Here is a 115343-nt window from a genome sequence, read left to right as displayed (position 1 = left end):
CTGGTCGATCAGCAGCGCGGGCTGACCGTCAGCGCCGGGAACCGCGACCGAAAACGGGTTCGTGCCGACGACGGGCTTGGCGCCTCCCGACGGTGCGATGGAGGCCGGTGCATTCGTAAACCCGAGCCCGACCAGGCCTTCCTGTGCCAGCCGGAAAGTGTGATAGCCAAGGACGCCGCAATTGTAGCTGTTTCTGATCGTCAGAACCGCGATGCCCTGCTCGCGTGCCGCGGGCACGAGGGCCTGAAACCCCACGTCGATCGCGGCATGCGCAAATCCGGTTGCAGCATCGACGGCAACCACTCCGGGCCTGGGGCGCGAAAGGATCGGTTCCGCCTTGCCGTCGATCTTGCCGCACCGGACGTGTTCGCAGTAGATCGGAATATAGGCCAGCCCGTGACTGGAAACCCCGTCCGCTTCCGTTGCCGCCGTGGCGAGCGCAAGCGCCCGGGCGCTTTTGTCCGAGGTGCCTGCCGCCACAAGTGCCCGCAACGAAAGATCTTCAATTTCCGCAAGCGAGAGGGTCCGGGTTTCGGTCATGATTGCACCTTGTCAGTCATTGTCGGAAAGGCCGGCACCTGCGCCGCGCAGGCGCGACTCACGGGTGGCCGGCGCGTAGGTGCGATGTGCGAGTGCGGCGAGCCGGTCCCAGCTTTCCGGGTCGGGGTTCATCTGCGCGCTCCGCGGACGCCAGGAAGGGACAATTTCGCTCGTGTGAACCGCTATCCGTTCCGCCAGCTCCGGCAACATGTCATCGCAAAGGAGATTGTCGCCGTCTGTCACAGCGACATGACCGTCCATCTCGACCCGCACGCAGCCCCTCAGCTCCGAGGCCGCGCTGGCGGCGAATGGCAGAATGAGCAGGGGCACGGCCACGCGCTGCATGGTGACCGGTCCGGAACGCAGGCTCTGTGCACAGTCGGACAGGAATGCGCCTGTCACGAGCGGACACAAATCCGCTGCGCCGCGCCAGGTTTCGTTCGTGGCAAGCGGCCGATGATCCGCTGAACATGCGAGATCCTTATCCAGCAACACGGCAAGTGCGGCCACACCGTCATGGCCATTCCGGCAAAGCCAGCGGGTCGACTTGGACGCTTCTTCAGCGACACCCCAGGGATAGCCTGCCCCGCGCACAGCGCGTTTCGCCGTTGCCTCGATCTCGTTAAGGGACAGCTTCATGCGCCCGGCTCCGGATAGACCCATAGGTCGGCATTGCCGGGCGTCAGCTCTTCAGGATAGGGCGCACCTGCATACATGCAGATCCGCACCCATCGATCGGAACGGGGGTCGAAATGCGTTGCTCCGAAAAAAGACAGCTTCGCGCGCAGCATGTCGACCGGCATGACAGACGCGCCGATCGTGTTGTCGCGGATTTCGCCATAAGGTGCGACGCGCCCCATCTGCGCCCGCCTTACGGTGTGACGGTGCTCCGGATGTTTGAGGAGAAACCGGGCAATCGGCTCCGCCGGGTCCCAGTTGTCCAGCACGGAAAGCGCGGCAGCGGCATCGCGCGCAGGCGCAAGGGGTTGTTCGTAGGCCGCAATCGGTTCCTCAAACCGTTCACCCATGCGCGGCTCAAGCTTTTCTTCCGAGACATACCAGGCGCGCGCGCAATTGGAGGGATCACTCCAGTCGAGGTCCAGCGCCCAGCCGAAGCTTTGCTTTATCAGCGCCCTGACCGAGCTCACCGGCATTGAGCCATCGATACGGAATGCATCCGGATTGCCATCGGCCATGCAACCCGCCAATCCGTCAACGAGCGCGCCATAGGGTTCCAGAATGAGCGAGGCGACGAGTTCCTGCCCTTCCTCGCTCAAGGATCTCTCCGACCATTCGAACAGGGTGTTCCAGGGAAGCTCCGCGGTAGCATCCCAATCGGAAAGATGCAGCGACAGGGTGTGTAGATCGGCTTTCAACCGCGCCAGTTTGTCGAGCTGTACCGGATGGTCGGATCGCCAGCGCTCCACGGAAACAATGCTTCGATTGACGAGGTGCCTGAAGGTCTCAACATCCTCTGGAGCCGCCTGCGTCACGGCGCGCACGCGGGAAATCGCCTCCTCGCGCACCATCATCCAGTTATTGAACAGGATCGGGTGATTTATCATGAACGGCGCCATTCCCAGGCCGGTGGAATTGCCAATTCCCAAGCACCGCGCGATGGCTGGGTCCAGCGCAACCGCCTGCGCTCCGCCGAGACTTCCGGCCATGTGGTTCACGAGGTCACGGACGAACGTCCTTGTCAGATAGACGGACAGCATTTCCGCCTGGAACGGGACCTGCATTTCCTCGCGGTCCGCGATCACATCCCGATCCGCAGCTCCGAACTTGCCTGACCCGTAGACCGCGGTCGTGCGCATGAGGTAGCCCACGGCTTCAATCTGCTGCAGGTCGGGCTGCTGACCTGACGCGAGCCGGTCAACCACATGGGTCCAGAGCCGGACAGACCTGTTTGCGCGCGACAGCGACAATTCCTGCTGACTGACCCGTCCGGCTTCCTGCAACGGAACATTCGCAGCCAGCCGCGCAATGTCATCCTCGGTCGGAACCCCGTCAAAAAGCGCGAAGGTTGCATCCCAGGCATCGGCAATGACCCTGTCAGACCTTTTATCTGCCGGCAGATCATGAGCGAAGGCCACAAGTGAATAGGCACGCTCCGGTCCCCTGGCCGTATAGACCGCACGGCCCACACCATTGTTGTCGATATCGAACAAGGAACGTATGAACTGCCAGTTTTCGCCGGCCATACGGCGCATCAGGATCCGCATGAAGCTGAGACGGCACTGATGCAAAGACCCCAGGCGGCTGAGCCGCATCATCGTTGCCGGGTCGCGCCGGGGAATATGCGGCTGATCCGGCGTCACCGCAGCGTCCTCCCGAAACTGTCGGCGAAGAATCGGTACCAGTTGCCCCCCATGATCCCGGAAATCTCGGCATCGTTCATGCCGACCGCACGAAGTCCCGCCTCGATATTGCCGAAGTCGCGATTGTCGCGGAACCAGCCGGGCATCTCGGGAAACCCGGGCTTCGCCGCCGAGCCCTCGCCATAGTCGATGTCCCTGGTCCAGCGCCCCACCCGCATCCATTCGACTACGCTGTCGGGTTGGTCCTGGCACAGGTCTGAGCCGAGACCGAGATGCGCAACGCCGAATTTGTCGGCTGTTCGGGCGATCATCTGGCAAAAGCTCTCGAGGGTGCAGCCGGACTTGTCCTTCAGGTGGTGCGGGTAGATCGAAAACCCGAGCATGCCGCCATGTCCGGTGACAGCGCGGATGACATCGTCACGCTTGTTTCTGAGCGCCGGAGCCCAGTCGTGCGGATTGGCATGGGTAATGGCGATCGGCCGCTCGGAAATCTCCGCGGCTTCAATGGTCGAGCGGTCGGCCGAATGGCTCATGTCGACGACCAGGCCGACGCGGTTCATCTCCTTGATGACCTGACGCCCCATGCGTGTGATACCCGTATCTTCTTTTTCGTAGCAGCCCGTCGCAAGCAGCGACTGGTTGTTGTAGGTGAGCTGCATGAACCGGGCACCCAGCGTGTGCACGATTTCGACAAGCCCGATATCGTCTTCGATCGGCGACGGGTTCTGGAAGCCGAAAAAGACCGCTGTGCGGCCGGTCCGCCGCGCCTCGTCGATATCCGAGGCCCACTCACCCTTCATGATAAGATCGGGAAACTGCTCAAACCAGCGATTCCACTTTTCGAAGTTGAGCACGGTTTCCCGGAAATTTTCATGATAGGCGATCGTCACATGGATCGCGTCGACGCCGCCTTCGCGCAATTGCCGGAAGATCTTTTCCGACCAGTTGGCATATTGCAGCGCATCGATCCGCATCAGTCCGGGCTCCCCGCGCTGATATAGGCGGTCTTGACCGTCGTGTAGAATTCCGCTGCGGCCTTGCCCTGTTCTCTCGGACCATACGAACTGTCACCCCGGCCGCCGAACGGGACATGGTAGTCCGTTCCCGCCGTCGGCAGATTGACGGTCACGACCCCGGTACGTGCATTTCGGCGGAAGTGATTGGCTCTGGCGAGGCTCTTCGTGACGATCCCGGAGGTGAGGCCGAAATTCGTGTCGTTCACCGTCGCCAAGGCCTCGTCGTAGCTGCCGACCTTTATCACGCTCGTCAGCGGCGCGAACATTTCCTCACGGTTGATGCGCATCGTGTTGCTGGTGTTCAGGAAAACGCCCGGGGACATGTAATAGCCTTCGTGCGCGCGCTCCAGACGCTCGCCGCCGCAGGCGAGCTCGGCCCCCTCGGACTTGCCCAGCGCGACATAGTCGAGGTTCTCCCGCAGCTGCTCACCGCTCACCACCGGCCCCATCTGGGTTCCCTCTTCCAATGCATGGCCGACGGTCATTGCCCTGGCGCCTGCCACCAGCTTGTCGACAAAGACATCATGCACCCGCTCATGAACAATCAGTCTCGAAGAAGCGGTGCATTTTTGCCCGCTTCCGCCAAAAGCACCGCCAAGCGCGAGGGTGACGGCAAGATCGAGGTCTGCGTCATCCATGACCGCCAGAGCGTTCTTCGAGCCCATTTCCATCTGCACCCTGGTCAGGTTCTGGATGGCGGCCGACGCGATCCCCTTTCCGACCGGAACCGACCCGGTAAACGAGATCGCATTCACCAGCGGGCTCTCCACAAGGCGTTGGCCGACGGAGCGCCCGGACCCCATGACAAGGCTGAACAAGCCTTTGGGAATGTCCTGCCTTTCGATAATCTCGGTCAGCGCAACGGCGGATGCGGGTGTGATGTTCGCCGGTTTCCAGACAACCGCATTACCGTAACAGAGCGCCGGGGCGATTTTCCAGGAGGCAGTCGCGGTCGGAAAATTCCACGGGGAAATAACGGCAACGACGCCCACCGGTTCGCGTCGCACATCGATTTCAACCCTGTCCCGGACGCTGTCAGCGTTTTCGCCGATCTGACGCAGGCACTCACCCGCGTAATATGTGAAGAACTGCCCGGCCCGGTAGACCTCTCCCCTGCCTTCAGCAAGCGGCTTGCCTTCCTCGCGCGAAAGCAGCCTCCCAAGCTCTTCCGCGCGGGCCATCAATTCGGTGCCGATTTTCATCAGGACAGACTGCTTGCGCTCCAGGCCGTATGACGCCCATTCGGCTTGCGCGGAGCGGGCACATTCCAGCGTGAGATCCAACTGATCCGGACCTGCCTGCGCGAACAGTCCGATCTGGTCGCTCAGATCAGACGGGTTACGGTTCTCGATTTCGCTTGTCCCGGCCTGCCAGGTGCCGGCAATCAGGTTGAGGTGTGTCACGTCGGGTCCCAGGTCCAGAAACTCTGTTGTCAAACAGCATGGACATCTGGCGTCGCATCAGTCAAACTCAATTAACTTAATTTAACTTCAGAAAAATTGAAACGTGTCCATCAAGATCGAAATGCTGCGCTGCTTTTGCACCGTGGCCCAGACCGGCAGTCTCGCCGAAGCGGCCGACCGGCTCGGCCGGACGCAGTCCGCGATTTCCATGACGCTTAGGCAACTGGAGGACCATCTGGGCAAGAGACTGTTCGAAGGCGAGCGGAAAAACCGCCTGTCTCCACTGGGCGAGCAGGTGTTCGAACTTTCCTTGAGGCAGGTGCGCCAGTTCGAGCAGACGGTTCGCAGCATTGAATCTGCCGCGGACGCCTCGCAGGGGCTGATCCGCATCGTCTCCGTGCCCTCGGTCGCGGCCATCCTGTTTCCGTCCGTTCTGGAACACATGACGCGGACGTTTCCGGGCGTAAAGGTCGAACTCCGGGACACGGACACCCAGCAGGTGCTGGACGCGCTCGCACAGGGCAAGGCCGATGTCGGCATCGCGTCAAGTCAGCATCCCCTCAACGGGGTCACGCCGACGCGCCTTTTCGAGGACAGATTTGGCCTTGTTTGTGCCGCCGATCATCCTTTGATGACCCGCGGCAAGCCGCCCCGGATTTCAGATGTCGCCGAGGCCCCGTTCATCCGCAACGCCTTGTGCGACCTGATCAAAACACCGAGCCTCGTGGATGCGATCCGCAATACCGAGGTCACGATCCACAACACCCATTCGCTGATCACGATGGTCAGAACCGGGAACTGGGTCACCGTTCTGCCCGAAACCGTTGCCCGTTTCATTCCGGAAACAACCGCATTCAGACCGATCTCGGATCTGCCCGACAAACGCGAGGTCTGTCTCTATGTCAGAGAACGGACGCGCTTCAGGGATCTGACGAACGAATGCGCCAACTTCATATTGCGAACCGACCTGGGCTGAACGGAAAGCCCGCTCAAGCCGCTGCCACGTCGTTCAGGAAATCCCGGATCTCGTTGCGCAGATCCTCGGTTCGTTTGACCACATCGCTGGTCCGGCTCCCCATGTCGGCGGCGGCGGAACTCGACTGCTGGGCGATCTGCTCGACTTGTGCCATGTCGCCGACGACCGAGCGTGTCTGGTCCGCCGCTTCAAGGACATTGCCCTTGATCGCATCTGTCGACTGCCGCTTGCTTTCCAGGTCCCCGGCAATCTGCGTGGTGCAACTGGTAATATCTCCGATATCGGAAATGATCTTCTCGATCGCTTCAACCACGCGGTCGGTGCGCTCCTGAACCAGTGCGACCTGGCCGGTGATCTGCTCCGTTGCCGAAGCTGTCTGCCCCGCAAGCGTCTTGACTTCACCGGCAACGACTTCAAAGCCCTTGCCCGCGTCGCCTGCGCGCGCGGCCTCGATGGTCGCGTTGAGCGCCAGAAGGTTGGTCTGGTCAGCGATTGCGTTGATCAGGGACACGATTTCGCCGATCGACCAGGAAATTTCCGCAAGACCTTCAATTTCCGCATTCGCCGCGGCCGCATTCTGGTTCGCAGCCTCTGCGATACCGGTCGCGTCCTGCGCCTGACGGCTGATGGCGGTTATATCGGTCGCCAGCACTTCGGTCGCCTCGGCAACCGCATCGACATTTTGCGAAGCGCCGGAAGACGCGGCGGCCGTGTCGCGTGCCCGTTGATCCGCATTCTGGGCAACGTCCTCAAGCGTTCCGGAGGTGTGTTTCATATCCGCAAGCGCGTCGTTCACTTCCGAAAGAAGATCTGTCATTCGGGTTCTGAACCCTTCGATCAGAGCTTCGACGCGTGCCTGTCTGTCCGCTGCGGCCTGTCCTTCGAGACGCTGACGTTCCTCGGTCAGTTCGATTGTCCGGTCACGATAATATCCGACCGCCCGGGCGATATCGGAGATCTCGGTATGGCCGTAGGCAAACGGGAGTTCGTTTTCGAGGCCGTCCGAGTCGGCCAGGTTCCGGATCCCGCTGTTCAGCGCGTGGATGCAGTAGAGAATGGATTTGCTGAAGTGCCACGCGACGCCGAACGCAAGCAGGAAGACAACGCCGAGGGCGATGGCAACGCCCCACATACGCAGCTTCGATTGCCGGACCATCGTCTCCAGCCTGGACCCGAGTTCCGTCGTGCCGACCTGTTGCAGTCCATCGATTGCGTCGAGAAATTCGCCGAAACGCGCGCGCAGCGGTGACAGATCGATTTGCGTCCCGTCGGCACCCTGGCCGACCTGGGAAGCGACACGCGCCATTTCTCCCTGGAACTTGCCGTTCGCCTGCCGGTAGGTCTTCGCAGCCACGCTGAACGGTGTCTCTTCGGTCAAAGTTAGTGCACCCTGGTCCGCCCGCGTCGCCGCGCTGATTGCGTCCGCGAGCACCTTGAACTGACCGGCCCCGACCAGCACCGACATCGTGTCGGCATGACTGAGTTGTGTTTTTCCCGCAACCCTTTCACCGTTGCGCACAAGAGCGCTGGTTCGCACGACAAGGTCCGAAAGCTGACCGGCAACCAGACCGGCAAGGAAGTTTGTCTCCAGGGACCTGTTGGCCGTGACGCCCGACTTTTCGCCTATGCAGACGTTGACCCTGTGGGCCTGGCTCAGTCTTCCGGCACTGGAATCTCCCGGCTTTTCAGGCGTACATTCCGGATAAGCCGTCAGAACACTGCCTGGCAAGGCCTCCGAATCCCGCATGACAGACGCGGTCCATATCGTCTGCAACGCCGGCAGGCTAGCCAGCTTTGCGCCGTCTCGCGCCAAGTCCTTGTAGGCAGACAGAATGATCCAGCCTGCACAGGCGACGATCGGCACCGTCAACACAACTACCAGAAGAAAAAGCCGCTTGCGGATTGTCAAAGGAGGCCTCCCGAATCGCGTTGGAACGCATTGGGAAAAAACCTAGTCTGAAATTACCAATAAATTCGAAACGGACGAAAATCGGCCAAGGAGAGCGGATTGGCTAAGACCGGCTGCCTGCCGGACTGTTCTGCATGGCTGCGATTGCACGGCGCATGAATTCCAGAAACAGCTCTTTCTCCTCCTCCGTGAAATCGGAGAGGGCCTCCGCGTTCTGGTTCAGCGCCTCGCCCAGTGCCTCCTCTTCCAGCAACTTTGCCCTGTCCGTCAGGAAGATCTGCTGCACGCGCCCGTCGTCCTCGCTTGCCTTGCGAACGACCAGGCCATCCCGCTCCATGCGTGCAAGCGTGTTGGCCAGTGTCGCCTGTTCGATATCGAGTTGATGCACCAGTGCTTTTTGTGTCTGTCCGTCCTTGGCCCAGAGGGCAATGAGCGTCGGAAACACGCCCGGAGACAAGCCGATTGGCTTGATCCGGCGATGAAGCCCGGCAGCAAAGAGGCGGGCCATATGGTTGGCGAGGTATCCGGCGGATGAATCTTTTTCGAACGTCATCCCTTGCATATATAATAGATAGCATACTATATAATAAAACATAGCTTGCTATATAAAGAGAGAGAACCATGCTCAGTACGCACCTCTTCAAATCCCGCAGCCTGACTGCGCTCGCGTTTGTCAGCCTTCTCACAGGAGCACCCGCAATGGCTGAAGAAAATGGACCCAATGATCCCGTAACGCTTATCAATGCCTTTGAAGTCCCCGCAGACCAGGTCGATGCGACCGTGGTGTTCTGGGAAAACGCACGCGATTTCCTGAAGGAGCAGCCGGGTTACATTTCAACGCGATTGCACCAGGCTCTTGCCCCGGATGCAAAGTTCCAGCTGATCAATGTCGCAATCTGGCAGAGCCCGGAGGCATTTCAGGCAGCGACCCGGAAAATGCGCGAGACCCTTCAGATGCCGAAGGAACGCGAGACGGTGTTTCATGCTGCGCTTTACCGCGTGATCCGAACGGATGAGGACTGAGTTTTTTCGTGGAACAAAAAGCGCAGTCCCGGACTTGACCCGGGATCTGCCCGCTCGATCATCTCTCCGGTTGGGAGAGGTCGGCCTCAAAGGCCGGGTGAGGGAACAGAGCGATCAATTCTCCCGCAGACGTTTGCCCCCTCACCCTGCCCCTCTCCCGGCGGGAGAGGGAAAGCGGCAAGGCGTAAAGCTCGGCTCCCCGGCTCCTCGCGTTGAAGCCGAGGCATCTAACTGCTTCGAACGCAAGCCCAGCTCTCTGGCATAGGCGCACCTTCATTGGACCGAAATGCTCCCGGCCGGCACCGGCAACACAAAAATAACCCGGCTGCCGCAGCAGCCGGGTTCATCGTTGAAGGACCGGGGACGTCCAGACCTAGTTCAGCCGCGACGCCGGGCCAAGGTTGAAGAGCTGCGTTTCGCCTGGCGCGTCATCAACACCGTCATTGTCCGTTACAAGGATCAGCTGACCGTCGGCGGTGATCGCGAGGCCCTCGGGCTTGTCGAGGATCCACCCCTTGCCCTCGGCCATGGCCGGCAGAATGTCCATCGCGAAGCGCTTTTTCAGAACCGGAAGGGTCTCGCCGTGTGCGGCCGGAACAACATCTTTCAGGGAGATGACGGTGATCTGCTTGATCGCCGCATCTTCACCGCCCTTGTTGTCACGCTCCAGCACGGCGAAGTCACCGCCACCGATGGAAACAATTTCGGAAAGACCGACCCAGCCTCCGGCCGCACTTTTCGGCGCGTCGAGCGGATAGTGAACGAAGCCCCAGGACTTTTCTGCAGGATTGTAGATCCCGATCTTGGTGTGCCCCTTCGGATCGTCATTCCACTCCCGCTGAACGGCAACGGCGACAAGGGGCTGACCGTTCATCTCGAACTCGGCAACGCCCTCGAACGAGAAACGTTTCGCCTGATCAATCAGGCTCTGCGGCAGGGTGATCTGCTCCTGGATCGCACCATCGGTACCGACCTTCAGGAGGAGATGACCGCGCTCGTTCTTCGGATGACCTTCTGAAGCCAGCCAGAAACCGCCGTCGCTTGCAACCGAAATGCCTTCCAGGTCAAGCTTTTCCTGGTCGAAACCGGTGACGGTCACGTAGGACGTGATCTTCGCCGGCCTGGACGAGATGTCCATCGTGTAGATCCGGGCATCATCGTAGAAACTGTCGCTGACGGCGTAGAGCGTGTTTGCATCCGACGGGTCCGCGGCAAGTGCGGAGATCGCGCCCCAGCCGATCGGCGCACCCTTTTCCGGATCGACACTCGAAACAACCGACGGATAGGACGGCGCATCGGCACCGAACTTGTAGAGCGAGATGTGCGAACGCACATTGTCTTCTGCGCTGTCGACCTCATTGGCAACGACGAACAGGTCCCGGTTCGGGATCGCCAGCAGACCTTCAGGACCGACATGGGTCGGCAGGAACTGGACGAATTCCGGCTCGCCGCCCGTATCCTTGTAGACGGCAACAAAGTTGCCGCGCTCGGAATTCACGAAGATCAGCGTATCGCCGCCGAAGGTTCCGACTGCAACGCCTTCCGGCTCGGTGCCTTTCTTGGCAGCGCGCTTGGCCGGATAGTGGCCATGCGACATGCCGAGATGTTCCATCTGGTTGCCGCTGTCGAACAGGACCTCGCCCTTGGTGTTCCAGATCGTGAAGCCGCGCGAGCCGCCTTCATAGTCACCTTCATTGGCGGTCACGAAGCGCTCGTTGTCGATCCAGGCAACCGCATCCGGCTCGCGGGCAACGTTCTCGTTGTTGCCGGACGCGTCACTCATGCGGGCTTTGGAAACGGGGATATTCTCAGCGGAGGCAGCGCCGGCGGAGAAACTGACAACGACGTCGCCGGACGCCAGATCGACGATGGCGAGGTGATTGTTTTCCTGCAGGGTCACGACGGCCTGGTTCGCGGAATTGATGGAAACGAACTCCGGCTCCGGATCGGTCGGACCAACCTCGGCAAGGCCGGTCAGGTCCACGATGCGGACAGCATCGCAGTTCGTCGGAGCGCCATTCTCGTCGAGATCGAAGATCGCAAGATGACCGGCAGGCATTTGCGGAATGACGCCGTCATTGAGGTCCTCATCGCGTTCGTTTTCGATCGCGATCGCCACGAATTTACCGTCCGGCGAAATGGCAACGCTGTCCGGCTGGCCCTTGGCGTCGCATGTCGCGGTGATGCCCATGCCTTCAAGCGCGATGACGGCCAGATGACCGGTCGGATTCACATAGTCCTCGCTCGTGTTGACACCCGCGTAGGCGGCTTTCACGCCAACAGCAACAGACGTCGGCTCACCACCCAGATCAACCCGAGCCATGGGCTGGATGTTCAGGGGGTTAGCGGCGTTGACGAAGACGATTGCATCGCCCGGGCTGTCGGTAAAGGCGAGCGTGCGGCCATCCTTGGACGCATAAATGATCTCCGCGACGGTCTCTGTCGCCTTGTCGGCGCCTTCCGGCAGGGTCTTGTAGACCGGATAGGTGTTGATCCGTTCGAAGTAGTCCGCCTGTGCCGCCGACACGGTTCCTAGACCGGCCAGAACGGCAAGGCTGACACCCTTCAGAAAACGTCCACGAGGGTCTGACATTGCACTAGCTCCCAGTTATTTTGGTGTGAGGTGGGCGCAAGCTAGTCGGCGATTTTACAGAAACGGTGACAGTTGCATGAAGGTTCCATGACACGCGCACGAATAAAATATGCACCTCGCGGGTAGGTTCATTTGCAGAATTAACTGGACAACACCCGACATTTCTCTCACGTTGCAACACGAAAAATTTCTTGCGCGGATTGCGCGCATCTCAATCTCGGATAACTCACATGCAGATCGGATTCGTCCGTGCCGCCCTTGTCCTTGGGCTGCTGGCAGCCGTCGGCCCGTTTGCCATTGACCTCTACCTGCCCGCGACTCCGCAGATCGTGCGCGATCTCGGAACCGATGACGCGGGCGCTCACATGACGTTCACCGTCTATTTCATCGCCTTCGGCCTGGCGCAGCTCTTCTACGGTCCAATCGCGGACTGGATGGGCCGCAGACCGCCGATCTTCATCGGGCTGACGGTCTTTATCGCCGGGTCGGTCATCTGTGCGATGGCAACAGATATCACCATGCTCACCCTTGGCCGGTTCGTGCAGGCCCTTGGAGCGGCAGCCCCGATGGTGATCGTGCGCGCCGTCGTGCGCGACCTGCATACGGGCACGGAAGCAACGCGTCTGATGGCGCTGGTGATGCTGGTGATCAGCATCTCCCCGCTCCTGGCACCTTTGACCGGAAGCATGATCATTTCCGTCGCAAGCTGGCGCATGATCTTTGGTGCGCTGGGTCTGATCGCGCTCGCCGCCATGATCTTCACAGCCCTGCGCCTTCCCGAAACACTGCCGCACGACCGGCGGGTGCCGGTCAATCCGGCCGCGATCCTGCGCAGTTCCATCTTCCTGATGAAGGATTTCAGGTTCATGGGTCTGACGATGATCGGAGGCTTCGCGCTGGCAAGTTTCTTCGTCTTCATCGCCTCGGCGCCGCTCGTCTACATGACCCAATATGCCCTGTCCCCGACCGAATTCTCGCTCGTCTTCGCGGTGAACGCCGTGGGGTTCTTCGCCGCGTCCCAGTTCGCCGCGGGCCTTGGTCAGAAATACGGGATGGGCCGCGTCGCCTTTTGGGCGGTTTGCGGTTTTGCGCTTGCGACATCGTCCCTCTTCACTCTCGTCTGGCTGGGCTTTGATGACCTTCCGGTTCTGATGGCGATGTTCTTCCTCGGAAACTCGTGTCTGGGCCTTGTGATCGCACCGACGATGGTGATGGCCCTCGAGGAACATGGAGAGCACGCGGGCATGGCCTCGTCCCTCGGCGGGACATTCCAGATGGTTGCCGGCGGGCTAATGATCCTGATCTGCAGCCCGTTCTTCGACCGGACTGCGCTGCCCCTGGTCGGCGCGGTCGCTGCCTGTGCCTTCATCGCCTTCGTGCTGGCACTGCTCACGCTCCGTCCGCAACCGGAAGCCAAGGCGCCGGCCTGAGGAAACCTTCAGGCAGGCTCTTTGCTGCCGATTTCGTCGAGCCTTTCCTGCAGGGAAAGCTTGTCGAGCGAAGATAGCGGCAGGTTGATGAGGATCGAGATGCGGTTGTTCAGCATGCGGAACGTGTCACTGAACGCCAGCCGTTTTTCAGAGTCGTTGCCAGCGGCGGAGGCCGGATCGGGAACCCCCCAGTGCGCGGACATAGGCTGTCCGGGCCAGACGGGGCAGGTTTCCTTGGCCGCATTGTCGCAGACGGTAAACACAAAATCCATTACCGGCGTAGTTGGGTCTGCGAACTCGGACCAGTCCTTTGACCTGAAATCCTCTGTTTTGAAATTCAGCCTCGTCAACAATGCCAGTGCCTCCGGATGGACATGTCCAGCAGGATGTGACCCCGCCGAAAACGCCTTGAAACGGCCGCGCCCATCCCGGTTCAGGATCGCTTCCGCGATGATCGAGCGCGCCGAATTTCCGGTGCAAAGAAACAGAACATTGTAGCTTTCGTCAGACATCATAATCTCCCGCAATACTCGGTTGCTCCCGGCACACGACAGTTTCCATCACCTGGGCGCACAGTTCCGGGTGACCGCCGCAACAATCGGCCATCAGGAAAGTCAGCAGATCCTTCGTGCCATCCAGATCCGCGAAGTAACGGATCGAACGCCCCTCGCGTTCGTTTCGAACCAGCCCGGCCTGAAGAAGAATGGACAGATTGGCAGACATGGTGTTCTGGCGAACACCCAGAACTTCACCAACCTCTCCCGCGGTCATGCCGTCCGGACCTGCGTTGATCAGCAGCCGGAACACATCCAGACGCGTTTTCTGGCTCAGCGCACCAAAGGCGCTCAGTGCATCATTTATATCCATAATTCATGATATCTTGATTTCTCGGTATATTTCAAGTGGAAGAGTCTCAGATGGGCTCGGACGCCGTCTGTTCAGATTGCGGCATTTTGCGAGGCGCTCTTGTGTTCCTCTGTCCGACCTGTTGATCTGCGTTTTCTGCCTCGGAAGGGAAACGCATGAAAACATTCGCGAACGCATGGCTCGGCAAAGGTTTCGGCACCAATCCGGAGCTGGCCTCCGGTGACATTTCGCGATCATTGGGTCCGGAGCGCGATTTCTTTGCCGGCGTCACCGGCATCACGCCGTCTCCGTTGCTGAACCTCCCGGAGCGCGCTGCGGATCTCGGCATCGGCACTCTTTTCATCAAGGACGAACGCAATCGCCTGGGTCTGGGCAGTTTCAAGGCACTCGGAGCGGCCTATGCAATTGCCAAGCAGGCCTTCTCAAAAATCGAGGAAGGCACAGCGCAAGACCCCGCGACCGCTCTCAACGGCACGACATTTGTCTGCGCGAGTGCCGGCAACCACGGCCTTTCTCTCGCCGAAGGCGCGCGGATGTTCGGCGCTGCAGCAGTGGTCTTCGTTTCAGAGACCGTTCCGGAGGCTTTTGCGGACAGATTGCGAAACCGGGGTGCGCGGGTTGTCCGCGCCGGTGCAATTTATGAAGACAGCATGGCCGAGGCAGAGCGGCAGGCGAGCGAAAACGGATGGCAGCTCCTGTCGGACAGCACCTGGCCCGGCATGACGGCGCCCGGCAGGGACGTCATGGAAGGTTACCTGATCATGGGCACCGAGATAGAAGAGCAGATCGCGGAACCGCCGACCCACGTTTTCCTGCAGGCCGGTGTCGGCGGCCTCGCCGCGGGCTGCGCCTCCAGCGCGCGTACCAGTTGGGGGGACGCTGTCACCATTGTCGTCGTGGAGCCGGAGGCAGCCCCGGCGCTTCAGGCAAGCATTGCCGCCGGCAAACCGGTTGTTGCTCCCGGCCCGGTATCGAACATGGGCCGCCTGGACTGCAAGGAGCCTTCCCACCTTGCCCTGAAGTTTCTTGCCCTGCACGCGAACCGGTTCGCCACCATCACGGATGAGGAAGCGAACGAAACCGTTTCCTGGCTGAAGGATCATGACCTCGCCACAACACCGTCAGGAGCAGCCGGTCTCGCGGCACTTCATCACGCGAAGGGTCAATTCGAAGACCTGGGCCTGACGGCACAGTCCCGGGTCCTCTGTTACCTCTCGGAAGGCCCGGAACATGGCTGAGCCCGACTTTCCGGAAGCTGAATTTGAAAAAAGACTGGAGCGGGCGCAAGGCGCAATGCGGGCAGACGGGCTCGACGCGCTCTTCTTCACCACCGAAGCCGAACTACGCTACTTCACCGGCTTCCGCACGCTGTTCTGGCAAAGTCCGACCCGCCCGTGGTTTCTTGTGGTGCCGGCAACCGGAAAACCGATTGCCGTGATTCCGCAGATCGGCGCCCACCTGATGGCCTCGACCTGGCTCGAAGATATCCGGACATTCTCGGCACCTCACCCGACCGACGACGGCGTTTCCCTCCTGGCGGACTGCCTGTCGGCTTACGGCAAGGTCGGCATGCCAATAGGCCGTGAAAGTGCCTTGCGCATGCCGCTCCGCGACTTCCGGGAACTCACCGCTCGCCTTGCACACACGGAATTCGCAGATGCTTCCGATCTGATGATGCGGCTGCGCATGGTCAAGTCAGGGCGCGAGATCGCGCTGTTGCGGGAAATCTGCGGGATCGGATCGGCCGGGTTCGCCAATGCCGCAAGCCTTTTTCATGAAGGGCAATCGCTCAAGGAGGTCTTCCGCACGTTCCGCATCGAACTGCTGCGGCAGGGCGCCGACGATGTCCCCTATCTTGTGGGCGGCGCGGGACAGGGCGGCTACGGCGACGTCATTTCTCCGCCGACGGACCAGAAACTTGAGGCTGGCGACGTGCTCATGCTGGACACAGGCGCAACCAAAAACGGCTATTTCTGCGACTTCGACCGCAACTTCGCGATCGGCGGCGCAAGTGATGAGGTCCGGGCGGCGCACGAGAAGCTTGTCCGCGCCGTCGAGGCAGCCGCCGCCGCCGCCCGCCCTGGATCAACCTGTTCCGATCTTTTCAGCGCCATGACAACGGTCCTCGGCCAGCAAGACGGCGATGTCGGCAGACTGGGTCATGGCCTCGGGATGCAGCTGACCGAAATGCCGTCCATCACCAGCTTCGATACCACGGAGTTGAGAGAAAACATGGTGCTGACACTCGAGCCGAGCATCGGCCTAGGCAACGGAAAGATGATGGTCCACGAGGAAAACATCGTTGTCCGGGACGGGGCGCCCGAGTTCCTCAGCACACCGGCATTCAGAGAGATCCCTGTCATCTAGAACACAAGGGGGAGAATGAATTGCAGCTACCATTCGACTGCGATGAAGGCCTCGGCTCAAGGGCGGCACTTGGCCTGATTGTGCTTCAGGCTGACGAAACGATTGAAACCGAGTTCCGCCCGCTCTTCGATCTGGAGGACGTGGTGCTCTACCACGCGCGCATCCCGAGCGATCCGGAGGTCAACGAAGAAACGCTGATGCGCATGAAGGCGGGCCTGACGGACACAGCCGCTCTGCTTCCGGGAAACCGGCCCCTCGACGTGATCGGCTATGCCTGCACCTCCGCGTCGACGGTGATCGGCTCCGGGGCTGTGGAGGCAGCGGTTCAAAATGCGCATCCCCGCGCCCGCGTCACCAATCCGGCCGTCGCGGTCGTTGCGGCGCTGAACCATCTCGGCGTAACCAGGGTCGGCGTTGTGACGCCCTATATTGCCGAAGTCTCGGAAGCTGTCGTTGATCTTCTTCGCAAGGAAGGCCTGGATCCGGTCAGAGTGGGCTCGTTCGGACAATCCGGGGAAGCAACGGTCGCCCGCATAACCCCGAAGTCTGTTGCACATGCCGTTCAGGCGATCGGTGAAGATCCCGAGGTGGAAGCCGTATTTGCGTCCTGTACCAATCTGCGCACCTTTCCCGTGATAGAGGCGTGCGAGAAAAAGCTGGGCAAGCCGGTCATCAGTTCCAACCTTGCCCTCGCATGGCACATGATGCGGCTTGCAGGCCTGAAAACCACGGGAGCAGGACCCGGAACACTGTTTGAAAGCTGACCCGGCCGCGCCGGTCGCAGCATTTGGGCAACAAATCGACCGTCATCCTTCCGATTCGCAGGTTTGCGTGTTGACTTCGCCCGATTTCCGGGCAAAAACACCGCCGTCTCAAGTTTTGACGATTGCGAGCACCAGATGAACCGGCTCAGCGCCGACATTATGGATATCATGTCCAAGGCTCTTGCCAGCGCAACATTCCTGCGCGGCGAGACCCGTTCGGCTGCCGTAACCGCTTTCAAACGCACTACAAAGACAACCAAGACCACCGCTTGACGGTGCCGCTCATCCCGCCTCCCCGGGGATGGGAGGCGCCGAGAGCCGGCGAGCCTTCTTCCGGGCAGCCGGTGAAGCGGGGAGACGGACAAGGACTAGACCGAAAATGGGATTCAAGATCGCAATCGCAGGCGCCACGGGCAATGTTGGCCGGGAACTGCTGGACATTCTGGAAGAGCGCGGCTTTCCGGCCGATGACGTCGTTGCTCTCGCTTCGCGCCGTTCCCAGGGCACGGAAGTGTCCTTCGGCGACAAGACACTGAAAGTTCAGGCAATGGAGAATTTCGACTTCTCCGATACCGATATCTGCCTGATGTCCGCCGGCGGCTCCGTTTCCAAGGAATGGGCACCAAGGATTGCGGCCAAGGGCTGTGTCGTAATCGACAACTCTTCCGCTTGGCGATACGACGCCGACGTGCCGCTGATCGTTCCGGAAGTGAATGCCGATGCCGTGGCCGGCTTCACCAAGAAGAACATCATTGCCAACCCGAACTGCTCCACCGCGCAGCTTGTCGTGGCGCTGAAGCCGCTTCACGAGCATGCCAGGATCAAGCGGATTGTCGTGTCGACCTATCAGGCCGTGTCGGGCACCGGCAAGGACGCGATGGAAGAGCTGTTCAACCAGACCCGCGCCGTCTTCGTCAACGATCCGATCGAGCCGAACAAGTATCCCAAGCGGATCGCTTTCAACGTCATTCCTCACTGCGACGTCTTCATGGAAGACGGCTACACCAAGGAAGAATGGAAAGTGCTGGCGGAAACCAAGAAGATGCTCGACCCGAGCATTAAGGTCACCTGCACGGCCGTCCGCGTTCCGGTCTTCATCGGTCACTCCGAAAGCGTCAACATCGAATTCGAAAACGAGATTTCCGCTGAAGAGGCACGCAGTATCCTGCGTGAAGCGCCGGGCTGCCTCGTGATCGACAAGCACGAAGACGGCGGCTACATGACCCCTTACGAGGCCGCCGGGGAAGACGCGACCTACATTTCGCGCATTCGCGAAGACGCGACAGTCGAAAACGGGCTGAACATCTGGGTCGTCTCCGACAACCTGCGCAAGGGCGCGGCACTGAACACCATTCAGATTGCCGAAGTTCTCGTGAACCGCGGCCTGATCACCCCGAAAAAAGCCGCCGCGTGATCTCATTCTGCGGGCGCCGGTCGGCGCCCGTTTCTCACTGACATTTCAGAAAGTGCCGCTCGCTCATGCCTGCGCCATTCACCAGGTCGTTTGACGACTATCGGGCCTCTGTTTCTGGAGCCAGGTTCACCAACTGGCTTGCACTGAGGGCCGAACCCTTCTGGTCCGAGGCGACTGATCATGTCTTCACGCATGCGATCGGTGACGGGTCCATGCCGGATGAGGCATATGTCCGTTATCTGATCGAGGACTATACGTTCATCACGGATCTGGCCTCGACGTTGGGTTACCTCGTTGCCAAGGCTCCGGACATGCAGGCCAAGTCGCGTCTGTCCGCCTTTCTTGCCTTGCTGACATCAGAAGAAAACGACTACTTCCTGCGCTCCTTCGAGGCGCTTGGGGTGCCGCGGGAAACCTATGCCGGCGCAGCGCAGGGACCGGTCACCCGGTCCTTTGCGGATCTGCTGCTGACGGCCTCGGGCGATGGCACCTATCCCGAGGGGCTGACATGCCTCCTGTGCGCGGAATGGTGCTATCTCACCTGGGGCAGGCTCGAGGCACAAAAGCCACGGCCGGCGCAATTCTACCTGGCGGAATGGATTGATCTTCACGCGGTCACGGGCTTTGAGGACTTCGTCAACTGGATCAGGCAGGAACTGGACCGGATCGGGCCATCCCTGAGCGCTGAATTGCAGGAGAGACTGGCGGACCTCTTCAGGCAGATGAGCGAACTGGAACGGGACTTCTTTGAAACGGCCTGGACCGGCCAGTCACCCGAGCACCCGGGCGCCGGCTAGTCACCTGAATCTGAAGTTCGCTTCGGAGACTGCAGAAGCAATGTACATCTTTGAAGCCGCCGCACTCGGCGCGGCTACGCTTTGGGCGTTGACGGGATTGCTCTCGGCAGGCCCTGCACAGCATCTCGGCGCGATCGCATTCAACTGCACCCGCATGGTCATGGTGACACTCCTGCTGTGCATCTGGGTCGCGATCGCTGGCGGCTGGAATACGATCGGAAACGATCATCTGGTGCCGCTGGTGCTGTCCGGTGTCATTGGCATATTCGCCGGAGACACAGCCCTCTTCCTGACATTGAACCGGATGGGTCCGCGCCGCACAGCGATGCTCTTTTCGTTGAATGCGCCCATGTCCGCGATCCTTGGCTGGCTGGTTCTGGACGAAACCCTGACGGGAATTCAATCCATCGGGATCATGACAATTTTCGCGGGCGTCCTGCTCGCAATTCGTTTCGGCAAGCGCAAATCCCAGTTGCACAAGTGGGAAAACATCAAGGGACCTGTCTGGATCGGCATCGCCCTCGGAATTACCGCCGCCCTGTCGCAATCGGTCGGCTCACTCATCGCCCGGCCCGTCATGGAAACGGGCGCGGACCCGGTGGCCGCCTCAAGTATCCGTGTCGGGGTCGCCGCCCTGTGCCTGGTGCTTCTCACGCGGCTTCCCTTCAGCTGGGTCAAGCCGGCGGGCCGCTTCACCGTTCCGGTTGTCGGCATCATTGCGCTCTCCGGAATGCTCGGAATGGGCATCGGGATGACGCTGATCCTGTTTGCGCTTTCCGGCGGCGAAGTCGGCATTGTCGCAACACTTTCCGCAACGACCCCGGCAGTCATGCTGCCGATGATGTGGTGGCGGACCGGAGAATTTCCGGCGCTGGCAGCGTGGGCCGGCGCGGTTCTTGTCGTCGCCGGCAGTGCTCTGCTGTTTGCATTCTAGGGTCAGGACCCCGTTTTTCATCGTGTGATGTATCAGTATTTTTCACAATATACTAATCGTGAAAGTGAGCATGAATTTTTTCCACAGAGCGTTGAAATTTATGACTGATAGCTGAATCCGTTTGCTTAAAATTTACTTTAATTTCGTACACCCCCGAGCAGAGGCAAAAGGGGTATTCCATGAAAAATCTTTTCGCTCGCCTGAGCGTTACGTCGACGCTGGCAATCGTTTCCGCCGGTGTCCTGACAATCTCCATGGTCGTTGTCGGCATCATCCTGTACCAGGTCGCGCTGGGACAGGCCGAGACCGCGGCAATCAAGAAACAGGACGTCAACCTGAGGGTGGCGGCGACGATCTTTCAGGACCGTGTGGAGGGTGCCAATGTCAACTGGACCAACACCGGTGACGTGACGCGGATCGAACTGGCAGAATTCCCCGTTTTCGACAACGATCATGCCATGATCGACTCCATCGGCCGGATGACCGGTGAGACCGCAACCGTTTTTCAGTGGGATCCGGAAACCAAGGACTTCTGGCGCAAGACCACGAACATCATCAAGGGCGACGGCAAAAGAGCGGTTGGGACTCCTCTTGGCAAGACCGGCGCGGTTTATCCCGTGATCATGAGCGGCAATACGTTCCATGGTCAGGCAACCATTCTCGGCAAGGACTATTTCACCGTCTACAAGCCGATCTTTGACAGTCAGGGCGCCATCACCGGCATTCTTTACGCCGGAGTTGAGAAAGCCGCCGTTGAGGCCAATGTCTGGGAGCTGATGGGCGACTACACCATGCTGGCGCTGCCCGTCGTCATCATTTCCGTTCTGCTGCTGATCTTCGCGATCCGCCGCCAGCTTCGCCCGGTTACCGCACTCGCGGAAATCACGTCGCAGATCGCGCAGGACAATCTCGATGACGAGGTTCCCTTCAAGGACCGGACCGACCAGATCGGCATGCTGGCGCAGGCCGTCAACGGTCTCAAGAAACGCGCCGCGGAACGCATCTCGCTCGCGGAGCAGCAGCGCGAATCCGATTCCGCCTCGCTCGATCGCCAGAACGCGGTGCAGACCCTGATCGAGGACTTCCGCAACAACGTTTCGAACGTGTTGAGTTCCGTCAACGACACGGTCCAGGATCTCGGCGGCACCGCCGGCCGTCTGTCCGACCTCTCCGGCCAGAGCGCTTCAGGCGCGATCGAGACGCTCAATTCGGCGGACGATGCGACGTCCAGCGTTCAGACCGTCGCGAGCGCCGCGGAGGAACTCTCCGCGTCCATCGGCGAAATCTCGCGTCAGGTCGCGCAGACGACGGAAGTCGTCAGCCGTGCGACCGAAGGCACGCGCGTCACCAACGAAAAGGTCGAGGGACTGGCCTCTTCCGCCTCCAAGATCGGTGAGGTCGTCACCCTGATCCAGGCAATCGCCGAACAGACCAACCTGCTTGCGCTCAACGCAACGATCGAAGCGGCGCGCGCCGGGGAAGCCGGCAAGGGCTTTGCGGTTGTTGCCGCGGAGGTGAAGGAACTGGCGACGCAGACCTCGAAGGCGACGGAAGAAATCGGTGCGCAGATCACCGCGATCCAGGACGCCACAAAGGAGTCCGTCAGCGCGATTGCCGAAATCACCACGATCATGGAGGAGGTCAACTCCTACACCAGCACCATCGCCGCTGCCGTCAACGAACAGGGATCGGCCACCGGAGAGATTTCCCAAAACGCGCAGAAAGCGGCTGAAGGAACAACCTTCGTGTCGTCGCGCATGTCCGAGCTGTCCGGCACCGTGAACGAGACGTCCGAGTCCTCGCAATCGGTTCTGGATGCCTCCGAGATGCTGAACGCGCGCACCGAAGAGCTGCAGCAGGAAGTCGAAACCTTCCTGCGCAACGTGGCTGCTGCCTGACAAACGTCTGATGACGCAGAACCGGCACGGGGGTGTTTCGCCCCCGTGTTTTTTTTGGCTCCTCAGAAACGAGGAACCTCGGCGAGCCACTTGAACACGAGCTTTGCCTGATCCGATGCGCGGGCGTGCAGCTTGACGAAATAAACACGCGGCGAAGCCACCGTTTCGGGTAAGAGCTTCACCAGCCTGCCGCTTTCCGTGAACGACCGGGTCAGCCCCTCCCATCCGAGAACCGCGCCCATGTCGTCCTGCGCCGCCTGCAGTGCGATGACGTAGTTGTTGACACGATGCGCGTTGCGCAAAGCGCCGGAGTAGTCGAGCGCGGCAAACCAGTCCTGCCAGTCCGTCCAGTCGGTTCCCGCCGAATCCAGGTGGATCAGCGGGAGCCCGGCAAGATCCTCGACCGTCTCAACCCGGTTCTGTTCGGCAAACCGGGGACTGCCCAGGGCCGATATCCGGTCGTGGAACAGGGCCTTGCACGACCCTGTCTCCCGGGACATGTCTCCATAGTGAATGCTCAGGTCACAGTCAGCACCGCCTTCGCCGGTGTCACTGACAATCTGCGAAACCGAGATGTGTGGATGGGATTTCCAGAACTGAGCCAGACGTGGCGTCAGCCAAAGGGCGCTCATCGCCGTGGTGGCACCCACTGTGACGGATGTTTTGGAGACCCTGGTGCGCAACTGGTTGAGCGCATCGCCGATTTCCTCAAAACCCCGCTGAAGGGCCACAAACAGGTAAGCCCCGATTTCCGTCAGTTCCACGCCCCGGTGATGGCGATGAAAAAGCGCGCATTTCAGATCGCTTTCAAGCGACTTTACCTGGTGACTGACGGCAGCGGGCGTCACGTTCAGCTCCGCGGCTGCCGCCTTGAAGCTGACGTGGCGCGCGGCGGCCTCGAAACTCAGAAGCGCATTCAGCGGCGGCAGATCATAGGGGCGCTTTGGCAAATCGACCTCATGCAACGCTTGATCAAACTCATTTGATCGTAAGGTTTAGACCCGAATTTTGCATTACTTTTTTTAACTCATGAGGAAAATTATTGACGTTGCCAGGGTCCATGGTCCCGGAAAATATGAGCGAACTTCACGTGTCACCTGTCAGGAAACCCGATGCCGACCGATCAGATTGCCAAGCTCGACGATGCACTGCATGCCAAACGCCAGTCATTCGACAAGATACCCGTCGTCGATCTGGCGCCGCTCCTGGATGGAAGCGATCCGGACAAGGTTGCCGGCGAAATCAACTGGGCCTTGGCAAATGCCGGCTTTATGTATGTGAAAAACCACGGCATTGCCGATGCGGTGGTTGAAAACGCCTTCAGCCAGACACGGGCCTTTTTCGATTTGCCGGAGGCTGAAAAGATGGCGCTGCACGTGTCCCGGTCCGGTCAGACATTGCGCGGCTATATCGAGCCATTTGGTGAAAACACCGATCCGGAAAAGACCAGGGACCTGAAGGAATGTTTCGACCTCGGACCGGAATCTGAACCGGACTGTCCTTTCTTCGGACCTAACCTCTGGCCCGGCGACGCCAGACTTCCCGGCTTTCGTGGCGCAGTCTATCACTACCACGAAGAAATGAAGCGCCTTTCCATGACGATCCTGTCCGGGATCGCGCGCAGCCTCGACCTTGCCCCCGACTATTTCGAGACCAAGCTGAAGAAGCCGATCAGCATTCAGCGTCTCCTGCATTACCCGCCGCAGACCGGCATCGTCGATGAAAGCATCATTGGCATCGGGGCGCACACCGACTATGGCAGCCTCACGATCCTGGCGCAGGACGATGTCGGCGGGTTGCAGGTCCTGAACCGGGACGGCCACTGGGTCGAGGGAACGCCGATCCCGGGCACGTTCGTCATCAACATTGGCGATCTGCTGCAGCGTCTGACCAACGACCGCTACCTCGCCAACCTGCACCGCGTGGTCAATACCAGCGGGCGGGAACGCTATTCCATCCCGTTTTTCATTGACGCCGATTATGACGCGGAATTCGCGCCGCTTGCCTCCTGTATCGACGCGGACAATCCCGCTCGCTATGAAGCCGTGACCTGCGGCGTGCACAAATACGGGCGTTTCATCCAGAGCTACCCTCATCTACAAAAGATACCGGCGTGACATCACTCCGGAAAACGGGATTCGATCCGGGGCCCCATTCGCAGAGCGGGACAGAGATGAAAATCGCGCGCATCGACCTCTTTCAGGCGGACCTGCCCTATTCCGGCGGCACATACATGCTGTCCGGAGGGCGTGAATTTCAGGCCTTCGATGCCAGCATCGTGCGGATGGAAACCGCGTGCGGCCTGGAGGGCTGGGGCGAAAGCACACCCTTTGGATCAAGCTACATTGCGGCCCACGCCCTCGGCGTGCGGGCGGGCATTGCCGAGATTGCACCGCATCTGATCGGCAAGGACCCCCGGCAGGTCGAACGGCTCTACGATTTCATGGACGATGCGCTTGCCGGCCACCTTCACGCGAAGACAGCGCTCGACGTCGCGGCCTGGGACATCCTTGGCAAGGCTGCGGACATGCCGTGCTGGATGCTCCTTGGCGGCTCTACACGTCAACGCATGCCGGTGATGTCGTCGATCCCGGCCGATACGCCGGAAGAAATGCGGCAGAACGTCTCCAGGCATCGGGACAGGGGATATCTCGGACACTCCGTCAAGATCGGTGCCCTGGATCGCGAAGGCGGACCGGCGCTCGATGCGGCGAGGATCGAAGCTTCCCTGGCCGACCGGCAGCCGGGTGAGTTCTTTCTGGTGGATGCCAATGGCGGCCTCACGCCGGAAACCGCGCTTAGAATGCTGCGTCTTCTGCCGGACAGTCTCGATTTTGTTCTGGAAGCGCCCTGCGCCAGTTGGCGCGAAACGCTGTCGCTCCGCTCCCGCTGCCGCGTCCCGATCATCCTTGATGAACTCATGCAGGCCGACACCGATCTTGCCCAGGCGATCGCGCTGGATGCATGCGACGGGATTGGTCTGAAGATTTCAAAGGCGGGCGGCCTCACGCCCGGCCGGCGCCAAAGGGACATGGCCCGCGCAGCCGGGCTGACGCTCAGCGTACAGGACACGGTCGGATCCACGATCGCCTTCGCCGCGATCGCCCATCTCGGTCAGACGGTTCCTGAAAGACATCTCCGATGTATTCTTGATTGCCGCGACATGGTCACAAGGCAGCTGGCAGAGTTCGATGCGCCGATAGCGAAGGGCGGTGTGCTCGCGCCGGATGCGCCCGGTCTCGGACTGACGGTCGACCGCAGCGCGATCGGCGAACCTGTTGCAAGCTGGACGTAAATCCGCGCATGCTCCATCAGTCTGCGTTTCAGGAAACGCTCAACCCCCGGACATCTCGAGCAGATCCGGCATGAACGGCAGATCCGTTACGCCAATGTCGATCCCCAACTGCATGAGAAGGGTCGACAGCTGGCCACGATGATGGGTCTGATGGTTGAACATGTGGGTCACGAGCAGCCACCGGGGCCGTGAACGCGTGACCTTGTCGGTGCTGCGCGTCCAGGTCATCGGCTCGGCGAGCCAGGCGGCGGTGAGCGCATCGGCAAAGGTTTCAATCTCGCTGCACATGTCCAGATGCGCCGCCTTGAGCGCGTCGAAGTCTTCGAAGATATCGACACCCATGCCGTTGACGGCGTGAGACGATCCCGAAAACCGGTTCATCCAGACGCGATCGGCGAAGAGAATGTGGTTGAGCGTTGAATGGACCGACTTGAAAAACGCTCCCTTGTCCGCCTTTCGCTCTTCATCACTCATCTGTGCCGCAGCTGCATATGCCTTTTCCGTCATCCAGCTGTTATAGGCTGCAAGGCGTTGGTAAAGACCCGGGTCAATCTGCATCGAACACTCCGTTGCATGTCAGGTGCCGGTGGGCAGCGCGTCCGGCAGGGCAGCTTCGAAGCGTTCGCTTTCCGGATCCATCAGCCGGAGTTCGCCGGACCCGATATCGAACCAGGCGCCGTGCAGCAGCAGGCCACCGTCCGCGACGGCCTTGTCGATGAACGGAAAGGTAAGCAGGTTCTTGAGTGAATGCCGGACGCCGGCATATTCCATCGCAAGCTGCGGATCGTCCGCCTTGTCGATCGGCATGCAGGCCATCGTGATCGCGGCCGGCTCCAGGAGCTTGATCCAGCGGCCGATGAATTCCCCGGTCGCCATCGGGTCGTTGGCGTGTTCACGAAACGCCTTCACGCCACCGCACTGGCCGTGGCCCATGACCACGATATGACCGACCTTCAGGCCGTTGACCGCGAATTCGATCGCCGCGCTGGTGCCGTGCTGGCCGTCCGTCTCCTCGTAAGGCGGCACTAGATTGGCAACGTTTCGAATAACGAACAATTCGCCCGGTCCGGCGTGAAAGATGCCTTCGGGCGTTACACGGCTGTCGCAGCAGGATATCACCAGGACATCCGGTTTCTGACCGTAGACCGCAAGGCGCTCGTGCGTTTCCTTGTAGCGAACGAAGCCCTTGTTCAGGTATCGGCCATAACCTTCCAGAAGTGGTGCGGGAAAAGTCAACGATGAAGCCTCCTGAACTGCAAACAGGCTTGCCGCCTGTCAGGAGGTTCTTATCACTTGGCTCCGTGAATGCAAATTGCCCGAAACGGCTTAGGGTACGGACCGCTATGCCACCTCGGCCTAGAAGCGTTCCGCGCGCAGCACCGAACAATCCGAAACGGTGACGACGCCGATATGGCGCTCGACCACCTCGAACGCTGCCTCAAGCAATTCGTCCAGCCTTTCGGGGCGGATAATGCAGATGATGGACACCATGCCGCCAGCCCGGGACACCTGTCCTTCCCGGCTCCACCTTCCTGAGCGCCCGCTGCCGCCCATCACCGGCAGGATCGTGTACCCGGTGACGCCGGCTTCGTCGAGCGCGTCGGTCAGCCGGTTTTCCATTGGCGCCTCAATGATGATTTCCACCCGTTTTGCGTCTTTCATCTCCATGGGCTTATCCTCCCGTAGCCTGGGCAATGCTCAAGTAAAGCGGAATTCCGAGGGTCAGGTTGAACGGGAACGTGATCCCGAGTGACATTGTCAGATAGATCGAGGGATTGGCCTCCGGCAACGCCACGCGCATCGCTGCCGGTACAGCTATGTAGGAAGCCGAAGCGCTCAGGGTCATGAGCAGCATGGTCCCGCCGACCGACAGACCGATCAGGGTGCCCGCTGCAAGACCCGCAACCGCTCCGATCATCGGCATCAGAACACCGAAAAGGATCAGACCCGGTCTCAGCAGACCGGCGCTGCTGCGCAGCCCACGACCGGCAACCAGGCCCATGTCCAGCAGGAACAGACACAAGACCCCCTTGAAGGGCGACACGATGAAACTCTCAATCTCGGTGAGACCTTTCGGACCGGACAGGAAGCCGATAAAGAACGACCCGACCAGCAGGACGATGGACCCGTTCAGGAGAATTTCGCGCAGCAGGCCTTTCGACCCCTTTGCGCGCTCGGCGTTGGCGTCCGCCGAGGAAAACTTTGCAGCCAGCCAGAGAGCGGACAGGATCGCGGGCGCTTCCATCGCCGCCGCAACAGCGACGAGGTAGCCCTCGCTGGCGATCCCCTGGCTTTGCAGCACCGATGTCGCCGCGACGAATGTGACGATTGATATCGAGCCGTAGTGTCCGGCAACCGCTGCCGCGTCGACTGTTCCCAGACGCGTCATCACCCTCAGAAGACCGAAAGCGGTGAAGGGGATCGCGAATGACAGGATCAGGCCGGCGACGAGCGCAAGCAAAAGCGTGGAATCGACACCATGCGCGCTGACGCTGACGCCGCCCTTGAAGCCGATGGCAAACAGCAGATAGATCGAAAGTGCCTTGGCCGCCGCTTCCGGCACCGACAGGTCGGAGCGCACGAGCGCCGCGCCGAGACCGAGAGCAAAAAAGAGGATGATCGGCGACAGCAGGTTTTCCGCCGCCAACGAGAGAATTGTGTCCGCCAAGACCGTCGTGCCCTTAACCCACACGCATCCCGCCGGATTTCAGCTTTCGGCGAGATACGTAACAATACGTATTCGGGCGGATATGGGGCATTCCGGCCAGCGGTTCAAGCGAATTCGGAGGCCGGTCGCTTACAATCGGGAACGAAAGGCCGGTGGCGCTTCACGTCGCCACGTTAACCTCGTGCCGTTCATCCGTGTCTCCGTGGTCTTCGTAGGCGTGGCGGATATTGTCCGCCCCGATGCCTTCCTGGTTTCCCCGGAGCGGGTGGACAGGCCCGTGCTCCACGCGCGGTTCAAGTGCCCGCAACGCAGCTGCACGATAGGCGGCAACACCGTCGAGGGCATGATTTTCCAGATGATGTGCATCAATGAGAACTGCCGGTTCATCCGTGGAGTAACCGGTGTCTGTGTCGTGTCGCTGCGCACCTTTACGCTTGCCTCTGGGATCATGGCCGGTGCCGTCACCGTCCCTGTCCGCAGGATACTCTGTCGCATGCGCCACGACCTGGGCCGATTGCGGCCTTTCGATCGTCGTCGCCATTCCGGCCTCCTGGCCATCAGAGAACCCCCGCCTTCTGGCGGGACTTCATCAAGGATCTCAAGGAAGCGTTAACAAATCTTTACGATCCGTTAACCTCTTGCACCACTTCAGGAAATGCACCTTCGAAACACTGCCGGTGTGCATTTTCAGGCGCAACTCAAGCTGCACGCGCGCCTTTCGCTCCGACGATCCTGACAACGTCGGCCATGATATCCGTGAGCTGAAAGTCTTTCGGCGTATAGACGGCGGCAACACCCATGGCCTTCAGTTGCACGGCATCCTCGTCGGGGATGATGCCGCCGACAACAACGGGAATATCGTCAGCGCCAGCTGCCCTGAGCCGATCCATGACATCGCGCACCAGCGCCAGGTGGGACCCGGACAGGATCGAAAGACCGATCACGTGCACATCTTCTTCCACGGCCGCATTGACGATCTGCGCCGGCGTCAGGCGAATACCCTCATAAACGACTTCCATGCCGCAATCGCGCGCCCGCACGGCAATCTGCTCCGCTCCGTTGGAGTGGCCGTCGAGCCCCGGTTTTCCGACAAGGAACTTCAGGCGGCGGCCGAGGTTTTCGGAAACGTCATTCACATCGGCCCGGACCGCGCCAAGGTCGCCCGCATCGTCACGCGCGGATTGTCCGACACCGGTCGGAGCCCTGTATTCTCCGAAAACCTCCCTAAGCATGCGGCCCCATTCGCCGGTCGTGACGCCCGCCTTCGCTGCCGCAATGGAGGGTTCCATGATGTTCCGGCCTTCCTGTGCGGCGGATTTCAGCTCCGACAGCGCCGTGGCGACGGCAGCATCATCGCGTGCATCGCGCCAGGCCTTCACTTTTTCGATCGCCTCCGCTTCAACATGTTCGGGAACCGTCAGGATCGCGCCGTCTTCGCCGGCAGCAAGCGGCGAGGCTTCCGTTTCCGTCCACCGGTTCACGCCGACGACCACCTGGTCACCCGCTTCAATGGCGGCAAGGCGTGCCGAATTGGACTCAACGAGCTGCCGTTTCATGTAGCTTGAATCGACGGCAGCAACCGCGCCGCCCATCGCGTCGATCCGGGCAAGCTCTTCGCGCGCCTGCTCCTTGAGCGCCTCGACCTTGTTGGTGATCTCCACCGAGCCGTCGAAGATGTCGGCATAGTCCAGGAGATCGGTCTCATAGGCCATGATCTGCTGCATTCTGAGCGACCATTGCTGGTCGAACGGCCGCGGCAGCCCCAGCGCCTCGTTCCAGGCCGGCAGCTGCACTGCCCGCGCGCGGGCATTCTTGGACAACACCACGGCAAGCATTTCCACCAGAATCCGGTAGACGTTGTTTTCCGGTTGCTGTTCCGTCAGTCCGAGGGAGTTGACCTGGACACCATAGCGAAAGCGCCGGTATTTCTCGTCCTCAACGCCGTAGCGGTCGCGGCAGATTTCGTCCCACAGTTCGGTGAAGGCGCGCATTTTGCACATTTCGGTGACAAAGCGCATGCCGGCATTCACGAAGAAGGAAATCCGCCCGACGGCCTTTGGAAAGTCCTCTTCCGGGATTGCGCCGCTTGCCTTCATGGAATCCAGAATGGCGACCGCGGTTGCAAGCGCAAAGGACAGCTCCTGGACCGGCGTCGCCCCTGCCTCCTGCAGGTGATAGGAGCAGACGTTCATCGGATTCCATTTCGGCATGTTCGAATAGGTCCACGCGATGACGTCTGTCGTCAGTTTCAGGGACGGTGCCGGCGGGAAAACGTATGTACCCCGGGAGAGATATTCCTTGATGATGTCGTTCTGGGTCGTGCCGGAAAGGAGTTTCCGGTCGGCGCCCTGCCCGTCCGCCGCGGCGATATAGAGAGACAGCAGCCATGGGGCGGTCGCGTTGATCGTCATCGACGTATTCATGCGCTCAAGGGGAATCTCGTGAAACAGCGTCCGCATGTCGCCGAGATGCGTCACAGGCACACCGACCTTGCCAACCTCTCCGCGCGCGAGCATGTCATCGGGATCGTAGCCGGTCTGCGTCGGCAGATCGAAGGCGACGGACAATCCGGTCTGACCCTTGGCAAGGTTTCCGCGGTAAAGCTTGTTCGATTCCGACGCCGTGGAATGACCTGCATAGGTCCGGAAAATCCACGGGCGATCCCGCTCCTTGCCTGTTTCAACCGTCTGGCTCATGCCGATAGTCCTCCTAAGACGTTCTTCTGTCAGCCTTATTCTTGTTCTTGATCCCCAAATTACCCGGATCTCCCGGTCCGGTGGAGCTTGCCTGACATTACGCGCATGCGAAATCTCTCTGTGCAATGCAAAATATGCTTGGCATCAAAACGCAAGTTAAGCAATAGTCGTATAGATCGACGCACCATTTTGAACAATAGTTGCGCAAAATAGGGATTTGAGCCAAACATGCCTTGTGCAGATGCGAGATCGCGAGCCAAGACAAAAACCCTGGGAGGGGATGAATGACTGCAGCCGCTGAAGCCAACGACAACCGAACTTTTGAGGATGCTCCGGTGAAAGACCTTTATGAAATCGGTGAAATTCCACCGCTCGGTCACGTCCCGAAGAACATGTACGCCTGGGCGATCCGGCGTGAGCGCCACGGCGCGCCCGAAGACGCCATGCAGCTCGAGGTCGTGCCGACCTGGGAGCTTGACAGCCACGAGGTGCTGGTCCTGGTGATGGCTGCAGGCGTCAACTACAACGGCATCTGGGCCGGCCTTGGCGAACCGATCAGCCCGTTCGACGGGCATGGCGCGCCCTATCACATCGCCGGGTCCGACGCGTCCGGAATTGTCTGGGCTGTTGGCGACAAGGTGAAGCGCTGGAAAGTCGGCGACGAGGTTGTCATCCACTGTAACCAGGATGACGGCGACGACGAGGAGTGCAACGGCGGCGACCCGATGTTCTCCAACACTCAGCGCATCTGGGGCTATGAAACGCCCGACGGCTCTTTTGCGCAGTTCACGCGGGCGCAGGCCCAGCAGCTGATGCCCCGGCCGAAGCACCTGACCTGGGAAGAATCCGCCTGCTATACGCTCACGCTCGCGACCGCCTACCGTATGCTGTTCGGGCATCATCCGCATGAACTGAAGCCCGGGCAGAACGTGCTCGTCTGGGGTGCCTCCGGTGGCCTCGGTTCCTATGCGATCCAGCTGATCACGGCGGCCGGTGCCAATGCGATCGGCGTGATTTCGGACGAGGACAAGCGCCAGTTCGTCATGGATCTCGGCGCAAAGGGCGTCATCAACCGCAAGGACTTCAACTGCTGGGGCCAGCTGCCGACCGTCGGCTCACCCGAATACGGCGAATGGTTCAAGGAAGCCCGCAAGTTCGGCAAAGCGATCTGGGAGTTCACCGGCAAGGGTAACAACGTCGATATCGTCTTCGAACACCCTGGCGAAGCGACGTTCCCGATCTCGACCTTCGTCTGCAAGAAGGGCGGCATGGTCGTGATCTGCGCAGGCACATCCGGCTTCAACTGCACCTTCGACGTCCGCTACATGTGGATGCACCAAAAACGCCTGCAGGGCTCCCATTTCGCCCATTTGAAACAGGCCGCGGCGGCCAACAAACTGATGATTGAACGGCGCATCGATCCGTACATGTCCGAAGTGTTCCCGTGGGACCAGATCCCGAGCGCTCACACCAAGATGTGGAAGAACCAGCACGCCCCCGGCAACATGTCGGTCCTGGTCAGTGCTCCGACAACCGGTCTCAGGACGTTTGAAGACGTTCTGGAAGCGGGAAAACGCTGACAAAGAGCTCCCTGAAAGGCTTGGGCCATAAACCCGAACAAGCCTGATGCAGCCTGGCCGGTCCGTGTTTCACGGGCCGGTCTTTTTCATGACTTGCTGAGGTTTCGAGCACCTCCGTCTGTCCGGAATGATGTCGACCTCATCTGGAGAAAGTACGTCGGCACGAGGGATGCGCCCTGGTCGCTGGACTTGCGCATTGCCGGCACTCCAACCACTTGACCAGCCGCGTTACCCCCAACTGATCTTTACCCCGCCGTAATTCCGCTGTGATGTCCTCTTCTGCTAGTGCGGTAAATTTGAAGTTCGCATCATTGCTTCTGCAGACTCCGAAGCGAACTTCAAATTCGTAAACCGCACTAGAAACATAGACTTGCTAGTCACCTTCTTGAATCTGAAGTTCGTTCGAAGACCGCTGCAAAATGAGTCGAACTTCAGATTCAGGTGACTAGTTGCCGTTCGAATCAAACCTTTTCCGGAGCCGCTCCAGGTGATCGAAACAATATCGGATTTCAGGCCCGCCAGACTTGCCTTTGCAGTCCTGGTGGTTCTCGCTCTTGCAAGCTGTCAGAGCGAACGCTTCCAGACACCGCCGTTCTACAAGGATCTCGCGCGGGTCGATGGTGAAGTCGACGCGGCCACGGCCGCGCAGATGATCTCGCAGTACCGGATCAACAACGGTCTATCCGCCGTTGCCCCGGACGCCCAGCTCACCGGCATTGCAAAATCGCAGGCCGAGGCGATGGCAAAAGCGGGCAGTGTGCAGGCCTCGCTCGCACCGGACCAGCAACTTGCAACACGCCTGTCGTCCATCGGCGAGCCGCAAACGGCGGCGGCGGAAAACGTCAGCGCAGGTTATCGAACCTTTGCCGAGGCCTTTTCAGGATGGCGCGAATCGCCCAAGCACAACCAGGTGCTGCTGACACCGGACGCGACACGCCTCGGCATTGCAACCGCCTATTCGCCGACAGCGAAACACAAGGTTTTCTGGTCACTTGTCCTGGCCGCGCCAAGACCCGGCAGCTGACGGGTCGTAGTCGCGGGCGTCATCAGTAACGCCTCGGATATCTCGGATAGATCGGCTGGACAGGGCGCACGACAGGCGGCGGGCGACGGTAGATGGGGTAGTTGTTGCCGTAACGGGGCACGCCGATATAGACCCCGGCGCTCGGGATCGGCCGGCCATAGTAATTCCCCTGAACGCCATAACTCAGGTATTTGCCCGAAACCCAGCCCTTTACATTGGCAAAGGCCGCATCGCACCAGGAGAAGTTTGCCGTACAGCCGAAGACGGTAACCCCGCCGCCCTGCGGAACTGTTGCCAGCACCGGGTAGTTGGTTCCCGGACCTGCGCGCATGTTCAGGTTTGCGGTTGTGTAGGCAATCGCGGGACCGCCGGACTGCGCCAGCGCCGGCATTGTCATCATGGCCACGGCGCACAAGGCCAGCGGCAAGCGGATCAGCATCTTGTTATTCTCCATTTTATGTCGCTTCCGAACGGATTCCGCCCGGACCAATTGCCCACACACGCCGAAGATGTGGGAACACATCATGGCAAAAGTATAGCGCAGCGGCCGAGCGGAGCCCGGAACACGTCATAAAGCAGTTTGTGCTTGCCCCGCCGCTGCATGTTCGGCTTCACTGAGCAGACAGGATCAAAGGGGGGACAAGTCAGAATGAAACGGTTTCAAAAACTTGCAGCGGCTTCGGCGGTCGCGGCAGCGCTGCTGCTGACGTCGCAATCGGCCGCCACTGCCTTTGACGCCCATGCCGGTTATTACTACCCCGAACCGCAGACGAACGAGGTCTACATATCCGAACTGCCGGTTGCCAACGATGCACAGAAACGTTCCAGAGCGGCCTTTGTCATCGGTCTTGCCGCCCAGCATTCCAAACAGAACCACGCTGCAGGATATCATCTGTTCGCCAAGGGCGGCGATCTGGAAAAGCTGATCATCGTTGCGACCGGTGACGGCCAATACGACACGCTCTACCGCTTGCGCGCCCTGCTGGCGGCCCTGACCTCGCTAGCCCGGTCAACGGAACTCTTCGCCAGGTCGAATCATCCGCACGAACTGAACTTCCTCGACTTCTGCAAGCTGATCGGCTTCAAGCAGGTCACCGTGACCAACGGCAAGGACATCGCACACCAGATCAAGATCCGCTAGGCACCGGCGGCCGATCGGGCCGCACGGCCGTCGGGACGGGCTCAGCGCCTCAGTTTGCCGTTGAGCCAGGCTCGGTACTGAGACTTTGTTCCGTAAAATGCGTTCCGGTCGACATCCCCCTTGATGCCGGGAATGCGGCCTTCGGCGGTGTATTGCCAGAAAACCCAGTCATCCCGTTGTTCGTAGATGTTCTTCGGATGGGTGGCCACAGAGCGCAGCCAGAACTGTTCTCCCTTCAGAGCGCCGACCAGCCTGTCCCGGTGAAAATCCACGGAGGAATAGATCACCGGGCGCTTGCCGTAGTGCCGCTCCATCTCGTCAAGAAAAACCTTCATGTCACGCAGGATTTTGGCGCGCTCCGGCCGGCTGGTGCAGGTCTTGGAATGCGAGTTCCATTCCATGTCCAGAACCAGCGGGATCGCTTGAGGATCCTTTGGAACGACTTCCTTCACCCAGGAAATCTGTTCTTCGACCGGGCGGCAGAAGTAATAGAAATGATAGGCCCCTCGGGGCACACCGGCCTTGCGGGCAGCGATCCAGTTCTGCGCAAAACGCGGATCCGCGTGGTCACCGCCTTCCGTCGCCTTGATCCAGGCAAATTGAACGCCGGACCTCTTGACCTCATCCCAGTCGATATCGCCCTGCCAGCGGGAAACGTCGATCCCGTGAACGGCATAGTCTTCCGGAGTCTGGTCCGGAAAATCATAGGCCGAGCAGGCGGCCAGCAGAAAACCAAATCCGATAATCGAAGCAAATACTCTAAATCGCGGCAACACGGCATCCTCGACAGGTTAACAAACACTTTCTGTCACAGACCAAAATGCGCGGAATTTCCTAACGGAGCGTGGATGTTTTTTCGCTTTTTCCGCAAAAGTGATCAGCAATTGGCAACACCTGCGTTTTGATTGAAGCTTCCGGCGAAACGGGGCGGAATTTCGTTCTCAACAAAATACGCGTCGATATGCACAGATCTGGAGCAGTGTTCGAGCAAGTCAATGTTATTACGACTAACATTGCGCCAAAGCGTTGCCGTCGAACAGTTTTCAGCAAATTTATCAATGCAATCTCTTGCATTGCAACCAGTAATACACACTGCAGACCAACGAAAACTCCGAAAAAGACCCATAAAATCTAGAGCCACGCAGAAAAACACACGGCATTAATTGCCCCTCATATGGACTCAACTGCTCGCGGACACTAAAACGTGAAAAAAGAAAAAATCCGGGGGCATTAATGAACGAGCGTGAAACAAAGATTGTTGAGACAGCTCTTCAACTTTTTTCTCACTATGGCGTCAAAAAAACCACGATGAGCGAGATTGCGACCGCTGCCGGCGTCGCGCGGCAAACGCTCTACAACGCCTATGATTGCAAGGAACAACTGATCTATGACGCCGTCGAGCACCATGTTCGCAAATCGGCAAATCTGATCTCGGAAGAATGTACCGACGTTGAAGACCTCGGCGCGCGGCTGGACATTGCGTTCATGCACCTCAGCGCGAAGCCGTGCGAAATGATGTTGCAGATGCCCCACGGCGAGGAAATCCTTCAGATCCTCGAAGGCATCGACAAGAAAAAGAAAAGAAACATCATGCGCATATGCAACGAGGCCATCGGCACGGCGCTGGAACCCTTTAGGGACAGGTTGTCTCTGGGACAGGTGGAATTCGAGGATATGTGCGAATTCGTCAGGATGTCCTTCGACCAGATCAGGACCAAGACGGAAGAAAAAGACCAGATCTGCCGCTCATATGCACCGCTCAGAAAGCTTCTTGAAAACAGCGTCGTCGCCTGACACCGGGCTGCACTTGCCGTCGTGACCGCTTATGCCGGAGCCCGCTTTTCCTATAAGAGGGGGGGCCCGGCAGTTTGGAGTCTGCCGGGCCTGTTGACTGAGAGGAGGTCAATCTTTCTCAGCCAGATTCTAATCCGGGGATTAGAACGTACGCTGCATACGAACACCGAAGAGGAGTTCGTCGAGGTCGTCAACGTTTTCGCCGGTGATGTCGGCGCTGGTGTTGGCGTAACCGACGTCAGCACCAAGGACGAAACCGGATACCGGCTCCCACTGTACCGAACCGTCGATTGCCCAACGGTCGATATCCGCATCGGTGGCACCGATGAAGTCTTCCTGGTCAACGTGAGCATAGGAACCGTCAAGCGCTACGCCGATGGTCGGCGTTGCCTGAATGTAGATACCTGCAGACAGGGAATAACCTGTGCTCTTGTCGCCGTTTCCGCCGTAGTCGGAGACGGAGCCAAGCGTTGTACCGGCGTTGTTGACGACGGAAACACCCGTGATGCCGTTACCGATATAGGACAGAGCGCCGTCGGCGTAGAAGCCTTGGAAGTAGATGTTGGAACCGGAATTCGCGAACGGCAGGTTCACGACTGCACCGGCACCGATTGCCCAGCCGAGGCTGTCTTCATCACCAGACACGTTTGTGCTGTTGAAGGCTGCATCCGGGTAAACCTGGTGCAGGGCACCGGAGAGCTGTGCGGAACCCCAGCCCTGGGAAACACCAAGAGCAGCAACAACATCAGGCATGCGCGTTCCGCCGTAGTCGCCGACTTCGCGATCCGAACGGTCTTCCAGAGCGATCGTCGCGGAGAAGCCGTTGCCGAAAGCAGCGGTGTATGCGAGCTGATTCGTGGTCACGTCGGACCAGTCACGCGTGACGACACCGATGAAAGCCTGACCGGTGTAGATGTTGAAGTTAGAACCGAGGTAACCGGCTGTCAGGCCGCCCCACTGGATGTAACCGGCATCCAGCTTGAAGCCGCTTTCGCCATTGGTGATGTCCATGCGCAGACCGACGTAAGCACGCAGGGTGCCGAATTCGGTAGCGTTCCGCGCATCCAGGTAAGCGTAACCGCGCGTCAGCCAGTCATAGCCGTCGGAGTCACGATCGGACCAGTTGCCGTCTTCCAGAACGTTGTTGACGATGAACTGCGTACGCAGACGGCCACCAACGCGCAGGCAGGTTTCCGTGCCCGGGATGTAGTAGAAACGGGAACCGTACGCGTCACAGACGCGAACGTAGTCGACCGGCTCCGGAGCAACCGGAAGATCGGCCGCCTGAGCGGTTGTAGCGGTAGCAGCAGCTGCCACGCCGAGCATCAAGCCCTTAAGTTTCATAGTAATCTCCAAGTTTTATCGATCACAAGCAAATACCTCAAAGTGAAAACCCCAAATTCTCTTCACTTTTTGGCTTATTGACCACGCTCACTGAACACTGGTGCAATACATCGCCTGCTCGATTGAACTGAAATCATTTTTTCCGATTCACCTCAAGACCATTTTCGGGTTCGACTTCAGATTGAAAATTGGAGTCTCTTTTTTGCAACATATTGATTTTAAATGATTTTTTACAACAAAAAACGCCCCGCAACCGCCACACCCGGCGCAGAGTTTTACTTTATCAATACTGTTTGGCGCTTAGGCTTTATTGGCGTGTTTTTGGAGACGTGCCTTGCGGCAGCCTCTGGGAGATCATCATCTCGCACTTGCAAAATGGACTCAAATAACAATTTTGTCAAATTGTCTTTTCGTCCATTTGTCTAGAAGCCTACACAAAAAGAACGCCGGAATCGCAGAAATCCGGGGATTGTAGAGTTGGAGGTAAAAACGAACCGGCGGCATCACAATGTGAGAGCACGGACTTGTGATGCGGCGTATTGCGCTTGCTGCCCGAATCCTTATGACTGTGCGAACATCAACTGTTGCGGATGATTGACAATGAAAGATCGGTTGAAGCTCGTAACCTGGAACATCAATTCCGTGCGATTGCGCATGCCGATCGTCGAGAAGCTTATCGATGAAGTCGCGCCCGACGTCATCTGCCTTCAGGAGACCAAGTGTCCGGATGCGAATTTTCCCGAAACCGCGATCCGCAAGGCCGGTTACGAGCATATCGCCATCAACGGACAGAAGGGATATCACGGTGTAGCCACGCTATCCCGCCGTCCGCTCAGCAACATCGAGAAGCGTGATTTCTGCAATGTCGGAGACAGCCGGCATGTCGCCGTTGACATTCCATTCAACGGCACAAGCCTGCGCCTGCATAACTTTTACGTGCCGGCAGGCGGCGATGAACCCGATCGCGCGATCAACCCGAAATTCGGCCACAAGCTCGATTTCATGGCGGAGATGAAGGGCTGGCTGAAGGGAACGGAAACGGACCGGCCGGCCGTGCTTGTCGGCGATCTGAACGTTGCCCCCTACGAACACGATGTCTGGTCGCACAAGCAGCTTCTAAAGGTCGTCTCGCACACGCCGGTTGAAACGGACCTTTTCGAGAATGTGCGCGAAGAAGGCGGCTGGCTCGACGCAATGCGGCAATTCACTCCGCTGGAAGAAAAGCTCTACACCTGGTGGAGCTACCGCGCGAAAGACTGGTCGAAAGCGGACAAGGGACGCAGGCTCGATCATGTCTGGGTCTCAACCCCGCTGGCAGCACATGTCAAGCAAACGACGGTGCTGCGCGAGGCACGCGGCTGGGAAAAACCGTCGGATCATGCGCCGGTCATCGCTGTTTTCGAGGCCTAGTGCTGTGAATTTGAAGTTCGTTCAAAGCCCGATGCAATATGAGTCGAACTTCAGATTCAGGTGACTAGGATACGAACTCATAGTCAATTTCGGTGCGATGCTCGGGACTGCTGGCCCAAGCGAAATACCGCCCTTTTATGGCTGTCGTCAGCTCACCCGGAGAGCCGTTTGAAAACAGGCGGTCATCGATCTTTGTGATGGGTGAAACGCCCCCGCCGGAAGTTGAGATCAGAACTTCGTCACTTTGAAGCAATTCTTCGAGCGGCAACGTCCTCGTCTCGGTCACCAGACCGAGTTCTGCCCCGATTTCCAGCACGGTTCGCCGGCTGATGCCTTCCAGCACACCGGCGTCGGGTGTCACCAGGCAATCGTCCTTGATCGAGAAGACATTGAATCCGGGGCCCTCGGTTACGTTCCCGTCCTGGTCGAGCAGCAGAACGGTCTCCGCTCCAGCATCCTTTGCCTCGAAAAGACCTTTCGTGAAGTCGCCCCAATGATAGTTCTTAACCCTGGCATCGACGCTGGATGACGGAATACGTGTCACGGTCCTTGCCACGTGAACGGATGCACCTGTCTCGGCGATATCCGGCCGGATCACGTGGATATAGGGCACGCACCAGGCAAAGAAGTGGTTCCTGCAATCCCGTGGATCGCGCGATCCCGGGACTGTGTTGACGCCTCTGGATGTCACCATCGCAACGTAGGCTCTCTTCAGTGCCGTGGCGGCGACAAGCTTATGCAAAACGGTTTTCACATCCGATTCGCTCATGCCTGGATCAAGTCGGAGGCTCTTCATCGACCGGAAGAAGCGCTGAACATAAAGATCGAGCCGGAAAAACCCGCCGTCCCATACGGGAACGACATCATAGGTGATGTCGGAGTGAATAAGGCCCCAGTCATTGAGCGGTATCGACGCTACGCCAATCGGCATGATCGTGCCCCGCATCCAGGCGGCGCCTGACGTGAGGTCCGGCTGTCCTCGCTCGGTCTGTTGGTGTGTCGTGTCCGTCGTCATGCCGGCGTCGCCTTCTCTTCCCGGGGTTTTGCAACGTGAGCTAAGGCTTGAGGATCACCTTGCCGCGCACCTTGCGTGCAGCGATTTCATCGAGTGCAACGGCGATCTCCTCCAACGGATACACCGCATGGACATGGGGTTTCAAACGCCCTTCCTGCACCCATTCCAGCAAACGTGTCATGTTTGCACGGTGGCCATCCGGGTCGCGTTCCACGGCAGCGCCCCAAAAGACACCAAGCACGTCGACCCCTTTCAGCATGACGATGTTGAGCGGAATTTTGGGAATGTCTCCGGCAGCGAACCCGATCACCAGGAACCGGCCCTCCCAGGCTGTTGCCCTGAGCGCCTGTTCGGAATGCGCACCGCCCACCGGGTCATAAACGACATCGGCCCCGCTGCCGCCGGTGAGTTCCTTGAGCCGCTCCTTCAGCGGTTCTTGCGAGTAGTCGATGGTCAGATCCGCACCGAGCGAACGGGCAAAGGCGAGCTTGTCTTCGGAGGAGGCGCAGGCGATCACACGTGCACCCATGACGGACGCAATTTCAACGGCGGCCTGTCCGACGCCACCGGACGCGCCGAGCACAGCCACGGTCTCCCCGGACTGAAGGTCGGCACGGTCCTTGTAGGCGTGCAGCGTCGTGCCGTAGGTCACCGCGATTCCTGAGGCAATGTCGAATGAAACGCCGTCCGGGATCCGGATGACCTCGTCCGCGCCTACCAGCACCTTCTCTCGCGCCGCGCCCCATTTCATGTATCCCATCACCCGTTCACCGGCCGCAACGTCCGTGACGCCCGGGCCTACCGAATCGACAATGCCTGCAAACTCAGCACTCGGTGAGAACGGGAATTCCGGTTTGAACTGGTATCTGCCCTGGATGATCAGCGTATCGAAGAAATTGAGGGCACACGCCTCCACCTTGACGACGACTTCACCCGGACCGGCGACCGGCTCGGAAACATGCTCGATCACCAGGCTGGAAGCCGAACCGAAGGATTTGCAAAGACAGGCTTTCAAGGGAACCTCTGAACAACAGGAGCCGAAGCGGACGCGGCATCGACGCCACGTTGCAACGTTAGCAAGTCCTGTTCACGGCACCTATAGGCATTCCGAATAAGCAGGCGGTTCAAAACCGGACCGCTTTCCGGTATGAGGCTCAAACGTGAACAAACTGGGCGAATCAATGCGCGGATATTTTGCAATCGGAGCGGAAGGTCTTTCGAAACGCATGAATTTGGGCACGCTGATGAGATCGGCCCATGCCTTCGGTGCTAATTTCTTTTTCACCGTCGATGCCGATCAGAAAATCAGGTCAGCACCTCCGTCCGACACCTCCAAGAGCCCCGGACACCTGCCGGTCTTCACCTGGGACAGCGTCGATACGATGGAGCTGCCACGCGGCTGTCAGCTGGTGGGTATCGAGCTGACCGACGTTTCAATTGACCTGCCGAGTTTCGGGCACCCTCTCCAGGCAGCCTATGTCCTCGGACCGGAGCGGGGGTCTCTTTCGCCGCAAATGCTGGAGCGCTGCGATCACGTGGTTCGGATCCCGACCAAGTTCTGCGTGAATGTTGCCATGGCCGGGGCGATCGTCATGTATGACCGCCACAGGGCACTCGGGCGCTACGCGGAACGCCCGGTGTCCTCCGGAGCGCCGACGAGCGAACGCAAGAAACACGTAAGCGGCGGCCCCGTCATGCGCAAGGGACGCAAGGTTCCGGGCACCTGATCGAATGCCCGGCCACCGATTGCAACCAGACCGGATTGCCCCGGGATCAGGTTCATCACCTAGGTGATGGACCCATAAATGAGACTGAAATGGCATGCGAAATGGCGACATCCCGTTAGGAAAGATGTGCGGAGCGGGCTTTTTGCCCGGTCAAGCACGCTGACGCCACGGGGTGAAGCCATTTCCATGTCCTTCGGATTTGACCGGCTTGCGCCTCCTCGGCGTTGCGAAAGGCTTGAAAATGAAGGACATTTCCTGCGCTTCCGCGCCTTGACGAGAAGCAAGCCGCCTCAAACCATTTCGGCCTCATTTATGAGTCCGTCACCTAGAGTGGTTGCACCCAAGCTTGAACGGCTCTAAGCGCCCGCTTTCTTCAGCTTCACGAGCAGCGAACGGCTCGCAATCCAGGCCAGGACCGCGATCAGCGAAAAGGTCAGGAAGAGCCACGCGGCAGAGTTCGCCGTAGCCGCAATGTTGTCGCGGGTATTGAAACCCGTCTGATTGGCAACCAGCCCGGCGACCGCGGTCCCGAACGACACGGCGAACATCTGGATCGTTGACAGGGCAGACGCCGCATTCTCCTTTTCCGTGTCGTCGGTGTATTGAAGCGCAAACGTGTTCAGGTGCGGCCAGCTCAGACCGATGCCCGCTCCCACGACGATGAGCGCTAGCGACAGCAGGCCAGCCAGCCATGCCCCGCTGGCCTCATGGGCCGGTGTCGCGGCAGCAAGAACCAGCGTGCCCGCAAGCAGAACGGCCGGTCCCGCGAAAACCACCCTGTGCATCGCCTTTCCCGTGAAGCGCGCGGAATAGACCTCCGCACATGACCAGCCGATGGAAATCAGGGCCGCGATGTAACCTGCCAGCAGCGGAGACAGACCATGCAGGCGCTGCAGATAGAAGGGCATGAAGAACTCGGCATTCACGCAGAATATCAGCAGCGACATCACCGCAAATGACAGGAACAGGGGCGTCCCGCGCAACATCGCCCCCCGCGGGAACAGGCGAATCTCCGACGCGTTTTCACGGCGCATCAGGATCAGCACCAGAATGATTGAGACGAACACCCCGACGGCTGCACCGCCAAACGATTCGGCAAGTGATCCGGCAGAAACCGCCAGGACGGCTCCGGCGAGCAGCGCCAGTTGACCGAAAGCCGTGGGTCCCGCCGGCGGCAGCGTATCCCCCACGGCAGGCAGGAGACGCCAGGCGATCAGCGAGTAGACTGCCGTGACCGGAATCAGTGCGGCAAAGCCGCCGCGCCAGATGCCATACTCGGCAAACATGCCGCCGACAGCAGGGCCAAAGAGCATGGCGATGCCCCAGGTGCCCGAAAGCAGCGCCACGGCACGGGACCACAGACGTTCCGGGTAAGCGAAAACAATCATTGCATAGCAAAGCGTGAACATCATGCCGCCACCGGCGCCCTGCACCGAGCGGCCGAAAAGCATCACCGGCATATCAGGAGCGAGCGCCGTGATCAGGCTGCCCAGCGCGAACACGGCACCGGACAGGGCAAACGAACGTTTCACGTCCATCCGGTTCAGGATCTTGCCGGTGACCGCTGCGCTCAGGATTGCGGCAAGTGTGAACAAGGTGGCATTCCAGGCATAAAGGCTCTGGCCACCGATCTCCGCAACGATGGTCGGTAGCATGGTGGCCGAAATATTGATGTTGACCGCATGCAGGATAATGCCGCCTGCAAGGACTGCGGAGACGGACGCGTGCGCCCCCCAGAGAACATCGCTCCACCGGGCTTCCCCGGGTTGCTCGAATGTGGCTGTCATGAATTGTGTATCTCTTTTGAGAACAGGATTTCGCTCAATGCCGCCCCTACCTAGGGGCTCAACCTAAGTTGAGGTCAAGAGATCTTTTTTGAACGCCATTCAATCGAGGCCCGGCTTCGAGGTCCCGCAACGGCAAGCGCCGCAGCGATTCCCGAGACACAGACAGGTCAAAGGGAGGATTTCAGATCGGTGGCAGCGGAGGCCCTTCCCGCAGAACGAAGTCCTCGTGGGCGGTCTGGATGGCGATGGTCGTGTGAAGAAGCTAGGACAACCTAATCCACATCGACCGCTTCGTCAGCCTCGATCAGTTGCCGCAGGCGGCCGAAGGCAAGCCGGATGCGCGACTTGACCGTTCCGAGCGGCAATCCGGTTGTCTCGGAAATTTCGCTGTGGGACTGACCGAGGAAAAACGCGAGCCTGACCACTTCCATCTGCTCTTCCGGCAACTTCGTGATTGCCGCACGCACCCGCTCTTCCCGCAGCCGTGCATCCATCTCTTCCGAGACATCGGGAAGGGGCGCGGGCTGAAGAGCGGGTTCTTCCGGATCAAGGTCCGCGGTCTTTTGCCGCCGCAGCCGGTCGATGCGGCGATTCCGCGCAACGCGAAACAGCCAGGTACTCGCTGACGACTTTCTGGGATCGAACAGATCGGCCTTGCGCCAGAGCGTGACCATGACGTCCTGCGCTATTTCTTCCGCGACCGCCGCATCCGCGCCTTGTTTCATCAGGTAGCCCTTCAAACGCGGGGCGAAGTGATCAAACAATTCAACAAATGCGTTCTTGTCGCGGTCAGCCGCGACCTTGACGATCAGTTCTGAAAAATACTGCGCTTGCACCAAATGCCGTCATGCTCCCTGTCCGACCCTATTCTTTAGCAGGTTCGAAAGTTTTCGAAAGAGGGTTCAGCTGTTTCTGCCACACTGTTGCCGCGATTAACCGCAAGAGCCAATAGGGGAAACAAGAATAATCGAGATCAACCGGCAGGAACGTCAGAAACTCGGAATTGCCATGTCGAAACTTCAACCCTTTCGTAACCAGCTTTAAGTTATCATTAAAGCTAGGTTTATAAGACAGACGGCAATTGCATCAAATTTGACGAAAACTCATAGCCAGATGGTGTGGAGATGATGAAAGCAAAATCGCTGGTACTGGCCCTCGCAGGTCTAGCCGTTTCAAGTGCAGCAGCTTTCGCGCAGACCCCGACGCTTTTGAAGCAACACAAGGACTGGGCGGCATATACGACGCCGAGCGGTGGCGGCAAGGTTTGCTATGCGCTCACGAAGCCAACCACAATGCTGCCGGGCGACCGGAATCACGGAGAGGTCTTTTTCTTCGTGACCTCGCGCCCTGCAGAAGGTGTCTCGTCCGAGCCCAGCCTCGTTGTCGGTTATCCGTTCAAGGACAAGTCCTCCGTTTCGGTCGACGTTGACGGCAAAGACTTTACGCTTTTCACGAACAACGACGGAGCCTGGGTCGAAAATGCTGCGACGGAAGCTCAACTCGTTGCAGCGATGAAGGCGGGTCGTGAAATGACGGTCAGCGGCGAATCGGGCCGTGGAACCCGGACGACTTACAAGTTTTCGCTGTCCGGCGTCACCGCGGCCATCGATACGGCTGCGCAGGCCTGCCGCTAAAGCATCACGTGACCTGTTCGGGACTGACCCGGTCGGAATCATCCGGCCGGGTATTGCCTTTGCATGCGACCGGAAATGCGGGGCAGCTTGATTTTTCAGCTCATGTGTGGTTTTGGAAGCGCTTGAGACAGGGCCTGCTGATGCAGGCAGTCCGGCCGCTGCGGCTGCGTCAGGCAGCGCATTGAAAATGCGCCGGACATGAAACGGATCACATCATGGCAATGACGCTCGACATCGCGCGGGACAATCCGAACGCGCCAACGGTGACTGCCACAGCGGCAAACTCTCTCGCCGGCAACGAAAAACCCACGCTTGTGGGTCTTTCCCGCGAAGAGCTTGGAGAAGCGCTCGGCACCATTGGCGTACCGCAGAAGCAATGGCGCATGCGCGCCTCCCAGCTCTGGCACTGGCTTTACGTGCGCGGCGTCTCCGACTTTGCGGACATGACGAATATCGCCAAGGATCTGCGGAAGACGCTCGACGAAACCTTCACCATTGCCCGGCCCGAGATCGTCTCCGAACAGATTTCGGTCGATGGCACGCGCAAGTGGCTGTTTCGTTTTCCGCCGCGCGGCGCCGGCCGCCCGGTTGAGGTCGAAACCGTCTATATTCCGGAAGAAGGCCGAGGCACCCTTTGCGTTTCGTCTCAGGTCGGCTGCACACTCACCTGCACATTCTGCCACACGGGCACGCAAAAGCTGGTTCGCAATCTCACCTCAGAAGAGATTCTTTCGCAGGTTTTGATGGCGCGTGACCGCCTCGGCGATTTTCCCGATGCCGACACACCTCAAGGGGCGGTCGTGCCGAGCGAGGGCCGTCTCGTTTCCAACATTGTGATGATGGGAATGGGCGAGCCGCTCTACAATTTCGACAATGTCAAAAAGGCGCTTCTGATCGCTTCCGACGGCGATGGCCTGTCGCTGTCCAAACGCCGCATCACATTGTCGACATCCGGTGTCGTTCCGGAAATCTTCCGCACCGGTGACGAGATCGGCTGCATGCTCGCGATCTCGCTTCATGCCGTGCACGATGACCAGCGGGACGTCCTGGTACCGATCAACAAGAAGTGGAACATCGAGGCGCTACTCGATGCGTGCCGAAATTATCCCGGGCTTTCGAACGCGAAGAGGATCACGTTTGAATACGTGATGCTGAAAGGCGTCAACGACAGCAACCAGGACGCGCTCGACCTCGTGCGCCTGCTCAAGGGCATTCCGGCGAAGATCAATCTCATCCCGTTCAATCCGTGGCCGGGCTCCGAGTACGAATGCTCGGACTGGGAACGGATCGAGGAATTCGCCGACATCGTCAATCGCGCCGGCTATGCATCACCTATCCGCACACCCCGCGGACGTGACATCTTCGCCGCCTGCGGCCAGCTCAAGTCGGCCTCCGAACGCATGCGCAAGAAAGACCGCGAGGCGCTCGCCGCGTCCTGACCTTTCGCGGAACCGGTCTATCCCTGCAGTTGGCCGGCAGCCCACTCGCACGGATGTTCGGCTCGCCATAATTACTGGGTAAAATTGCCGACTGCCGCGTGCCACGTGAGCAAACCTTGGCGTCCGCGGACCGGTCCGGGATATCCCGCGGAGCTCCTGGAGCCGCCAGACAGCGGCAAAGACCGCACACAAGGCGGTGAACCTCCTCATTTCTTTCAAGTCTTTGCACGAAGCTTGTATTACCATTGCCGACAACCACTTCACCTGCACGGGCCGTTGATGCCGATTTTTGCGAAGGAAGTGCATTATGAGCAAAACCGTTTTGATTTTTGTTGCCCTGCTAATCCTGTCTGCGGTTCTCGTGGACGCGCTGGCGCAATCGGAGCCGTCCGACAGCCACATTGCGATCGAGGACCCGGCCGAATTGACCAAAGACGAGGCCCGCGAGATCTACGATGGCCTGAAGGCCCGCATGGCCGGGCTCTATGCGGGGTCGGAACTGGATGAAATCCGCAACTACCAGTCCTGGGAAATCTTCAACGACGCGCCCTTTGTCTCCGCGACCCATGGCCAGCGCTACGTCAACAATTATGCCAACGCCATTGCGGTCAATTACGCGATCCTCAAGGACGGCGAAAAACTGCCGGTCGGCTCTGTTCTTGCCAAGGACAGCATCACGGTCACCGGTGATGGCCGTGTTTTTCCAGGTGCGATGTTTGGAATGGAAAAGCTTCCGGCCGGCGCAAGTCCGGAAACCGCCGACTGGCGCTACTTCATGGTGATACCGGACGGGTCGATTTTCGGAGACACCACCGGCGACAATCCTCATCTCATGACCTATTGCCACGATTGCCACCTCGGCGTGGCCGAGCGTGATTTTACGTTTTTCGTTCCCGAGGAGTTCCGGATCGGGAACTAGGTCATGGAATGAACAACCCAGGCGCCGCACCGGCGGAACGGAAAAAGGCCGCCCTTCGGCGGCCTTTCGTTTTTTGGTTGCCTGACGCTGACGATCAGACCAGACCGGCCTTGGTCAGCGGCAGGTTGGTGACCCAGTCGCCATTCCCTGCGGCTATGGCGTTGGCAACGGCAGGCCCTATCGGTGGTGTACCCGGCTCACCGATCCCGGTCGGCGCCTCGTTGGACGCAACGATATGCACCTCGATCTCCGGCATGTCGGAGATACGGATCGGCTCATACGTGTTGAAGTTTGTCTCTTCGACAACGCCGTCCGCGAGCGTGACCTGATTGCGAAGGATCGCACCCAGACCGTAGCCGATACCGCCCTCGACCTGCGCCTTGATGTTGTCCGGGTTGATCGGCGTGCCGCAATCAACCGCAGCCACCACCTTCTCGACCTTCACCGTACCGTCGTCACGAAAGGAAACCTCCGCCACTTCGGCCACGTAGGATCCGAACGACTTGTGAACGGCGACACCGCGGTGCCGTCCTTCCGGCGCGGGCGTGTCCCAGCCGGCCTTCTCCGCGGCGAGCTTGAGGACGTTTGCCTTGCGCGGATCGTCCTTGAGCAGCTCCAGGCGGTAGGCGACCGGGTCCTTGCCCGCCTCTTTCGCGATGCGGTCGACCATGGTCTCCATCACGTAGGCCGTGTGGGTGTGGCCGACGGACCGCCACCACAGGACCGGAACCTGGGTTACCTGGTAGGACTGATCCATGTTCATGAGCGGGAACGCGTAGGTCGTGTCGTGCGCGCCCTCGGTCATGTTGTGATCGACGCCATCCTTCATCAGCATGGCCTCGAAAGGCGTGCCCTTGATGATCGACTTGGCCGCGATGTGGTACTTGAACGCGGTGACGTTGTTGTCCGCGTCCAGACCGATCTTGATCTTGTGCGCCGACATCGGACGGTAATAGCCGCCAGCCATGTCGTCCTCGCGGGTCCACACGATCTTGACCGGAGCCGGGTCCATGCCAGCCGCCAGCATTGCCTTGGCCAGGAAGGCGACTTCTGCAACCGGGTGACTGTCCGCCTGGGCGCGGCGGCCGAACGATCCGCCCGCCCACAGTGTGTTGATTTTCACCTTTTCGAACGGAACTTCGAGGATCGTTGATGCGACGTTATGATCGATCGTCTGGATCTGCGACCCGAGCCAGAGCTCCGCGCTCTCGCCGTCGTAAAGGAGTGCCGCATCGAGCGGTTCCATGGCACCGTGGGCCAGGAACGGGAACTCGAAATCCGCCTCGATCACCCGCGCGGAACCTTCAAGCGCCGCATCGGCATCACCGTCTTCCCGGACTTTGATGCCAGCTTGCGCGGTCATGTCCTTCAGCTCCGCCATCATGGCATCGCTGGACCGGGTTTCGGCTTCGCTGTCGTCCCATTCGATTTCCAGAAGATCCCGCGCCTTGATCGCGGGCCACGTGGACGTCGCGACAACGGCGACCCCGTTGGGGATTTGAAGAACGTTGACAACGCCAGGAACGGCCTTGGCCTGCGTCGCATCGAACGACTTCAGCTTGCCGCCGAATTTCGGTGAACGGGCCACGACGGCAACCAGCAGGTCGTCCCGCTGAAAGTCCATCGTGTAGGTGCTCGGAGCACCGACAGTCTTGTTCTTCACATCGACGCGCGGGAACGACTTGCCGATATAGACCCACTGATCCGGCGTCTTCAGCACCGGTTCTGCCGGCACATCCTGCTGCGCGGCAAGACCTGCAAGCTCGCCGAGCGTGGCGGACTTGCCGGACGCGTGGCTGACAACGCCGCCGGACACCGTGACTTCGCCAGCCGGAACAGCCCATTCCTGGGCGGCAGCCGCAACAATCATCGCTTTCGCGGCGGCACCGGCCTGCCGGTATTGCATGAAGGAGTTGGCCATGGCGGTGGACCCGCCGGTGCCCTGAACACCGAACAGCGTATTGGCATAGACCTGCGGATTGGACGGCGCGTGCTCGACGCTCACCTGCTCCCAGGACGCATCGAGTTCGTCGGCGACCAGCGTCGACAGACCGGTTGCCGTACCCTGTCCCTTGTCGAGATGCTTCGACAGGACAACGACGGTGTTGTCGGGCCGGATATGCACGAATGGCTGAACGAATTCACCGTCCCCGGCAGCTGCCTGGGCAGCGCGGGGCAGGTTCATCGCCAGCACGAGACCACCGACGGTCCCGGCGGACACTTTCAGGAACGTGCGCCGTGTCGGTGCCGCTGCTTCAAGCGGCTTCTGCAACAGATGCAACATGGATCAACCCTCCATCTTGTCGGCTGCAAGGTGGATCGCCTTGCGGATACGGGCATAGGTGGCGCAACGGCAGACATTCCCGTCCATTGCGGCATCAATGTCTTCGTCCGTCGGCTTCGGCGTTTCGCTCAAGAGAGCGGTCGCCGCCATGATCTGGCCCGACTGGCAATAGCCGCATTGCGGCACGTCGAGTTCGTTCCAGGCAGCCTGGATCGCATCTGCAGCCTTGCCGTTGATGCCCTCGATCGTGGTGATTTCAGCCCCGTCCATATCGCCGACATATGTCTGGCAGGACCGGATCGGAACACCGTCCCAATGCACGGTGCATGCGCCACACGAAGCAATGCCGCAGCCGAATTTCGTGCCGGTCATTCCCAGTTCGTCGCGCAGGGCCCACAGCAGCGGGCTTTCGGGATCGGCGTCGAGTGTACGCGTTTCCCCGTTGATTTTGAGTGTGATTGACATGAGGCGTCTCCCTTGGCTGGCCTTTTCTGGCTAAGGGGTATAAACTACACCGTGCAGTGTAATACCGACTTGCGCTTCTGTAAACGCCCTAGTTTACATAGAGCGCATTTTTTGGGAAAAAAGAACGGGGCTGAGAAAACAAGAACAATGCAACCGGGGCTGAACTGAGCACGACATGTCCGTATCCGACCAGAAGAAAAAACAGATCGTGGAAGCCGCTATCGCGGAGTTTCAGGAAAAGGGATATGCCGGCGCGAGCATGGATCGTATTTCCGAACGCGCGCAGGTTTCAAAGCGGACGGTCTATAATCATTTCGAGAGCAAGGATGTCCTGTTCCGGGCCATCAACCAGTGCCTTGCCGACCAGATCAACTCCGCCCTCGAACTGCCCTATGACCCGGACCTGCCCATTCGCGATGCGCTCATCAGGCTCGGCTGGGCGGAAGGCGAGCTGATGATCAATCCGTGTTTCATGAGCCTTGCGCGCATGATCATGAGCGAAACCATTCGTGACCCCGAACTTGCCGCCGACATGAACGCCCGCATGACCAAACTGGTCGTGTTTGCCGAGTTCATCGAACGCGCAACGGAGGAAGGCAAACTGAAGGCGAAGGATCCCGCCGTTGCCGCCGAGCAGTTCCTGGGTCTCATCAAGTCACGCGCCTTTTTCCCCAACATCTACGCCGCCCGGGTTCCCGGCCGGGAGGAAATCGGCCGGATTATCGAGGAAAGTGTCGATCTGTTCCTGGCGAAATACGGCACCGCCTCAAACGCAAGAGCCGCTGCAAAGTAGCCAGGGGTCAGAGAGCGTGGATCAGAAATCTCGGAAATCTGTAATCCTTCAAAGTATGATCACCTGTCCCGAGTGCGGCTCCGTTACCAAAGAGACAATGCCGGAAAACGCCTGCCAGTGGTTCTACGACTGCCCTGCCTGCCATGCGGTCCTCAAGCCCAAAACCGGCGATTGTTGCGTGTTCTGTTCCTACGCAACCGTGCCCTGCCCGCCGATCCAGCTCGGTGAAACGTGCTGCGGGTGACATCCCTTCAAGGCTTTTCCTAAGACGGGCCGCACATTCCGGCGGCGCCGCCGATCCTTCGAGACAACGCTGCCGCGCTTCGTCAGGATGAATTCTGCGAGTGGCAGATTGTCATTCCGGACAAGTGCAGCGTCACCTGCGCGATGATCCGGAAACCAGAAATCAGCGTGAGCGAAGCGAACTCGAAACAGGGCACATGAAAGTTCCGCGCCAACAGCGTGGAAAAGTCCGGTTTCCGGAGGCGACGAATTGGCCGGCCGGAAGGGCTTGCACCGCGCGGCGAAAAGGATAAATTGCCGCAAATTTTCAACGGTGCGGTCAATCCGCCCAAGACATCGAACTGGACTTTCCCAAACATGGCGCATGGAGACATCAAGAAAGTTGTTCTGGCCTATTCCGGCGGCCTGGACACCTCGATCATTCTGAAATGGCTGCAGACCGAATTCGGCTGTGAAGTTGTCACCTTCACGGCCGATCTCGGCCAGGGAGAGGAACTGGAGCCTGCGCGCAAGAAAGCCGAGATGCTCGGCATCAAGGAAATCTACGTTGATGATCTTCGCGAGGAATTCATCCGCGATTTCGTTTTCCCGATGTTCCGCGCAAATGCCGTCTATGAGGGTGTCTACCTGCTCGGGACGTCAATCGCCCGTCCGCTGATCTCCAAACGCCTGATCGAGATCGCCGAGGAAACAGGTGCCGACGCGGTTGCCCACGGGGCGACCGGCAAGGGCAACGACCAGGTCCGCTTCGAATTGTCGGCCTATGCACTGAACCCGGATATCAAGGTCATTGCCCCGTGGCGCGACTGGTCGTTCAAGTCCCGCACGGACCTGCTCGATTTCGCCGAAAAGCACCAGATCCCGGTGCCCAAGGACAAACGCGGCGAAGCACCTTTCTCCGTGGACGCGAACATGCTGCACTCCTCTTCGGAAGGAAAGGTGCTCGAAGACCCGGCCGAGGAAGCCCCGAACTACGTCTTCCAGCGCACCGTTGATCCGGTTGACGCGCCGGATGTCGTCACCGAGATCGAAATCGGCTTCGAAAAGGGAGACGCGGTCTCGCTCAACGGTGAAAAGATGTCCCCTGCAACGCTGTTTGCAAAGCTCAACGACTATGGCCGCGACAACGGCATCGGCCGCCTCGACATGGTCGAAAACCGGTTCGTCGGCATGAAGAGCCGCGGCATTTACGAAACGCCTGGCGGTACGATCCTGCTGACCGCGCACCGGGCCATGGAGTCGATCACGCTCGACCGCGGTGCGGCGCATCTGAAGGATGAGCTCATGCCGCGGTATTCCGAGCTGATCTACAACGGCTTCTGGTTTTCCCCGGAGCGCGACATGCTTCAGGCTCTCATCGACAAGAGCCAGGAACACGTCACTGGCTCCGTCCGCCTGAAGCTTTACAAGGGTAACGTCATCCTTGTCGGTCGCTCCTCGCCTTACTCGCTGTATTCGGAGGAACTGGTGACCTTTGAAGACGATCAGGGCGCTTACGACCAGAAGGATGCTGCCGGCTTCATCAAGCTGAACGCGCTGCGCCTGCGCACGCTTGCCAAGCGCGACCGTCTGGGCTGAGGAAACACGGATGCAGGAACCGGCGCTCGAGAAACTGAACGAGGATCTCGCGAAGGCCGGTTTCTTGCTGCTGGGCAGTTTTCGACCATCTCCTGAAGACGGTGTTCCTGACCGCTCCGACGGCTCACCGGCAAGGGACCTGCTGCTGGTTGGCAGCACCGGCCCATCCCTCTGGGGGCGACTCACATCGGCCCCGGAGTATCAGGACGGCACCCCGCATCCGATGGACCGGTACACGAAGCGGGCACTGACCCATCTGGCCGCTGGGCACGGCCTTGAAGCCCTGTTTTCCTTCAAGGGGCCACCCTATTTTCCCTTCCAGCAATGGGCGCTCAAATGCGGAGGCTTTTCCCAAAGTCCTCTGGGAGTGCTGGCCCATGAAACATACGGTCCGTGGACGGGGTTCCGAGCCGCGTTTCTGTCAGCCGAACCGCTCGCCGGGTTGGAACAATCCATGCGGACCGGGCCCTGTGAAACCTGCCTGGACAAGCCCTGTCTCACAGCCTGCCCGGTGAACGCCATCACAGTCGAAACCGGCTACAACGTGTCGGCTTGCAAGAGCCATCTTCAAAAAAGCCCGGAATTCGCGTGCTGGTCAGGCTGCCTGGCGCGGCATGCCTGCCCTTATGGCGAAGATCACAAACCGCACCCGCAAAACGCACTGTTCCACATGAAGAGCTTCGCGGGACTCTAGGCTACGAACCCTAGTTTCGAAGCTTCGCGTTCGACCCTGCCTTTGCTGCCGCAATCTTGTCCGCCGATGAGGCATCCAACGATTTCAGATGAAGCCAGGCGACCTTCCCGGCTTCGAATTGGTTCCGGCCCCGCCGCGTCCAGACCGGCGGATGATGATCTCCGACGATCAGGATCTCAAGGCCCTTCAGTTTCGGGTTCAGCGCGATCCGGCGGACACGATGAAACACATCCATCCACATTTCGGTCAGGCTGCAGACGGTCCGGTCCCCGAAGGGCCCGCCGGTCTCGCAATCCAGCCTCGGTGTCGCCGCACCCGCCTCGATCGGAATGTGGGTGTTGAGCGTCAGCCAATATGCAAATTTCGGCTGTCCAGCACGGTCCTCCAGAAACGCCTCGACCGCGTCTGCGACATCGTCATCGCATAGCCCCTTGAACGTGAGTCCGCAGGTTCTCGTGCGGGTGGTCTTCTCCGTTTTTCCGATGGTTTCCATGAAATGAACGCTGTCGAAGCCCACTTTCGGATACCAGTCGGTTCGGTTGAAGAAACGCCCCCAATAGGCGTGAAACGAGGCTGTTTCATAGCCTTCTGCGCGATACCTTGCCGGCAGGCAGTCATATGCCGTTTTGTCCCGAAAATCCCGGTGATCGCCCCAGTGGGTGCACAATTCACGCGCTTCGGCGGCGGTCGTGGAACTGTAATAGGGACTGGTACCTGTTGTAACGTCGAACGAAGACTGGATTTGGGCTGTCTCGAAAACATCCCACAAAAGGTCTTGATGAAGAGGGTTGGACATCGCTCCCATTCCCTCCACCATGACGATCAGAACGTCTCCTTTCCTACCGTCACGGCCTGGAGTATCGAGCCCGGTCTGAAGGGTCGCGGAAGTGACTTCCGGAGGTTTGGGGAAAAACATTGCGGCAAACAGCTTTGTCGGCGGATTGAAAGTGAGGTCAATTGCAAAGACAACACAGAAGGCCAGAAACGCCGGAACAAGACTGACGGTTTTGAACATATCGCGATGTCGCACAAGCAGGTGGATGTACAGCCAGGCGACGAAAATCAGAGAGGCGGCCACGATGATGTATCCTGAAAAGGAAAAAAGACTGAGCGAGGGAAGATGGCCTAGTGAGTCAACAACCAAAGATGGTGGAAGGCCAAAAATCCCGGAAACAACAAATACGACGTCGAATACGAATATTAATATCGCAAACGAAATAAACACGAATACATTCATCTGAAAGCTTACAATTGCCAATAAAAAATATAGCAATATTGGAAAGAATCTCATGGGGCATACGAAAAAAGATAATATCAAGTATGGAATATTCGGTAGAATCGCCGCCAATAAAGCAAAGTATATCGAATTCGTGGAGAAAAGAACCCCTGGAGTAGAGTTTCTTGCTTCGCGATAAGAACTTGTATTGGTCATAGCTTGCCCCAAGGCGCAAGTCCCCCGACAACCAGAGGTTTAAACGCCTGAAATTAAGGGATCGTTATCAGGGTTGGATCAGGCCCAAGAAAGGGGGCACACCGTCCTGGTTCGATCAGTTTGAAAGTGAGTTCGGTGCCGCGCAGCCCTGGCCGTTCCCGCAAGCGGCCAGGATACGAATGTCCAATGGCAAGGACCGCGTGCAGCTACCTGAATTGCGCCGGCGCGAAGAGAGGGTTTCGCCGGTCGCCGGATTACAGTCCGGGTCCTGACTTGGCGGCGGCCAGACGGTCAGCCGGCGGGGTATCCAACGGCGCGAGATGCAGCCAGGCGACCTGAGCAGGCTGAAAGAGATGCCTCGCCTTGCGGGTGAACAGGGGAGGATGATGGTCACCGACAAGGAGGATTTCAGTCTTCTTCAGCTTCTCGTTCAAGGCGATCTCCTGAACCAGATGGGAAATGTTCAACCACTGTTCGCTCATCCGGCAGAGCTCGACATCTCCGAACACGCCTCCGTCATCACAAGCCAGTCGTTCCGGAACTTCTCCCGGCATCACCGGCTTGTGCGAATTGAGCGTCAACCAGTAGACGAACCTCGGCAGGTGTTCGTCACTTGTAAGATACGCTTCCACGGACCTTGCGACATCTGAATCGCACAGCCCCTTGAAGGTCATGCCGCACCAGGGAAGGTCCTTGTCCGCCTTCAACCCGACCCGTTCCTCGAGAAAGTACAGCTCCTGAAATCCTATTTTCGGGAACCAGTCATTTCGCTCGAAAAATCTTTCCGTGAAGGCGTGGAACGCCGCGGTCTTGTAACCGGCAGCCAACGCGCGGTGAGGCAGGCAATCGGTCATGTCCTTGTCGCGAAAATCTCTGTAGTCAGCCTTCAAATTGCACAACTCACGCGCTTCGCCGCTTGTCGTCGAGCCGAAATAGAGTGCGGTTCCCTGGGTGACCGCGTATTTCTCGCGAATGGGGGCACCAAGCAGCGGCCCCCATACGATGTCCTGATATGCGCGCGACGAAAAGGCACCCAAGCCTTCGACCATCACGATCAGCAGGTCGCGATGTTCAGTGGTTTTCGCGAATTGCGCAAACCCGGTTTTGAAGCTCGCGGCATCCTCGATTGGCTCGAAGGTTTCCGCCAGCTGCAGTTTCAGCTGCATCACATCCTTTGGTGGTGAATTGATCAGGAAGTCGGCAGCACCGGCGATGATCGCGACAATCAGGACAGGAAAAAGCGAAATCCGGTCGCGGCTTTTCTTCAGGCCAATCACGGACCTGTAGGTCATCAGAAGTGTCACGAGCAGAAGGCCGAGAACGGCCATGTACGTGAGCGATTGCGTCAAACTCAATTCAAGTAAAAATTGTAGTGAGTCCAGAAGCATCGGCAAAGGTATCTGAAAGAAGTTCGACACGAACACTGCGGCATCCAGATATATGGCCACAAATAAAAGAAATAAGAAAACAAATCTATTCAAAAATAACCCTGTTATACACACAAATGCCGTGAGAAATATAAATACGTTTCTCGGTGAGCTGTAGTAATAACTTGCAAGTATGTAAATTATATTCGCATATAAAAGCGGTATAATCGCGAAATATATCGATTCTTTTGAAAAAAGTCTATTTTTGATAAAAAACTCAATTTTAAGTGATAAATTATTCATTGAATTGATCTCACGCCCCACATGATTGTAAGGCGGTTGTAGCAATCCAGAATTTAAACAAGGGTAAATTCTACAAAAAATTGCAAACGCTAAAAGTGTAAATTACAACCCAATAACGTAGCGGAAGGCTTTAACACGTTAGCAAATATCGCGAACTCGGCGCGCTAATCGCGGCGCAGGCAGGAGACAATTCAAGAGGGTGCCCAGGCCCTTCCAAAGAGCCGGTACAGTGCAGATACCGGCAATCTGCGGAAATTGGAATAAGGAAGTCTCAACCGATCCGGACAACACCGTCCTGGTCCGGGCAGGTTGAAAGCGCATCAAGCGCCGTGCGGCCATCACCGAGCGGTGCGTCGGGCCAGATTTCCGCAAGCGGGATAAGTACAAATGCACGGTCGCCCATGCGCGGATGCGGCACGTCGAGATTGTCTTCCTGCACTTTCCGGACGCCGTATATCAAGAGATCGACATCAATGATCCGGGGCCCCCAGCGTATGTCGCGGACGCGGCCGAGCTCCTTTTCGACACCCAGGCATCGCTGCAGCAGATCCTGCGGGCTCAAATAGCTGTCCACCACAACACAGATATTGATGTAGTCGTCCTGTGGAACCGGTCCCCACGGCGGCGTCCGGTAGTTCGCGGAACGCGCGACCAGCGTGACGCCCTCTGTCTCTTCAAGCAGACGCACGGCTGCATCGAGATTGGCCTTTGGATCGCCAAGGTTGGAGCCAAGCCCGAGCGCGCATCGCGTCGGAGCATCGGGGGCGGTATCGGAGAATGTCATTTCAGAAAGGGGTCCGTTCAAGTCGTATTGCGTCCAGCATACGCACGCAATCGGCATGTGGACCGACATCATGCGCGCGTACAATCGCCGCCCCTTTCGAAAGTGCGGTCATGTGAACGGCTATTGATCCGAAAAGCCGGTCGTCGGTTTCCACATTGAGAACCGCGCCGATCATGCGTTTGCGCGAAGCGCCTGCAAGGATCGGCCTGCCGTGTTTCTTGAGCTCATCAAACCGGTTGAGGATGAGAAAGTTCTGATCGATCGTCTTGCCGAACCCGAAACCGGGATCGAGAATCTGCTTGTTTTCCGGAATACCCGCAGTCTGCGCCAGCCGGAGCGACGTCTCGAAGAAACGGTCGATATCGCTCAGGATATCGATGGATCCGTCCGCCTTATCGCGATTGTGCATCATCACCACATGCGCACCCGCTTCGGCAACCGTATCGGCCATTTGCGGATCCCGCTGCAGGCCCCAGACATCATTGACGATCACGGCGCCGGCTGCACAGGCCCGCCGGGCGATCTCCGCCTTGTAGGTGTCGATGGAAACCGCTGTGCCCAGATCGCAGACCGGGTCCAGCACCGGCGCAAGCCGCCGCCATTCATCTTCCAGAACAACGGGCTCGGACCCCGGGCGCGTGCTCTCCGCACCGATATCCAGAATGTCGGCCTTTTCAGCGATCATGGCCTGTGCATGCGCCAGCGCAGCCTGTTCTTCATTGTGCCGCCCTCCGTCCGAAAACGAGTCGGGCGTGACATTCAATATGCCCATCACATGCGCACGGCCCACCGGCAGCGCGTAACTTGCGGCCTTCGCCATCGGGAGATCCCTCTTTTGTCTCGCTGGACTGATGCCTTTTCGAAGGCGAGGCGTCAAGCGGACGCGGCCACCCCTTCCGAAAATTGCGGGTATGCCGAAGACGTTTTGGCCGGTCGGCTATTCGGCAGGTGCGAAGTCCACCGCCCTGTTCTTGAAATGCAGATGCAGCAGGATACCGGCGATCGGCATGATGGGCAGAACCGTGGCAAGCCCGACCAGAGGATCGCCGAGTGCCGCAACAATGAGACCGGCAACGATACCGCCGCCGAATTGCATGAAGCCCGTCATGGCCGAAGCAGCGCCGGCGATATTGGGGAACGGCGCCAGGGAATCGGTGAAGCTTGCGGGCAGAACGAAAGCCAGAGCGAAGACGAACAGCGCCACCGGCCCCATGACCGTCGCAACCGTCGGTTCCATCGTCAGGGTCAGGACGCACATCAGGGTCGAAGAGACCACCCAGAGCATCATGCCGACCGGAACAAGCCGGCGCGCTTCCACCACCTTGAGCAGCCTGCCCGTGACGATCGTGCCAACAATGAAAGAGCCGGACTGGATGATCATGGCCATGCCGAACTGCGACGGCGACAAACCGACATTGTTCATCAGGACGAAAGGCAGAACATTTGCCAGAGCGTAGAGACCACCGAGCCCGCATCCGATCAGAATGCTCGGCGCAAGAAACCGCGGGTCTTTCAGAAGCGTCGCATAGTTCGTGACAAGCTGCGCGGGATTGAGATGATGCAGGCCCGGACTGGGATTTGTCTCCACTTGAAAGGCGGCAACGCAGACCATCAGCACGGCCCCGTAGATCACCATGCACCAGAACACTTCCCGCCAGCTGAAAATCTCCAGAACGAAGCCGCCGATTGTCGGCGACACGGCGGGTCCCAGGGCCAGCATCATCGCAATCGTGTTCATGATGCGCGCCGACGCCTGCCCCGTAAACTGGTCGCGCACGATTGCGCGCGAAACCGAGATGCCGACCGCCGCGCCGATCCCCTGCAGCGTGCGCGCCACGACCATGAATTCGACGGTCGGCGCGAAGGTCGCCAGGAAACTGGAGGCAAGGTAAAGACTGAGGAAGGCGAGTGTGGCGCGCTTGCGTCCGAAAGCGTCGGAAAGCGGTCCGCATATCAGCTGTGCGACCGCAAACCCGGCGAAATAGGCGGTCAGCGTCAGCTTGATCGCCGCTTCGTTCGTGCCGAAAACCGCCACCAGCGCCGGCATCGCTGGCGTGTAAAGCGCCATCGAAATCGGTCCGATGGCAACCAGCGCTGCGCCCAGAAGGGACGTGCGCCGTGCACTCATGATGGCTTTTTGAGCGATCACTTTCGCCGCCCCTGAAGATCCTCGGAGATCAGGCTGTCCTTCATCACCTGAAGCAGCGTTTCCAGAACCTCCCTGTCCGCTTCGGCAATGTTCTCAAGCGCCGTCGCGCGCACCGACTGCAACGCGGTTCCGATCCGCTGAAGAAGGGGGTCGGCTTCAGCCGTCAGTTCAACCAGTTTTGCGCGTTTGTCGCGCGGGTCCGGACAACGTCGGATCAGGCCTGCGCGTTCCAGGGAATCCAGATAGCCGACCAGTGTCATGGGTTCGACAAACATGATGTCGGCAAGCGCGGCCTGGCGGTGCCCCGGATTGCGCCACACGTAGAACAGGGTGCGCGCCTCGCCGACGGTCAGCCCGGTCTCGACATCGGCAAGCGCGGCCTCGAAGCGCCGCCTGAGCATGCGCGCGAGATCGACGACCAGCATTGTGACGCTTACATTCGGGTAGGCGATCGTCATGAAAACCAGCAGCTTTGATTAATAAGGTTTCCTTACGAATTAGAGCCTTGGGACGAAACTGTCAATGGCGGGCCGCATGACGTGGACCACATGTGATCCTCTGCATAACTGCATTGCATTGCACAATTGCCGCTGTCCACGTATAAAGGCGCCAAATTCGGCTCATGTGCCGATCCCAGAATTAATTTGTCCAGGCAGACTGCGGGTCCCAATCGGGCCCGCTCTGTCTTTTGGAGCCACTCATGAAACTTCGCAACATTGCCATCATCGCGCACGTTGACCATGGCAAGACAACCCTGATCGACGTCCTGCTCAAGCAATCCGGCGCGTTCCGTGACAACCAGCGCACGGAAGAGCGGATGATGGATTCCAACGACATCGAACGCGAGCGCGGCATCACCATCCTGGCGAAGGTCACCTCGCTGGTCTGGAAAGACACACGCATCAACATCGTCGATACACCGGGCCATGCGGATTTCGGCGGCGAGGTTGAGCGTATCCTTCACATGGTGGATGGCGTGATCCTGCTGGTCGACGCCGCCGAGGGGCCGATGCCGCAGACAAAGTTCGTGCTTGGCAAGGCCTTGAAGCTCGGTCTCAAGCCGATTGTCGCGATCAACAAGATCGACAAGCCGGAACAGCGCGCAGACGAGGTTCTGGACGAAGTGTTCGACCTCTTTGCCGCCCTCGACGCCAACGAGGACCAGCTCGACTTCCCAGTTCTCTATGGCTCGGCAAAGCAGGAATGGATGGCCGAAGAGCCGGACGGACCGCAGGACAACATGGATCCGCTGTTCGACATGGTGCTGGACAAGGTCGCGCCGCCGGAAGCCGATCCGGGCGAATTCCGCATGCTGGCAACCACGATCGAGTCCGACCCTTTCCTTGGTCGCATCCTGACCGGGCGCGTTGTCTCCGGCACGGCCGTGCCGAACATGCCGATCAGAGCGCTGGCCCGCGACGGCAGCCAGGTGGAAGCCGGCCGCGTCTCCAAGATCCTCGCTTTCCGCGGCCTGGAACGGCAGCCGATCGAACAGGGCGAGGCAGGCGACATCGTTGCCATTGCCGGCATGACCAAGGCGACAGTTGCCGATACCCTGTGCGCACCGGGCATTGATGAACCGCTCCAGGCCCAGCCGATCGATCCGCCGACGCTGTCCATGACCTTCCGCGTCAATGACAGTCCGCTGGCCGGAACCGAGGGCTCAAAGGTCCAGTCCCGCGTGATCCGCGAAAGGCTGATGAAGGAAGCTGAAGGCAACGTTGCCCTGAAGGTTGAAGACACCGACGAGCCCGACGCGTTCATCGTGTCCGGGCGCGGCGAATTGCTGCTGGCGATCCTGATCGAGAACATGCGCCGCGAAGGCTTCGAACTCGGCGTCGGCCGCCCGCGCGTCGTCTACCAGTTTGACGCTGCCGGCAACCGCCTGGAGCCGATCGAGGAAGTCATCATCGACGTCGACGAGGAACACTCCGGAATCGTCGTTCAGAAACTGCAGGAGCGCAAAGCCGATCTTCTGGAAATGAAGCCGTCCGGGGGCGGACGGACGCGCCTGGTGTTCAACGCGCCGACGCGCGGCCTGATCGGTTACCAGGCCGAACTCCTCTCCGATACCCGTGGCACGGCCATCTTCAACCGCATCTTCCACGGTTACGAGGCCTACAAGGGGCCGATCCAGGGGCGTCATACGGGCGTGCTTCTGTCCAACGGCACAGGCGAGGCGGTTGCCTACGCACTTTTCAACCTGGAAGACCGCGGCCCGATGATGATCGATCCGGGCACGAAGGTTTATCCGGGCATGATTGTTGGCGAACACACGCGCGGCAATGATCTTGAGGTCAATGTCCTCAAGGGCAAGCAGCTCACCAACATCCGCTCGGCCGGCAAGGACGATGCGGTCAAGCTGACGACGCCGATGAAGCTGACGCTGGAAGCGGCGCTCTCCTACATCTCCGACGACGAACTGGTGGAAGTCACACCGTCGTCGATCCGGCTGCGCAAGGCCGAACTCGACCCGCATGCCCGCAAGCGTGCGGAACGGGCCGCCAACAAGGCATCGGCGTAACGCCGGACTTGCTCAAGAAAGTCGAAAAGCCCGGGCACTCGCCCGGGCTTTTTTTGCTACGCTCCCACCGTACTTGTCGTCCCGGTTTGCCGTGTGAGCGGCAAGACCGGGATCCAGTCCGCCGTATGGCCTGCGACCGTCCTCATCGTAAGGCCGAAGACTGGCGGGGCGGTCCGGTCAGGTGCAGGATTTTGGGAACGACCTCAACACGCTCCATCGTCACGCCGGGCGCACATCCTGACACCCGGAACCTGCGCCCCGGTGTACCGGAAGAGAAACCGGGCGATCCGACAGGTGCGTGCCTCCCCGATCCCGGCTCGCGCTGCGCTTGGCCGGGATGACAAAACCGCTAGCGAACCTTCCTCCACAGGGTCATGCCATGGCTTGACCATGGCATCCATACCGTTGCGTTTCCGATTGCGCGACGGTGCATCACCAAAACGTCACGGCATGGATTGCCAGATCCAGTCTGGCAATGACGATGGAGCGGTGTTGCAACTCTCAAGGCGCTCCGAACTCACAAGTATTGATAACAACAGTATCTGCGCATTCAGCCTCATCCCGAGGAAGCGCTGCGCGCTGTCTCGAAGGATGGGTTGCATACCCTGTGCGCAAGGTGCGGCTGCCGATTTGGACGGCCCAGAGTCAAGGCATCGCACATGCGTCTTCATTGAACAGGCCGGTCGATTTGCTCCCTACCCCCAACGTCTGACTTGCCTGTGTGCACTGCAATAGGCTCTAATCGCCGGCAACAAACCGGATCTGGGAGGGATCGTTGAGCAAGACCAATCGCGGCAATTTTTTCGAGGACTTCGAGATCGGCCAGGTGATCCGCCATGCGACGCCGCGCACCGTGACGGGCGGTGACCAGGCGCTTTACACCGCGCTTTACGGATCCCGGTTCGCCGTTCAGTCCTCCGATGCCTTCGCCCGCGCGCTCGGCTACGCCCATGCACCGCTGGATGATCTGCTGATCTTCCACATCGTCTTCGGCAAGACGGTTCCGGACATCTCGCTGAACGCCGTCGCCAATCTCGGCTATGCCGGCGGCCGCTTCCTGGCCCCCGTCTATCCCGGCGACACGCTGTCGACCATCTCCGAAGTGATCGGCAAGAAGGAAAATTCCAACGGCAAGACCGGTGTGGTCTACGTGCGCTCGACCGGCTACACCTCGACCGGGACGGAAGTCCTGGACTATGTGCGCTGGGTGATGGTCAACAAGCGCGACCCGGGATCTCCCGCACCGGATCCGGTCGTGCCGGACCTTCCGGCCGCCATCGACCCGCACGCGCTCGGCACGGCCGCACCGCTGCTCGACACCACGAACTGGGACAACGCCCTCGCAGGGTCGGAGTTCCGTTTCGGTGATTATGCAGTCGGGGAAAAGATCGATCACGTTGACGGCATGACCGTCGAGGAGGCCGAGCACCAGATAGCGACCCGCCTCTACCAGAACACGGCCAAGGTGCATTTCAACCAGCACACGGAGGCAAAGGGCCGCTTCGGGAAGCGCCTGATCTACGGCGGTCACGTTATTTCGCTGGCCCGCGCACTTTCCTTCAACGGTCTCGGCAATGCCTTCCACATCGCCGGCATCAACGGCGGCCGTCACGTTGCGCCATTGTTTTCCGGCGATACGGTCTATGCCTGGTCGGAGGTTCTTGATGCGTCCGAGATCGACGGACGCCAGGATGTCGGTGCGCTGCGCCTGCGCCTCGTGGCCACCAAGAACCGCCCGTGCAATGACTTCCCGCTCAAAAGCGCGGACGGCAAGTACGTGGACGACGTCATCCTCGACTTCGACTACTGGGCGCTGATGCCGAAATAGAGTTCCGTCCGGCGGGTTCCCTGAAGGTGACGGGACCGGCGTTCCCGGTTACCATGAGCACGAAGGAGGCCGGTCATGCTGACGACGCTTTCGGCAAGGGAAACGAACCTGGTGTTCGCCATCATGCAGGACATGGCCGCGATCCGGGAGGCGCGCGAGTTGCGGCTGCAACTGGGCGAACGCCTGCTCGACCTGTTTCAGGCCGACCACTTCGCGTCCTACATCTGGCAAAAGGATGCGGGAGACAGCAAGGGCGTTTTCCTCAACATGGACGAGAACAACCTTGCCGCCTATGAGACCCATTTCCAGTATTGCGACCCGATCACGCCGCGTTTCCGCATGCGCAGGCGTGCGACCCATCTGGACCAGGTGATTTCCCGCGACGATTTCCTGCGCACCGAGTTCTTCAACGACTTCCTGGCGCGCGACGGCTTGCGGCACGGAATGAATTTCCACGCTTATGCAGGTGCGAACCATCTGGGCGACCTGCGCATCTGGCGCGGGCGGGGCCGCGACACTTTTCAGGAGCGGGATCTGGAGTTGCTCGATGCCATCGGCACGGCATTCGGCAATGCGCTCACCAACCTTCGCCTTGAGGAAAACCGGCTTCGCGAAGCCGATCCGCGGAGACGCTTTCTGGCCTGGACCGAAAAACACGGACTGACGGCACGGGAAAGAGACGTGCTTGCGCTGCTGTGCAAGGGCAAACGGGATCGCGAGATGGCGGCCGATCTGGGCGTTTCGGCAACTACGGTAAGGTCGCATCTGAAGTCGATCTACCAAAAGTCGTGTACCGGAAGCCGGGCAGCGCTCCTGGCCAGCCTGAACGGGCCTCTCCCCCTGCAATAATCGGCCTCCCTCCTCATTTTGGAGGATGCGCACGCCAGATTTCCGCTGTTTCCTGTATCTGCTTCCAAAAGAAGGGGAACACAAATGACCAGGCTTATCCTACCGGGCCTTCTGGCAGCCGCAGCGTTGCTTTCCGCGCCTGCCGCCACCGCACAGGACATCACCGATCTGACCGCCGCCGAAGCGGCAAAGGCCATCGCGGACAAGAAACTCACCGCAGCAGAGCTTGTGAACGCGCTGATCGCAAAGACCGGAGACGATCCGGGCAACGTCTATATCAGCTTCGACAGCGAGGGTGCCGCAACGGCGGCTGCAGCAGCCGATGAACGCGTTGCTGCCGGGGACGGCCTCGGCCCGCTGCATGGCGTGCCGATTGTCGTGAAAGACAACATTGCATCCCAGGGATTGCCGACGACGGGCGGCACGCCCGCTCTGAAAAGCTGGATCCCGGCCGAAGACGCCCCTGTTCTTGCAAGGTTGCGGGATGCGGGCGCCATACTGATCGGCAAGACCAATCTGCATGAACTCGCCTTTGGCATCACCTCCAACAATGCCGCATTCGGCGCGGTCGCCAATGCCTATGATCCGGGACGCTTTGCGGGCGGGTCGAGCGGCGGGACGGGCGCAGCCATCGGAGCACGTCTGGCGCCGGCCGGACTTGGCACTGACACCGGTGGCTCCGTGCGCATACCGGCAGCCCTGAATGGTGTTTCAGGCCTGCGTCCGACGGTCGGCCGCTATCCGGCGGGCGGCATCATCCCGATCTCGGCAACGCGTGACACGGCGGGCCCGATTGCCCGCTCGGTGGCGGATCTGGCGCTGTTCGATGCGGTCATCACAGGCACCTCGGATGACGTTACGGCCGCGGATCTGACGGCCGTGCGTCTCGGCGTCCCGACGGTTCTGACCGAAAATCTCTCGCCAGAAACGGAGCGTTTGTTCAGGGAAGCACTCGTTACCCTGGAAAAAGCCGGGGTCACCCTGGTTGACGTTGATATCAGCAGTGAACTGGACCTTGCGGCCAAGGCCGGGTTCCCGATCGCCCTTTGGGAAGTCAAGCGAGACCTTGCCGCGTTCCTGAAATCGAGCGGCAGCGGGCTGACGCTGCAAGACGTCGCGGCCGGGGTCGCGAGCCCCGATGTCAAATTCGTCTTCGAAAACCTCGTGCTCGGCGATCAGGCCATCCCGGACGACGTCTATGCGGCTGCCATGACCGATCTCAGGCCATTGGTCCAGTCGGGTTACGCGGAAGTCTTTGCCGAAAACAGGCTGGACGCCCTCGTCTTCCCGACGACGCCGCTCGCCGCCCAGCCGATTTCAGGATCGGACATGACGGTCTCGCTCAACGGGGAAGACGTGCCGACATTCCAGACGTTCATCCGCAACACGGACCCCGGTTCGATTGCCGGCATTCCGGGCCTGTCGCTGCCGATTGGCCTGACGGCCGACGGATTGCCGGTTGGTCTCGAACTTGACGGACCGGCTTTCAGCGACCGGCATCTGCTCGCACTTGGCCTTGCGATCGAAGCGGCATTGCCGAAGATCCGGGCACCTAAGTAGATCCTGCGATTAGATGAGCAACCGGAAGTCAGTTTGACGTCTGGACATTGATCAAACCCTGGCCGATCCGGTCAGGGTTTTTCACCCGGAACCACGTCCGTGGTGATCGGACCGACGCCGGTTTCTTCCTCGGTTGTCTTGGATCCGAACGGAACCCAACGCTTCAGGAAACGTCCCGCGGCACTGCCGCTTGATTGTTCCTGAGGGGCAAACGCCGTTTCAACGGCTGCTGCGTCGTTTTCGCCCTGCGCATCGGTCGGTGCGCTTGCTGCTGCCACGGCACTTGCTGCGGCTTCGGAAGCTGGCTGGTCGGCGGGTGGGATTGTCGCTGTCGTGATTTCGGTCTCGTCCTCACCATTGCCAAAGACCTCAGCAATACGCTTGTTGCGTTCATCGCGGCGCTGCTGGCGCTCCTCGCGGGCATCGAAACGGGCAGCAAGCTGCTGGAACTTTTCGTTGTCCTTGCTCTGCTTGGAAGCCACGGCTGACGAAATACTCGGATGCACCTGGTACTCCGGACACTTGGCGCTGGCGCGGAACGGCACGCCTTCGACAAGCGTCGTCGCGTCAAATACATATTTCTTTTCGCAGACCGAGACTTTCGGCGGCGTCTGGGTCACCTCGAAATGATCATACCCGGTCTTGAGCATGTTCCAGTAATCGAGATGATCGCTGTCGCGGTGACGCGCCATGTTCTCCGGCGTCATGCGGAACGGAAATGCCTGCACCTGGAACGACTTCTGACCGCCCTTGAAACTTTCGCGGGCAAGAGCGTAGATGTCCTCGACCTGCTCGTCCGTCATGGCGTAACAGCCGCGCGAGGAGCAGGCGCCATGCACCATCAGATGAGAGCCGGTGCGGCCATGCGCGCGGTCGTACCTGTTCGGATAACCGAGATTGAACGCCAAGTGATAGCTTGAATTCGGATTCATCAGCGCAGGGGTGATTTCATAGAACCCCTCGGGAGCCTGACGATCGCCTTCCTTGAATTTCGGGCCCAGCTTGCCGGACCATTTGCAGATCTCGAATTCTTCAAGCTTCTTGTATTTGCCGGTTCGGGTCTGCTTCCAGACCTCAAGTTCCGATTCTTCCTTGAAGATGCGGATCATGATCGGCGACGTGGAGCTCATATTGAGGTCTGTCATCTTGCGCTTGATGCTTTCGCTGACAGGGCGCAGATGTTTCGGCCCGGCGCCGAATTCGTCGGCCTGACAGGCTGCCAGGACGCCGGCGGCAATCACCAGCGATCCGAGCCTTGCCGCTTTCCCGGCACCGTTCCCGGTGACCCGCTTCTGCAGTGCGGCTGGCGTTTTCAATCGGCGCCCAAAGACCATTTAACTATCCCGAACTGAGTGAAACCGGAAACGTGGGATCCAATTCCCGTACCGTCGTTTCTGGTTTCCTGCGTTTCGCCCCCGCGCAAAGGCTAGGGAATGTTAGTTGACGATAAGTTACTGAAACCCGCCTGCCCCTGCGAAGCAAATTCCGGTGATGCAAACAAAAACTGAGGCAATCGACGCTCCGATTGCCTTAACTGTGCCTGAATGCAGGCAGAATCTGGCCACACAATGGCAAAAATGCCTGCTTTTTCAATTGCAGGACCGAATCTGCCGCTGACTTTCTCGTGAAGATACGAAGTTAACCTCAGGTGAGTGTCCGGCCGATCGCGATGAATTTGTCACGTCTTTGCTTGCGAATTTCTTCGGGGCTCAGGCCGGACAGCTCTTCCAGAGCCGCCTCGATGGACTTGCCTGCAGTGTCGATGACAATCTCGCGGGCCCTGTGTGCACCCCCGACGGGCTCGACAATGATGTCGTCGATGACACCGAGCTGCTTCAGGTCCTGAGCCGTGATCTTGAGCGCGGTCGCCGCATCCTGCGCCTTGGCGCTGTCGCGCCAGAGAATGGAGGCCGCCCCCTCCGGCGAAATCACGGAATAGATTGCGTGCTCCATCATGAGCACCTTGTTCGCCGTGGCAATCGCGATCGCGCCGCCTGATCCGCCCTCGCCGATGACGACGGCAATGGAGGGCACGCCAAGTCCAAGGCCGACATCCGTGGAACGCGCAATCGCTTCCGACTGGCCGCGTTCCTCGGCACCGCGGCCCGGATAGGCGCCGGACGTGTCAACGAAACTGATCAGCGGAATACCGAAACGCTCGGCCAGTTCCATGATGCGCACGGCCTTGCGGTACCCTTCCGGGCGCACCATGCCGAAATTGTGCTTCAGGCGCGTGTCGGTGTCATGTCCCTTTTCCTGCGCGAGAACGGCAACCGAATGCCCCCGGAAACGGCCAATGCCGGCCAGCAGCGCATGGTCCTCGGCAAACTTCCGGTCCCCGGCCAGGGGCGTGAAATCCTCCACGAGGCCGGCCACGTAGTCGACTGCATGGGGCCGGTCCGGATGCCGGGCGACCAATGTCTTCTGCCAGGGCGTAAGCTTGGAATAAAGGTCCTGGAGCGTCTGGGCGGATTTTGCGTTGAGCCGCTCGATTTCACCGTCGACTTTGACTTCCTCGCCATCCTCGGCTGCGATCGCGCGCAGTTCCTGGATCTTGCCTTCAATATCCGCGACGGGCTTTTCGAACTCCAGATAGCTGTGCATGTACTTGTTTACCCGAAACAAACCGGCAGGCCGGCCTGCTGCAGACCGGTCCGGAAGACTGATTGTAAGGTGCGCGTGCGCCCCGACGGCGTAATGTGGAGCGCTGTATCAAGAGACGCAAGGGGGCGCAAGTCTCGGCCCCGATTGCGGCTTGCAATTTCCTCGGAGCTGTTAACGCGCGGCCTGGTCGCTGCCCGCTCCGTCAATGGTCAGCTTGCTTGCCTCGACGAGCAGCCGCCCGTTCTTGGTGTCGATGGCGATGCGGTACGGGATGAGCACATTGTCCCGGCCCATGGGAGCGATCCAGACTTCCATGTTCGCCTTTGCCATGTATTTCACCGACGCCTTGGAAGGACGATGTCCGGCCACCGGCACCCATCGCGCCTTGCAAACAACCACGGTTCCGTCATAGCCGCGCCCGGACACTTCTTTCGTGCCTTCGTAGCTGAGCTTGATGTCGAAGCGGGTCCATCCGTCAAAGATTGGGAGTTTCCGGGAACAGGCTTTCGGTCCGAAGCTGTCCTTCGACCGCTTGACCGGCATGAGTGCGGCGCTCAACGGATCGATCGCGTTCCGCTTGTGACGGTTGGTGATCTTGATCCGTTCCTTGTTCGGCTTGAACTGGGGCGCAACCTCCATAGAACGGATATTGCGCGAGCCCTGGTTCAGATTGACGTAAAAATCGAGATTGGCCGCCTGCGAAGCCATCCGGTACTTGGACGGCACGACCTTCGATCCGACCAGCCAGCCGGAGGCTTCCGCACCGCCTTTACCGGTCGAAAACAAGGTTCCGATACCAGCAGGCGCGACCGTGACCTTGGCCGAATAGGCATTCCCCTGCATCACGAGCGAAAGCGTTCCACGCCCGATTTTGAAGCCGGCAAGCGAAATTGAATAAACACCGCCGACGCTGTTCTTTTTCGCCTGAGCCGGCGAAACCAGCAGCGCGCCGGCTATCAATGGGAGGACGACGAGGCGTCCGAGTGACGACAGACCAAACACTTCAACAAACCTCCACGCTGCCCAGCCGGCAACGATCCGCGCCCCATGCCAATATGTTCCGTACAGTCAACACTAGCACGAATTTCGTCTCGGGAACTGCATCAATCATTCTAAATTATGGTAACTCAGTGGTTAACGCCCTGCACCTGTGCGAATAAAATCACAGAATCAGCTCCTCGGGCAGGACATGTCTTGACGTTCAAGCGCGCTGCCATTATAGCGGGGCAACTTTTTCCGAGAAATGCCGGAGACGATGTCGCCGGACCTAAGGTCCGCGCCGGTTCCGGTTTGGACTTGCTGGGTTCCATGTAACGGCCCAGCCACGAAAACAAAAGGTGATATCATGGCACGCCGTTGCGAACTCTCCGGCAAAGATGTGATGACGGGCAACAACGTCTCTCACGCAAACAACAAGTCCCGCCGCCGGTTCCTGCCGAACCTGTGCAATGTGTCTCTGCTGAGCGACACGCTTGGCGAAACCTTCAAGCTGCGCGTCAGCGCCCACGCCCTGCGCTCCGTTGAGCATCGCGGCGGGCTGGATGCATACCTTCTGAAAGCGTCCGACAGCCAGCTGTCAGATGCGGCCCGCAAGATCAAGGTCAGCATCAAGCGCAAGCAGGCCGAAGCGGCAGCTGCCTGATCCAACCCTTTCGGGGCAAATGAAATGACGGATACCCGGAGCTTCTCCGCGGGACATCACGCCATCGCGATTCTCGCGATGGCGCTTGTCGTTGCGGCCTCCAATTACCTAGTTCAGTTTCCGGTCGAGCATGTCGTCGGCGGCATCAATCTGGCCGACACCCTGACCTGGGGCGCGTTCACCTATCCGATTGCATTTCTCGTCACCGATCTGACCAACCGCCGCTTCGGTCCGTCTGCGGCGCGCAAGGTCGTCATTACAGGTTTTCTCCTGGCGATTGTTGTCCCGATGATCTTCTGGGCGTTCAACGAGGCCTTTACCACGCCGCGTATCCTGATTGCGTCCGGCACCGCCTTTCTGGTCGCCCAATTGCTGGACGTCACCATTTTCGACAAGCTGCGCCGCATGACCTGGTGGAAAGCACCCGTGGCGTCTTCGCTGATCGGTTCGGTGATCGATACGCTGCTTTTCTTCGGCATCGCCTTTTCGGCAAGCTTTGCTTTCGTGGACGCGCTTTTCGGCATGGAAGACGGCTCGCTGGCCTTCCCGGTGCCCTTCCTCGGCATCGGTGGCGAAACGGAAACCCTGCTCTGGGTCTCGCTTGCAGCCGGCGATCTCGTGGTCAAGATCCTGGTCGCGCTTGCGCTGCTCGCACCCTACCGGATCATTTTGAACATCGTCCAGCCAGCCCCTGAAGGTTCAGCGGCATAAATTCAGCCCGGAGACAGAAAGTTTCAATCCTCCAGCCGGAAACGCAGGAAAACGGTTCGCTGCAGCATGGACCGGTTGTCGTCCGAAAGCAGGGTCAGGATCGTTTCTCCGGCTGCAGTCTGATGCACGGCCAGGGCTTCCATGTTGTCGATCTGGTGTTCGAAACCGGCTTCCAGGATCACCTCGCCCGTCAGCAGCGCCCCTGCCTGGATCGAACCGGCCTCGAACCGGCGAAGCCTCAGACCGATCAGGTCACGCAAATTGAACCGGCGCTCCATGAGCAGGAAGTCGCCGTCGGGAAGAAAGGCGGCATCGGTCGCATCGAACCGGTCGTTGCGATCAATCGAAAAACGTTCGACACCGTCGGGCCTGATGATGAAGCCCGACAGATCATGCGCGTCGCTCTTGCTGGATTCGGAGACCGCAATCAGACTTCCCGCAAGCGGACTGCCATCCGGGCCGGCGGCGAGAGATTCAAGACCGGCATTGCGCGGCAGCAACTTGATGTCACCCGAAAGACCGAGTTGCCCGAGCATCCGTTCCTTGCCCGTCGCGAGTGGCCAGGGGTAGTGGTAGATCGCGTTCTGATATTCCGCACTTACGTATAAGCCGGAGGACGACAGCGTCAGGGCTTCGGTGTCATGGCCCCTCCGCGCACGCAGGGTTCGCCCGTTTTTCCCCAGGAGCGGCGCAAAGCGGACATCCTTTATGTCAACCGGGGTGCCGTCCTCTTCCTGCTCGACCGTTGCGCTAACCCAGTGGCCATTGTCCGTGACCGCAAGAAAGGCGTTACCCCCGTCAAGCGACAGCAGTCCGGAGAGCCCGCCGACCTTTCTGTCGGACGCCAGCAGCTCAAGACCACCCAGAAACGTGAGTTTGCCGAAAACCGGGTCATCATGACCGATATGAAAACTGTCGATCGCTCTGGTACGTGCTTTGACCGGTAGCCCTTCGCTCAGGACGTCCTGCGCCCGCGCGGCAGGTGCATCAAGGATGAAAGCGGTCAGGACCAGAAACAAAGCACCTGCGAAACTGGAACCGGAACGCCTCAAATGCTTCTGCCCTTCCGATCCGACACCTAGCGGCGACCGCCGCGCCGTCTGCTGTTGCCCTGCTGAGCCTGCTGGACCTCGTCGTCAAACAGATCCGCCAACTGGTCGGTCATCGCGCCGGCCAGTTCTTCCGCATCCACAATGGTCACGGCCCGGCGATAGTAGCGCGTGACATCGTGACCGATGCCGATCGCGATCAGTTCCACCGGAGAACGCGTTTCGATTTCCTCGATCACGTACCTGAGGTGGCGCTCAAGATAGTTCCCGGGATTGACCGACAAGGTGGTGTCGTCGACGGGTGCGCCGTCCGAGATCATCATCAGGATCCGGCGCTGCTCCGGCCGTCCGAGCAGACGCTCGTGGGCCCAAAGGAGCGCCTCGCCGTCGATATTCTCTTTCAGCAGGCCTTCGCGCATCATCAGCCCGAGATTGCGGCGCGCACGCCGCCAGGGAGCGTCCGCGGACTTGTAGATGATGTGACGCAGGTCGTTGAGCCGGCCCGGTGTCGGCGGTTTGCCCGCCCCGATCCAGCTTTCGCGCGACTGGCCGCCCTTCCAGGCCTTCGTCGTGAAGCCGAGGATTTCGACCTTCACTCCGCAGCGCTCCAGCGTCCGGGCAAGAATATCCGCGCAGGTGGCAGCAACCGTGATCGGGCGTCCGCGCATGGAACCGGAATTGTCGAGCAGCAGGGTCACGACCGTGTCGCGGAAATTGGTGTCCCGTTCCTGCTTGAACGCGAGCGGCGACATCGGATCGGTCACCGCACGCGTCAGCCTCGCGGTATCGAGAAGTCCTTCCTCCAGATCGAAATCCCATGCCCGGTTCTGTTGGGCCATGAGCTTGCGCTGCAGACGGTTGGCAAGCCGCGCGACTGCCCCCTGCAGATGCGTCAGCTGTTTGTCCAGGAAGCCGCGCAGACGGTCGAGCTCGGCCGTATCACACAGCTCCTCGGCGGTAACGGTCTCGTCAAACTGGTGCGTGAAGACCCGGTAATCCGTTTCCGGCCGGTTGGAAAAGGGCGTGTCCTGCCTGTCGCTTTCGCCAGGCTCTTCGGAATCCTGCGCCATGTCCTCTTCGGCGAAGTCTTCCATGTCCATGTCCGCGGCTTCGGTATCGCCCGCGTCCTGTTCCTCGCCGGACAGCTCCATTTCCTGCGGCGAGGCTTCCTGCTCACCGCTGTCGTTCTCGTCTTCGCCCGTTTCGGTCTCGTCGTTGTTGCCCTGGTCTTCGTTCTCTTCCGGATCGGTGTCCTGATCCTGGTCACCAAGGTCGTCGCCCATGTCGAGCGACTTGAGCACATCCCGGAAGCGGTTCGCGAAGGAACTCTGGTCCTCCACCTCGGACTGAAGAAGGTCGAGCTCGGACCCGGCCTTCTCCTCGACCCAGCCGCGCCACATGTCGACGAGGTTCCGCGCGCTTTCCGGCGGCTGTTCACCTGTCAGGCGTTCACGCACGATCAGGGATAGCGCGTCCTGAAGCGGTGCTTCATCGCGGCTTGCAATATCCGGCGCTCCCGATTTCCTGAACCGGTCGTCGAGCATGACGGCCAGGTTTTCGGCAACGCCCTGCATCCGGCGCGCACCGACGGCTTCGCATCGCGCCTGCTCCACGGCCTCGAAGATGGCCCTTGCTTCCGAGCCCTGTGGCAGGTTTTTCGAATGCACGGCCTTGTCGTGGCAGGCAATGCGCAACGCCATGGAATCCGACAAACCGCGCGTCACGGCGATATCGTGGGCGTTGACCTTGCGCGACGGCTCAGGCAGGCGCGCCGTCAGGCCGCTCAGACCCGGCCTGTCTCCGGAAAACAGCACTTCCAGTTCCGCCTCGCCGGAAATCGCGCGCATCGTGCCGCTGACCGATTGCTTGAACGGCTCGGTCGACGGTGCGGGCTTGTTGCCTGGCAGGGTGTTGTGCCCCGGACGCGGTGCCATCGGACCCTCAGCTCATCACGACGTTGACGGAGGATTCCGGCAGGTCTTCGCCAAAGCAGCGCTGATAGAATTCCGCAACGAGCGACTGTTCCATGTCATCGCACTTGTTGAGGAAGGTCAGGCGGAAGGCAAAACCGACATCGCCGAAGATTTCCGCGTTTTCAGCCCATGTGATTACCGTACGCGGGCTCATCACGGTCGAAAGGTCGCCGTTGATGAACGCATTCCGGGTCATGTCGGCCAGACGCACCATCTTCGAGACGGTGTTGCGTCCTTCCTCGGTCTGGAAGTTCTTGGCCTTCGACAGGACGATGTCCACCTCGTTGTCATGCGGCAGGTAGTTCAGCGTCGTCACGATCGACCAGCGGTCCATCTGCGCCTGGTTGATCTGCTGTGTGCCGTGATAGAGCCCGGACGTATCGCCGAGACCCACGGTGTTCGCCGTCGCAAACAGCCGGAAGGCGGCATGGGGCCGGATGACCCGGCTCTGGTCGAGCAATGTCAGACGCCCGGATGATTCCAGAATGCGCTGGATCACGAACATCACGTCCGGCCGGCCGGCATCATATTCATCGAACACGAGCGCGACATTGTGCTGGTAGGCCCAGGGCAGGATGCCGTCCTTGAACTCGGTAACCTGCTGGCCTTCCTTGATCACGATCGCGTCCTTGCCGACGAGATCGATACGCGAGATATGGCTATCGAGGTTGACGCGGATACACGGCCAGTTCAGGCGCGCCGCCACCTGTTCGATATGAGTCGACTTGCCGGTGCCGTGATAGCCGGTGACCATGACACGGCGGTTATGTGCGAAGCCGGCCAGGATCGCAAGAGTGGTCGCACGGTCGAACAGGTAGTCGTCGTCACGCTCCGGCACATGTTCTGACGGCGTGGAGAATGCAGGCACCTTGAGGCTGGATGTGAATCCGAACACCTCTTCAACAGAAACCTCGGTGTCCGGCGTTGCCATAGCCGCAGTCGTCGTCTCAGTCATCAGTCCTCCGAAGTCCCGGATACCGGGAAGGATCAATTGGGAAAAGCCGGCAGGGAGCTACCGCTTTAAAGGAAACCAGCCTTTTTCAGGACGTTGTAGGCCTGAATGATCTCCCTCAGTCGGTCTTCGGAAGATCGGTCGCCGCCATTTGCGTCCGGATGATTCAATTTTACAAGCTCCTTATAGCGCGCTTTTATTTCCGCGCCACGGGCTGTGTAAGGCAGATTGAGCACATCCAGGGACCGTTTTTCAAGCGTTAGTAGCTTTCGCTGGCGAGGTTGTCGCACCTGTTCGGCGCACTGGCGGGCGCGGCCGCGCATTTGTGCACGCGGATCATGGCCGTCGGGACCGTCCGCGGCCTGCTTGTTCACGCCCATTTTCCAGGTCGGCCGATGGCCGGTCAGACTGTCTTTCTGGTAGGACCGGACGTCGTCGTCACCCATTCCGACAAAATAGTTGTAGGACTTGTTGTACTCTCTGACGTGATCGACACAGAAGTTGAAATACTGCCCTTCCCTGTCGCGCCCTTTCGGCGCCCGGTGCATGCCCGGCCGCTTGCAGCCGGGGTGATCACATACCGGATGTGTGTCCTCCGCGGCGCGCTCTTTGTCCGGCTTCACCCGGATACTGTCGAAAAGTTTTGAGTCAAGTTTCATGCGGTCGAATATCGAACTCTATCTGTTGGCGGGCAACCCGCCGGGTGTTGCATTTCCCCGGTGTCCAAAGCTAATTTCCGCTGCCGTCACCCGGGCGAAGCAGAACAGCCTGACACTTTATCAGGCCTCGCCGAACCGGCAAAGACTTGACATTTCAAACTCTGACCACACGTTGGCCGATATGAGCACAAAAGACACGATTACTGCCAAGTTGACGAAAGCCTTTTCGCCGGAAACCCTGAACGTGATTGACGAATCCGAGCAGCACAGGGGTCATGGCGGCTGGCGCGAAGGTGGCGAAACCCATTTCAGGGTTCAAATTGCCGCGAAGTCTTTCGAGGGAATGAACCGCGTCGCGCAGCACAGAGCCATCAACGAGGCCCTGTCCGAGGAGTTCGAAAACGGCGTGCATGCGCTTGCCATAGAGGTCAGATGACGAGCGGCGCACGCATCGGCTCATCGGCAATTTTGCGCGTACATCTTCAAATTCCGGCCCAAATGTGCTATATAAAGGTGAGCATGGATATGATTATGCGGTCCCTGGGACAAAACTGTTCAGGCAGCGTTCATGTTCATATGGTATAAGGCGGTACTGAAAACGCCGGAAAGGAGCGCAGAAAAGTGAAAGTTCTGATCACATCGCTGATGATCCAGTTGGGTTTGGCAACTGCGGTTCTCGCTGAGGCACCGTTTCTGATCCCGTGAATTGACGGATAAACAGTGCAACAATTGGCCCGCTTCGTGCGGGCCTTTGTTTTTTAAGCGCCCGCACCTTTGCATGATCCTTCGCAGCCGAACGCGCATCGGGTCTATTGATTTTGCTGACGCAGCAGATCGACCCGATCAATCCAGCTGTTGAGATCTCGAAGCAACCATTCGGAATGCGACACCCTGAGCCGGATTTTCAGTTCATTTGATGTCGCTCTCAGCTTCCGGTCATCTTCTGCCTGGTCGTGAATGATGTTTCGGGCCACCTTGAACGCCTGGCTTGCAATTTCCAGTTTGGCTTTCAGCCACTGCGAGTAGGCTTCGTCGAAATTTCTGCGCAGCTTGATTTCCTGTATGCGCGCCAGACCATAGGCGCGGAATACCTCCGCACGGAAGATTTGCGTTTCCCGTTCCGGCAGCGACAAACAGGAAAAATCCGTATTCGCAATCTCGGTAAGGGTCTCGTTCACGATTGCAGAACGCGTCGATTCATATTCTTCGTGCTCCATTCCGTAGAGCCCGGAAACGTAAAGAACGTGATAGTAGACACTTATGAGCCTGTCGTTCGGATAGACAAGCTCGCTCTCGGCATCGGACTGAATTGTGCCGCATCCGCTGAAGGGGGGCTGACGCAGGAAACCGACAGCTTCCAGAGTGCGGCCCGGAACACCGTCATATGTCGGCTTCGGGAAATACCTTGCACGTCTTTCCACGGACGGGATCTTTTTCATCTGCTTTCTTGTATCGTCCAGAAGGTCGATAAGCTGATTGAAGGCTTCACGCTGGATCGGCCGCTGCAGCGTCCGGTACCGGGAGCGGAGCCGCCATTCCTTGTAAAGCGCAATCTGCATGCTTCTCACACGCAGCAGATACCAGAAACGAATATCGTCGATATCAAGCGCGGAGAGCGTCCTCCTGTCGCCAAGCTCCACCCGGATCCAGCGGTCGAGAGTGGTAATGCCGGTCTCGAAGTCATTCACATGCGCGAGAGCCATGGCATAGACAATCGCCAGATAGGGCCGCTTGATCGAAACCTGATCGATCGACAGTCTCAGGTCATATCTCTGGTCACCCGGCTGATTCCCGTCGGATTCTGTCTCTTCAAGGCGCTCCATGACCAGTTTGCAGCTCTCGGCCTGCTTCAGGGCCCGAACGACGCTGTCGTCGTACCGATCGAGTTGCTCCGGATCAAGCGTATCTCTTCTCTGTCCGACATAGTCCGCAACGTTGAGAACATGTGAGGCCACGGGTGCGATCGTGGCCGCCAGCGCGGTTTCCAGCTCAAGCGTTGTTTTTCGTCCACCCTCATTGGATTTTTCGGGAGGCCCGACCGACTTGGCGGAAGCCCAATAAAATTCTCTTATGTTCGGAATGATCTCTGAAAAGGCCCTGTCAAAATAGTGCTCATCCTCCAGGATGACCTCCGACGCGGACAGGCATCCAATGTAACTGTCGAAAATATACTGCAGGCTGTTTTCGACTATTTCCATTTTTGCTTTGGTGTCGTTTATGTTTTTGTATTTCTTGGCTGTTTCCTCGGTGCAGTACAGGTCGTCAATCTCTTCCGAAAGGCATTTCTGTTCGTAGCCTGTCACGAAGGACTTTGCGTGGTGCACCAGATAGTCGCGATCGCGGCCCACTTGAGCGTACATGTAGCGCAAGGTCAGCGCAGGTTGCAGGCCGCGATCGGAGTTTTCCGCCGCATTCATCCTTGACAGGTCGTCGACCGCCCCTTGAGCCTGCGGTCCTCGATCAGAATTACCTGATACGCTCGCAGTGGACTGAAGCTGAAACTTCACCACCGGTGAATCCACCTGGAGCCCGCTCAACAGATCGGAGACGGTGTAGGACGTCGTGCCCAGGATGAACAGCACGAACAGCAGCGCGGCCTCGAACTTCTCCGGAATCGTGAACTTCGCCTCTTCTCCAGCAGGTTTCTTCTTGTAGATCCGCCGCAGCCAGATCGCGAAAAGCCCGCCGAAAACGAACCCCAGAAGCGTCGATGTCGTCAGCCGCGACGTGAAGAGAGCGTAGACGCTGTAGAGGCTGTGGCTCGGCTTGATGATCCAGACAAACGACAGGTAGACGAACAGGATGCAGAAGAAGACGACGACGAGAATCGCACAGACAAAACTGAAGAATTTCGGGACCCGGGCGACAAAACCGCCAACTGCAATGGTGAACCGGTCGCCGGTGGATGTTGCTTTCACCGTCATGAGCAGATTGAAAATTATGAAGGATATCGCAGAAGAAAGAAGAAAAATTGCCATAGGACGCCCCCAGCCCGGCTCCTGAACCAGAAAGCCAACAGTCAAACGGCACAGACTTTTCAGCCCTTGTGCTAGGTAACCCTACAACCAATGATTTGTTCGCACAAATGAAGGATCGGAGCCTGAAAGGCCCCGATGCAAACATGCGGCGATCAGCCCGTTTCCGGCGGAACCGGGCTAACCGGCGGCGCTCCGGCGCGGCCGGTTCGGCACTGCCCGGTCGGAAGGTTACTGCACCGGCGCGGTTGCCGGACGCTGCGGCTCAGCGGCCGTTATTCCCCTTGATGCGACCAGGGGCATGATACGCAAGCGCGTTATCCGGTTCTTTTCCCGCCTCAGAACAGTGAAACGGAACCCGTGGAAAGTGAAAATCTGGCGCTCTTCGGGGATCATGCGGGCTTCGTGAATGACAAGCCCGGCGATCGTGGTCGCCTCGTCGTCCGGCAGGCTCCAGTCAGCAGCCCTGTTCAGGTCGCGGATCGGCACCGATCCGTCGACAATCACCGAACCATCGGCCTGCGGGCGCAGCCCTTCAAGCTCCAGATCATGTTCGTCCGCGATCTCGCCGACAATCTCCTCGAGGATATCTTCCAGCGTGACCAGGCCCATAACCTCGCCATACTCGTCAACAACCAGCGCGAAATGGGATTTATGACGAAGGAACGCGTTGAGTTGATCCTGCAGACTGGTCGTGTCCGGGACAAACCAGGCCGGAGCCGCGATGTCCAGGATATCAATCTTGCTTGTGTCACCATCTGCGGCATGCAGGGCGCGCAAAAGATCTTTCGCGTGCAGGACACCGACGAAGTTGTCGCTTTCACCACGCCACAACGGCAGGCGCGTATAGGGCGCGGCCAGCGTTGCGTTGACCAGTTTGACCGGATCTTCTTCGGCATTCAGCGCCAGCATGTTTGTCCGGTGCACCATGACGTCCGACACTTCAAGATCCGCAAGATCGAGCAGACCGCCGAGACGATCGCGCTCGCCCTTTTCGAGCCCGCCCTCGATATGCTGAAGGTCGACCGCACCGCGCAACTCGTCATGGGCCGACAGAAGGAAGGCATCCGCACCGACATTCACGCCCAGCAATCGAAGGATGTGGCGGACGATCCACTCCACGCCGGCCACGACAGGGCCGAACACCGCCACCACGAAACGCACGATGGGCGACACCATGAGCGCGAAACGCTCCGGATTGGAAATGGCCCAGGTTTTCGGCAGAACCTCGGCGAAGACAAGGACCAGGGCTGTCATGACGAGAGTCGCAATGGCGACACCTGCCTCCCCGAACAGCGTCAGGAACACGCTCGTCGCCAGCGCGGACGCAAGGATGTTGACCAGGTTGTTTCCCAGGAGCAACGCTCCGATGAGGCGCTCCCGGGAGGCAATCAGCCGGCTGGCGACCCGTGCGCGCCAGTCGCCGGTTTTCTCCAGTTGGTGCACACGTGCCCTGGACGCGGCAGTCAACGCGGTTTCAGAGCCGGAAAAGAACCCGGACAGGAACAGGAGCACGAACACCGCCCCGATTGCGAGCCAAAGAGCTGTTTCCGTCATTGATCGAGTTTCTCCTTGAGAAATTCAGTGACAACACCGGGATCGACGCCTTTTTCGACAAAGGCCTCTCCGATGCCACGTGTCAGGATGAAGGTCAGCGCACCGCGGCTCACCTTCTTGTCCTGGGCAATGATGTCCATGAATGTGTCGGCGCCTGGCAGTTGACCCGGAATCTCCTGGACCCGCACTGGCAGCCCGACATCGTCAAGATGTGCACGGACCCGCAGGACGGTCTCTTCATCGATGAGACCGAGCCGCGCCGAGAACTCATGCGCGAGCATCATGCCGATCGAAACGCCTTCTCCGTGCACCAGGCGTTCGGTTTCATAGGCCACCGCGGATTCCAGCGCATGGCCGAACGTATGCCCCAGATTGAGCAGCGCGCGTTTGCCGGCTTCAAATTCATCCGCAGCCACGATGTCCGCCTTGGCCTGGCACGACCGGGCAACGGCTTCCTCCCGTTCCGGACCGCCGCTGAAAACACCCTTCCAGTTGGCCTCAAGCCAGGTGAAGAACCCGGCATCGCCGAGCAGTCCGTATTTTGCGACCTCGGCATATCCGGCACGGAAATCGCGCAGTGGCAGCGTATCAAGAACCGCGGTGTCGGCCAGAACCAGCGACGGCTGATAAAACGCTCCGATCAGGTTCTTGCCATGGCGGGAATTGATGCCGGTCTTGCCGCCGACCGAACTGTCGACCTGTGCGAGCAGGGTTGTCGGCACCTGAACAAAGGCCATCCCCCGGCGTGTCGCGGACGCGACAAAGCCGGCAAGATCTCCGGCAACACCGCCGCCCAGCGCAACGACTGCATCGCCGCGTTCGAACCTGCCGGCGAGAACTTCATCGCAGAGCCGTTCGAATTCTGCAAAACACTTCGTGCTTTCGCCCGACGGAACCGTGTAGGCGGTGTGGCCGAGCCCCGCTGCGCTCAGACTGTCGGACAATGCACTCAAATGAAGCCCGGCAACGGTTTCATCGGCAATAATCGCCAGCCTTGCCTTCGGCAGGATTGAGGCGATCTCTGAACCGGCCTCTTCGATCAGCCCACGTCCGATCAGGATGTCATAACTGCGCGCACCAAGATCGACGCGCACCGAGGTCCGTTCAGAAGGGGCTGTGGCCGCAATCGTGTCTGCCATTCCGTTTCAAATCCAGATTTCACGTGTGAGATATCCGCGAGGTCAACGCATCCTCGCCCTGAAAAAGGTAGTCTGCGATCGTGACAATGATCTGATCGACGACCGTGTCATGCGGCACATCCTTGGATGTGACTGTCAGGGCCGCTTTCGAATAGACCGGTTCGCGTTCGGCAAGAAGCTTGCGCATGGTCCCTTCGGGATCCGGCGTCTGCAGGAGCGGGCGCGTCGCGCGCCGCCTCACGCGCGCCATCACGGTTTCAAAGTCGACCTTCAGCCAGATCGAGAGCCCGTGTTCCGCGATTTCCGAGCGGGTCGCTTCGCTCATGAACGCGCCGCCACCTGTGGCAAGAACCTGGGGCCCTTCACTCAGCAATCTGGCAATCACCCTTTCTTCCCCGCTGCGAAAATAGGGTTCACCGTGTTCCGCAAAAATTTCCGACACGGTCATGTTGGCCGCACGCTCGATTTCGGAATCGGCATCGACAAATTCAAGACCCAGGCGCAACGCCAGCCGTTTTCCGACGGTCGATTTTCCGCAACCCATGATGCCGACGAGAACGATCGATCGCGTACCGAGCGCCGCCAGAAGCCGGTCCATATCGATTGAGTTTGTGTTTTCGTCTGCGGTCAATGCGGGCCGGTCCGTCATCTGGTTTTGGTTATTCATGCAGCGTTGTACCACATTCGATCGAAAAGACACGCGGTGGAACGCGGCCGGCGATATTCTTTGCCCGCTTGCGCACAGGGCCTTGTTTTTGGATCATTCGCATATTCGATTCGTCCCGGGAGACTGACGTGCCGACATTGACCCGCCTGTTGCTTGTGCTTGCCCTGCTCGGCGCGCTTGGCTACGGCGCGGTTTATTCGCTTGCGAATTTCGTGGATCCCCGCGAGCGGGAAATCACGGTCAGGGTCAAGAAGGATGGCTTCGGACGCTGATGGCAACGGGCTACGACATCGAGAATTTCCTGGAGATGCTGGCTGCCGAGAGAGGCGCTGCCGAGAATACGCTCGCGGGATACCGGAGAGATCTGGAAGACTTTTCCGGCTTCCTCGGGCGCACGAAAGTCTCTGACGCCGTGTCCGACGACATTTCGGCCTATATGAGCGACCTTACCCGGCGCGGGTTTGCCGAAACCTCTCAAGCCCGCCGGCTTTCGGCGTTGAAACAGTTTTTCAAGTTTCTCTATTCCGAAGGCACCCGAAGGGATGATCCGACCCGCACCCTGTCGTCGCCGAAGAAACGGGGCAGTCTTCCGAAAGTCCTCTCGGTGGACGAGGTCGACACACTCATAGAAACGGCGCGCACTGAAACCCGGAAGCGGCAACGTAGCGCCGCGGCCCGGCTGCGGGCGCAGCGCATGTACACGCTGATCGAGGTTCTTTACGCAACGGGCCTGCGCGTTTCCGAACTTGTCGCCCTGCCCGTCAGTGCAGCGCTGCGCGATGCAAGGCTGATCGAGATCAGGGGCAAGGGGGGAAAGGAAAGGCTGGTGCCGCTCTCCCACGCCGCGCAGTTGGCCATGAAGGACTACGTGGCACTTCGCTCCGCAGAGGGCGCCTACGAGAAAAGCCCGTGGCTGTTCCCCTCTCACGGGGACAGCGGGCATCTGACGAGACAGCATTTCGCCCGTGAACTGAAAGGCCTTGCCCGGTCGGCAGGACTCGATGTGGCGAAAATTTCACCGCATGTTTTGCGCCATGCTTTTGCATCGCACCTATTGCAGAATGGCGCAGATCTCCGCGTCGTCCAGCAACTTCTGGGACATGCGGATATCTCTACAACGCAGATTTATACGCATGTTCTGGATGAGCGGCTGCGCGAACTCGTGGAACAAGCACATCCTTTGGCACAACGTTGACCAAAGACTCTATTGCACCGCAGCAAAGAGCGTCTTACACTCCGTTGCCTATTTTTTTTGCATCGGACGCAGACAATGCTTCAACATGCCAGCGATTTTGAAGCGCTGAAATCCGGCTTCCGGTGGTCGCTGCCCGAAACCTACAACATGGCTCGCGCCGTGAGCGATGTATGGGCAGAGCGCGATCCGCACAGACTGGCCATCCGGCACGTTCTGCAGTCCGGAAAAACGGAAGACTGGACGCATCTGCAGCTGAACCGGTCGGCAAACCGCTTTGCCAATGCGCTCTTGAGCCTCGGTGTGGCAAAAGGTGACCGGATCGCGCTGCTCCTGCCGCAAGGGCCGGAAACGGCGATCGCCCATATTTCAGCCTACAAGCTTGGTGCCGTTGCGGTGCCCCTCGCCTCGCTCTTCGGACGGGAGGCCCTTAAATACCGCCTGTCCAATTCGGGTGCGAAGGTCCTTGTCACGAATGCAAGCGGGCTGGAAAAACTTTCCTTGATCCGCGATGACCTGACGGATCTTGATGTTGTCATCTCCGTCGATGGAACCGCCGCCGGTGCCAGTTCTTTTCACGCTCTCATCGAAGCGGCACGTGACAGCTTCGAGACGCTTGCCACGACGCCCGACGACCCGGCGCTGATGATCTACACGTCCGGCACGACGGGCCAGCCCAAGGGCGTCCTTCACGGCCATCGGGTGCTGCTCGGTCATATGCCGGGCATTGAACTGTCACAAAATTTCCTGGGCCGTGCGGACGATCTTCTGTGGACCCCCGCCGATTGGGCTTGGGCCGGTGGTTTGCTGAACGCCCTGTTTCCCGCCTTGAAACTCGGCGTGCCCGTTGTCTCGCATGCGGCGCGGAAATTCGATCCCGAGTTTGCGTTTCGGCTGATTGAACAACAAGAGATCAGAAACGCTTTCATCCCGCCAACTGCCCTGAAGATGCTTCGTTCCGTCCAGAACCCTGCATCGCGCTTCGCGCTTCGATGGCGCAGCGTCGGCTCTGCCGGCGAGTCTCTCGGACGCGAGACCTACGACTGGTTCGCGCAGGAATTCGGGTTCCCGGCCAACGAGTTTTACGGCCAGACCGAGTGCAACGCCGTCCTTGGGTCCGCCGCAGCTCTTGGCATCACCCGTCCGGGCGCCATCGGAAAGGCCACGCCCGGACACGGCGTCGCCATTATTGACGGCGAGGGCGCAGTGGTGCCTGCCGAAACACTGGGCCAGATCGCCATCAGGAGACCTGATCCGGTGATGTTCCTTGAATACTGGAACAACCCGGATGCAACCCGCGACAAGTTCATTGGTGACTGGATGGTGACCGGTGATCAGGGAGTGATGGACGAGGACGGCTACTTCCACTTCGTCGGACGCGATGACGACATCATCACGTCTGCGAGTTACCGGATCGGCCCGGGTGAGATCGAAGACTGCCTGATCCGGCACCCGGCCGTCGCGCTTGCAGCGGCGGTCGGCAAGCCCGATCCCCTGCGCACCGAGATCGTCAAGGCGTTTGTCGTCCTGAAATCGGAAGAACTCGACAACGACAATCTTGCTTCGGAAATCCGGGACTTCGTCCGTGAACATCTGTCCGCCCACGAATATCCGCGGGAGATCGAATTTGTCAGTTCATTGCCGATGACGACGACGGGAAAGGTCATTCGGCGCAAGCTCCGCGAAATGGCACGCGCTGAAGCTTCGTAACCATCAATCAGGATTTCAGCCTGTTTCTGATGGTGCGGGCCATCTGCCGGACTGTCTGTTCGAAGCCCAGATCCGCGGAGCAGATTCCGTTCCTCAAAGCAGCCAGGGGCCCGGATGACAAAAGCAGCGTCCCGGTCTCCAGCCGCCCGCGCCACAGCGGCTCGATCATGGAATGTCCCGGGACCGCGAGCGAATCCGCCAGCCTGAAACCCGGCGTGGCCAGATTTTTCTGGAACGTGTCGAGAACCAACTGGGCACCCGGAGAATATCGGGCGTAGGACTCGTCAAAGGCAATTTTCCAGGCAAAGACATGCCCGCCTTCAACGAATGCCACGAGGGAGGCAATCAGCTTCCCACCCACCAGCAATTCGTCGATCCGGACATGGCCGGCACTGGCCGCCGCGACAACTGTTTCCCGCGAGAAGGCCGCCGTTTGCGGTTTGCTGACAAGCGCCGTGTTCTCGCGGCCCTTCCATCCCGACGCTTCAAGGGCGAGAAACGCTTCGAAGCGGTCCGTCACCGCGCCGCCCTCGACGGTCACAAGACTGACTGCACCTTCGTCTTCAAGGCGGCGCAGAAGGCGCTTCATTTCCTTTCGCCGTTTCCCCTTGAACGCCTCGTCGAATTGGACCTGTCCTTCCGGTCCGCCGTCGTGCGAGGCCCGCTCCGACCTTCCGGTGACAACACCCGTTACACCATCAAGATCCATCAGCAGTTTGGCCGCTTTTGATGCAAGCGGCAGATCGGGCAGCAGCAGAACTCCGGTCCTTCCCGCAGCCGCCTCGTAAAACCGTTTCGCATGAGCGGCGACCGTGGCCGGATGCAGGAGCGGTGTGCCGACCGGACCATAATCTGTCGTGAAGGCTGCCGGGATCGGAACCAGAAGACCTGCTGGCCGGATCTGGATCGGTGCCGCGACCAGCCACTGCCCAGTCGATCTGTCTTCAACCGCCAGCACCTTCACACGCCGAACACCCATGTGCCTGAGGTAGGGTCTAAGGAATGACGGGCCGAAAAACGGGTTCGGGTCGGCGGCTGCATCGCCGAGCGCCTGCCAGGCACTCAATGGCAACTCGTCATCAAGGGGATCGAAGAAGCGCGCTTCGACTTCGGATGACCCGCTGCTGTCAGGGGTCATCTGACCGCCTCCGTCCGGATAGCATGAGCGGCAACACGAATGTCGTCACATGCAGTTTCCGCCGGGCGGCAATCGAAAGAGCGGTCGCTTCGAACAGGATCGCGCAGCTTGTCGCGATCGCCGCGCCTGCAAGACCCAGCAGGGGAATGAAAACCAGATTGAGCAGGACATTGACGACAAACGTCGCCGCATAAATTCCGGCACAGGATTTCTGGTGTCCGGTCATGGAGAGAAGAGCATCGGCGGGACCAACGGACGCGCGCGCGAGTACGCCGATCATCAAGAGTGCGATAAGCGGATAACCGTCTTCGAACCCGCTGCCGAAGAGGCGAAGCAGCAACGGCGCGACAAGCAGGAGCGCAAGTCCCGCGGCCAGCGAGGGCCAGAACGTCCAGAGCGTCGCCTGCCTGGTGTAGGCAGCGAGGCCCTCCCTGTCTTCCTTGTGTTTGAAACTTGAGAAACGGTGTGCCGAAGCGGCCCGCACCGCGAAGTAGACAAAATGGACGAGTGCGAGCGTTCTCGACGCCGCAAAATAGACCGCGACCTCGTCCGGGCTCTGAAAGAAGCTCACCATGATCACGTCTGCGCTGGTGAGCAGTTGCAGGAAACCCTCGACCATCAGCATCGGCAACGAGATGGCAAGCCATGTCTTCAGGTCGACCCTTGCCGGCCCGCTCGGTACTTTGCGCGGCAGTCGCGCCCTCAGGTGGACATACTGATAGGCGGCGACAAGACATGTCGCTGCCACTGCGACTGCTGCAGCCGTCGTTGCCGTTGCGGGCGTGCCGGTGATGCTGACACCAACCAGCAAAAACAGGATTGCGAGCGGGCGCCAGATATATGTCGGAAGCATGGCCAGCGAAGGCCAGTCGTGGCTGCGCGCAATACCGTCCTGAACCAGTCCGAAGGCAAAAAACGGCAGTGCCAGAAACACGATCACCAGCGGATCGACATAGCTCGGCGCGATCTCCGATCGGAACACGTAGACCCCGGCCATAGCCAGCGCTGCGGTGCCGATCCCGATCAGAAAGGCAACTTGCCGGCTGACCGAAAGGAAACCGCGAAGACCGTTCAGGTCGCCGGACTGACGGTATTGCGGAATGAACCGGCTGGCGGAGGTTGAAAAGCCGCCGCAGGCCATCACTCCGAGCACGATCACGAACGTCCAGGCGACCGAATAGACACCATAATCGTACGCACCCAGAAGCCGGGCCAGGACAATCTGCGAGAGGAAGGCGAGCCCTGCACCTGCCACGCGAACGGCGAAAGTGGAGACGGCCATGCGTCCAGCCGCCGCTTTTTCCGAAGAAGCAGGTCCTGAACCGGCCGCAATTTGCTCGACGCCTTTGCCCAGGATTTGCATCCAGGCAGCGTCTTGAAAACGCTTCGTCCAGAAATTGGCGGTCGATCGCACGTAGAGGGCCCTTGAGAACATCTTTCCGTATTTTTGACACAAGGGACTTAATTTTCCGTGGCTTTTGCAGGCCTCTGGCCGAAGCACCTTCACACGTGCGTGATGAGCTTCGACCCTTCCGGAGCGCGGCGACTTTGACAATGCCACACCGGGTTCCTCTCAGGAGTGATTGCGGCCTGAACCGCCGGGTTGTTGGGGTCCGGGTGCGCGCCCGAGTGCGCCGGCACCCGTTGGAATTACGATGGAATTCCAACGTGCCAGGGGGAGAACGACACATGTCTGGTCAATCCCCGCTTGACAGGGAACGGGAAATAGGAACAAATAGTGAACAAATGAATCGCTGACCAGACAAGTGGCATCGGCACTGATCCGTCACGTTCCATTTCATGTTCCGTTTTTGCGGATTAAGAGGGTTGCCTCCCCTTCGATCCGCGACTTGATCCGGTCCCTGCATCGCCGCCAAGCGCAGGGGCCGGATTTTTTCTTGAGGCTTCTGAGGTCCGGTCTCAGGCTGAAAATTAACCATAACTAAAGACAATTTTAGTGATCGGTTCAGAATCGCATTGCGCCGCCGATAGAGAAATCTTATAGAGGTCAAAGATTTTATTATGTGTGTTAGGCAAGCTGCGTCGAACGTCCCATCCAATCCAAAAACGGTTTCGGTTCGACGCGGTCAGCAAAGGAAAACGAAAATGCTAAAGGCACTCGCAATCGCGTCATTTGCCGGCGCTGCGCTACTCGCTGCCGGTTCGGCGAACGCAATGATCGTCAATGGTGATTTTGAGGATACCAGTTACAACCCGACGGGCCTCGTCAACAACAACACGCTGGCAAACCTCGCGACAACCGGGTCCTCCTGGGACGTGTTCAGCGAGATCAGCGGCTGGAAGACGACAGCTGGCGCCGGCATCGAGGTGCAGACCAACCGCACGCTCGGTTCTATCGATGCGCATTCGGGTCAGCACTATATCGAGCTCGACAGCCATCCACGGCCGAACTCGAACTCCACGATGTCTCAGGACGTGACGCTCGGCGTTGGCAAATACGAACTTTCGTTCTGGTACAGCCCACGCAACAACGACGCATCCTCGAACGGCATCGAATATTCGGTCAGTGGCCTGCTGTTGGACAGCGTTACGGGTCCGGGTGCATCGCCCCTGACCGCAGTCGGAGCGTGGACACTGATCACGGCATTGTTCCATGTGGAAACGGCCGGCGATTACACGCTTTCCTTCGCTGCTACCGGCAAACAGAATACTTTGGGCGGGTTCGTAGACACGGTTAACATCACCGCCGTTCCGATCCCGGCCGCGGGTCTGTTGCTGCCGGCTGGGCTGGGACTGCTCACCTTTGCGGCCCGCCGCCGCAGGGCGAAGTGATCCAGCAAAGTCTTCATCCAAATAAAGATGCGGCCCATCCGGGCCGCATTTTTTTTGAGAAAAGCGCAAGAGCTTCACTTCGGTCGCTTTGGCTGCTGTCTCAGGCGAATTGCCGCCAGAACTGGTAGGACCGGTCCAGGCGGTTCAGCCTTTTGCTTTTCTCGGCAGGATCCAGATCTTTACGATCCAATAGTATTTCGATCTCTTTTCTGAGTTCGTCCATGTGTCTGCTTGCGTATCTCAACATGTCAACATCCTCCACTCAGGCTGTTCTGTGATGCACAAGAAGATGTTGCCTAAACGGAAGATATTCAAATTAACTATTTTTAAGAAAAGGATTTAAATTATTAAGTTGTATTACTTTTTTCGATTAAATTAATTGATGCCAGACCGATCAATACACGAAAGATCTTTCATCGTGATCAGTTTGACGACAGCGGGGGTGCAAGCTCGCCAAAAATGTCTGGCCGCCCCTGCACTTTGGCAATCAGCATGGCACCCTCAAGCTGCGCAAGGATAGCGAGGCTCTGCATGTTCAGGTCCGCTTCCGGCAGCCCTGCGCCCCAATCTGATTGACCCAATCCCTTTCTCAACCACGCACCGGTCAGATCGAAAAACGCCTTTGCCTCGCTCACAACGGCTTCGGGCAGGCCGGACGATTCGGCTGCAAGAATACCGCAGAGACACATTTTTCCGTCCTTTCCCAGAGATCGCGCGAACTCCCGGTGCAATTTGGCGATCAATGCCTCGGCCGACATGCGCGGCTGCTCCGGATCGCCCAACAGGTCCAGAAACCGCTCCGTGTATCTTTTCGCGACCCGGGCGCCCAGATCCGCCTTGGTTGGAAAGTAGTAGTGCACACTGGAACTCTTCACGCCCACGCCCGTGGCAATGTCCCGGAAGCTGAAGCCGTTATAGCCATTTTGCCGGATGAGCGTTTCCGCGAGGTCCATAATTTTTGCCTCAGTATCTGCGGCCGATGCAGTCACGGGTCGATCTCCTTATCTATCGACTGATAGATAGGCCTTGACAAGAAGAAGCGCAACACAGATATCTTGCAAATCGAATCTACCTATCAGTAGATAGATACTTTTCGAACAACGAACCGGAGACAGACAATGACGAACAGCATCGCGATCATTCAGGGTGGAACCTCAGGCATGGGTCTGGCAACGGCACACCGCCTTGCGGCCCGGGACGTTCCCCTTGTCCTCATCGGACGCAGCCCGGACAAGCTTTCATCCGCACGTGATAGCCTCGCGGCACAACACAAGGTAACGGTCGAAACCTGGCGGGCGGACGTGACCCGGACTGCGGATGTTGAGGAACTGATCGACCGGATCGGCAACCTGAACCAACCGCTCGGATATCTGGTCAACGCGGCAGGCTATTTCAGTCCCAAACCGTTTCTGGACCACACCGGCGAGGATTTTGACCTCTATCACGCTTTCAACCGGGGAACCTTCCTGATCACGCAGGCCGCAACCCGGAAGATGTCAGAAACCGGAAAGGGCTCTGTGGTCAATCTCGGCTCCATGTGGGCGCACCAGGCAGTCAAGGCGACACCGTCTTCTGCCTATTCGATGGCAAAAGCAGGCCTACACGCCTTCACGCAACACCTTGCGATGGAACTCGGCGATCAGGGCATTCGCGTCAATGCCGTCGCTCCCGCGGTCGTCGAGACACCGATCTACAAGGCCTTCATCCCGGAGGACCAGATTTCGGAAACCCTGAAAGAGGGGTTTGATGCCTTCCACCCCATCGGACGCATCGGCACCGCCGAAGATGTCGCTTCCGCGGTCGATTTCCTGCTATCGGACGAAGCCGGTTGGGTAACGGGTTCCATTTGGGATGTCGACGGCGGCGTCATGGCCGGCCGGAACTGAGGCCTTCCTTCAGGACGGAGTTGCCGCGATCGGCAACTCCCTCATTCGCGGATCGCCTCCACGTAATACCAGCGGCCCGCCTTCTTCCGGAACCGGCTGAGTTCACGATGCGTGGTCAACCTGCCGCCCGAAAGAGACTTGGCCTCGAAGAGAACCGTCCCTTCCCTGTCCGTTTCGCTGCCCCTGTGGACCTCCAGAACCGACAGGCCCGTCCAGTGGCTTTCCCGGGCCCATTGTGCGGTTGCCATTTCATCGAATGCGAACCGGTTCTTTGGCCACAGGGTTTCCTTCAGATAGGAAATGTTCAATGTGACATAGGCCGAATACCGGGAGCGCATGAGTGCTTCCGCCGTCGTGGCGCTTGCCACGCCGGAAAGGAGGGGACCGCAGCAGGACGCAAGGCCTCTGCCGCTGCCGCAAGGGCACATGTCAGTCGTCATGAAGACCTCCGGGTTCAGGCATTTCGTCAGCTTCCCTATCACTTAACGATCGAAACCCCTAACGTTAAGCATCTGAATTGTCTCAAGGTCCGGCGGAATGAAACTGGCCACATTCAACATTGAATCCTATGGCGGCGACCGGTTCGACCCTGCCGCTCTGAGGCCGAGGATCGGCGCTCTGCGTCCAAGGATCGAAGAACTCGACGCGGACATCCTGTGCCTGCAGGAAGTCAACGCGCAAAAGGTGAAGGGGGCATCACAGCGCCAGTTTCTCGCACTGGACCTGTTGCTTGCGGGGACGGCTTACGAAACCTATCACCGCGCAGCCAGCGAACGGGCCCCTGGAAAGGGGCCCGGCGACAAGCACAATCTCGTCATTCTTTCTCGCCATCCGATCACCGCGCATGAGAGCCTGTTCCAGCAGCGCGCGCATGCTCCGCTCTGGCAGCCCTCGACGGCGATGCCCGGTTACGATGCACCTCAGCACATCTCGTACGAGCGTCCGGTCCTGAGATCGGAAATCGACGCCGGCGGCTTGAAGCCGCTCCATCTGTTCGTCGTCCATTTGCGCGCACCGATTGCCGCGATGATCCGCGGCGGCAAGACAGAAGATCGCAGCTGGAAAAATACATCGGCCTGGGCGGAAGGTTATCTGCTTTCGGTCCTGAAACAGACCGCACAGGCACTGGAACTGCGCCTTGCAGTCGAAGCCCTGTTCGACAGGGATGAAAAGGCACAAATCGTCCTCACCGGTGATTTCAACGCGACCGGCGAAACCGGCACGCTGCGTCTGCTGCGCGCGGATCCGGATGATACGGCATCTCCGGACTGGGACCATCGCAGGCTGTTTCAGCTGGACGCCTCGCTTCCGCTGCCGGAGCGCCAGACGGTCATTCATCGCGGCAAAGGCCAGGCACTCGACCATATCCTTGCGAGCGCCACGATGACGGATCGTGTCGTTGATGTGCGTGTCTTCAACGCCGGACTACCCGACGAGGTCTTCGAAGCCGATGATGAGACCTACGCCGGTTCCTACCACGCGGCCATGCGTGCGCAGTTCGACATTTGACGAAGCAGCCAGCACCGGATGCAGCTCCCGATCGGTCACCGTCAATCCGTGGAAAGCGAATTGATATAGCTGGCCAGGTTCGAGATCTCGACATTGTCGAGGGTCATGTTCGGCATCTTCGGATGCGGGTCTTTCAGGAAGGTGGCAAGCGATGCCTGTGTCCAGTCCGGGTCCTTGGCGATGTCATAGAAGCTGGGTAGCGAGACACTTGCGGCTGTCGGCTGATCGTTGGAGACCAGATGACAGGACGAACACCACTGCAGCGCCAATGTCTTGCCGGTGGCCGGATCGGCCGCCAGAACCGGCCCGGCGTTCAATGGAAGGACAAGCGCCAAGGCCGCCAGACCCGCAAGAACCGATCTTCGAACCATCAGATATGCCGATTTTTCAATGTTCGCATTTCCGAACATGAAAGCCTCCTTGTAATCGTGCACCAACTCACACACGTGAGAGTGACCCAACTGTCGCGTACCCGCCTTGCGGTGGATCAAGAAAAGGTCGAATGATCTCAACCTACACGTGATCTTGTATTGCGGCACACCAGAAATTTCTGCACAGTCTCAACGATATGGCACGGGAGAATGACATGGCTCGACGCTTGAAAATCACGATATGCGCCACCGCGACATTGCTGGCGCTGACCCCGGTTCTCGCTTCGGCACAGACCGCTCCGATCTACTCCCAGACGGACCTGTTCCATCCGGTGACCTCGCAAAACGGCATGGTCGCCAGCCAGGAGGCCGTCGCCACCGCCGTTGGTGTGGAGATCCTCAAGAAAGGCGGCAACGCGGTTGACGCAGCAATCGCGACCGGTTTTGCCCTGGCGGTAACATTGCCCCGCGCGGGCAATCTCGGCGGTGGCGGGTTCATGATGATCCACATGGCCGAAAGCGGCGAAACCCACGCGCTTGACTACCGGGAAAAGGCGCCTGCCGGGGCCTTCAGGGACATGTTTCTCGGAGCGGACGGCGAACCGGACAAGCAGAAATCCCGCTTTTCCGGGCTGGCCATCGGCGTACCGGGCACCGTTGCCGGCTTCGCCGAGGCCTTCGAAAAGCATGGCAGCGGCAATGTAACCTGGCAGGACCTCGTCGCGCCGGCAATCGAACTGGCCGGATCCGGCATCACCGTAACCTCCAGCCTTTCAGACGCCCTGTCTGCAAGAGCAGAGCGCCTGACCGGAGACGCGGCCACCGCCGCGATTTTCTTCAAGGCGGGCGGCGTTCCCTACCAGCCCGGTGAAACGCTCGTCCAGGCGGACCTCGCCGGAACGTTGCAGCTGATATCCGAAAAGGGTGCGGATGGATTCTACAAGGGAGACGTTGCCGAAAAAATCGCGAACAAGGTCCAGGCAGCAGGCGGCAGCATGACCGTTGAAGACCTTGCCGGCTACGAACCTGTCTGGCGTGATCCGGTCATCGGCACCTATCGTGGCTACGAGATTGCGTCCATGCCGCCGCCATCCTCCGGCGGTGTTCACATCGTCCAGATCCTCAACATTCTGGAAAACTTCCCCATGAACGAATTCGGCCCGAACTCTGCGGATTCGATCCACGCCATGTCGGAAGCCATGCGCCTTGCCTATGCGGACAGGTCCAAATATCTGGGCGATCCGGATTATGTCACCGTCCCGATCACAGGACTGACATCGGCCGACTACGCAACGGAACTGACAAAGACCATCAAGATGGACGCGGCGCGGCCGTCTGAAGACGTCAAGCCGGCCGACCCACTCCCCTATGAAAGCAACGAAACCACGCACTACTCGGTCGTCGACAAGGACGGCAACGCGGTTTCAAACACCTACACGCTGAACTTCTCCTACGGCTCCGGCCTCACCGCAGACGGCACCGGCGTTCTCCTGAACAACGAGTTGGACGACTTTTCCGCAAAGCCCGGTGTCCCAAATGCCTACGGGCTCATCGGCGGCACGGCCAATGCGGTCGAGGCCGGAAAACGCCCCTTGTCTTCGATGAGCCCAACGCTGGTGTTCAAGGATGGCGCGTTTCATCTGGCAACCGGCTCACCGGGCGGCAGCCGCATCATCACAACAACGCTGCAGATCATCCTCAATATTGTCGATCACCAGATGAACATTGCCGAAGCCACGGTCGCTCCGCGGATCCACAACCAATGGCTTCCCGACGAGATCCGCATCGAGGAGGGCATCTCGCCGGACACGGTGAAGCTGCTTGAGCAAAGAGGTCACAAGGTCGCCGTCAAGAATGCGATGGGGTCGACCCAGTCGATCATGAGCGTCGACGGCACGCTCGCCGGCTTCTCGGATCCGCGCCGCAAGGGCGCCCTGACCCTGGGCTACTGAGGCTTTGGCGGAAACTGCCTGTTCAGCGTGCTCTGGCTGTCGAGATCCCGCAGGTGGTGGAAGAAGCTCTCCGCCGCGACCGCAAGGAACGACACCAAGAGCACGCCTATATAGGTGGAATGCTCCAGCAGCTCCGCGCGATCACCGACGATGACGTCGAAAATCGTGAACCCCAGGAAGACCGCGATTGAGACGGTGATCGCAAGGTCGGTGCGATAGGCGACGCCCGGCCTGCCCTGCAGCAACCGCACCCCGGCCCAGACGAAAAACCCGGCTGCCGCGAACTCGACGATCCCGGCGAAGATCAGCGTTGCCTGGACGAAAGCAGGGTCCAGCGCGAGCCTGTCGAAATACATCGTGAACTTCTCGACCCGGTGATTGCCCCACCAGTGCAGCAAACCGATGTCCTGGCGCGCGAAAAACTTGTCGAGGCCGTTCAAAAGCCAGAAGAAGAACCAGAAGACGATAACGACGGCTGTGATCGGTTGTCGAAGTGCATGCATGACTTTTCCGTTTCCTGAAGGTCCGGAGAATGCACTGGATAGCAGGAAGCGGTTGAAGAAGAGTTAGTGTTCACGTTTGCGTGAGCAGGCGACGGAAGATGTCAGCCCCGGACCGGGCCGAATGCCTTTGACACCATGGACGCAAAACGCTTGTCGAGGCGGATCCGGTCGTCAGCGGTCATGTCCGGCCAGACAATCTGACTGCCGACATAGGCGGCGTATTCGAGCTGGGCGATTTCCCTTGCGAGCTCCGGCTCCAGGCCGAGCTCCCGGTAGAGGCCAACGACAAATTCGGTTCTGATCTCGTCGACCTCCTGAACGATTAACCGCGCGATATCGTTGGATTGAGCGAACTGGCGCACGGCTCTCTCCAGATCCTGATCGAGCAGATTGGCGATATCGGAGAGGGTCTGTGCGCGCTTGTCCTGCGGCTGCCGCAGGATCGCATCCGCCACATCCAGCGTGTTGCGCTGCTTCCACTCAAAGAACAGAGCCTCCAGAAAGGCGGCGTGGTCCTCAAAGTGGTGATAGAAGGAGCCGCGTGTCCGGCCAGCGGCTTCACACATGGCATCGACCGTCAGCGCGGCACCCCCGTCCCGGGCGAGGCGCTCCAGAGCCAGGTTCAACCAGTCTTTCTTCGCAAAACGCTTCTTTGGCCCCATCAGACTCCACCGGCAATGCCCAGCAGCGCGATTGGCAGGAACAGCCAACCTTGCGGCATTGCCTTGTAGGATTGTTTCTTCAATGGGGGAAGCGCCAATCCTAGGAAACAGAACGCCAGCGCAAGACCCGTCGCCATCCAGCCGAGTTCCCAGCTTTGCGGAAAAACCGCTGCGAGCGCGTACATCACCGCCATAGCGGCAAGAACGATCGTCGCGATGTGCCAGCAGTAATAGCTCACATATTTCGGCATGGGTTCGAGATCAGGTGCGCGCAGCAAAGGTACCGCGACTTCTCGACCGCCGAGAAACGTATGGATCAGAAACGTCAGTGCAGAGAGCACACCTGCAATCAACAGAAGAACATTCATCTCAATTTCCTCAACATACCATATAGTACGGTATGTTTATCTCTATTTTGTCGGAAAGACGATGCGGCGCGCCGTCACACCGCCCAACACCTGAATGCTCCTGCTTGACCGTTGGCTGATTGACACTCAAAAAATGGCGTGTTAGCGCTATTCAAAGCGCTTTGAAAATGCAAGCGCCCTTCCTGAAATATCGACTGAACCTGGAGAAACGGTCATGCCGATCAGAACCCTGGTCTGGGGCGAGAACGTCCATGAGCAGCACAATGCAATCGTCGCCCGTACCTATCCGAACGGCATGCACCAATGCATCGCCGATGCGCTGAATACCGACCCGGAGATCAGCGCGGCAACAGCCACATTGCAGGACCCTGAACACGGGCTGACAGAAAAGCGGCTCGCCGAAACAGACGTGCTGGTCTGGTGGGGGCATGCGGCCCATGGCGACGTCGCCGACGCGGTCGTCGACCGGGTCTGCGACGCGGTCTGGTCGGGCATGGGCATGATGTTCCTGCACTCGGCCCATTTCGCCAAGCCGTTCAAACGACTGATGGGCAGCCCTTGCAATCTGACATGGCGCGAGGCGGGTGAGCGGGAACGACTCTGGGTCACCAGCCGCAATCACCCGATCACCAGGGGCCTGCCGGACAGTTTCGAACTGGAAATGGAAGAGATGTACGGCGAACCGTTCGGCGTGCCGGAGCCGCTGGAAACCGTCTTCATCAGCTGGTTTCAGGGCGGCGAGGTTTTCCGCTCCGGCCTGACCTACAAGCGCGGTGCCGGCAACATTTTCTATTTCCGGCCCGGACACGAAACCTATCCGACCTATCATGACACGACCGTGCAGACCGTTCTGAAGAACGGCGTCAAATGGGCTTTCAACCCGATGGCTCGTGTAGCTGATCCCAATGCCGCACCGAACGTTCCGGTCGATGCCGCTCCCGAGAAGATCGAGGAACGCGGACCGAAACTTCACGCGGATGGCGAAGAAGGTTTCCGCTGAGCGGACACGTCGATGATCCGGCGTCTCAGGCGCCGGCCCCCCGTTTTACAGCAGGACGGAGTTTCCAATGTCCTCACTTGATCGCCCGATCCGCCTTCTCATCCTTGGAACCGGCAACATGGCGGGAAATCACGCCTCCGCCTTTCAGAAAAACCCGGCCGTGGAGATCGTCGCGGGCGTCGACCGCCGGCCGGATATGCTCGCCGAATTCTGTGACAAATACGCAATTCCTCACCGGTTCGAGGATCTGGGTGAGGCGATTGCCTGGGGCGAATTCGATGCCGTTTCGAACGTAACCCCGGACGGCGCCCACCATCCGACGACCTTGCAGCTACTCCACGCCGGCAAACATGTTCTGTGCGAGAAGCCACTCGCGACCAACCTTGCCGACGCTTCTGAAATGACCGCGCTGGCGCAGGAAAAGGGCGTTGTCGGCATGGTCAACCTGAGCTACCGGGATGTTGCCGTCCTGCAGAAGGCGGCTCAACTGGTCGCGGAAGGCGAAATCGGCGCGCTCAGGCATTTCGAAGCGTCCTACTTTCAGAGCTGGCTGACACAGCCGGCCTGGGGCGACTGGCGCACCGAAAGCCAGTGGCTGTGGCGCTTGTCAAGCGAACACGGCTCGAAAGGCGTGCTCGGTGACGTCGGCATTCACATCCTGGATTTTGCAACCTTTGCCGCCCAAAGCCCGGTTTCGGAACTGTCCTGCCGCTTGAAGACCTTCGACAAGGCGGAGGGAAACCGCATCGGCGACTACCCGCTCGATGCAAATGACAGTTTCACCATGCAGGCGGAACTTGAAAACGGGGCCCTCGGAACGATCACCGCGACCCGCTTTGCCTCGGGCCACCTCAACGACCTGCGCCTGCGCCTTTATGGTGACAAGGGAGGGTTGGAGGTTCTCTTTGAACGGCGCGAGGAGAATTTGCGGATCTGCCGGGGCGCGGATCTGACGGAGGGCCGTTGGCAGGAAATCACCGCCGAGCCGGTTCCAACGGTCTACCAACGATTCATCGATGCCATTCTTGGCAGGGACACTCCGGAGCCCGATTTTGCTCACGGCGCACGCCTGCAGGCCGCGCTCGACATGGCCGAATTGTCGGACGAGAAAAGCGGCCGGTTCCTGAAAATCGTGCTTTGATGCGACAACGAATCCGAACGAACAACGGCGGAGCCCGAAGGCTCCGCCGCACGAAGTGGGTACTACAGCAAGGCAACATCACCAGAAGACCGCAAAGTCCGCCGTCCCTCCATGTAATGTATGCATAAGGTATCGCAGTCTCCCTGATACTTCGTTCAGGCCGCAGTTTCGTTTTACTTCAAATTTTACAAGAACCTTTGTTACGCCTTCTGAACTGGCGTGAAAGCTCCCGGAGATTTTCTGAAAACATCTTTCTTTTCAGCCTCTTGATCGCCTGAGCGGGACGTGGGTAAGACCCACAACCGCCAATGAAATTTCCGGTCGAAGTCGCGAGATTACCTTGTCTTGCAAGAAACGGATGACGTCTCTCTCCCCGGACAGAATCTCGACCATCCAGGTCCTGAAAATCTTCAGATTGCGAATGGTCATGAGATAGGCCGCGAAACTGTACAGCCGCCGCCCCATTGGCGCGGACCTGACCTCGTTCGTGACCAGACCAGGTCTTGCACCCGCGAGACAACATGGAGAATGATGGGTCGTGCAGGAGTGACGGTCGAAAGGGGGAGCGATATGGAAAGAACGTCGATTGCAGCACATTTGGTGGCACTGACGATTGCACTGCCTGCGGCTGTTTCTTTCATGGACACGGGAGAGGCGATGGCACAGGACATTGCCGAACGGTTCGCCGATGGCAGCTGTTATTCCCGCATCTATTCGGCCGATCATCTCGCAAGGCACCCCGGACAGAAGGTAGCGCATATCTGGTTCACCGCTGATCCAACCATGCGTCCGGACGACGACGCTGTTGCGCTGAAGTTTGCGTTCACGCTCAGGGACGGACGGTTCTACCAGAGCGTCGCCTATTGCCGGGCCGACGGATTTTGCGGAACGGAAGGTGACGGCGGCCGGATCCAGTTCACCGGCCGCGGCCAAAACCTGCGCATGTCGATCGCCGACTATCTGATTGTCGAGGGTGACGATTTCTCGCCGGATCTCATGCAAAGCGACGACCGTGTCTTCCTGCTCTACCCGGCATCTAAGGCCGAGTGCGGGTAGCCAATAGATCTGGTGCCGCGCGTGCTCCGGAAATCAAACGCCCACAAACGTGTCGTAGTGCCTTTCCCCGAGCGTTGGCTGGAAAGCCGGGCCTTCAAACCGATTGCTTGAAGGAGACCCCGGTTCGCCCTGCAGCGCACCCACATTCAGGCCGCCGGGCGAAGCCCAATGGCCTGAGGGAAGCAAAACTCTGAAAGAAATGGACGAGCCTCTTCCCAGGCTGTTGGGGCCGAGTTCGAATTCCTCAAGTGCATGTCCCGCGCCACTAAAATCAGGGCCCTCGTCAATGGTGTGGTCCCCAAGCGGGTACCTGGCGGCAAGAACCTCGTCCGCAAAGGAAGGGAATCCAACCACATCACCGTCGAAATCGATGTTCCACCGGGACCAGCTGGACGTGAAACGCTTGTCGTATTCCGGCTGATGAACCTTGCCGAAAAAGCCATTCGTTCTGGGCGTGTCAGTTTTTGCTGCAGCATAGGCAATGGCGTTGTTCTTGTGGCTGAGACCGGGCAGAAGCCCTTTCTTGATGTAGCTGGACCGTGTGATGAAGCTGTTGTGAAACACGTAAAGGCCGTTGAAAGGGCCCTTCGCGCGCTCGACCTTCTTGATCGGCTTGAACACGGCACCGCCGTTGTTTTCGTCCTCGTCGCCCGCGAAGGGATCCGACCCCTGCTGCGTGCGGAAAGAGCCCGTGTTTGAAAAAATGTAGATCGGTCCACGTGTGACGCATTCGATCGAAAACCACTTGTGGACGTCGATCATGTCGTTGTGGTGAAACCACCAGTTCGACGCCCCGTCTTCCGGTTCGAACACATTGTCCCGGATCTGCTCGAACCTGTTGTGGTGTATGTGAAAATCGCGATTGAGCCTGGCCTCGGCCGACGTGTTGTATCCGTGGATCGCATTGAACGCGGACCTGATCGAGCAATGCCGGATCGTGACACCGCCCGCGATTTCATTTGACCGGAAAAAATCACCGTCGAAGAGGCGGTAGTCCTTTTCCTCATCAACCGTTTCCCCATGGACACGGAACCAGGGGATCCGATGCCAGAGACGGTCGGGAACGGTATCCTGTGTCCACGTGCAATGCTCGATGAGAATATCGCGCGTGACGGCGCCCAGCGCACCGATGCAGAAAGTCGCATCTTCAAAGGCGCAGTTCTGAATGCTGATATCCGCTGCGGATTCGATGAAAATGTGGGTCGGCCATGCCTTCGAGAATACCAGGTTCCGAACGATCACGTGCTGACACCGGTAGATCCTGAGGCTGGCGTCATCAATCCAGGGATAGAGGCCCGGAAAGTCGTAGCCGATTTCAAGTGCGTATTTCGCCAACCGGTTGGAGATGGGACGAAATGTGTCCGCGCTGACACCCTGACTGATCTTGCACGCCCCGGGATCGACACCGAGCGCGGGCTCTATCACAATCGGCCGGTCTTCTGTGCCCCGCCGGCGGCTGATCGTGTAGACACCGTCATAGGTTCCCGGCGTCAGTTGCACTTTGTCACCGGCAGACGCCTGGTCGAGCGCTGCCTGAAATGTCTCTGGCTTTACGAGAAAGTCGGTCACGGCAATGTTCCAAACGAAATGAGGTTGGCGAAACAAGGATCACTTGCGTTCGCGCGCGAAACTTTACGCGAAGTCAGTCTACTTACGTGCAGTTGCAATGTAAAACTTCGACCCCGCGAAGGGGTGGGACATGAGGCCTGATCTCCGGAAAGCGTCGCCGTCACCAGACGGCGCGCGATCCGTCGTCACTGAAAAGGCACTCAGGACAACGATGGAAATTCCATCGTCCGGGGACGGGGAACACCCAGAAGCGCGAGGATTGTCGGAGCGACACTGCGCTGGTTCAGAATTTCGTCTGGCCCGGCGTTAAGCTTGTCGGTGAAGGACAGGAACGGCACATGACGTACACATTCGGCGTCGCCCCCATGGTTGCCCTTCTCATCCATGCCGTGATCCGCGGTCACCAGTACGAGATACCCGCGCGCGATCAGCCGCGGAATGAGCTGTGCCAGGGCTGCATCCACCTTTTCCGCCTGCCGGACATAGCCACGGCCCAGACCGGTGTGGACGTGCCCGAGCGTGTCACAGCTGGACGAATGCAGAAGCAGGTACGCAGGCGCATATCGGTCGGCGACCGACCACGCCTGTGCGCACAGGTCGATCTCGGCCGGCTGGACGCTGTTGTCGGCGTCGTATCCATCCATGCTGTAGTAACGCCCATGGGCAATCGCGGCGTTCGGGTCATTGATTTCGACATGAGAAAACGCCTCGAATGGGGTTTCGCCAAAAAGCGTCTGAAAATAGCAATGGCCGACAACACCGCACAGGCCGCCTGCCGCTTTCACCTCCGAAAATACGTTCGGGTCGGACGAGGGGCGCAGGCCCTCATTGTCCAGCAGTCCGTGATCGGTGGGTGCGCGGCCCGTGTGGAGCGTTTCGTAGAGGGGAGCGGAAATCGTCGGCAGGCAAGCGCGCATCGTCCAGATCCGCGCACCTCCCTCGGCGACAGCGGACATCAGGTAACTGCAGGCCGCACGTGCGGTATCGTCACGCAGTCCATCGATCAGGATCAGGCAAACCTTGTTCATCACACACAATCCGCGATTTCTGCTGAAAGCGGCTCAATCGGAATTGCGTCCCAAATGCCGATCCACCAGGCGCTGGACCCTGGGTGCGAAGTGCCGGAAATCCGGAGTTGCCATGCCGGCCACCTTGCCCGCTTCATCAAGGTATCGCACGGCGATGATCTCCTCGAGATTTGGGTTCTTCTCAAATTCGGCGATCTCCTGCGCGCTCATGGCCCCGCCCTGAAGGTTCAAAGAGTGGATAGATGCCTCCGACAGACGTTCGAAATAGGAGGGTTTCGTCGCGCATAGATAGCGCTTTGCGGCAACGTGGTAACGGCAGCAATCGGTGACGACGCTCGGAAAGAAACGTTCAAGGATCTCCGCTCCGGCATCCTCGTGACGCCGGTCTTCGGTATCGTCCATCGTGAAGGTGCCGAATTCGGAGGTGAAATGGCCGATATCGTGCAGCAGCGCGCCGACGATGATCTCGTCGGGCTGCCCGTTCCGTTCGGCGATGGTCGCGCCCTGCAGCATGTGTTCGCCCATGGTTACCGGCTCGCCCAGATATTCTTCCGATCTCCGCCGATCGAATATCGAGGCGAGAAAATCGACGATCGTATCGGCGGTGAGTTCTTGCGATGATGGTTTCATTCTGCGGCCTCCAGCGATCTGCGCCGCAACGCATCGCGGGTTGAGCGAAGCCCGTCCTTGTCCGCGTAACAGCCTTGCAGCCAACGTTTTCCGGCACCCGAATAGGCTTTCCGGGCATGCAGGACACGGGTGTTGTCCACCACGAAGGCCTCTCCGGGATCGAGCCGGAACACCACTTCGATCGCCGGGTCGTCGATGATTTCCCCAAGCCGGCGATAGGCCGCGTACCAGAGATCCATCCGCTCAAACGGCACATCGGTCACGGCCGCGAGCGAGCGGTTGTTGAAGCGCACACCGATCAGTTCGCCGTCGGGAGCCAGCTCGATGAGGGGGCGCCGTGATGTCAGGCAAACACCGTCCTCGCCCGCATATTCGAACCAGGCGCAGTGGCCGGCAAGCACGTCGAAGTAGTCCGGATTTTCGTCCTGCAGCCGGCGGGCACAAGCAAAACCGTCCACCACCATGTTCTCACCGCCTGCCGCCGAGCTTTCGAGGCAGTAAAGCACCTGGATCGTTGGGACCGGGTCACGGTAGGGATTGTCGGTATGGGCCTGAAGACCCAGGCCCGTATAGGCCAGATTGGTGGGATTGACCTCCGTGCGAACCTCGAACAGCTTGCCGTAGTTGGTTTCACGCACGTAGCCGAACAGGTCGACGACCTTGAACAATGCCCCCTCTTCGACCGGCCCGCCTTCAACCTTGCCGAAGCCATACCGCGCAACCTGTTCGATCCAGTCCTGAAACTCGGCACCGCGCCGCACAAGCGTCGGATAGTGTCCCGTCGGGATATTGTCCTGCAAGGTTGAATTCCAGGACGTGACCTCCTCCGGAAGCCACCCCCGCACCGGCGCGCCCGAGATGTCATATGCATGGGCTTCAAGCCAGGCCAGACTGAAGGCCAGGGTCTTGTCTTCCGGCGCAAAGGTCACGTTCAGGATGTCACCTTCTACGACGGCAGCAACGATCCGTGTATCGGAAGGAATGTCACGCAAGGCAATCAGGCGCTGGCCGTTGCCGGCGGCGCGTGTCCCGGCATCCTGTGCATTGTCACGAAGCCAGATGGCATGAAAGCGTGTGGAACCCCCATCGGAATGAAGCGTCAGGACAGCGCCGTCCTGGCTGAGCGTCGTATGCATGGCGTTTCCTTCCTGGCCGACAGCACGAAAAGACAGCTGCTATCTGAGGCAAAAAGCTATATAAATTCAAATCATAAAAAACCAAACTTAGTAGCGGTTTGTCTTATGGATGAGTCTTTTTACAAACTCCCGCCCCTTGAATGGGTGCGCGCCTTCGAGGCAGCGGCCCGCCTGGGCAGCTTCACCGCAGCCGCGGCCGAGACCGGTCTGACCCAACCGGCCATCAGCCAGCGGATCGGACAGCTGGAGAAACATCTCGGCACGCAGCTGTTTCTCCGCCAGGCGCGCACGATTTCACTGACGGTGGACGGGGAAACCTGGTTGCCCCACGTGCAGGCAGCCTTGCGCACCTTGAGCGAGAGCGCCGAAATGCTGTTTGCCAGCCGCCGTCTTCGCTTGACGATCTCGGCCAGCCAATCCGTGATTTCAATGTGGCTGGCCCCGCGGTTGGCCCGTGCCTGTGTGGCAACCGGTGCACAGATATCGGTTCAGTCTTACATTCTCGGCGGCCAAACTGCGACGACAGACACCACCATCCAGATCAGGTATGGCTCCGGCGACTGGCCGCATCATTTCAAGCTGCCCCTTTACAAGGAGGTAATCGTTCCCGTGTGCGCACCGGAACTCCTGACCCGGGACTGGTCGATATTGCCACGGATCGCCTGTACCGGCCCGCGCCCGGATTGGGGCCACTTTTCCGAACGGTTCGGCATTCCCTCCACCCCGATACCCCAGATCAGGGTCGACACCCTGCATGGCGCCATCGCCGCGGCAAAGGCCGGACAGGGTGTTGCGCTCGGGTCGATCGCGCTCTGCTCCGAAGATATCCGCGCAGGGACGCTGATCCAGCTTGGCAACGATGTTTACGAACACACCGAAACCTACTGGCTGCTGGCCTCGCGCAACGCGATCGGCGGACGGCAATGGGATGCGCTTTCATCCGAACTGGTTTCACCGTGATCCCGGCTAATACGGGGCGCCAATAGCCCCCCCCGCCGCTCGAATTCATCCCTACCAATCTATCCAAATTAATGAGGCCGTACCCTAGAACACCAGGTTCATGACCACCAAAGACACGACCAGAAATAGAATGGTCATGATGCCGCCGCTCTTGACGAAATCCGTCACCTTGTAGCCTGCCGGTCCCATGATAAGCGCGTTGACCTGATGGGTCGGGATCAGGAAGGAATTTGACGTTGATATCGCCACGGTGAGCGCGAAGATGGCCGGATCGCCGCCGGCAGCGACGGCAATCGAAACCGCGAGCGGCACCAGGAGAACGGTTGCGCCCACATTGGACATGATGAGCGTGAAGACCGTGGCCAGAACGGCAAGGCCAGCCTGCAGCAGCCATACCGGCCAGCCATGCAGCAACAAAAGGATCTGCTGCGCAATCCATTCTGCGGTGCCGGATGTCTGCACCGCCTGGCCCAGCGGAATGAGACTGGCCAAAAGAAAGACCGTGCTCCAGCTCACGGCCTCGTAGGCGTCATCTATGTCGAGCACGCCGGTCAGGATCATGCCGGCTGCCCCGGTCAGGAGGCACAAGGAAAGACGCAGATCCGTGAACAGGATCAGCGACAGGGAAACAAGGAAGAAGAGCAGTGCCCAGACGACCTTTTTAGGGCGCAGCTCCTCGTGCGGAAAGTCGGTCGTGACGACCACGAAGTCCCGGTTTTGTGTCAGTCTCGTCAACGCTTCCCAGGTCGTGAGAATCACAATTGTGTCTCCCGCGCGAAAGGGAACCTCGGCGATCTGGGTGGGTTCATGGTCTTCCGTCGACACGAGGCTCAGCGTTTCCTCGCCCCGGTGGATCGCAAGCATGCTCGCGCCGTAGGTTTTCCGGAAGACAACGTCATGGGCGCACTTGCCAATGATCGACGAACCCGGTGTCACGACGATTTCAGCCACCCCGGACCTGGTCGGGGCATAGTCCTCGGCAAAAACATCCAGCTTGTCGTGGAGGATGAAATTCGCATCCTCGACCATGTGCCGGACTTCCTTCGCGCGGCCGAGCACGGCCAGTCTGCAAGGCGTCGTGATCTTGGTCGTGATGACCGGCGCAAACCAGGTCTTGCCGTGGTAGGCGCTACCGATGATGTAAACATGGTAACGCTCGATGACGTCATCGAAGGTTTGTCCCTCAACGGGATGGCCCGCAGGGATCGTGATCTCGAAGATGTCGGTCTTCAGACCGTAGATCTTCTTGAGATACTCCTTCATCGGCTGCGCGCTGGTGGCATCGCCTGCTTCCTGCTCTCCCGGCAGGATCCACCTGCCGAAGATCATGAAGTACAAGATGCCCGAAGCGACGAGGGCGACGCCGACCGGGGTCACCGAAAACAGGCTGAAGGTGCCCATCTGCGCCGCCTCCGGAAGCGACCGGTTGGCCGTCAGGATCAGATCGTTCAGCAGGATCAGCGGCGAAGATCCGACCATTGTCAGCGTTCCGCCCAGGATCGCGCAGAAGCCCATCGGCATCAGCAAACGGCTGAGCGGCAGTTCCGTGCGCACCGAGATACGGCTAACGACGGGCAGGAACAGCGCCGCGGCACCGACATTCTGCATGAACGAGGAAATGACCCCGACCGTGCCCGAAACAATGGGCACGACCCGGGCTTCGGAACTGCCGCCGTGTTTCAGAATCAGCGCCGCGACCTTGCTCATCAGACCGGTCTTGTCGAGCCCGGCACCGATGATCATGACCGCAATGATCGAGACGACGGCATTGGATGCAAGCCCATTGAACAGCTTGCTGACATCCGCCAGGGAATGCAGACCGGGCATCTGGCTGAGCAGGCCGAGCAGCACCATGACGAGAATGGCTGCAAAATCGATTCGAACGATCTCCGAGACGAATAGAACGACCGTGAAAACGAGCAGGCCCAGAACCACCATCATCGGATAGGTTAGAGCGATTGCCTCCACCTTGCGTGCCCCCCGGCATTTTGTTTTTGTCAGGCCGAAACGGATCGGCCCTTTTTGCCTCAACCACCGGACCGACGTGTTCGCGTGTCCGTGGCAGGCAGCAGGCTAGCAAACTGACCGGCCGTAATCCATCCCGCAGCGAGCGCTTCCGGTACGGGGCATCCGAATTCGCACCACCGCGTGCATCGCGGCACGTGTGACTATCACACAAAAGTCTGCCCGACGTCACTCAAGAGCCCTGCCTAGGACGACTCCGCCAGGATCTTCGGCACCTTGTTCGGCCTCAGACGATGAGCGTCCGGCATGCCCTTGCCAAGCAGCGGTCGCAAATACAGACGGAAGTCGTCAGTGACGTCATGACCGGAGGCGGTGATGAATTCGTCGGGCATCGTCCGGGTCTTACCGGCGACCAGTTCCAGCGGCACAAGTTCGTAGTCAACGGAGTAATGGCCGGTGCGCTTGATCGTCACCGATCCGTCGCGGTCGCCGAACATGCCGTATTGGACTGCCTTTTCGCCGACTTCGCGGGCTTCGTTCTGGTCGACGTCAGACACACATCCGACAAAACTGCGCTGGATGTAGCCGAGCGTGTCGCCGCGCACCCGCGTGATCTTCAGTTCCTGCTTGACCTTTTGCGTCAACAGGTCGGCCAGAGCACCGGTTCCGGACAATTGCACATTGCCATGCGCGTCACGTTCGATCTCGCTGGCAAGCTTGGCGATGATCGGTGTGCCCGAGCCGTCATGGATGCCTTCACTGACGGCAACGACACAACGTCCGTACCGGTCGTATACGTCCTTGACGTCCCTGATGAACGCATCGATCTCGAAAGTCCGCTCGGGCATGTAGATGAGATGCGGGCCATCATCGGAGAATTTCTTGCCCAGCGCGGAGGCAGCGGTGAGAAAACCTGCATGGCGCCCCATGACGACGCCGATATAGATGCCGGGCAGCGCCGCGTTGTCGAGATTGATGCCCATGAACGCCTGCGCCACGTAGCGTGCGGCCGAGGGAAATCCGGGCGTGTGGTCGTTCTCGACGAGATCATTGTCGATGGTTTTCGGAATGTGGATGCAGCGCATGTTGTAATCGGCCTTGCGCGCTTCTTCATTCACGATCCGAACGGTGTCGGACGAATCGTTGCCGCCGGTATAGAAGAAATAGCCGATCTGATGCGCTCGCAGGACTTTGAAGAGTTCCTGGCAATATTTCAGATCCGGTTTGTCACGCGTGGAGCCAAGCGCCGAAGACGGCGTATCTGCGACCATCTCCAGATTGTGGGTGGTCTCCTGGGTCAGATCGTAAAAATCCTCGTCCAGGATCCCGCGCACACCGTGCACGGCGCCATAGATCAGCTCAACAGAGCGGAACTTTCGGGATTCCAGGACCGCCCCAACCATGGACTGGTTGATAACCGCCGTCGGTCCGCCACCCTGGGCGACCAGTACCTTGCCGTGAAACACCAAAAATGCCCTCCTGAATCTGTTCATAGATAACTGGCATCAATGATGGTCAAAGGACAAGCGCGTAATTGGATTGCCGCTGCGTTTTCCTGGCAGTCGGCTCCCTGTGCGAAGGTGGCATCCGTCTGCATCAGTGGCATTTCTGACCCGCCGCGCATTGCGGGTCTTTGAAAATTAGGCACATATGCGTTCCTGGAAAAAATCCGCATCACGATAACCGGGGCATCATGGATCAAACCATCGAGTCGAATTTACGCGGCATCATTCTGATGGTTCTCTCCATGGGCGCGTTCGCGATGGCCGATACCCTGATCAAGCTGGTATCGGGGTCAGTGGCACCGGCACAGATCATGTTCCTGATGATGGCGGGCGGGTCGTTCATGTTTTGCGTGATTGCCAAGCTGCAGGGCGCCCGGCTGATCGACCGCCGGGTGTTTTTGCCGGTTTTCCTGGTCCGATATCTCGCCGAAGTCATCGCAATGGTCGGCATGGTCATGGCTCTGACCCTCGTCCCGCTTTCGACAGTCGGAGCAATCATTCAGGCGACACCGCTTCTGGTGGCGCTGGGCGCGGTTGTGTTTCTCGGAGAGAAGGTAAGCTGGCGGCGCTGGAGCACGATCGTGCTCGGATTTGTCGGTGTTCTTCTTATCGTGCAGCCGGGAGCAGACGGTTTTGATGCCCTGTCCCTTTGGGCGGTGCTGTCCATGTTCGGGCTGTCCGTGCGCGATCTGACGACCCGCATGACCCCGCCCGACATGGCGTCCGCCAGCCTGGCTGCCTATTCGGCAATTGCGACCCTTCCCTTTGCCATGGCCTGGATTGTGATGGACGGAGACACGTTTCTGCCGCCGGAGGCGGATTGGGTGTTTCTCATTTCCATCATCTTGTTGGGGTCGCTGGGATATCTGCTGCTCACCGCGTCCATCCGCTCGACCAGTCTTTCCGTCGTCGCACCGTTTCGCTATGCGCGGCTCCTCTTCATGGTGGTCCTCGGCATGGTGGTGTTCGGCGAACGCCCTGGTGTCTCGATGCTGGCCGGCACCGCCCTGATTGTGATCTCCGGCCTTTACATGATGTGGCGCGAGCGTCTCTTGAAGCGGCAAACCGGATAGTCTTCGGAGCCGGCCGCGCCATCAATCGTCGTTTCTTACACATTTGTAAGGCCGGGCGCAGATCAACGTAAACTGCACAGGCCATCTTCAGGTCATCGAAAGGCGCGGTGCCTTTCTGAAACGAGAAGATGGAGACGATTAATGGACAAGAAACTGATCTTGGGAACTGTTGCAGCAGGCGTTCTACTGGTGACAGGTGCGATCGGCGCCGTTTCGGCACAGACCACTCCGGCGGCGGCAACACTGGACGAAGCCAAGGCCGTTGAAATTGCGCTGGCAGAAGTTCCCGGCACGGTCCAGGAAGCCGAGCTGGACAAGGAAGACGGCAAGCAGGTCTACGAGATCGAGATCCTGACCGCCGACGGACAGGAGATGGAAGTCGAAATCGACGCTGAGACCGGCGCTGTGCTGGAGATCGAGGCAGACGGCGACGATCACGATGATGACGACGACAAGTCTGCAGGCTAAAACGAGTATCTTGGAAGAGGCTGCCGGAAACGGCGGCCTTTTTCCTCCGACAGAAACAGCCTATGGAACACCATGAGAATTTTGCTTCTTGAAGACGACCGGGAACTCGGTCCATGGGTCGCAGGCGGATTGCGCGAGGAAGGCCATGTCGTCGATCATTTCACGGACGGCAAGGAGGCCCTGCTCGCCTCCATGGGCCAGGACTACGATCTTCTGATCCTCGACCGCATGGTACCAGGCCTTGATGGTCTTGCAGTCCTGAAGTCGCTCCGCGCCTCGAAGGACACCACGCCCGCGCTGTTCCTGACTGCCCTTGGCGAAGTCGATGCCCGCGTTGAAGGGTTTGAAGCAGGAGGGGACGACTATCTCACCAAGCCGTTTGCATTTGTCGAGCTGTCGGCACGCGTCAACGCTCTCGGACGCAGGCGCGAGGGCGCTGCATCGGAGACAAGCGAACCGACCGTACTCAGGTTCGGCGACCTCAGCCTCGACCTGCTTGCGCGCCACTGTGAACGCCAGGGCCAGACCATCGATCTGATGGCCAAGGAATTCAAGTTGCTGGAGTATTTCATGCGCCGCCCCGGCCGCCTTGTGACCCGCACGATGCTGCTGGAACAGGTCTGGGACATGAGCTTCGACCCGACCACCAGCGTGGTTGAAACCCATATCAGCCGCCTGCGCGCCAAGATCGACAAACCTTTTGGCGACGAGTTGATCCGGACCAGACGGGGCGAAGGCTATGTCTTTGGCCGGTAAGCTGGCAGCGCCCGTCCGCTGGCTCTTGCGGTCCTCAGCCCTGCGGCTGACGCTGCTTCTCTCCGGTCTCTTTGCCGTCGGCATGGCCGTCGCAATCGTCGTGGCGCTGACCCTTGGGCGGGATGCCGTCCTGCAGCGGGTGGATACCTCGCTTGCCGGCCTTGCCGCCGCCGTTGAGGCCGATGATCTGGAGCGCGATACGTTCTCCGTGATCATCCGGCCGGTCTCCGCGCTCAGTGGCCTGCCCAAAGCCTTTGCCCGCGTCGCGGAGCGGGGCGGCGGTACCGTCAGTCTGGACAAGGATTTCAGGCGGTCGGAATCCTGGCGCGTTCTGATCACGGAAGACAGCGAAGGCAAACCTGTCCTCATCGCCGTCCCGCTGGATGACAGCCTCGATGCACTTGAATTGCTTGGGAATATCTTGTGGACCACAGCAGGCATCGTCGTGGGCGTGGCGCTCGCCATTGGCCTTGCTGCGGGCTACCTGGCGCAGCGGCGTCTGAAACGGATCAACGAGACGCTTGGCCGGCTGGCCGACGGCGATCTGAAAGCGCGCACGGGCAATCGCCGCTCCTCCGATGACCTGGATGACCTTGCGCGCCGCCTCGACAGGACGGCGGGCGAACTGGAGCGGCTGGTGAGCCAGACCCGCTATCTCAGCGCGAGTATCGCTCACGATCTCAGAACACCGCTCGCCCGCCTCCGCGCCCGGCTGGAGATGATGCCGGACGGAGAAGAACGCGGCGCCGCGCTCGAAGAAGCGGAACGGCTTTCCGGCATTTTCGACACCATCATGCGGATTGCCAGGATCGAAGCCGGCGTCGGCACGGACGGGTTCAATAAAGTCGCGCTGGGTGATCTCCTGCAAGAGGTCGCCGGCATTTATGAGGCCGTGATCGAGGACAGCGGCAAGCATCTCGATATATCCGTCGAATCTCCGGACACGGTCCTCGCCGACCGTCAGATGCTGGTCCAAGCCCTGGCGAACCTCATTCAGAATGCGCTTGTCCACGGCGGAGCCCGGATCACCTTGTTCGCACAGGGAAATGAGATCGGTGTGGCCGACAACGGCAACGGCGTCGACCCGGCCGCATTCGAGGAGATCGTCAAGCCGATGGTGCGCCTGGACGCGGCCCGCGAAAGCGATGGCACCGGACTGGGCCTGGCGCTGGTCCGCGCCGTTGCGGACCGGCATGACGCAAAGCTGCTTCTGACGGAAAACGCGCCGAGCGGCCTGCGCGTCGCGCTCAAGTTTACAGAATTGTAAACTTGCGGTCAGGCGGGAGAAAACCCGGAACTCCATATCAGGTGTATCGACGAGATCATGAATATGGAGACCTCACTTATGAAGACCTTTATGACCAAAGTCACGTCAGCCGCCGCAGCCGCCGTTGCGCTCTTTGTCGGCTGTGCCCTGGCCGGACTGGGCCTCGTGGTCATGGCCCTTCTGGCCATGTTCGCCCTCGCAGCAACCGGCCTCGCCCTCCTCGCGGCCCCGTTCATGCCGAAGCTGGACGAAGACATCGAAGGCGACGGATTTCGGATTATCCGCGAAAACAGGCCGGCCGCGTGATCGTGGGTGCCTTGGCAGCCGAGGCACAAACCCAAACAGAAACTCAAACGAAAAAAGCCGCCCGAAAGGCGGCTTTTTCAACTCACTGAGGTATCGTGAGAATTTTGGAGCGGGCGATGGGATTCGAACCCACGACCCCAACCTTGGCAAGGCAGAAACATCGTGTGTGAGCAATAGCCAGTATCGCTCTCGAATACGCTTTAGTTTACTAGGCTTCCCGCCTTTTCACTGATCATAAGACGTTAAAAATTCGACCTGTTTAAACTCTTATTGCACCTGACCTGCTCCCCTGATTGTCCGCATTCATAAGTTAGCTCTGTTCACGGTGTGATCGGTCATCGACTGGGTTGCAAATTCGAATGGGGTGAGCCCATCGAGGCTCGTATGGGGTCGGTTTAGATTGTAGTCGAACCTTCTGCGTGTTTGTAGCGAACGACCTGATTTTTGGGATGGGCAAGGGTCAGCGCGGTGCTTCAGGAATTTCTCCAGTGCAACGGCTAACCGTCAACGGCGTCCGCACCTGAGTTGCTCGGCTTTCCACGCATACGCAGTTTCAAAAAGCACGAACAAAAACAACCTAAATTTCAACCTTTAATTGAATCTATATCGAAAACCTTTTTCTTGACCTTACTTTCTTTGGTGGAGGGCGGATATTTTCGAGTATGCTAAAAAATCTCTAAAATTTAGATAGTTAGATATTTTTTAATGGCGAACGCTCGTTGATTTGGCGAAAAAAATGAAATAATCCTCGCCTTTTTCAGAGTTGCCGTAGCGTAAATTTGGTATATACTAAGATTAACAAAAACCTTTAACTATCGTTAAAGTTGTATCTCAATTCAGATTTTGAGGCCCATCATGCGGCATTTTCTTTTCGGATTTTCCACGACCCGGAACCCATCCGTGTTGCCAGAGGACGAACGGTCAAGATATCACGTCCAGATGGACGAACAGGACCGCCAGAACACTCAGTTCTGGTCGAACTTGCAAGTCGGTCACTTCCGTTCCGTCAAACCGGTCATTGTATCGAGAATTAGATCAGGTGTCTTTGACGCGCCGAGTCTGGCCAGTTTGCGCCTGCAATTTTCCGGCCTGTTGGCGCTTTACCGCGAATCTAACGCAGAGAGAAACCGCGGATCGCTGTCCGGTTTGCCGGGTTTCATTCTTGCACAGGACGTTCAGCCTTTGACGCGGGCACAAACGGTACTGCTCTGGGACAGTCTCGCTTTCTACCTGTGGGGTAGCGGACAACAAGATGTCGTCGACACCATTATAGCGATCTTCGTTGCAAACAAAGTCCTCGAACACGTGCGTATCGTCCTTGCAGACGACGGTGAGATCAGCGAAGACGAAGAAGCAACATTGCGCCGTGTGACAAAGGCGCGCGTGGTGCTGCCGCTGCGTCTTGATCGCCCGGAAACTGAAGCGCAGAGCATTCGGCTCAATGCAAGCCAAGTTCGCATGATGCTGGACGCTCACGATCAACTCGTCGCGCGGGGACGCTTGCGTGAAATGGAACGAGCGCGCGACGATATCGAGGAGACACTGGTTCTGATAAGTGCTGAGCGCGCAAGCACCGAGCGTCGTGAAGACGAAGCGCGTACCGGTCGCTTGCGTGCGACACTTGCCTCGCGGGTTGCACCAGACGTTTTGGAAAGCGTGTTGGCGGACGTATCGGCCGCAACTGACCGGACTGCTCAGCCTTCACTGCTGTCTATGGCCACCACACGCCTCGCTAACCCGATCGCGACGCGCCTTCTAACCCAGGCACACCGGCCGACAGACGGCCCCGAGGCCATGCTTGCCAGGATCGATTCCAATATCTATTTGCTGGCCGACACGGTTGAGCCAATAATCGCAACCGTCCATACCTCAACCCTCCTGGCCTATGGCGCAGAATTTACGATAGAGGAAAGAATCCCGCCAGGTGCGATAGCACTCAAGATGCATCGAGCCCCTGAAGGGGGGATGGACGTATTCTTGACGTATCACCATGGAGCGGAGCGTCCACCGCTTGGCCACGTCGGGGGCACGCTTTCGATCGGAAGCGCGCCTCAACAGATTGTGGGGGAACCGCAACACGAAGAAGAAGACGCCTTCCAAACATTTCGGCTAACTCGCGAACCTGTGGAGACTAGCTTCTTCGATATCAGCCTGACTTTGATGACGCTGGCGGTAGGCGCAGAGCCCGCTTCTCTTGATCCGATCCGGTTGTTTACTTCAATACCACATGTCAGCATTCCGGATCTGACCCTGGATCTGGGCGAGGACGTCGACCCCCCACCGATAATTCACGGGGTTGCCCGTCTTGGGCTCATTGAATACCGCCGAGTTGAGCAAGAGCTGACCTGCTATGTTACCGGCGCCATTTCGCGGATCGAGAACATTCTGGCATCCGAGTTCAAAGAGCGGGTTTCTCGCAGTCTCAGTTTGGTAGAAAGCGAGCAGGAGATCACTCAGGAAACGGCTTCCGAGTTTCAAACAGACACCGAAACGAGCGAATCCTTCGCAATGCAGGCAGAGACAGCCAACGTGCTTCGCGAAGAGACCGAAAAGAGCTTCGAGGCTGGCGTGTCGGTAAGCGCTGGCTTCGGAAATTCTTTCGAGATGACCGCCGATACCGGCTTTCACTACAATACTATCAGCTCGAAAGAACACAGCACCACAGAAGCAATCGAACTGGCAAAATCCGTGACGCAGAAAGTGCAACAACGGATTATGCAAAAGGCTACAAGCCGCCGTCGATCCTTGTCGCGCAAAGAATTTGAAGACATCAACAAGCACGGTTTCGACAATCGGCAGAACCCGGATCATGTTGTCGCCGTGCACCGCCATGTGGACGAAGTTCACACTCATCGACTGGTCAATCTGGGTGAGCGGGAGGTAATCGAGATTA

108 protein-coding genes (2 of these 108 only partly in view) are annotated in these 115343 nt (G+C 59.2%); 50 read left to right on the top strand and 58 right to left on the bottom strand.

Features of this window, described 5'->3' with window-relative positions:
* The 5 genes in view from RDA78_RS09190 to RDA78_RS09170 are tightly spaced (at most 12 nt apart) and all read right to left on the bottom strand, a layout consistent with a single transcriptional unit that may run on beyond the window.
* Positions 1-540 carry the 5' portion of an Ldh family oxidoreductase gene (locus tag RDA78_RS09190; RefSeq protein WP_434055020.1) on the bottom strand. The gene continues 471 nt to the left of window position 1, outside the view, so the window shows 540 of its 1011 coding nt (coding positions 1-540); its start codon is at positions 538-540; the stop codon falls past the left edge of the window.
* Between the two features lie 12 nt (positions 541-552).
* A complete protein-coding gene (locus RDA78_RS09185; RefSeq protein ID WP_434055019.1) occupies positions 553-1179 on the bottom strand; it encodes a DUF3726 domain-containing protein in 627 nt (208 codons plus the stop codon).
* Positions 1176-2861 (bottom strand): hypothetical protein, encoded by a 1686-nt coding sequence (locus RDA78_RS09180; RefSeq protein WP_434055018.1) that lies wholly within the window; start codon positions 2859-2861, stop codon positions 1176-1178. The genes RDA78_RS09185 and RDA78_RS09180 overlap by 4 nt, the downstream gene beginning before the upstream one ends.
* The gene (locus RDA78_RS09175; RefSeq protein WP_434055017.1) at positions 2858-3835 is read right to left on the bottom strand and encodes a membrane dipeptidase; all 978 of its coding nucleotides are present in this window, start codon (positions 3833-3835) and stop codon (positions 2858-2860) included. The genes RDA78_RS09180 and RDA78_RS09175 overlap by 4 nt, the downstream gene beginning before the upstream one ends.
* On the bottom strand, positions 3835-5280 hold the full coding sequence (locus RDA78_RS09170; RefSeq protein ID WP_434055016.1) for an aldehyde dehydrogenase family protein: 1446 nt from the start codon (positions 5278-5280) through the stop codon (positions 3835-3837). The genes RDA78_RS09175 and RDA78_RS09170 overlap by 1 nt, the downstream gene beginning before the upstream one ends.
* Before the next feature lie 103 nt (positions 5281-5383).
* Between RDA78_RS09170 and RDA78_RS09165 the strand changes: the two genes are divergently transcribed.
* The gene (locus RDA78_RS09165; protein ID WP_434055015.1) at positions 5384-6256 is read left to right on the top strand and encodes a LysR family transcriptional regulator; all 873 of its coding nucleotides are present in this window, start codon (positions 5384-5386) and stop codon (positions 6254-6256) included.
* A 13-nt stretch (positions 6257-6269) separates the two neighbouring features.
* Here the strand turns inward: RDA78_RS09165 and RDA78_RS09160 are convergent, their stop codons facing one another.
* Together RDA78_RS09160 and RDA78_RS09155 are read right to left on the bottom strand one after the other, a co-directional pair.
* Entirely contained in the window at positions 6270-8165 is a 1896-nt protein-coding gene (locus RDA78_RS09160; protein ID WP_434055014.1) for a methyl-accepting chemotaxis protein, read from the bottom strand.
* A gap of 103 nt (positions 8166-8268) precedes the next feature.
* Complete coding sequence (locus RDA78_RS09155) at positions 8269-8718, bottom strand: MarR family winged helix-turn-helix transcriptional regulator (protein ID WP_434055013.1); 450 nt, start codon at positions 8716-8718, stop codon at positions 8269-8271.
* Positions 8719-8864: 146 nt separating this feature from the next.
* Between RDA78_RS09155 and RDA78_RS09150 the strand changes: the two genes are divergently transcribed.
* Positions 8865-9188, top strand: a complete 324-nt coding sequence (locus RDA78_RS09150; RefSeq protein ID WP_434055012.1) for an antibiotic biosynthesis monooxygenase family protein — start codon at positions 8865-8867, stop codon at positions 9186-9188.
* A gap of 373 nt (positions 9189-9561) precedes the next feature.
* Here the strand turns inward: RDA78_RS09150 and RDA78_RS09145 are convergent, their stop codons facing one another.
* Positions 9562-11781: an esterase-like activity of phytase family protein gene (locus RDA78_RS09145; RefSeq protein WP_434055011.1), complete on the bottom strand. Its 2220-nt coding sequence runs from the start codon at positions 11779-11781 to the stop codon at positions 9562-9564.
* 230 nt (positions 11782-12011) lie between these two features.
* On the opposite strand from RDA78_RS09145, the gene RDA78_RS09140 reads away from it, so the two are divergent.
* Positions 12012-13211, top strand: a complete 1200-nt coding sequence (locus tag RDA78_RS09140; protein WP_434055010.1) for a multidrug effflux MFS transporter — start codon at positions 12012-12014, stop codon at positions 13209-13211.
* A gap of 8 nt (positions 13212-13219) precedes the next feature.
* Here RDA78_RS09140 and RDA78_RS09135 read toward each other — a convergent pair whose 3' ends face one another.
* The gene (locus RDA78_RS09135) at positions 13220-13723 is read right to left on the bottom strand and encodes an arsenate reductase ArsC (protein ID WP_434055009.1); all 504 of its coding nucleotides are present in this window, start codon (positions 13721-13723) and stop codon (positions 13220-13222) included.
* Positions 13716-14078 carry an ArsR/SmtB family transcription factor gene (locus RDA78_RS09130; protein ID WP_434055008.1) on the bottom strand — a complete coding sequence of 121 codons (363 nt, stop codon included), beginning with the start codon at positions 14076-14078 and terminating at the stop codon, positions 13716-13718. Before RDA78_RS09130 ends, RDA78_RS09135 begins: the two co-directional genes overlap by 8 nt.
* A 155-nt stretch (positions 14079-14233) precedes the next feature.
* Between RDA78_RS09130 and RDA78_RS09125 the strand changes: the two genes are divergently transcribed.
* The 8 genes from RDA78_RS09125 (at position 14234) to RDA78_RS09090 (ending at position 22252) form a co-directional block, all read left to right on the top strand.
* Complete coding sequence (locus RDA78_RS09125; RefSeq protein ID WP_434055007.1) at positions 14234-15316, top strand: pyridoxal-phosphate dependent enzyme; 1083 nt, start codon at positions 14234-14236, stop codon at positions 15314-15316.
* Positions 15309-16445 (top strand): M24 family metallopeptidase, encoded by a 1137-nt coding sequence (locus RDA78_RS09120; RefSeq protein ID WP_434055006.1) that lies wholly within the window; start codon positions 15309-15311, stop codon positions 16443-16445. The genes RDA78_RS09125 and RDA78_RS09120 overlap by 8 nt, the downstream gene beginning before the upstream one ends.
* Positions 16446-16465: 20 nt before the next feature.
* The gene (locus RDA78_RS09115) at positions 16466-17209 is read left to right on the top strand and encodes a maleate cis-trans isomerase family protein (protein WP_434055005.1); all 744 of its coding nucleotides are present in this window, start codon (positions 16466-16468) and stop codon (positions 17207-17209) included.
* Positions 17210-17344: 135 nt separating this feature from the next.
* Entirely contained in the window at positions 17345-17482 is a 138-nt protein-coding gene (locus tag RDA78_RS09110) for a hypothetical protein (RefSeq protein WP_434055004.1), read from the top strand.
* A 106-nt stretch (positions 17483-17588) separates the two neighbouring features.
* Positions 17589-18623, top strand: coding sequence for an aspartate-semialdehyde dehydrogenase (locus RDA78_RS09105; protein WP_434055003.1), 1035 nt, complete (start codon positions 17589-17591; stop codon positions 18621-18623).
* A gap of 65 nt (positions 18624-18688) precedes the next feature.
* Positions 18689-19420: a TenA family protein gene (locus RDA78_RS09100; protein WP_434055002.1), complete on the top strand. Its 732-nt coding sequence runs from the start codon at positions 18689-18691 to the stop codon at positions 19418-19420.
* Positions 19421-19460: 40 nt separating this feature from the next.
* A complete protein-coding gene (locus RDA78_RS09095; protein WP_434055001.1) occupies positions 19461-20354 on the top strand; it encodes a DMT family transporter in 894 nt (297 codons plus the stop codon).
* Between the two features lie 179 nt (positions 20355-20533).
* Positions 20534-22252, top strand: a complete 1719-nt coding sequence (locus tag RDA78_RS09090; protein WP_434055000.1) for a methyl-accepting chemotaxis protein — start codon at positions 20534-20536, stop codon at positions 22250-22252.
* A 62-nt stretch (positions 22253-22314) separates the two neighbouring features.
* On the opposite strand, the gene RDA78_RS09085 is transcribed toward RDA78_RS09090, so the two are convergent.
* Positions 22315-23202, bottom strand: a complete 888-nt coding sequence (locus tag RDA78_RS09085) for a LysR substrate-binding domain-containing protein (RefSeq protein ID WP_434054999.1) — start codon at positions 23200-23202, stop codon at positions 22315-22317.
* A gap of 162 nt (positions 23203-23364) precedes the next feature.
* Between RDA78_RS09085 and RDA78_RS09080 the strand changes: the two genes are divergently transcribed.
* Positions 23365-24369, top strand: coding sequence for an isopenicillin N synthase family dioxygenase (locus RDA78_RS09080; RefSeq protein WP_434054998.1), 1005 nt, complete (start codon positions 23365-23367; stop codon positions 24367-24369).
* A gap of 56 nt (positions 24370-24425) precedes the next feature.
* Complete coding sequence (locus RDA78_RS09075) at positions 24426-25547, top strand: mandelate racemase/muconate lactonizing enzyme family protein (protein ID WP_434054997.1); 1122 nt, start codon at positions 24426-24428, stop codon at positions 25545-25547.
* Positions 25548-25586: 39 nt separating this feature from the next.
* On the opposite strand, the gene RDA78_RS09070 is transcribed toward RDA78_RS09075, so the two are convergent.
* From RDA78_RS09070 to RDA78_RS09045, 6 genes are all read right to left on the bottom strand, one after another.
* Positions 25587-26105: a DinB family protein gene (locus RDA78_RS09070; RefSeq protein ID WP_434054996.1), complete on the bottom strand. Its 519-nt coding sequence runs from the start codon at positions 26103-26105 to the stop codon at positions 25587-25589.
* A gap of 18 nt (positions 26106-26123) precedes the next feature.
* A complete protein-coding gene (locus RDA78_RS09065) occupies positions 26124-26783 on the bottom strand; it encodes a carbonic anhydrase (RefSeq protein ID WP_434054995.1) in 660 nt (219 codons plus the stop codon).
* A 120-nt stretch (positions 26784-26903) separates the two neighbouring features.
* On the bottom strand, positions 26904-27215 hold the full coding sequence (locus tag RDA78_RS09060; protein WP_434054994.1) for a P-II family nitrogen regulator: 312 nt from the start codon (positions 27213-27215) through the stop codon (positions 26904-26906).
* A 4-nt stretch (positions 27216-27219) separates the two neighbouring features.
* Positions 27220-28215 carry a sodium-dependent bicarbonate transport family permease gene (locus tag RDA78_RS09055; protein ID WP_434054993.1) on the bottom strand — a complete coding sequence of 332 codons (996 nt, stop codon included), beginning with the start codon at positions 28213-28215 and terminating at the stop codon, positions 27220-27222.
* 160 nt (positions 28216-28375) lie between these two features.
* The gene (locus RDA78_RS09050; RefSeq protein WP_434054992.1) at positions 28376-28756 is read right to left on the bottom strand and encodes a hypothetical protein; all 381 of its coding nucleotides are present in this window, start codon (positions 28754-28756) and stop codon (positions 28376-28378) included.
* A gap of 157 nt (positions 28757-28913) precedes the next feature.
* Complete coding sequence (locus RDA78_RS09045; RefSeq protein ID WP_434054991.1) at positions 28914-30911, bottom strand: methylmalonyl-CoA mutase family protein; 1998 nt, start codon at positions 30909-30911, stop codon at positions 28914-28916.
* A 284-nt stretch (positions 30912-31195) separates the two neighbouring features.
* On the opposite strand from RDA78_RS09045, the gene ccrA reads away from it, so the two are divergent.
* The gene (gene ccrA / locus RDA78_RS09040) at positions 31196-32491 is read left to right on the top strand and encodes a crotonyl-CoA carboxylase/reductase (RefSeq protein WP_434054990.1); all 1296 of its coding nucleotides are present in this window, start codon (positions 31196-31198) and stop codon (positions 32489-32491) included.
* 487 nt (positions 32492-32978) lie between these two features.
* The gene (locus tag RDA78_RS09035) at positions 32979-33515 is read left to right on the top strand and encodes a CAP domain-containing protein (protein WP_434054989.1); all 537 of its coding nucleotides are present in this window, start codon (positions 32979-32981) and stop codon (positions 33513-33515) included.
* Between the two features lie 22 nt (positions 33516-33537).
* Here RDA78_RS09035 and RDA78_RS09030 read toward each other — a convergent pair whose 3' ends face one another.
* Positions 33538-33969, bottom strand: a complete 432-nt coding sequence (locus RDA78_RS09030) for an SH3 domain-containing protein (protein WP_434054988.1) — start codon at positions 33967-33969, stop codon at positions 33538-33540.
* 195 nt (positions 33970-34164) lie between these two features.
* Here RDA78_RS09030 and RDA78_RS09025 point away from each other — a divergent pair, with 195 nt between their 5' ends.
* Positions 34165-34656 (top strand): hypothetical protein, encoded by a 492-nt coding sequence (locus RDA78_RS09025; protein WP_434054987.1) that lies wholly within the window; start codon positions 34165-34167, stop codon positions 34654-34656.
* Positions 34657-34697: 41 nt separating this feature from the next.
* Here RDA78_RS09025 and RDA78_RS09020 read toward each other — a convergent pair whose 3' ends face one another.
* A complete protein-coding gene (locus tag RDA78_RS09020; protein WP_434054986.1) occupies positions 34698-35429 on the bottom strand; it encodes a glycoside hydrolase family 25 protein in 732 nt (243 codons plus the stop codon).
* A gap of 535 nt (positions 35430-35964) precedes the next feature.
* Here RDA78_RS09020 and RDA78_RS09015 point away from each other — a divergent pair.
* Entirely contained in the window at positions 35965-36450 is a 486-nt protein-coding gene (locus tag RDA78_RS09015; protein ID WP_434054985.1) for a TetR/AcrR family transcriptional regulator, read from the top strand.
* 141 nt (positions 36451-36591) lie between these two features.
* Here the strand turns inward: RDA78_RS09015 and RDA78_RS09010 are convergent, their stop codons facing one another.
* Positions 36592-37794 (bottom strand): porin, encoded by a 1203-nt coding sequence (locus RDA78_RS09010; RefSeq protein ID WP_434054984.1) that lies wholly within the window; start codon positions 37792-37794, stop codon positions 36592-36594.
* Between the two features lie 600 nt (positions 37795-38394).
* Between RDA78_RS09010 and xth the strand changes: the two genes are divergently transcribed.
* On the top strand, positions 38395-39204 hold the full coding sequence (gene xth, locus RDA78_RS09005; RefSeq protein WP_434054983.1) for an exodeoxyribonuclease III: 810 nt from the start codon (positions 38395-38397) through the stop codon (positions 39202-39204).
* Positions 39205-39268: 64 nt separating this feature from the next.
* Here xth and RDA78_RS09000 read toward each other — a convergent pair whose 3' ends face one another.
* Both RDA78_RS09000 and RDA78_RS08995 read right to left on the bottom strand, forming a co-directional pair.
* Positions 39269-40219: an aminotransferase class IV gene (locus tag RDA78_RS09000; RefSeq protein WP_434054982.1), complete on the bottom strand. Its 951-nt coding sequence runs from the start codon at positions 40217-40219 to the stop codon at positions 39269-39271.
* Between the two features lie 40 nt (positions 40220-40259).
* Complete coding sequence (locus tag RDA78_RS08995) at positions 40260-41234, bottom strand: NADPH:quinone oxidoreductase family protein (RefSeq protein ID WP_434054981.1); 975 nt, start codon at positions 41232-41234, stop codon at positions 40260-40262.
* A 166-nt stretch (positions 41235-41400) separates the two neighbouring features.
* Here RDA78_RS08995 and RDA78_RS08990 point away from each other — a divergent pair, with 166 nt between their 5' ends.
* Positions 41401-41946: an RNA methyltransferase gene (locus tag RDA78_RS08990; protein ID WP_434054980.1), complete on the top strand. Its 546-nt coding sequence runs from the start codon at positions 41401-41403 to the stop codon at positions 41944-41946.
* Between the two features lie 356 nt (positions 41947-42302).
* Here RDA78_RS08990 and RDA78_RS08985 read toward each other — a convergent pair whose 3' ends face one another.
* Both RDA78_RS08985 and RDA78_RS08980 read right to left on the bottom strand, forming a co-directional pair.
* Positions 42303-43733, bottom strand: a complete 1431-nt coding sequence (locus RDA78_RS08985) for an MFS transporter (protein ID WP_434054979.1) — start codon at positions 43731-43733, stop codon at positions 42303-42305.
* Positions 43734-44005: 272 nt separating this feature from the next.
* A complete protein-coding gene (locus tag RDA78_RS08980; RefSeq protein WP_306142798.1) occupies positions 44006-44572 on the bottom strand; it encodes a sigma-70 family RNA polymerase sigma factor in 567 nt (188 codons plus the stop codon).
* A gap of 285 nt (positions 44573-44857) precedes the next feature.
* On the opposite strand from RDA78_RS08980, the gene RDA78_RS08975 reads away from it, so the two are divergent.
* The 3 genes from RDA78_RS08975 to RDA78_RS08965 all read left to right on the top strand — a co-directional run bounded on the left by RDA78_RS08975 (position 44858) and on the right by RDA78_RS08965 (position 47725).
* Positions 44858-45367: an invasion associated locus B family protein gene (locus RDA78_RS08975; RefSeq protein WP_434054978.1), complete on the top strand. Its 510-nt coding sequence runs from the start codon at positions 44858-44860 to the stop codon at positions 45365-45367.
* Positions 45368-45582: 215 nt separating this feature from the next.
* Positions 45583-46806 (top strand): 23S rRNA (adenine(2503)-C(2))-methyltransferase RlmN, encoded by a 1224-nt coding sequence (gene rlmN / locus RDA78_RS08970; protein ID WP_434054977.1) that lies wholly within the window; start codon positions 45583-45585, stop codon positions 46804-46806.
* Between the two features lie 307 nt (positions 46807-47113).
* The gene (locus tag RDA78_RS08965; protein ID WP_434054976.1) at positions 47114-47725 is read left to right on the top strand and encodes a cytochrome P460 family protein; all 612 of its coding nucleotides are present in this window, start codon (positions 47114-47116) and stop codon (positions 47723-47725) included.
* A gap of 94 nt (positions 47726-47819) precedes the next feature.
* On the opposite strand, the gene RDA78_RS08960 is transcribed toward RDA78_RS08965, so the two are convergent.
* A complete protein-coding gene (locus tag RDA78_RS08960) occupies positions 47820-50009 on the bottom strand; it encodes a molybdopterin cofactor-binding domain-containing protein (RefSeq protein ID WP_434054975.1) in 2190 nt (729 codons plus the stop codon).
* A gap of 3 nt (positions 50010-50012) precedes the next feature.
* Positions 50013-50474: a (2Fe-2S)-binding protein gene (locus RDA78_RS08955; protein WP_434054974.1), complete on the bottom strand. Its 462-nt coding sequence runs from the start codon at positions 50472-50474 to the stop codon at positions 50013-50015.
* A 175-nt stretch (positions 50475-50649) separates the two neighbouring features.
* Here RDA78_RS08955 and RDA78_RS08950 point away from each other — a divergent pair, with 175 nt between their 5' ends.
* The 4 genes from RDA78_RS08950 to RDA78_RS08935 all read left to right on the top strand — a co-directional run bounded on the left by RDA78_RS08950 (position 50650) and on the right by RDA78_RS08935 (position 53782).
* Complete coding sequence (locus RDA78_RS08950; protein ID WP_434054973.1) at positions 50650-51267, top strand: TetR/AcrR family transcriptional regulator; 618 nt, start codon at positions 50650-50652, stop codon at positions 51265-51267.
* Positions 51268-51322: 55 nt separating this feature from the next.
* On the top strand, positions 51323-51511 hold the full coding sequence (locus RDA78_RS08945; RefSeq protein WP_434054972.1) for a GDCCVxC domain-containing (seleno)protein: 189 nt from the start codon (positions 51323-51325) through the stop codon (positions 51509-51511).
* 356 nt (positions 51512-51867) lie between these two features.
* The gene (locus RDA78_RS08940) at positions 51868-53088 is read left to right on the top strand and encodes an argininosuccinate synthase (protein ID WP_434056125.1); all 1221 of its coding nucleotides are present in this window, start codon (positions 51868-51870) and stop codon (positions 53086-53088) included.
* A 10-nt stretch (positions 53089-53098) separates the two neighbouring features.
* The gene (locus RDA78_RS08935; RefSeq protein ID WP_434054971.1) at positions 53099-53782 is read left to right on the top strand and encodes a hypothetical protein; all 684 of its coding nucleotides are present in this window, start codon (positions 53099-53101) and stop codon (positions 53780-53782) included.
* A 10-nt stretch (positions 53783-53792) separates the two neighbouring features.
* Here the strand turns inward: RDA78_RS08935 and RDA78_RS08930 are convergent, their stop codons facing one another.
* The 6 genes from RDA78_RS08930 to RDA78_RS08905 form a co-directional block, all read right to left on the bottom strand.
* Complete coding sequence (locus RDA78_RS08930; RefSeq protein WP_434054970.1) at positions 53793-55214, bottom strand: sulfatase-like hydrolase/transferase; 1422 nt, start codon at positions 55212-55214, stop codon at positions 53793-53795.
* A 254-nt stretch (positions 55215-55468) separates the two neighbouring features.
* Positions 55469-56884, bottom strand: a complete 1416-nt coding sequence (locus RDA78_RS08925) for a sulfatase-like hydrolase/transferase (protein ID WP_434054969.1) — start codon at positions 56882-56884, stop codon at positions 55469-55471.
* 271 nt (positions 56885-57155) lie between these two features.
* On the bottom strand, positions 57156-57668 hold the full coding sequence (gene folK, locus RDA78_RS08920) for a 2-amino-4-hydroxy-6-hydroxymethyldihydropteridine diphosphokinase (RefSeq protein WP_434054968.1): 513 nt from the start codon (positions 57666-57668) through the stop codon (positions 57156-57158).
* A 1-nt stretch (position 57669) separates the two neighbouring features.
* Entirely contained in the window at positions 57670-58488 is an 819-nt protein-coding gene (gene folP / locus RDA78_RS08915; protein ID WP_434054967.1) for a dihydropteroate synthase, read from the bottom strand.
* Between the two features lie 117 nt (positions 58489-58605).
* A complete protein-coding gene (locus RDA78_RS08910) occupies positions 58606-59817 on the bottom strand; it encodes a multidrug effflux MFS transporter (protein ID WP_434054966.1) in 1212 nt (403 codons plus the stop codon).
* Positions 59814-60275: a MarR family winged helix-turn-helix transcriptional regulator gene (locus RDA78_RS08905; RefSeq protein WP_434054965.1), complete on the bottom strand. Its 462-nt coding sequence runs from the start codon at positions 60273-60275 to the stop codon at positions 59814-59816. The genes RDA78_RS08910 and RDA78_RS08905 overlap by 4 nt, the downstream gene beginning before the upstream one ends.
* A 242-nt stretch (positions 60276-60517) precedes the next feature.
* On the opposite strand from RDA78_RS08905, the gene typA reads away from it, so the two are divergent.
* The 4 genes from typA (at position 60518) to iaaH (ending at position 66578) form a co-directional block, all read left to right on the top strand.
* Positions 60518-62341 (top strand): translational GTPase TypA, encoded by a 1824-nt coding sequence (gene typA / locus RDA78_RS08900; protein ID WP_434054964.1) that lies wholly within the window; start codon positions 60518-60520, stop codon positions 62339-62341.
* A gap of 775 nt (positions 62342-63116) precedes the next feature.
* A complete protein-coding gene (locus tag RDA78_RS08895) occupies positions 63117-64169 on the top strand; it encodes a MaoC family dehydratase (protein WP_434054963.1) in 1053 nt (350 codons plus the stop codon).
* 75 nt (positions 64170-64244) lie between these two features.
* Positions 64245-65018 (top strand): helix-turn-helix transcriptional regulator, encoded by a 774-nt coding sequence (locus RDA78_RS08890; RefSeq protein WP_434054962.1) that lies wholly within the window; start codon positions 64245-64247, stop codon positions 65016-65018.
* Between the two features lie 84 nt (positions 65019-65102).
* Positions 65103-66578: an indoleacetamide hydrolase gene (iaaH, locus tag RDA78_RS08885; protein WP_434054961.1), complete on the top strand. Its 1476-nt coding sequence runs from the start codon at positions 65103-65105 to the stop codon at positions 66576-66578.
* A 71-nt stretch (positions 66579-66649) separates the two neighbouring features.
* Here the strand turns inward: iaaH and RDA78_RS08880 are convergent, their stop codons facing one another.
* The 3 genes from RDA78_RS08880 to RDA78_RS08870 form a co-directional block, all read right to left on the bottom strand.
* Positions 66650-67912, bottom strand: coding sequence for a L,D-transpeptidase family protein (locus RDA78_RS08880; protein ID WP_434054960.1), 1263 nt, complete (start codon positions 67910-67912; stop codon positions 66650-66652).
* Positions 67913-68222: 310 nt separating this feature from the next.
* Positions 68223-69182, bottom strand: coding sequence for an acetyl-CoA carboxylase carboxyltransferase subunit alpha (locus tag RDA78_RS08875; RefSeq protein WP_434054959.1), 960 nt, complete (start codon positions 69180-69182; stop codon positions 68223-68225).
* 171 nt (positions 69183-69353) lie between these two features.
* Complete coding sequence (locus tag RDA78_RS08870) at positions 69354-70184, bottom strand: DUF3108 domain-containing protein (RefSeq protein WP_434054958.1); 831 nt, start codon at positions 70182-70184, stop codon at positions 69354-69356.
* Between the two features lie 343 nt (positions 70185-70527).
* On the opposite strand from RDA78_RS08870, the gene rpmB reads away from it, so the two are divergent.
* Positions 70528-70824: a 50S ribosomal protein L28 gene (rpmB, locus tag RDA78_RS08865; RefSeq protein WP_306141961.1), complete on the top strand. Its 297-nt coding sequence runs from the start codon at positions 70528-70530 to the stop codon at positions 70822-70824.
* Between the two features lie 24 nt (positions 70825-70848).
* On the top strand, positions 70849-71535 hold the full coding sequence (locus RDA78_RS08860) for a queuosine precursor transporter (RefSeq protein ID WP_434054957.1): 687 nt from the start codon (positions 70849-70851) through the stop codon (positions 71533-71535).
* Positions 71536-71558: 23 nt separating this feature from the next.
* Here RDA78_RS08860 and RDA78_RS08855 read toward each other — a convergent pair whose 3' ends face one another.
* The 4 genes from RDA78_RS08855 to RDA78_RS08840 form a co-directional block, all read right to left on the bottom strand.
* Positions 71559-72587, bottom strand: a complete 1029-nt coding sequence (locus tag RDA78_RS08855) for an esterase-like activity of phytase family protein (protein WP_434054956.1) — start codon at positions 72585-72587, stop codon at positions 71559-71561.
* A 26-nt stretch (positions 72588-72613) separates the two neighbouring features.
* Complete coding sequence (gene cobT / locus RDA78_RS08850; protein WP_434054955.1) at positions 72614-74518, bottom strand: cobaltochelatase subunit CobT; 1905 nt, start codon at positions 74516-74518, stop codon at positions 72614-72616.
* Between the two features lie 7 nt (positions 74519-74525).
* Positions 74526-75512, bottom strand: coding sequence for a cobaltochelatase subunit CobS (gene cobS, locus RDA78_RS08845; protein WP_434054954.1), 987 nt, complete (start codon positions 75510-75512; stop codon positions 74526-74528).
* Positions 75513-75577: 65 nt separating this feature from the next.
* Positions 75578-76168 (bottom strand): DnaJ domain-containing protein, encoded by a 591-nt coding sequence (locus tag RDA78_RS08840; protein ID WP_434054953.1) that lies wholly within the window; start codon positions 76166-76168, stop codon positions 75578-75580.
* Between RDA78_RS08840 and RDA78_RS08835 the strand changes: the two genes are divergently transcribed.
* Positions 76167-76604: a BolA family protein gene (locus tag RDA78_RS08835; RefSeq protein ID WP_434054952.1), complete on the top strand. Its 438-nt coding sequence runs from the start codon at positions 76167-76169 to the stop codon at positions 76602-76604. The two genes, RDA78_RS08840 and RDA78_RS08835, sit on opposite strands and share 2 nt — an antisense overlap.
* Positions 76605-76977: 373 nt before the next feature.
* On the opposite strand, the gene RDA78_RS08830 is transcribed toward RDA78_RS08835, so the two are convergent.
* The 4 genes from RDA78_RS08830 to RDA78_RS08815 all read right to left on the bottom strand — a co-directional run bounded on the left by RDA78_RS08830 (position 76978) and on the right by RDA78_RS08815 (position 82488).
* On the bottom strand, positions 76978-79146 hold the full coding sequence (locus RDA78_RS08830; RefSeq protein ID WP_434054951.1) for a hypothetical protein: 2169 nt from the start codon (positions 79144-79146) through the stop codon (positions 76978-76980).
* Positions 79147-79374: 228 nt separating this feature from the next.
* Positions 79375-80700 (bottom strand): HlyC/CorC family transporter, encoded by a 1326-nt coding sequence (locus tag RDA78_RS08825; RefSeq protein ID WP_434054950.1) that lies wholly within the window; start codon positions 80698-80700, stop codon positions 79375-79377.
* The gene (gene aroB, locus RDA78_RS08820) at positions 80697-81839 is read right to left on the bottom strand and encodes a 3-dehydroquinate synthase (protein WP_434054949.1); all 1143 of its coding nucleotides are present in this window, start codon (positions 81837-81839) and stop codon (positions 80697-80699) included. Before aroB ends, RDA78_RS08825 begins: the two co-directional genes overlap by 4 nt.
* Before the next feature lie 19 nt (positions 81840-81858).
* Complete coding sequence (locus RDA78_RS08815; RefSeq protein ID WP_434056124.1) at positions 81859-82488, bottom strand: shikimate kinase; 630 nt, start codon at positions 82486-82488, stop codon at positions 81859-81861.
* Between the two features lie 146 nt (positions 82489-82634).
* On the opposite strand from RDA78_RS08815, the gene RDA78_RS08810 reads away from it, so the two are divergent.
* The 3 genes from RDA78_RS08810 to RDA78_RS08800 all read left to right on the top strand — a co-directional run bounded on the left by RDA78_RS08810 (position 82635) and on the right by RDA78_RS08800 (position 85408).
* Positions 82635-82778, top strand: a complete 144-nt coding sequence (locus tag RDA78_RS08810; protein ID WP_306141973.1) for a hypothetical protein — start codon at positions 82635-82637, stop codon at positions 82776-82778.
* Positions 82778-83701: a site-specific tyrosine recombinase XerD gene (gene xerD, locus RDA78_RS08805; protein WP_434054948.1), complete on the top strand. Its 924-nt coding sequence runs from the start codon at positions 82778-82780 to the stop codon at positions 83699-83701. Before RDA78_RS08810 ends, xerD begins: the two co-directional genes overlap by 1 nt.
* 75 nt (positions 83702-83776) lie before the next feature.
* Positions 83777-85408: an AMP-binding protein gene (locus tag RDA78_RS08800; protein WP_434054947.1), complete on the top strand. Its 1632-nt coding sequence runs from the start codon at positions 83777-83779 to the stop codon at positions 85406-85408.
* A 7-nt stretch (positions 85409-85415) separates the two neighbouring features.
* Here RDA78_RS08800 and RDA78_RS08795 read toward each other — a convergent pair whose 3' ends face one another.
* Both RDA78_RS08795 and RDA78_RS08790 read right to left on the bottom strand, forming a co-directional pair.
* Positions 85416-86546 carry a GNAT family N-acetyltransferase gene (locus RDA78_RS08795; protein ID WP_434054946.1) on the bottom strand — a complete coding sequence of 377 codons (1131 nt, stop codon included), beginning with the start codon at positions 86544-86546 and terminating at the stop codon, positions 85416-85418.
* Positions 86536-87828 carry a lipopolysaccharide biosynthesis protein gene (locus RDA78_RS08790; RefSeq protein ID WP_434054945.1) on the bottom strand — a complete coding sequence of 431 codons (1293 nt, stop codon included), beginning with the start codon at positions 87826-87828 and terminating at the stop codon, positions 86536-86538. Before RDA78_RS08790 ends, RDA78_RS08795 begins: the two co-directional genes overlap by 11 nt.
* Positions 87829-88652: 824 nt before the next feature.
* Between RDA78_RS08790 and RDA78_RS08785 the strand changes: the two genes are divergently transcribed.
* Positions 88653-89339: a hypothetical protein gene (locus RDA78_RS08785; RefSeq protein WP_434054944.1), complete on the top strand. Its 687-nt coding sequence runs from the start codon at positions 88653-88655 to the stop codon at positions 89337-89339.
* A 100-nt stretch (positions 89340-89439) separates the two neighbouring features.
* Here the strand turns inward: RDA78_RS08785 and RDA78_RS08780 are convergent, their stop codons facing one another.
* The gene (locus RDA78_RS08780; RefSeq protein WP_434054943.1) at positions 89440-89586 is read right to left on the bottom strand and encodes a hypothetical protein; all 147 of its coding nucleotides are present in this window, start codon (positions 89584-89586) and stop codon (positions 89440-89442) included.
* A gap of 175 nt (positions 89587-89761) precedes the next feature.
* A complete protein-coding gene (locus tag RDA78_RS08775) occupies positions 89762-90328 on the bottom strand; it encodes a TetR/AcrR family transcriptional regulator (RefSeq protein WP_434054942.1) in 567 nt (188 codons plus the stop codon).
* A gap of 129 nt (positions 90329-90457) precedes the next feature.
* Here RDA78_RS08775 and RDA78_RS08770 point away from each other — a divergent pair, with 129 nt between their 5' ends.
* A complete protein-coding gene (locus RDA78_RS08770) occupies positions 90458-91225 on the top strand; it encodes an SDR family NAD(P)-dependent oxidoreductase (protein WP_434054941.1) in 768 nt (255 codons plus the stop codon).
* Between the two features lie 41 nt (positions 91226-91266).
* Here RDA78_RS08770 and RDA78_RS08765 read toward each other — a convergent pair whose 3' ends face one another.
* Entirely contained in the window at positions 91267-91665 is a 399-nt protein-coding gene (locus RDA78_RS08765) for a YchJ family protein (protein WP_434054940.1), read from the bottom strand.
* 97 nt (positions 91666-91762) lie between these two features.
* On the opposite strand from RDA78_RS08765, the gene RDA78_RS08760 reads away from it, so the two are divergent.
* On the top strand, positions 91763-92734 hold the full coding sequence (locus tag RDA78_RS08760) for an endonuclease/exonuclease/phosphatase family protein (protein ID WP_434054939.1): 972 nt from the start codon (positions 91763-91765) through the stop codon (positions 92732-92734).
* A 41-nt stretch (positions 92735-92775) separates the two neighbouring features.
* On the opposite strand, the gene RDA78_RS08755 is transcribed toward RDA78_RS08760, so the two are convergent.
* Positions 92776-93144 (bottom strand): c-type cytochrome, encoded by a 369-nt coding sequence (locus RDA78_RS08755; protein ID WP_434054938.1) that lies wholly within the window; start codon positions 93142-93144, stop codon positions 92776-92778.
* A gap of 176 nt (positions 93145-93320) precedes the next feature.
* Here RDA78_RS08755 and ggt point away from each other — a divergent pair, with 176 nt between their 5' ends.
* The gene (gene ggt, locus RDA78_RS08750; protein WP_434054937.1) at positions 93321-95057 is read left to right on the top strand and encodes a gamma-glutamyltransferase; all 1737 of its coding nucleotides are present in this window, start codon (positions 93321-93323) and stop codon (positions 95055-95057) included.
* Here the strand turns inward: ggt and RDA78_RS08745 are convergent.
* The 3 genes from RDA78_RS08745 to RDA78_RS08735 all read right to left on the bottom strand — a co-directional run bounded on the left by RDA78_RS08745 (position 95051) and on the right by RDA78_RS08735 (position 96590).
* A complete protein-coding gene (locus RDA78_RS08745) occupies positions 95051-95560 on the bottom strand; it encodes a hypothetical protein (RefSeq protein WP_434054936.1) in 510 nt (169 codons plus the stop codon). The genes ggt and RDA78_RS08745 overlap by 7 nt on opposite strands.
* Before the next feature lie 101 nt (positions 95561-95661).
* Positions 95662-96222 (bottom strand): TetR/AcrR family transcriptional regulator, encoded by a 561-nt coding sequence (locus RDA78_RS08740; protein ID WP_434054935.1) that lies wholly within the window; start codon positions 96220-96222, stop codon positions 95662-95664.
* Positions 96222-96590: a hypothetical protein gene (locus RDA78_RS08735; RefSeq protein ID WP_434054934.1), complete on the bottom strand. Its 369-nt coding sequence runs from the start codon at positions 96588-96590 to the stop codon at positions 96222-96224. Before RDA78_RS08735 ends, RDA78_RS08740 begins: the two co-directional genes overlap by 1 nt.
* 214 nt (positions 96591-96804) lie before the next feature.
* On the opposite strand from RDA78_RS08735, the gene RDA78_RS08730 reads away from it, so the two are divergent.
* The 3 genes from RDA78_RS08730 to RDA78_RS08720 all read left to right on the top strand — a co-directional run bounded on the left by RDA78_RS08730 (position 96805) and on the right by RDA78_RS08720 (position 99787).
* Positions 96805-97590 carry a ThuA domain-containing protein gene (locus RDA78_RS08730; RefSeq protein ID WP_434054933.1) on the top strand — a complete coding sequence of 262 codons (786 nt, stop codon included), beginning with the start codon at positions 96805-96807 and terminating at the stop codon, positions 97588-97590.
* Positions 97591-97678: 88 nt separating this feature from the next.
* Positions 97679-98731 carry a Gfo/Idh/MocA family protein gene (locus tag RDA78_RS08725; RefSeq protein WP_434056123.1) on the top strand — a complete coding sequence of 351 codons (1053 nt, stop codon included), beginning with the start codon at positions 97679-97681 and terminating at the stop codon, positions 98729-98731.
* A gap of 570 nt (positions 98732-99301) precedes the next feature.
* Positions 99302-99787, top strand: coding sequence for a hypothetical protein (locus tag RDA78_RS08720; protein WP_434054932.1), 486 nt, complete (start codon positions 99302-99304; stop codon positions 99785-99787).
* A 33-nt stretch (positions 99788-99820) separates the two neighbouring features.
* Here RDA78_RS08720 and RDA78_RS08715 read toward each other — a convergent pair whose 3' ends face one another.
* From RDA78_RS08715 to tmpA, 4 genes are all read right to left on the bottom strand, one after another.
* Positions 99821-101356, bottom strand: a complete 1536-nt coding sequence (locus tag RDA78_RS08715) for a hypothetical protein (RefSeq protein WP_434054931.1) — start codon at positions 101354-101356, stop codon at positions 99821-99823.
* Between the two features lie 200 nt (positions 101357-101556).
* A complete protein-coding gene (locus tag RDA78_RS08710) occupies positions 101557-102384 on the bottom strand; it encodes an alkaline phosphatase family protein (protein ID WP_434054930.1) in 828 nt (275 codons plus the stop codon).
* A 33-nt stretch (positions 102385-102417) separates the two neighbouring features.
* On the bottom strand, positions 102418-103014 hold the full coding sequence (tmpB, locus tag RDA78_RS08705) for a (R)-1-hydroxy-2-trimethylaminoethylphosphonate oxygenase (protein WP_434054929.1): 597 nt from the start codon (positions 103012-103014) through the stop codon (positions 102418-102420).
* Positions 103011-104150 (bottom strand): 2-trimethylaminoethylphosphonate dioxygenase, encoded by a 1140-nt coding sequence (tmpA, locus tag RDA78_RS08700; protein WP_434054928.1) that lies wholly within the window; start codon positions 104148-104150, stop codon positions 103011-103013. The genes tmpB and tmpA overlap by 4 nt, the downstream gene beginning before the upstream one ends.
* Before the next feature lie 105 nt (positions 104151-104255).
* On the opposite strand from tmpA, the gene RDA78_RS08695 reads away from it, so the two are divergent.
* The gene (locus RDA78_RS08695) at positions 104256-105110 is read left to right on the top strand and encodes a LysR family transcriptional regulator (RefSeq protein ID WP_434054927.1); all 855 of its coding nucleotides are present in this window, start codon (positions 104256-104258) and stop codon (positions 105108-105110) included.
* 84 nt (positions 105111-105194) lie between these two features.
* Here RDA78_RS08695 and RDA78_RS08690 read toward each other — a convergent pair whose 3' ends face one another.
* Together RDA78_RS08690 and RDA78_RS08685 are read right to left on the bottom strand one after the other, a co-directional pair.
* Positions 105195-107078 (bottom strand): SLC13 family permease, encoded by a 1884-nt coding sequence (locus RDA78_RS08690; protein ID WP_434054926.1) that lies wholly within the window; start codon positions 107076-107078, stop codon positions 105195-105197.
* A gap of 242 nt (positions 107079-107320) precedes the next feature.
* Positions 107321-108568 carry a 6-phosphofructokinase gene (locus RDA78_RS08685; protein WP_434054925.1) on the bottom strand — a complete coding sequence of 416 codons (1248 nt, stop codon included), beginning with the start codon at positions 108566-108568 and terminating at the stop codon, positions 107321-107323.
* A 200-nt stretch (positions 108569-108768) separates the two neighbouring features.
* Between RDA78_RS08685 and RDA78_RS08680 the strand changes: the two genes are divergently transcribed.
* The 6 genes from RDA78_RS08680 to RDA78_RS08655 all read left to right on the top strand — a co-directional run.
* Positions 108769-109653, top strand: coding sequence for a DMT family transporter (locus RDA78_RS08680; RefSeq protein ID WP_434054924.1), 885 nt, complete (start codon positions 108769-108771; stop codon positions 109651-109653).
* Positions 109654-109794: 141 nt separating this feature from the next.
* Positions 109795-110121, top strand: a complete 327-nt coding sequence (locus RDA78_RS08675) for a PepSY domain-containing protein (protein WP_434054923.1) — start codon at positions 109795-109797, stop codon at positions 110119-110121.
* A 72-nt stretch (positions 110122-110193) separates the two neighbouring features.
* A complete protein-coding gene (locus RDA78_RS08670; protein WP_434054922.1) occupies positions 110194-110877 on the top strand; it encodes a winged helix-turn-helix domain-containing protein in 684 nt (227 codons plus the stop codon).
* Positions 110861-112144, top strand: coding sequence for an ATP-binding protein (locus RDA78_RS08665; protein ID WP_434054921.1), 1284 nt, complete (start codon positions 110861-110863; stop codon positions 112142-112144). The genes RDA78_RS08670 and RDA78_RS08665 overlap by 17 nt, the downstream gene beginning before the upstream one ends.
* A 78-nt stretch (positions 112145-112222) precedes the next feature.
* Positions 112223-112450 carry a hypothetical protein gene (locus RDA78_RS08660; protein ID WP_434054920.1) on the top strand — a complete coding sequence of 76 codons (228 nt, stop codon included), beginning with the start codon at positions 112223-112225 and terminating at the stop codon, positions 112448-112450.
* A gap of 939 nt (positions 112451-113389) precedes the next feature.
* A protein-coding gene (locus RDA78_RS08655) for a hypothetical protein (protein ID WP_434054919.1) crosses the window boundary here: on the top strand, positions 113390-115343 show its 5' portion. 1328 nt of this gene lie beyond the right edge of the window; the window shows 1954 of its 3282 coding nt (coding positions 1-1954); the start codon lies at positions 113390-113392; its stop codon lies off the right edge, out of view.

The sequence above is a fragment of the Roseibium sp. genome (genome assembly GCF_051016195.1).
In the GTDB taxonomy this organism is placed as follows: Bacteria; Pseudomonadota; Alphaproteobacteria; order Rhizobiales; family Stappiaceae; genus Roseibium.
Note: the sequence above shows the minus strand (reverse complement) of the source record. Positions and strands in the feature narration are given on the sequence as shown.

Excerpts from the sequence above, each read along its gene's own strand:
- RDA78_RS09130 (WP_434055008.1), bottom strand. The coding sequence starts at position 14,078 with ATGGATATAAATGATGCACTGAGCGCCTTTGGTGCGCTGAGCCAGAAA.
- RDA78_RS08860 (WP_434054957.1), top strand. The coding sequence starts at position 70,849 with ATGACGGATACCCGGAGCTTCTCCGCGGGACATCACGCCATCGCGATT.
- RDA78_RS09105 (WP_434055003.1), top strand. The coding sequence starts at position 17,589 with ATGGGATTCAAGATCGCAATCGCAGGCGCCACGGGCAATGTTGGCCGG.
- RDA78_RS09095 (WP_434055001.1), top strand. The coding sequence starts at position 19,461 with ATGTACATCTTTGAAGCCGCCGCACTCGGCGCGGCTACGCTTTGGGCG.
- RDA78_RS09125 (WP_434055007.1), top strand. The coding sequence starts at position 14,234 with ATGAAAACATTCGCGAACGCATGGCTCGGCAAAGGTTTCGGCACCAAT.
- RDA78_RS09135 (WP_434055009.1), bottom strand. The coding sequence starts at position 13,723 with ATGTCTGACGAAAGCTACAATGTTCTGTTTCTTTGCACCGGAAATTCG.
- RDA78_RS09030 (WP_434054988.1), bottom strand. The coding sequence starts at position 33,969 with ATGGAGAATAACAAGATGCTGATCCGCTTGCCGCTGGCCTTGTGCGCC.
- xth (WP_434054983.1), top strand. The coding sequence starts at position 38,395 with ATGAAAGATCGGTTGAAGCTCGTAACCTGGAACATCAATTCCGTGCGA.
- RDA78_RS08930 (WP_434054970.1), bottom strand. The coding sequence starts at position 55,214 with ATGACCAATACAAGTTCTTATCGCGAAGCAAGAAACTCTACTCCAGGG.
- RDA78_RS08745 (WP_434054936.1), bottom strand. The coding sequence starts at position 95,560 with ATGCATGCACTTCGACAACCGATCACAGCCGTCGTTATCGTCTTCTGG.
- RDA78_RS09010 (WP_434054984.1), bottom strand. The coding sequence starts at position 37,794 with ATGAAACTTAAGGGCTTGATGCTCGGCGTGGCAGCTGCTGCTACCGCT.
- RDA78_RS08740 (WP_434054935.1), bottom strand. The coding sequence starts at position 96,222 with ATGGGGCCAAAGAAGCGTTTTGCGAAGAAAGACTGGTTGAACCTGGCT.
- RDA78_RS08990 (WP_434054980.1), top strand. The coding sequence starts at position 41,401 with ATGCGCGGATATTTTGCAATCGGAGCGGAAGGTCTTTCGAAACGCATG.
- RDA78_RS08785 (WP_434054944.1), top strand. The coding sequence starts at position 88,653 with ATGCTAAAGGCACTCGCAATCGCGTCATTTGCCGGCGCTGCGCTACTC.
- RDA78_RS08825 (WP_434054950.1), bottom strand. The coding sequence starts at position 80,700 with ATGACGGAAACAGCTCTTTGGCTCGCAATCGGGGCGGTGTTCGTGCTC.
- RDA78_RS08735 (WP_434054934.1), bottom strand. The coding sequence starts at position 96,590 with ATGAATGTTCTTCTGTTGATTGCAGGTGTGCTCTCTGCACTGACGTTT.
- RDA78_RS08710 (WP_434054930.1), bottom strand. The coding sequence starts at position 102,384 with ATGAACAAGGTTTGCCTGATCCTGATCGATGGACTGCGTGACGATACC.
- RDA78_RS08695 (WP_434054927.1), top strand. The coding sequence starts at position 104,256 with ATGGATGAGTCTTTTTACAAACTCCCGCCCCTTGAATGGGTGCGCGCC.
- RDA78_RS08660 (WP_434054920.1), top strand. The coding sequence starts at position 112,223 with ATGAAGACCTTTATGACCAAAGTCACGTCAGCCGCCGCAGCCGCCGTT.
- cobT (WP_434054955.1), bottom strand. The coding sequence starts at position 74,518 with ATGGCACCGCGTCCGGGGCACAACACCCTGCCAGGCAACAAGCCCGCA.
- xerD (WP_434054948.1), top strand. The coding sequence starts at position 82,778 with ATGGCAACGGGCTACGACATCGAGAATTTCCTGGAGATGCTGGCTGCC.
- RDA78_RS08770 (WP_434054941.1), top strand. The coding sequence starts at position 90,458 with ATGACGAACAGCATCGCGATCATTCAGGGTGGAACCTCAGGCATGGGT.
- rlmN (WP_434054977.1), top strand. The coding sequence starts at position 45,583 with ATGGCAATGACGCTCGACATCGCGCGGGACAATCCGAACGCGCCAACG.
- RDA78_RS08730 (WP_434054933.1), top strand. The coding sequence starts at position 96,805 with ATGCCGATCAGAACCCTGGTCTGGGGCGAGAACGTCCATGAGCAGCAC.
- RDA78_RS08940 (WP_434056125.1), top strand. The coding sequence starts at position 51,868 with ATGGCGCATGGAGACATCAAGAAAGTTGTTCTGGCCTATTCCGGCGGC.
- RDA78_RS08880 (WP_434054960.1), bottom strand. The coding sequence starts at position 67,912 with ATGGTCTTTGGGCGCCGATTGAAAACGCCAGCCGCACTGCAGAAGCGG.
- RDA78_RS08875 (WP_434054959.1), bottom strand. The coding sequence starts at position 69,182 with ATGCACAGCTATCTGGAGTTCGAAAAGCCCGTCGCGGATATTGAAGGC.
- RDA78_RS08950 (WP_434054973.1), top strand. The coding sequence starts at position 50,650 with ATGTCCGTATCCGACCAGAAGAAAAAACAGATCGTGGAAGCCGCTATC.
- RDA78_RS08675 (WP_434054923.1), top strand. The coding sequence starts at position 109,795 with ATGGACAAGAAACTGATCTTGGGAACTGTTGCAGCAGGCGTTCTACTG.
- RDA78_RS09075 (WP_434054997.1), top strand. The coding sequence starts at position 24,426 with ATGAAAATCGCGCGCATCGACCTCTTTCAGGCGGACCTGCCCTATTCC.
- RDA78_RS08765 (WP_434054940.1), bottom strand. The coding sequence starts at position 91,665 with ATGACGACTGACATGTGCCCTTGCGGCAGCGGCAGAGGCCTTGCGTCC.
- RDA78_RS08665 (WP_434054921.1), top strand. The coding sequence starts at position 110,861 with ATGTCTTTGGCCGGTAAGCTGGCAGCGCCCGTCCGCTGGCTCTTGCGG.
- RDA78_RS09025 (WP_434054987.1), top strand. The coding sequence starts at position 34,165 with ATGAAACGGTTTCAAAAACTTGCAGCGGCTTCGGCGGTCGCGGCAGCG.
- tmpB (WP_434054929.1), bottom strand. The coding sequence starts at position 103,014 with ATGAAACCATCATCGCAAGAACTCACCGCCGATACGATCGTCGATTTT.
- RDA78_RS09175 (WP_434055017.1), bottom strand. The coding sequence starts at position 3,835 with ATGCGGATCGATGCGCTGCAATATGCCAACTGGTCGGAAAAGATCTTC.
- RDA78_RS08760 (WP_434054939.1), top strand. The coding sequence starts at position 91,763 with ATGAAACTGGCCACATTCAACATTGAATCCTATGGCGGCGACCGGTTC.
- RDA78_RS08925 (WP_434054969.1), bottom strand. The coding sequence starts at position 56,884 with ATGAATAATTTATCACTTAAAATTGAGTTTTTTATCAAAAATAGACTT.
- RDA78_RS08945 (WP_434054972.1), top strand. The coding sequence starts at position 51,323 with ATGATCACCTGTCCCGAGTGCGGCTCCGTTACCAAAGAGACAATGCCG.
- RDA78_RS09145 (WP_434055011.1), bottom strand. The coding sequence starts at position 11,781 with ATGTCAGACCCTCGTGGACGTTTTCTGAAGGGTGTCAGCCTTGCCGTT.
- RDA78_RS08800 (WP_434054947.1), top strand. The coding sequence starts at position 83,777 with ATGCTTCAACATGCCAGCGATTTTGAAGCGCTGAAATCCGGCTTCCGG.
- RDA78_RS08815 (WP_434056124.1), bottom strand. The coding sequence starts at position 82,488 with ATGACGGACCGGCCCGCATTGACCGCAGACGAAAACACAAACTCAATC.
- RDA78_RS09000 (WP_434054982.1), bottom strand. The coding sequence starts at position 40,219 with ATGACGACGGACACGACACACCAACAGACCGAGCGAGGACAGCCGGAC.
- RDA78_RS08795 (WP_434054946.1), bottom strand. The coding sequence starts at position 86,546 with ATGACCCCTGACAGCAGCGGGTCATCCGAAGTCGAAGCGCGCTTCTTC.
- RDA78_RS08830 (WP_434054951.1), bottom strand. The coding sequence starts at position 79,146 with ATGGCAATTTTTCTTCTTTCTTCTGCGATATCCTTCATAATTTTCAAT.
- RDA78_RS09150 (WP_434055012.1), top strand. The coding sequence starts at position 8,865 with ATGGCTGAAGAAAATGGACCCAATGATCCCGTAACGCTTATCAATGCC.
- RDA78_RS08835 (WP_434054952.1), top strand. The coding sequence starts at position 76,167 with ATGCGGTCGAATATCGAACTCTATCTGTTGGCGGGCAACCCGCCGGGT.
- RDA78_RS09090 (WP_434055000.1), top strand. The coding sequence starts at position 20,534 with ATGAAAAATCTTTTCGCTCGCCTGAGCGTTACGTCGACGCTGGCAATC.
- tmpA (WP_434054928.1), bottom strand. The coding sequence starts at position 104,150 with ATGCATACGACGCTCAGCCAGGACGGCGCTGTCCTGACGCTTCATTCC.
- RDA78_RS09155 (WP_434055013.1), bottom strand. The coding sequence starts at position 8,718 with ATGACGTTCGAAAAAGATTCATCCGCCGGATACCTCGCCAACCATATG.
- RDA78_RS08890 (WP_434054962.1), top strand. The coding sequence starts at position 64,245 with ATGCTGACGACGCTTTCGGCAAGGGAAACGAACCTGGTGTTCGCCATC.
- RDA78_RS08755 (WP_434054938.1), bottom strand. The coding sequence starts at position 93,144 with ATGTTCGGAAATGCGAACATTGAAAAATCGGCATATCTGATGGTTCGA.
- RDA78_RS09185 (WP_434055019.1), bottom strand. The coding sequence starts at position 1,179 with ATGAAGCTGTCCCTTAACGAGATCGAGGCAACGGCGAAACGCGCTGTG.
- RDA78_RS09070 (WP_434054996.1), bottom strand. The coding sequence starts at position 26,105 with ATGCAGATTGACCCGGGTCTTTACCAACGCCTTGCAGCCTATAACAGC.
- RDA78_RS08780 (WP_434054943.1), bottom strand. The coding sequence starts at position 89,586 with ATGTTGAGATACGCAAGCAGACACATGGACGAACTCAGAAAAGAGATC.
- RDA78_RS09080 (WP_434054998.1), top strand. The coding sequence starts at position 23,365 with ATGCCGACCGATCAGATTGCCAAGCTCGACGATGCACTGCATGCCAAA.
- RDA78_RS08955 (WP_434054974.1), bottom strand. The coding sequence starts at position 50,474 with ATGTCAATCACACTCAAAATCAACGGGGAAACGCGTACACTCGACGCC.
- RDA78_RS09110 (WP_434055004.1), top strand. The coding sequence starts at position 17,345 with ATGAACCGGCTCAGCGCCGACATTATGGATATCATGTCCAAGGCTCTT.
- RDA78_RS08965 (WP_434054976.1), top strand. The coding sequence starts at position 47,114 with ATGAGCAAAACCGTTTTGATTTTTGTTGCCCTGCTAATCCTGTCTGCG.
- RDA78_RS09140 (WP_434055010.1), top strand. The coding sequence starts at position 12,012 with ATGCAGATCGGATTCGTCCGTGCCGCCCTTGTCCTTGGGCTGCTGGCA.
- RDA78_RS09120 (WP_434055006.1), top strand. The coding sequence starts at position 15,309 with ATGGCTGAGCCCGACTTTCCGGAAGCTGAATTTGAAAAAAGACTGGAG.
- RDA78_RS08905 (WP_434054965.1), bottom strand. The coding sequence starts at position 60,275 with ATGACGATCGCCTACCCGAATGTAAGCGTCACAATGCTGGTCGTCGAT.
- aroB (WP_434054949.1), bottom strand. The coding sequence starts at position 81,839 with ATGGCAGACACGATTGCGGCCACAGCCCCTTCTGAACGGACCTCGGTG.
- RDA78_RS08985 (WP_434054979.1), bottom strand. The coding sequence starts at position 43,733 with ATGACAGCCACATTCGAGCAACCCGGGGAAGCCCGGTGGAGCGATGTT.
- folK (WP_434054968.1), bottom strand. The coding sequence starts at position 57,668 with ATGACATTCTCCGATACCGCCCCCGATGCTCCGACGCGATGCGCGCTC.
- cobS (WP_434054954.1), bottom strand. The coding sequence starts at position 75,512 with ATGACTGAGACGACGACTGCGGCTATGGCAACGCCGGACACCGAGGTT.
- RDA78_RS08685 (WP_434054925.1), bottom strand. The coding sequence starts at position 108,568 with ATGAACAGATTCAGGAGGGCATTTTTGGTGTTTCACGGCAAGGTACTG.
- RDA78_RS09060 (WP_434054994.1), bottom strand. The coding sequence starts at position 27,215 with ATGGAGATGAAAGACGCAAAACGGGTGGAAATCATCATTGAGGCGCCA.
- rpmB (WP_306141961.1), top strand. The coding sequence starts at position 70,528 with ATGGCACGCCGTTGCGAACTCTCCGGCAAAGATGTGATGACGGGCAAC.
- RDA78_RS09100 (WP_434055002.1), top strand. The coding sequence starts at position 18,689 with ATGCCTGCGCCATTCACCAGGTCGTTTGACGACTATCGGGCCTCTGTT.
- iaaH (WP_434054961.1), top strand. The coding sequence starts at position 65,103 with ATGACCAGGCTTATCCTACCGGGCCTTCTGGCAGCCGCAGCGTTGCTT.
- ggt (WP_434054937.1), top strand. The coding sequence starts at position 93,321 with ATGGCTCGACGCTTGAAAATCACGATATGCGCCACCGCGACATTGCTG.
- RDA78_RS09045 (WP_434054991.1), bottom strand. The coding sequence starts at position 30,911 with ATGAGCCAGACGGTTGAAACAGGCAAGGAGCGGGATCGCCCGTGGATT.
- RDA78_RS08680 (WP_434054924.1), top strand. The coding sequence starts at position 108,769 with ATGGATCAAACCATCGAGTCGAATTTACGCGGCATCATTCTGATGGTT.
- ccrA (WP_434054990.1), top strand. The coding sequence starts at position 31,196 with ATGACTGCAGCCGCTGAAGCCAACGACAACCGAACTTTTGAGGATGCT.
- RDA78_RS08840 (WP_434054953.1), bottom strand. The coding sequence starts at position 76,168 with ATGAAACTTGACTCAAAACTTTTCGACAGTATCCGGGTGAAGCCGGAC.
- RDA78_RS08720 (WP_434054932.1), top strand. The coding sequence starts at position 99,302 with ATGGAAAGAACGTCGATTGCAGCACATTTGGTGGCACTGACGATTGCA.
- typA (WP_434054964.1), top strand. The coding sequence starts at position 60,518 with ATGAAACTTCGCAACATTGCCATCATCGCGCACGTTGACCATGGCAAG.
- RDA78_RS08960 (WP_434054975.1), bottom strand. The coding sequence starts at position 50,009 with ATGTTGCATCTGTTGCAGAAGCCGCTTGAAGCAGCGGCACCGACACGG.
- RDA78_RS08790 (WP_434054945.1), bottom strand. The coding sequence starts at position 87,828 with ATGGCCGTCTCCACTTTCGCCGTTCGCGTGGCAGGTGCAGGGCTCGCC.
- RDA78_RS08670 (WP_434054922.1), top strand. The coding sequence starts at position 110,194 with ATGAGAATTTTGCTTCTTGAAGACGACCGGGAACTCGGTCCATGGGTC.
- RDA78_RS08935 (WP_434054971.1), top strand. The coding sequence starts at position 53,099 with ATGCAGGAACCGGCGCTCGAGAAACTGAACGAGGATCTCGCGAAGGCC.
- RDA78_RS09050 (WP_434054992.1), bottom strand. The coding sequence starts at position 28,756 with ATGGCGACGACGATCGAAAGGCCGCAATCGGCCCAGGTCGTGGCGCAT.
- RDA78_RS08975 (WP_434054978.1), top strand. The coding sequence starts at position 44,858 with ATGATGAAAGCAAAATCGCTGGTACTGGCCCTCGCAGGTCTAGCCGTT.
- folP (WP_434054967.1), bottom strand. The coding sequence starts at position 58,488 with ATGGCGAAGGCCGCAAGTTACGCGCTGCCGGTGGGCCGTGCGCATGTG.
- RDA78_RS09015 (WP_434054985.1), top strand. The coding sequence starts at position 35,965 with ATGAGCGAGATTGCGACCGCTGCCGGCGTCGCGCGGCAAACGCTCTAC.